Origin of the sequence: Nocardia sp. CA-129566 (genome assembly GCF_050956075.1) — a bacterium.
Lineage (GTDB): Bacteria > Actinomycetota > Actinomycetes > Mycobacteriales > Mycobacteriaceae > Nocardia.
This window is the reverse complement of sequence record NZ_CP192085.1, coordinates 6,600,893-6,716,235: the sequence shown is the minus strand read 5'-3', so window position 1 is coordinate 6,716,235 and position 115,343 is coordinate 6,600,893. Positions and strand designations below refer to the sequence as shown.

Below are 115,343 nucleotides of genomic sequence, written 5' to 3'. Positions count from 1 at the left end.
GGTGCGCCGTCGGCAGCAGAAGCCGTTCACCACCAGTGCCGAGCTCGTCGAATTGCTTTACGCGACAATTCCGGCCGCGACCCGGCGGACCGGCGGTCATCCGGCCAAGCGGACCTTCCAGGCGCTGCGGGTGGAGGTCAACGGCGAATTGGATTCGCTGCGGGCGGCATTGCCCGCCGCGCTCGACTCGCTGCGGGTCGGCGGCCGGATCGTGATCATGTCGTATCAGTCGCTCGAGGATCGGGTGGTCAAACAGGAGTTGTCGGCGCGCACCACGTCACGGACGCCGGTCGATCTGCCGGTCGAATTGCCCGGTATGGGACCGGAATTCAGGTTGCTGACCCGTGGGGCCGAGAAGGCGACGGAACAAGAGATCGAAGAGAACCCGAGGGCGGCTCCCGTGCGGATGCGCGCGGCGGAGCGAATCGAGGAGGGGACAGCATGAGCGTGCGCACGCGTACCGCCGAGGCGCCGGGCCGGATCGCCCGCCGGGTTCAGGCCGCGGAGCGGGTGAAATCGGGTGCCGCACAACGCGCCTACGCCAAGCGCCGGATGCGTGCGGAACACTCGGAGGATCACCAGGACCTGCCGAAGCAGCGCGCCTCGGCGATGGCTGCGCGAATTCCGTTCGTGGCGGCCATCATTGCGATGCTCGGCTGCGGCCTCGCGCTCACCCTGCTGCTCACCACCCGCTCGGCGGAGGACAGCTATCAGCTCGGCGACGCCAGGGCGACCAACCGCAAGCTGGCCGACGAACGGGCGGCACTGCAGCGGGAGGTGGAGGCCGCCGATTCCGCGCCCGAACTCGCCGCGCGGGCCCGCGAACTCGGCATGATCCCGGCCAAGGATCCGGCCCGCCTCGTGGTCGGACCGGACGGCGGCGTGACGGTGATCGGCAAGCCGACGCCCGCCCAGGGCGCACCGGTGCCGCCGCTGAACCCCTCGCCGAGCGCGCCGACCACCACGCCGGTAAATAACGCGCAGGCGCGCGGCGAGCGAGTTATTCCGGTGACGATCACGCCGCCGCCGACCGCTCAGCCGACCGCCGGTCAGCCCGCGACTACCGGTCAGCCCGCGACTACCGGTCAGCCCGCGACTACCGGTCAGCCCGCGACCGCCGGTCAAGCGAATACCGTTGTCGTACAGGGGAGTCCGCAGCCGAGTCCGACACCGGCCAGTGCACTGCCGACGCCGAGTCCGCTCGCGCAGGCCCCGGTGGAAACGCCGCAGCCGGTGGCACCTCAGGCGCAAGCGGTGCAACCCGAACCACTCGCCCCGGACGGGGGCGCTAGGTGAGCATGCGCCAGACCCGGCCCGCGTCGCGCCAGCGCCGCGGGCCCGCGGCGTCCAAGGCGGAATCATCGCGGGCGACCGGTGCGGCCAGACCACGGACGGCCGCGGTCGACCGGCCGCTGCGCCTGCGCCTCGGTGTCGGCCGGGTGATCATGCTGGTCGCGCTGGCGGTCGTGGCACTCCAATTGCTCTGGGTGCAGAGTATCTCCGCGCCGAGCCTGTCCGCGCAGGCGGCCGACCAGCGCACCACCCGCAAGATCGATACGGCGACTCGCGGCCCGATCACCGACCGCAATGGCAAGACCCTCGCCTTCACACTGAGCGCGCAGGCCCTGAACTTCCAGCCGGTGGTGGTGCGCAAGCAACTCGCCGACGCGAAGGCCAAATCCGCCAAGGCACCGGATCCGGAGGAACGACTGAAGGCCATCGCGAAGACCATCCACGACAGGCTCGGCAAGGACGCGCCCGCCGAATCCGCGCTGCTCGAGAAGATGAACAGCGATACCCCGTTCGTCTATCTCGCCCGCAATGTCGATCCGCGCATCGCCTCCGATATCACCGTGCTCTATCCCGAAGTGGGCGCCGAACGCCAGGATGTGCGCGAGTATCCGGGCGGATCACTGGCCGCCAATGTGCTCGGCACCACCGGCTGGGACGGACACGGGCAGATGGGGTTGGAATCGTCGCTGGACTCGCTGCTGGCGGGCACCGACGGCTCGCACACCTACGACCGCGGATCCGATGGCGCGATCATTCCCGGCAGCTGGCGCGATAAGCAGCCCGCGGTGAACGGCTACCGCGTCGAGTTGACCCTGGATTCGGATCTGCAGTACTACGTCCAGCAGCAGGTCCAGCAGGCCAAGGAGATGTCCGGTGCGAACGCCGCCTCGGCCGTCGTACTCGACGCGAAGACCGGCCAGGTGCTGGCGATGTCGAACGACAACACCTTCAACCCCGCACTGGGACCCCAGCATTGGGGCAATGCCGAGATGCAGAACCCCTCGGTGCAGGATCCGTTCGAACCCGGCTCGGTCAACAAGATCGTGACCGCGGCCGCGGCCATCGAATACGGATTGACCAACCCGGATGAGGTGCTGCATGTGCCCGGTGAGATCCAGATGGCGGGGGCCACCGTGCACGATGCCTGGGAGCACAGCACCGCGGCGTATACCACCACCGGCATATTCGGTAAGTCCTCCAATGTCGGCACGCTGATGCTGGCGCAGCGGGTCGGTGAGGACCGGTTCGCGGATATGGTCAACCGGTTCGGTCTCGGTCAGCGCACCGGTGTCGGACTGCCGGGCGAGAGCCCGGGGCAGGTGCCGGCGCGCGACCAGTGGTCCGGTGGCACCTTCGCGAATCTGCCCATCGGACAGGGCCTTTCGATGACCACCCTGCAGATGACCGGGATGTACCAGGCCATCGCCAATGGCGGCCTGCGGATTCCGCCGCGCATCGTCAAGGCCAAGATCGCGCCGGACGACACCCGCACCGAGGAGCCGCAGCCCGAGGGGGTGCGGGTGGTCAGCGAGCACACCGCGGCAACGCTGCGCACCATGTTCCAGGCGGTCGTGCAGCGCGATCCGATGGGTGTGCAGATGGGTACCGGTTCGCCGGCGGCGATCGATGGCTATCAGGTGGCGGGTAAGACCGGCACCGCGCAGAAGGTGGACCCGAGCTGCCGCTGCTACTCGACGTCGTCGTTCTACATCACCTTCGCCGGTATGGCGCCTGCGGACAATCCGCGCTACGTCATCGGCCTGATGCTCGACGCGCCGATTCGCAGCTCCGACGGCAGTGGCGGCGGGTCGGTGGCACCCCTGTTCCACAACATCGCCTCCTGGGCGTTGCAGCGTGACCGGATCCCGCCCTCGCCCGAGCCTTCCCGGCGGTTCGTTCTGCAGGCTTCATAAGATTGGAGCCACGTTGTCCGGCCGTGAGCCGACGTCGGTAACCTGACTCGACGTTCCCTGTCTCCCATAGATCAACTCAGTCCCCATCCGTGCCGATTCCCGAGAGGAGCCTTGTGCCCGCGCAGCCCAGCCAGCACGCGCTCCGGCCGACCCACCCGAGGTCGACGTCGTTGTCCACCGTGCTGGCACTGACCGGTGCCAGCTCATCGCGCGCGGATCTCACGCAGATCCAGGTCACCGGCATCGAGCAGCGCTCGAACGCGGTGCTGCCGGGTGATCTGTTCGCCGCGCTGCCCGGCGCGCAGTCGCACGGGGCCCGGTTCGCGCGCGACGCCGTCGAGCAGGGCGCGGTCGCGGTGTTCACCGATCCGGCGGGTGCCGAACTGATCGGTGACATCGATGTACCGGTGCTGGTCCGTGAGCAGCCGAGGTCGGTGCTCGGCGAGCTGTCGGGCGCGCTCTACGGCAATCCGTCGCAGCGGCTGCGCATCGTCGGCATTACCGGCACCTCCGGCAAGACCACTACCGCATATCTGGTGGAGGCCGGATTGGCGGCCGCTGGCCTGTCCACGGCGCTGATCGGCACCATCGAGACCAGAATCGGCGGTCGCCGGGTGCCGAGCGCGTTGACCACGCCCGAGGCACCGCAGCTGCACGCGATCTTCGCGCTGATGGTCGAGCAGGGTGTGGACGCGGTGGTGATGGAGGTCTCCAGCCACGCGCTCGCGCTGGGCCGGGTGGACGGTGTGCGCTTCACGGTGGGCGCGTTCACCAATCTCTCGCAGGACCACCTGGACTTCCACGCCGACTTCGAGGACTACTTCGCCGCCAAGCGCAGGCTTTTCGAACCGGCGTCGCCGGTCGCCGCGCGCACCACTGTCATCTGCGTCGACGATGAGTGGGGACAGCGCCTGGCCGCCGACCTCGCGGACCCGATCACCGTATCCACCATCGGATCCGGCACCTGGCAGCTCACCGGCGAGGTATCCGCGCACGGCGGCGAGCAGGAGTTCAGCGCCGCCGGACCGGAGACGAATGTCGATGTGCGCCTACGACTTCCGGGCCGCTACAACATCGCCAACGGACTGCTTGCGGTCGCGGTGTGCGCGGCCGCGGGAGCCGATCCCGCCGTCGCGGCGCCGGCCCTGGCCACCGTCGACGTGCCGGGCCGGATGCAGCGGGTCGAGCGGGGGCAGGATTTCCTGGCGATCGTCGACTACGCACACAAACCCGCCGCGGTGGAGTCGGTGATCGCCACGCTGCGCGAACATCTCGCGGCGGATACTGCCGGTCGGTTGGCCGTAGTCGTCGGCGCGGGAGGTGACCGGGATGCGGGCAAGCGCGCGCTGATGGGTGCCGCCGGTGCGCGTGGCGCCGATCTGCTGATCATCACCGATGACAATCCGCGCAGCGAGGATCCGGCGGCGATCCGTGCCGCCTTGCGTGCGGGCGCGCTCGCGGTTGCGCAGGCCGAACGCGGCGAGGTGCGCGAAATCGGGGACCGGGCCGCGGCCATCGCCGCCGCCGTCGATTGGGCGCGTCCCGGTGATGTGGTGCTGGTGGCGGGTAAGGGCCATGAGGCAGGGCAGGAGATCCAGGGTGTGAAGCATCCGTTCGACGACCGCGAAGTGCTCGCGGCGGCGTTGGAAAGACGGGAGCGGGGCCTGCGTGGCGACCAGACGACGCAGGACGGCAACACTGAGCAGAGTCCGCAGGGGTCGGACGCGGAGGACTTGACGGTTTCATGATCGAGATGACACTGCGGGAGATCGCGGCGGTCGTCGGCGGCACGCTGCACGATGCCCCCGACCCGGAGGTGACGGTAACGGGTTCGGTCGAATTCGATTCGCGCCGAATCAGTTCCGGTGATCTGTTCCTGGCCCTGCCCGGCGAGCACGCCGACGGCCACGACTACGCGAAGACGGCGATCGACGCCGGTGCGGTCGCGGTGCTCGCGGCCCGTCCGGTGGGCGTGCCCGCCATCGTGGTGACCCCGAGCCCGGGCACCGTGCCCGCGAAATCCGTTGCGCTGGCCGGTGATTCGGATGGGTCGGGGGCCGCGGTGCTGGCCGCGCTCGCTACGCTCGCCCGGGTGAGTGTCGAACGTCTTTCCGCCGCCGAGGGCGGCCGATCGGCCACAGCAGCCGGCGGACTCACCGTTGTCGGGGTCACCGGCTCCTCGGGCAAGACCTCGACCAAGGATCTGCTCGCGGCCGTGCTCGCGCCGCTGGGGCCGGTCGTCGCCCCACCTGGATCGTTCAACAACGAACTCGGCCACCCGTGGACCGCGCTGCGCGCCGATGCCGACACCCGCTTCCTGGTGCTGGAACTGTCCGCACGCGGCCCGGGCCATATCGCCGCGCTCGCGCGGGTCGCACCGCCGAAGATCGGCGTTGTGCTCAATGTCGGCACCGCCCATCTCGGCGAATTCGGCAGCCGCGAGGCCATTGCGCAGACCAAGGGCGAACTCGTCGAGGCGCTGCCGCCGAACGGACTCGCCGTGCTCAATGCCGACGATCCGCAGGTGGCCGCGATGGCCGCGCGCACGAATGCCCGCGTGGTGACGGTCGGCCAGGCGGCGAACGCCGAGATCCGGGCCACCGACGTCCAACTGGACGCCGAGGCCCGCGCGGGCTTCACGCTGCACACCGACAAGGGCAGCATTGCGGTGCAATTGGCCGTACACGGCGAACACCAGGTCGGCAACGCACTGGCCGCGGCCGCGGTCGCGCTCGAATGCGGCGCCGACCTCGAGACCGTCGCGCGGGCACTGTCCGGTGCGCACGCCGCATCGGCGCGCCGCATGGATGTGCGGACCACCGCCGACGGCATCACCGTGGTCAACGACTCCTATAACGCCAATCCGGATTCGGTGCGCGCCGCACTCAAGGCCCTGGTGACCATGTCCCGCACGGGTGATACCCCGCGCCGCAGCTGGGCCGTGCTCGGCGAAATGGGTGAACTGGGCGAGGAATCCGTTATCGAACACGACCGGATCGGCCGTCTCGCGGTGCGTCTGGATGTCTCCCGGCTGATCGTGGTCGGCACCGGAAGGCCATCCCACGCGATGCATCAGGGTGCGGTAATGGAAGGCTCGTGGGGCGAGGAGTCGATCCTCGTACCCGATATCGGCGCGGCCATCGCGCTGCTCGACAGTGAGGTCGAGTCGGGTGATGTGGTGCTGGTCAAAGCATCCAAGGCGGTCGGCCTCTGGGCGGTCGCCGAACATTTGACCGGCGCGGAGCGTGCGGGAACTAGGGGTAGCACGGAGGCTCTCGGATGAGGCAGATTCTGTTCGCGGCGGGGATCGCGCTGGCGGTCTCCATCCTGCTGACGCCGCTATTGATACGGATCTTCGCCAGGCAGGGCTTCGGCCAGGAGATCCGCGTCGACGGTCCGGCCAGTCATCAGGCCAAGCGCGGCACCCCGACCATGGGTGGTGTGGCCATCCTGGTCGGCATGTGGGCCGGCTACCTCGGCTCACATCTGATCGGCATCGGCTACGACGCCGACGGGCCGTCCGCATCGGGCATTCTGGTGCTCGGGCTGACCACCGCACTCGGTGTGGTCGGCTTCCTCGACGACTTCATCAAACTGCGCAAGCAGCGCAATCTGGGGCTGTCGGCCGCCGGCAAGTACGTCGGTCAGATCAGCGCCGCGGTTCTTTTCGGGATCCTCGCATTGCAGTTCCGCGGCGGCAACGGGTTGACTCCGGCGAGTAAGCACCTGTCCTATGTCCGCGATATCACCACGGTGTCGATGGGCGTGATCATCTTCCTGTGCTGGGTCTGTCTGCTGGTCGTGGCCTGGTCGAATGCGGTGAACCTGACCGACGGCCTGGACGGTCTGGCCGCGGGTTCGATGAGCCTGGTGCTCGGCGCCTACGTGATCATCACGTTCTGGCAGTACCGCAATGCCTGCGCGACGATTCCGGAGGCGGGCTGCTACAACGTGCGCGATCCGCTGGATCTAGCGCTGGTATGCGCCTCGGCCGCCGCCGCGTGTGTCGGCTTCCTGTGGTGGAATGCCGCACCGGCCAAGATCTTCATGGGCGACACCGGTTCGCTGGCCCTTGGTGGCATGCTCGCGGGACTCTCGATCACCACGCGAACGGAATTGCTGATGGTTGTGATCGGCGCGCTGTTCGTCGCCGAGACCGCCTCGGTGGTGCTGCAGGTCGCGGTGTACCGCACAACCCGCAACCGGTTATTCAAGATGGCGCCGTTCCATCATCACTTCGAACTCAGCAAATGGGCCGAGACTACGGTGATCATCCGGTTCTGGCTACTGGCGGCCATGGCGTCGGCGGTCGGACTCGGCCTGTTCTATAGCGAATATCTCTCAGCGGTCGGGTGAAGTAGCGATGGTCGAACATTCTCCGAGGGCCCTGCGGACACCGGGGCCCATGCTCGAATTCCTGCGCGGCCGTGACGTTCTGGTGGCCGGATGGGGCGTCTCGGGTCGCTCGCTGATCGAACCGCTGCGTGATATCGGCGCGCACCCGGTGGTCACCGACGGCGGCGCGGCCGCGTTGGCCGAGGCAGCCGGGCTCGGCCTCGACATCGCGACCTGCACCGAACTGGAATCCGCGGACTGGAACCGGTTCGCGCTGGTCATCACCAGTCCGGGCTGGCGCCCGGACTCACCGGTGCTCGCCGCGGCGGTGACCGAGGGCACCCCGGTCTGGGGCGATGTCGAATTCGCCTGGTGGGTCGATCAGGCCAGAATCTACGGTCCGGTCCGCAAGTGGCTTGTGGTGACCGGCACCAACGGCAAGACCACCACCACATCGATGGTGCATTCGATCCTGCGCGCCGCGGGTATCGCCAGTGTCGCCTGCGGCAATATCGGGCTGCCGATCCTGGATGCGTTGCGGCGCAATCCCGGTCCGCAGGTGCTCGCGGTCGAACTGTCCTCGTTCCAATTGCATTGGGCGCCTTCGGTGCGGCCCGAGGCCGGCGTGGTGCTGAATGTGGCCGAGGACCATCTGGATTGGCACGGCGGCCTCGATGCCTATGCCGCCGCCAAGTCCAGGGCACTGTACGGCCGCGTCGGCGTCGTCGGACTCGACGATCCGGTGGCCGCCTCGCTGGCTCGGCGCAGTAAGGCGCGCCGGACGGTCGGCTTCCGGATCGGCGTGCCCGCCGATGGTGAACTCGGTGTCGTGGACGGCAAACTGCTCGACCGCGCCTTCACCAAGGCCGCGATCCTCGCCGAAGTCGGCGATATCAGCCCCAAGGGCCCCGCCGGTGTTGCCAACGCGCTCGCGGCCGCGGCGCTGACCAGGGCCATCGATATCGCACCGCAGTTCGTGCGCGAAGGCCTCATCGAGCACAAGGTCGGTCCGCATCGGGCCGCATTCGTGCGTGAGCTGGCCGGGGTCGAATTCATCGACGACTCCAAGGCCACCAACCCGCATGCCGCACGCGCATCAATTCTGGGCCACCCGCAGGTGATCTGGATCGCCGGTGGGCAATTGAAGGGCGCTTCGGTCGAGGATCTGGTCGAGGAGGTCGCCGACCGGCTCGGCGCCGCCGTGCTGCTCGGCGCCGACGCGCCGGTAATCGCGGCCGCATTGGCGCGACACGCGCCCGAGGTCCCGGTCATCGAGGTCCGCGCGGGAGACCATGCAGGCATGGGTGACGCTGGGATCGATGAGGCGAGCGCCGACGCCGTCATGGCGCGTGCCGTTCGCGCTGCGGCCGGGCTCGCCCGTCGCGGCGACACCGTGCTGCTGGCCCCCGCCGCGGCCTCCTTGGATATGTTCGCCGACTACACCCACCGGGGGCGCAGCTTCGCCGCCGCGGTGGCCGCCCTGGAAGACGGTGACATCGGGCGGCAACTATGACCGAGACCCCGCGGCGCAGACGGCAGCCGAGCGTGACCACGGAGGGATCCGGGAGCGCCGCCGATCGGACACCGCGGCGGAATCGGCTGGCGGCCACCAAATTCGGCGCCTGGCTGGCGCGCCCGCTCGCGTCCTTCCATCTGGTCGTCACGATCGCGACGCTGCTCACCGTGCTCGGCTTGGTCATGGTGCTCTCGGCGTCGAGCGTCGAGGCGTATGTCGATGGTGGCTCGGCGTATTCGCTGTTCATCCAGCAGGCCATGTTCGCCGCGATCGGTGCGGTGCTGTTCTATCTCGCGCTGCGGATTTCGCTGCGTCGGCTGCGGCAGTGGTCTTTTCCGCTGTTCGCGATCTCGGTGCTGGCGCTGGTGCTGGTCCTGATCCCGGGCATCGGCTCCCAGGTGCAGGGCGCGCGGCGCTGGTTCTTCCTCGGCCCGATCTCGGTGCAGCCCTCGGAGATCGTGAAGGTGACGCTGGTGGTGTGGGGAGCGCATCTGCTCGCCTCGCGCCGCTCCGAACAGGCGAGCCTCAAGGAGATCCTGGTGCCGCTGGTACCAGCCGGGCTGCTGGTGTGCCTGCTCGTCGTGCTGGAGCCGAATCTGTCGACCACGATCGCGCTCGGCATCGTGCTCGCCGCGCTGCTGTGGTTCGGCGGGCTGCCGGTGCGACTGTTCGTCACCATCGCGATCTCGGGTGTCATCGCCGCGGGCGTACTCGCGCTGTCCGCGGGCTATCGCTCGGACCGCATGCGCGCGTTCTTCAATCCGGGTGACGATCCGCAGGGCATCAATTACCAAGCGCGCCAGGCGTTGTACTCACTGGCCGATGGCGGCATCTGGGGCCGTGGTCTCGGGCAGAGCCGGGCCAAATGGCAATACCTGCCGAACGCGCACAACGACTTCATCTTCGCCATCATCGGCGAGGAACTCGGCTTCCTCGGCTGCGCACTGGTTTTGGGGCTGTTCGCGCTGTTCGTCTACACCGGCCTGCGCATCGCGAGCCGCTCGGCCGATCCGTTCCTGCGGCTGCTCACCGCGACCGCGACGACCTGGATAACCGGTCAGGCGCTGATCAATATCGGCTATGTGGTCAACTTGCTCCCGGTGACCGGCCTGCAGCTGCCGCTGGTCTCGGCGGGTGGCTCGTCGCTGGCGATCACGCTGTTCATGTTCGGCATCATCGCCAATGCGGCCAGACATGAACCCGAGGCGATCGCGGCGCTGCAGGCCGGACAGGACGGCCGATTCAGCCGGCTGCTGCGGCTGCCCAAGCCGGAGGTGTACTCACCGGCCAAGGCGGATGCGGCGCGGGCGCGCACGGCCGCGGCCAAGGCCAAGGCCGCCGAACAGCGAGCGCGGGCCGAGCGGGCCAAGGCCGAGCGGGCGCGGGCGGCACTGCCGCCGAGCCGACGGCCGCAAGCCGACCCGGGCCGACGCCGCGCGCCGGAGAGCCGGGGGACGAGTTCCCTGCGGGCGACCAGGGCGTGGGAGCCGAGCTATCCGATAAACCATGCGAGAGATCGGGGAAGATCCAGGTGAGTGACCCACTGTCGGTGATCGTCGCTGGCGGTGGCACCGCGGGCCATATCGAGCCCGCGCTGGCCGTCGCCGACGCGCTGAAGCGACTCGACGATTCGATCCGGGTCACCGCACTCGGCACCGAACGCGGACTCGAGACCAAACTGGTGCCCGAGCGCGGCTATCCGCTCGAGTTGATCCCGCCGGTTCCGTTGCCGCGCAAGCCGACCGCGGATCTGCTGCGCCTGCCCGGCCGGGTGCGCGCCTCGGTGGCCAGGACCAGAGCTGTCATCGATGCGGTCGGGGCCGATGTGATCGTCGGCTTCGGCGGCTATGTCGCACTGCCCGCCTACCTCGCGGCGGGTCGCGGCTTATCGGGGCGTAGGCGCGCGGTGCCGGTGGTGGTGCACGAGGCGAATGCCAAGGCGGGCATCGCCAATAAGGTCGGCGCCAGGCGCGCCGCCAGAGTGCTTGCCGCCGTACCCGATTCCGGACTCGCCAACGCCGAGGTCATCGGCATTCCGGTGCGCGGCTCCATCACCGCACTGGATCGGGCCGCACTGCGGGGCGAGGCCCGCGCGCACTTCGGCCTGCCCGCCGAGGGGCCGGTGCTGCTGGTCTTCGGCGGATCCCAGGGCGCGGTGTCATTGAACAACGCGGTCTCCGGCGCGGCGCCGCAGCTGGCGGCGGCGGGTGTTTCGGTGCTGCACGCGCACGGCCCCAAGAACACCCTCGAAGTGCGAGAATCGGGTGAGGGTGGGGCGCGCTATCTCGCCGTGCCGTATGTTTCCCGGATGGACTTGGCCTATGCCGCCGCGGACGCGGTCGTCTGCCGTTCCGGCGCGATGACCGTCGCCGAGGTGTCGGCGGTCGGCCTGCCCGCGTTCTATGTGCCGCTGCCACACGGCAACGGTGAGCAGGAACTCAATGCCAGGCCGATCGTCCGCCAGGGGGGTGGCAGAATCGTCCCCGACGCCGAGCTGACCCCGAAATACGTGATCGACGAGGTGATACCGCTGCTGACCGACCGCGCACGGCTGATCCAGATGGGCCTGTCCGCCGCAGGCGCCGGGCATCGCGATGCCGCCGACGAGCTGGCGCGCATTGTCGTGGAGGTGAGCGGCCGGTGACCACGGGTGCCGATGCCACCGAATCCGGGGCGATCGAGTCCGGGACCGCCGACGAGGCGCGCTCGGCCTTGCCGCCCGAATTGGCGCGTGTGCACATGGTCGGGATCGGCGGGGCCGGAATGTCCGGAATCGCCCGCATCCTGCTCTCGCGCGGCGGCTCGGTCTCCGGTTCGGACGCCAAGGAGAGCCGTGGCGTGCTCGCGTTGCGGGCCCGCGGCGCCCAGGTGCGCATCGGTCACGACGCCAGCGCCCTCGATCTGCTGCCCGGCGGCCCGACCGCGGTGGTCACCACCTACGCCGCCATCCCGAAGACCAATCCCGAACTGGTCGAGGCGAATAGGCGCGATATCCCGGTGCTGCTGCGCCCCGCGGTGCTCGCATCCCTGATGCAGGGGCACCGAACCCTGCTGGTCTCCGGTACGCACGGCAAGACCTCCACCACCTCGATGCTGATCGTGTCGTTGCAGCACTGCGGATTCGATCCGTCCTTCGCCGTCGGCGGTGAACTCAACGAGGCGGGCACCAATGCCCACCACGGCACCGGTGAGATCTTCGTCGCCGAGGCCGATGAGAGCGATGGCTCGCTGCTGCAATACGACCCGGATGTCGCCGTGGTCACCAATATCGAATCCGATCACCTGGACTTCTTCGGTACCGATGAGGCCTACGTCCAGGTCTTCGACGATTTCGCCGATCGCCTCACCGCGGGCGGCCTGCTGGTGGTGTGTCTGGACGATCCCGGTTCCCGTGCGCTGGCCGAGCGGATCGGTCCGCGCTTGGCGCAGAAGAATGTCCGGGTGCTCGGCTACGGCTCGGGGGAACTGCCCGACGCGCCGGTGCCGGTCGGGGTGCGACTGCACAGCTGGGAGCCGCGCGATGTCGGCGGACTCGCTCAGTTCCAACTCACCGACGAGGCCGCGCCGCGCACGCTGCGACTGTCGGTACCCGGTCGGCATATGGCACTGAACGCGCTGGCCGCGCTGCTGGCCGCGCGTGCCGCTGGAGCCGATGTGGACGAAATCGTCCAGGGGCTGGAGGGTTTCGGCGGTGTGCACCGCCGGTTCCAGTTCGCGGGCCGGGAAAACGGCGTGCGGGTCTTCGACGATTACGCCCACCACCCGACCGAGGTGCGGGCCGTACTCGGCGCCGCGGCCGAGTTGGTGCAGCAGGAGGCCCGCGACGGCGCCCGCTCTCGGCAGGGCCGGGTCATCGTGGTGTTCCAGCCGCACCTCTACAGCCGCACCGCCACCTTCGCCCAGGATTTCGGCGCGGCGCTGAGCCTGGCCGACGAGGTCGTCGTGCTCGATGTCTATGGCGCGCGGGAGAAGCCGCTGCCGGGTGTCAACGGCGCACTGGTCGCCCAGGCCGTCACCAAACCCGTGCACTACCAGCCGGATATGTCGCGGGTCGGCCGCCAGGTCGCCGGACTCGCACTGCCCGGTGATGTCGTGATCACCATGGGCGCCGGCGATGTGACGATGCTGGGCAGCCAGATCCTCGACGGCCTGCGAGCGCGTCCGCAATACGGCCGGTGACCCTCGATGCGAACCGCGGGTGACTGGTTCGAACAGTGGGCCCGGCTGAGTCGTTCCGGCCGCGTCCGACTGTGGAGTTTGCTCGCCGTGTGCGTCGTTACAGTTCTCGCGGTGCTGGCTTGGTTCACCCCGATGCTGTCGGTGAGCACCGTCGAGGTCGACGGATTGGTCACGGTGCCCGAACAACAGGTGCGCGACAAACTCGAGATCCCCTCTGGGCGCTCGATGTTGCGCATCGATACCGATGCGATGGCCCAGCGGGTGGTGAGCATTCCGAAGGTGCGCAGCGCGCGGGTGCAACGGGTATTTCCGTCCAAGGTCAAGGTGACGGTCGTGGAGCGCACGCCCGTATTGTTCTGGGACAGCCCGCAGGGCGCGCATCTGATGGATGCGGACAGTGTCGAGTTCGCAATCGACGAACCGCCCATCGGTGTGCCGAAGCTCGATACCGCCGATCCCGGCGCCGCCGATCCGGTCACCCGCGCGGCGGTCTCGGTATTGTCGGTGCTGCCCGCGGCGCTGGTCATTCAGGTGGACGAGGTTGTCGCGCGGTCGATTTCGAATATTTCACTGAACCTGCGCGATGGTCGCACGGTACTGTGGGGTGGAACCAATGACGCGGAACGCAAGGCGGCAGTGGTAATGCCGTTGTTGACCCGCGATGGAACGGTGTTCGATGTTTCGAGTCCGAATCTGGTCACGGTAAAGTGATCGATACCCATTGTGCCCAGGGGATTTTCGATGGAACTGTGACCGCAGTGGGAACAGGCCAGCGAGACCGGGGGTTCGGGGGCAACCGTCCACGATACGGCGTGTTGTGCGGCGAGACGAGAGGGATCACACAAGATTCTGTCAGTCGTTTCGGCGCGCCTGCGCGCCTATCGCGGCGGCTGCGAATAGCGTTCCGCAGCAGTCGGATACTTGACATAACGCTAACCCTATGGTTGAGGTTTAGGGTTTGCTCGGGCAGTGGCGCACCTCGCGAAACTGCCGGAGCAAAACAACCGGGGTTTCCCACGGGCTGAATGTCGAGGATCCGAAAACGACAGACTTTAGATCGAAGGAAGGCGAGAGCCCATGACGCCCCCGCACAACTACCTTGCTGTGATCAAGGTCGTCGGTATCGGCGGCGGCGGCGTGAATGCCGTCAACCGGATGATCGAACAGGGACTCAAGGGAGTCGAGTTCATCGCGGTCAACACCGACGCGCAGGCGCTGCTGATGAGCGATGCCGACGTCAAGCTCGACGTCGGCCGTGAGCTCACGCGCGGTCTCGGCGCCGGTGCCGACCCGGAGGTCGGCCGCAAGGCCGCCGAGGATCACAAGGATGAGATCGAAGAGGTGCTCAAGGGCGCCGACATGGTCTTCGTCACCGCGGGCGAGGGCGGTGGCACCGGTACCGGTGGCGCGCCCGTCGTCGCCAGTATCGCGCGCAAGCTCGGCGCCCTCACCATCGGCGTGGTCACGAGGCCGTTCTCCTTCGAGGGCAAGCGGCGTGGCAACCAGGCCGAAGTGGGCATCAACCTGCTGCGTGAATCCTGCGACACGCTCATCGTCATTCCGAACGATCGGCTGCTGCAGCTCGGCGACGCCGCGGTCAGCCTGATGGACGCCTTCCGTTCCGCGGACGAGGTGCTGCTCAACGGTGTTCAGGGCATTACCGATCTGATCACCACCCCGGGTCTGATCAATGTCGACTTCGCCGATGTGAAGAGCGTGATGTCCGGTGCGGGTAGCGCGTTGATGGGTATCGGCTCGGCGCGCGGTGAGGGCCGATCGGTCAAGGCCGCCGAGTCGGCGATCAATTCGCCACTGCTCGAGGCGTCGATGGACGGTGCGCACGGTGTGCTGCTCTCGATCGCGGGCGGTTCGGATCTGGGTCTGTTCGAAATCAATGAGGCGGCCTCGCTGGTGCAGGAGGCCGCGCATATCGAGGCCAATATCATCTTCGGTACCGTCATCGACGATTCGCTCGGCGATGAGGTTCGCGTCACGGTGATCGCCGCCGGTTTCGACGGCGGCGGCCCGGCCCGGCGCACCTTCGATGCGGGCCGCAGCGCGATCGGTTCGGGTCGGGCCGGTGAGATCGGTCAAACCAGCCGGACCAGCGAGATCGCCGCGTCCGCGCGCACCGAAACCGCTTCCGCCGCAGGTCAACCCAGCGCCACCCGGGGCGCGGCGCCCAGCTACCGCGATACCGAGCGGCCCCGTGCACTGGCCGAGCCGACGGTGGCGCACAACTCGCGCTCGCATATCGAGCCGCCCGATTCCGATGACGATGACGACGTCGATGTGCCCTCGTTCATGCGTCGGTAGAAAAGCCCGACACTGCGAGCCCTATTAGGCTCGCAGGTATGACAGCGCCGACATTGACCGTTCGACGGGTGACCACTACAAGGGCGGGCGGTTTCTCGGCGCCGCCGTACGATTCGTTCAATCTCGGGGATCATGTGGGGGACGACCCGGCGACCGTGCAACGGAACCGGGACCGGCTGGCCGAGGGGATCGGCCTCACGCCGGATCGGCTCGTGTGGATGGAACAGATCCACGGGCGCAATGTCGAAATCATCGATGGGCCACGGGATGCGCCGGTGCCGGCCACCGACGCACTGGTGACCACGGCGCCGGGCCTGGCGCTGGTGGTGCTCACCGCGGACTGTGTGCCGGTTCTGCTATCCGATGACGAGGCGGGCGTGATCGCGGCCGTACACGCCGGTCGGATCGGGGCACGCATCGGCATCGTGCCGCGGGTACTGGACGCGATGGTCTCGGTCGGCGCTCGCCTCGAGCGCATCGGCGCCTTCCTCGGCCCCGCCGCATCGGGCCGGCAGTACGAGGTGCCCGCCGCGATGCGCGCCGATGTCGAGGCCCATTTGCCCGGCAGCGCCACCACAACCGTGCGCGGCACTCCCGGCCTCGACCTGCGCGCCGGGATTCGGCGCCAACTCACCGAGGCCGGGATCGGCGGGGTTGCCGTCGATCCGCGCTGCACGATCGAGGACAAGACCTTGTTCAGTCATCGCCGCGGCGCGCCGACCGGCCGCATGGCCGGGGTGATCTGGATGCAGGCGGACGTATGAGCGAGCACAGCGAGCCAAGGATCGACACCGCCGCGGCACCGGAATCCGTTGCGGCCGAGGCGATGGACGGTCGGACCGCCGAATTGGCGGCGAATCTCGCCGAACTGAACAAGCGGATCGGAGCGGCTTGTCATGCTGCCGGGCGTGATCCGGGTTCGGTGCGGCTGCTGCCCGTGACGAAGTTCTTTCCCGCCAGTGATGTCGCGATCCTGTACCGCTTGGGCTGCAGGGAATTCGGCGAATCCAGGGAGCAGGAGGCCAGCGCCAAGGTCGCGGAGCTGGCCGCGCTGGCAGATGCACACTGGCACATGATCGGTCGGCTGCAGCGCAACAAGGCGCGTACCGTCGCGCGCTGGGCGCACACCGTGCACTCGGTGGACAGCGAACGTCTGGCAACGGCCCTTGACACCGCGGCGCGGGCCGCATTGGATGCCGGAGAGCGCGGTGAACCTGTTCGAGTTCTGGTCCAGGTGAGCCTGGACGAGGATCCGGGCCGCGGTGGCGTCGCCCCCGAAGATCTTGTGGCACTGACGGATCGGGTGGCCGCCGCGACGGGGCTGCAGCTCGCGGGCCTGATGGCGATCCCCCCGCTCGACGCCACGCCGGACGACGCTTTTGCACGCCTGGCAATTTTGCACGAGGTGATACGCGCGAATCATCCTGACGCTGTCGAACTGTCCGCCGGAATGTCGAGCGATCTGGAATCGGCGATCGAACACGGTTCGACCTGTGTGCGTGTCGGTACCGCCTTGATGGGCGCTCGACCGATAACCTCGGCGTAGCAAAGAAACCTCATCAGTCACATTTGACACATATGCTGGGACTGGAGAGGGCTGAGCAAGACTTCAACACCCGGCCGCCACCGGGGCCGAAGGAAGGTCGACCGAAATGAGCGAACGCGACAGCGAGGTGCAGTCATGAGCACGCTGCACAAGTTCAAGGCGTACTTCGGCATGGTTCCGCTCGAGGATTACGAAGACGATTACGTCGCCGAACCCGCCCCTCGCGGTGTGGACGAGCGTGGCTCCCGTCGGCCCCGGCCCCGTGACTATCCCGAGCGCGCCGGATACGGCGCGGACCGCTATGCCGACGACCGCTACGACGATGAACCGGATTACCCTGAGCCCGCGTACAAGTCGCCGTACAAGGCGGGTTATCCGATGTCTCGGCGCGATGATTACGTCGACGAGCCCTATGCGGACGACCGCTATGACGCGCGGCCGCGTCCCACCAGGATCGATTCCGCACCGGCCGCCAGCCGATTCCGTGCGGGCGGGAATGCGCCGATGCTGCGGGGAGCCACCAGAGGTGCGCTCGCCGTCGATCCCGAGGCCGAGGAGCGGCGCATGGAGGAGCGCGTGCGCCCCGAGCCCGCCCCCGCACGCCGGCCGGGGATCTTCGAGGACGGAGGTCCCTTGTCCAAGATCACGACGCTGCGCCCGCGCGACTACAGCGAGGCCCGCATCATCGGTGAGCGTTTCCGCGAGGGCAACCCGGTGATCATGGACCTGGTCGATCTGAGCAACGCCGATGCGAAGCGCCTGGTCGACTTCGCCGCTGGTCTGGCCTTCGCGCTGCGTGGATCATTCGACAAGGTCGCGACCAAAGTGTTCCTGCTCTCACCGGCCGATGTCGATGTCTCCGCCGAAGAACGTCGCAGGATCGCCGAAACCGGCTTCTACAACCAGAAATAGCGTTGTGCTTCGGGGGTTCTGTTAGACCCGTTGCGTATGGGGCGGACCTGATCGAGCGGCTGACAAGCAGTCGCCAGCGGTGTGGTCATTTTGCGCGACGCGGATTTTGGGGCAGAGTGAGGCGGTGGCCTTGTTCGCGGTGCTGTACTTCGTACTGTTCATCTTCTGGCTGTTGTTGATCAGCCGTGTGATCGTCGAGTTCATCCGTAGCTTTGCCCGGGACTGGCGCCCTAGCGGCTTCGTTGTCGTGATCCTCGAGGTGATCTTCACCATCACCGACCCGCCGGTGAAACTCCTGAGGCGGTTGATACCACCGGTGTCATTGGGAGGAATTCGACTCGATCTGTCGATTATGGTCCTGCTTTTCGTCGTCTTCATCTCGATGACGTTTGTGGGCGGCCACGCCGACGGGTAGCCCCAGTGTGACAGAATGAACCGAGAAGATAGCTTGCTAGATCTGCTAGATCTCCAAAAGACGCGCGAAGGGATCCTTCCATGCCGCTGACCCCAGCCGATGTGCACAACGTCGCGTTCAGCAAACCACCCATCGGGAAACGCGGCTACAACGAGGATGAAGTAGACGCCTTCCTGGATCTCGTGGAGCAGGAGCTCTCGCGCCTTATCGAGGAGAACGCTGACCTGCGGCAGCGGGTCGCCGAGCTGGATGCGGAACTGGCCGACGCCAAGAAGAATCGCCCTCCGGTGCAACCGAACCCGGTGAAATCGCCGGTGCAGCAGGCCCCGCCGCCGCAGCCCGAGCCCATCAAACCCCCGGTGCAGCAGGCTCCACCGCCGCCCCCGATGCCCGTCGCCGCGCCGGTAGCCAAGGATGCGCCGAGCGCCGATGCGAACCTGCAGGCAGCCAAGGTGCTCAGCCTCGCCCAGGAGATGGCGGACCGGCTGACCACCGATGCGAAGACCGAAGCGGAGAATCTGCTCTCCAATGCGCGTGCCAATTCCGAACGCCTGGTAGGCGATGCCAGGACACGTTCGGAAGCGATGATCGCCGATGCCCGGCAGAAGTCGGACGCGATGCTCTCCGATGCGCAGACCCGCTCGGACAACCAGCTACGGCAGGCCAAGGAGAAGGCCGACGCGCTGCAGGCCGACGCCGAGCGCAAGCACGCCGAGATCATGGCCACCATCACCCAGCAGCGCAGCGTGCTGGAGAGCCGGATCGAGCAGCTCAAGACCTTCGAGCGCGAGTACCGCGTGCGGCTGAAGTCGTACCTGGAGTCGCAGCTCGAGGAGTTGGAGAACCGTGGCTCGGCCGTTCCGGTCGACGGCGGCGAGGCCTTCGTCGACGCCAATACCGCGAACAATCTCGCTCCCGCGTCGTTCGCCAAGGGCGGCAAGTAATCTCGTATTGGAGAGACATCTCCGCTGTAGTTGCTGTTCGAGTAGCTAGAGCTACCTGCCGAACCGCCTGGCATGCCTAGGGGGTCATCATGCTCGTCTTGACGCTCGTCCTTGCCGCGATCGGATTTGCCCTGCTAGTGGCCGCACTGACCACCGGGTCGGTGCTGTGGGCCTGGGGTTGCATCCTCGTCTGTGTCATTGGCGCTGTGCTGTTGCTGGTGAGTGCGCTCTCCATGCGGAGTTCCGACAGCGACGCCGCGCCGCCACCCGGTCGGCATGCGAAACGGTGAAGTGGCCACAACCAAGTGGTTTGACCGCATTGGTTAGAATCAAACATGTATACGGCGTCGATCCGGCCATCACCGGGGAGCCTTCGGAAGAACGGTGCGCCTCGCGCGCCCAGTAGAACCGAACGGGTGAGCCCGTTACAGCTCATAACGAGAGGTCCTGGTGGTTGCGCGGATCGTGCGCGGCTCCCGGGCAAGCGGGGTGGTACCGCGGTTTCGACGCAACGGGCGTCGTCATCGTCCCCGTGCTGACTAGATACGCGCTACGGCGCGGCGGCACGAGGAGACGCATCCGCGATGGCGGACGAACCTTCCAGCAGCGCATACCCGCGCGTCGATCTGGCAGGCCCTTTCGAGCGACCTGCAAGCAGTCGCTCCGGAACCGGCAGCGGGACATCCTTCCCCGACCTGGAGCGTCGCGTGCTCGATGGCTGGGCCACCGACGACACCTTCCGTGCCAGTATCGAGAACCGCTCCGGTGCCGGAGAGTTCGTCTTCTACGACGGGCCGCCGTTTGCCAACGGATTGCCACATTACGGACATCTGCTCACCGGGTATGTCAAGGATCTCGTCCCACGTTTCCAGACGATGCGCGGGAAGCGGGTCGATCGGCGTTTCGGCTGGGACTGTCACGGACTGCCCGCGGAAATCGAAGCGGAAAAGCAGCTCGGTATCACGGACAAATCACAGATCGATGCTATGGGGCTTGCGGAATTCAATGCGGCCTGTAAATCCTCGGTGCTGCGTTACACGGGTGAATGGCGTGATTATGTGACGCGTCAGGCTCGCTGGGTCGACTTCGACAACGACTACAAGACGCTTGATCTCGACTTCATGGAGTCGGTGATGTGGGCGTTCAAGTCGCTACACGAGAAGGGCCTGATCTACCAGGGCTTCCGGGTGCTGCCCTACAGCTGGTACGAGCAGACGCCGCTGTCGAATCAGGAAACCCGGCTCGACGACGCGTACAAGATGCGTCAGGACCCGGCCGTCACCGTGGATATGGTGCTGCGCGTCCCCGCCGACCATCCGCTGCACGCCCTCAACGGCGCCAACGCGCTGATCTGGACCACCACCCCGTGGACGCTGCCGTCGAACCTGGCGATCGCGGTGCATCCGGATGTGCGCTACACGCAGGTGCGCGCCGCCGACGGTAAGCGCTATCTGCTGGCCGCCGAACGGGTCACGCACTACGCCCGCGAAATCGGCGACGAGCCCGAAGTGCTCGGCGAGTACGACGGTGCCGCCCTCGCGGATCTGTCGTATGCCCCGCCGTTCGACTTCTTCGTCGGCCATCCGAACGCGCACCGCGTGCTGACCGCCGATTATGTGACCACCGACTCCGGCACCGGCATCGTGCACCTCGCACCGGCCTTCGGTGAGGAGGATATGGACGTCGCGACGGCCAACGGCATCGAGCTGGTGCAGCCGTTGGATCCGGGCGGCAAATTCACCTCGATGGTGCCGCCGTACGAGGGCATGATGGTCTTCGATGCGAACCCGGCGATCATCAAGGACCTCAAGGCCGCGGGAAAGCTGCTGCGGCACGAGACTATCGAGCACTCCTACCCGCACAGCTGGCGTTCCGGCCAGCCGCTGATCTATATGGCGGTGCCGTCCTGGTTCGTCGCGGTGACCAAATTCCGTGACCGGATGGTCGAGCTGAACAAGCAGATCACCTGGGTGCCCGAGCACATCCGCGACGGCCAGTTCGGCAAGTGGCTCGAGGGCGCGCGGGACTGGAATATCAGCCGCAACCGCTACTGGGGCAGCCCGATCCCGGTGTGGGTGTCCGATGATCCGGCCTATCCGCGCACCGATGTATACGGCTCACTCGACGAGCTGGAGCGCGACTTCGGCGTGCGCCCGACCGATCTGCACCGGCCGATGATCGACGAGCTGACCAGGCCCAATCCGGACGATCCGACAGGTCGGTCGACCATGCGCCGGGTGCCGGAGGTCTTGGACTGCTGGTTCGAGTCCGGCTCGATGCCCTATGCCCAGGTGCACTACCCGTTCGAGAACAAGGAGTGGTTCGACAACCACTTCCCCGGCGATTTCATCGTCGAATACAACGGGCAGACCCGTGGCTGGTTCTACACCCTGCACGTGCTCTCGACCGCGCTGTTCGACAGCCCGGCCTTCAAAACCGTTGCCGCGCACGGCATCGTGCTCGGTGACGACGGGCTGAAGATGAGCAAGTCCAAGGGCAACTACCCGGATGTGAACGAGGTGTTCAACCGGGACGGCTCCGATGCGATGCGCTGGTTCCTGATGAGTTCGCCGATCCTGCGCGGCGGCAATCTCATCGTCACCGAGCGCGGTATCCGCGAGGGGGTCGGCCACGCGCTGCGCCCGCTGTGGAACGCATGGACCTTCCTGCAGCTCTATGCCTCGAAACCCGGTGTGTGGCGCACGGATTCGCCGAATGTGCTGGACCGCTACATCCTGGCCAAACTCGCCGCGACCCGGGATGCGATGACCGAGGCGCTCGAGGTCTACGACATCGCGGGCGCCTGTGAGGAGTTGCGCTCGTTCGCCGACGCGCTGACCAATTGGTATGTGCGCCGGTCGCGTTCGCGCTTCTGGGAGGAGGACCGGGATGCGGTCGACACGCTGCATACGGTGCTCGAGGTCGTCACCCGGCTGGCCGCGCCGCTGCTGCCGCTGATCTCCGAGGTGATCTGGCGTGGGCTCACCGGCGAGCAGTCGGTGCACCTGGCCGATTGGCCCAAGGAGGGCGAGCTGCCGGAGGATCCGGATCTGGTGGCTGCCATGGACGAGGTCCGGGTGGTCTGCTCGACGGTGCTGAGTCTGCGCAAGGCCCAGAACCTGCGGGTGCGCCTGCCGCTGGCCGAGGTCACCATTGCCGCGCCCGACGCCGAGCGGATGCGGCCCTTCGCCGACATCATCGCCGACGAGGTGAACGTCAAGAAGGTCGATCTGACCACCGATGTCGCCGTGCACGGCCGTTTCGAACTGGTCGTGAACGCCCGTGCCGCCGGCCCGCGCCTTGGCAAGGATGTGCAGACGGTGATCAGGGCGGTGAAGGCGGGCGAATGGTCCGAGAACGCCGACGGTGTGGTCACCGCGGCGGGCATCGAACTGCTGCCGGAGGAGTACACCCAGCGCCTGGTCGCGGCCGAACCCGAATCCACGGCGGCGCTGCCCGGCAATGCGGGCCTGGTGGTACTCGATTCGCAGGTGACCGAGGAACTCGAGGCCGAGGGCTGGGCCCGCGATGTGATCCGCGATCTGCAGGAGACGCGAAAGTCGCTGGGGCTCGACGTCTCCGATCGCATCACCGTGGTGCTCGCGGTACCCGAGGACAAGCAGGCGTGGGCACAGGCGCACCGGGATCTCATCGCGGGTGAAATCCTCGCCACCGAGCTGAGTTTCGGTGATCCGGGCGCGGATGCCGCCGATATCGTCGGTGGCGTGCGGGTGTCGATCGCCAAGATCTGACGCGGCGGAGTTCGGGGCGAGGCCATCGCGGCCTCGCCCCGAATTATGTGACATAGATCACACGCTGAGAAATAGCTGATTCGCTGTTGTGGTTGCACAATGCCCGGCACAATCGGCCATGTTGCTGCTGATGCACAGATTTACTCCTGTGACGGCAGTAAACGTTCGTGCTTGAACTGCTCTACCTGAAATACCTTGCACCGCACGTGCATACGTGCTGAGCGCAGGTGCTGTGATGTGCGGTTCCATCCCCGATTTCGAGGTGGGTACCGCGCGGTGGCCGGGTCGACGGAAGGGGAGAGCACACATGATCAGCGAGTTCGGGAAGGTATTGCGCCGGATAGCCATTGGTTTTCTGGTATCGACCGTCGTCGCGCTGGCGCTGGCCGGGCCGGCGTACGGCGATACCGGCAGCGCCTCCGGTTCGGGCGGCTCCGGTTCGAGTGGCGCGGGTTCGAGTGGCACGGGCTCGGGTGGCACGGGTTCGGGTGGCTCCGGTTCGCCGTCCGGCAGTTCCAGTGGCTCCGCGGGACTACCGTTCCCGAGCGTTGCCGGACTCGGCGCCTTGGCCGCGGCATACACCCAGATCGGCAAGCCCTACCAATGGGGCGGCACCGGTCCGCTCGCGTGGGACTGCTCGGGTCTGGTGCAGTGGTCGTTCGCGCAGGTGGGAGTGCGGCTGCCGCGCACCACCTGGCAGCAGGCCAGGGTCGGCGCCGCGGTCCCGTTGTCGGCGCTGTCGATGGGCGATGTCGTCATTCTGAACGAGGACGCGTCGCACGTCGGCATCTACGCGGGCTCCGGCCAGATCCTCGACGCCCACGACTGGGGGATCCCCGTCGGCCTGCATCCGCTCAGCCAGTTCCACATCTACACGATCCGTCGTTTCTGAGCCGGATCGGCTACGTTTCCACCGAACAGCGCGGCTGCGCGGAGACGGAAACGATGGGAACGAGATGGCGATCGGTGTGCGTAGAGGATCGGCACTGCGGGCGGCGGGTGCCGTCGCCGGGGCACTACTGCTCGTCGCGGCGGCAACCGGCTGCGGCGACGATAAGAAGGACGCGGCGTCCTCGGCACCCGGCGTGCTGGATGGTTTTTCGAAGCCGGAGAGTGTGCTCATCGCCGGGGACAAGTGGTTCGTATCGAATATCGGTGCGGCGCAGGAGCCGATGACCAAGGACGGCGACGGCTTCCTCTCGCGGCTGGACTCGACCGGAAAGGTGATCGAACGCAAGGCGATTCCGCGTGCGGGGGATCCGCCGCTGAACGCGCCCAAGGGAATGGCCTACGCGGACAACAAGGTGTTCGTCGCCGATATCGATCGCGTCGTCGGCTATGACGTCGACACGTTGGGACAGGTCTTCGAGGCCCCGCTCGGCGGCGATGCCGCGGCGCTGCTCAATGACATCGCGGTGCTCGACGATAAGACCCTGCTGGTCACCGATACGGTGCGCGGTGCGGTGTACAAGCTCGATCTCGAGAGCAAGAAGTTCGGCACGCTGACCACGTCGATTCCGGGCGCCAACGGCATCGTGCTCGACAAGTCGACCAAGACCGCCTATGTCGCGGGACTCGGCGCGCACTTCGAGGGCGGCGATCTGTACAAGTTCGGTATCGAGCACGCTCCGGCTGCCGTGGGCAAGGTCGGCACGGTGCACGGCGTATTCGACGGCATCGCACTGCTGCCCAACGGCGATCTCGCGGTATCGGACTGGGTATCCGCCGATAAGCCGGTGCCCGGCACGATCAAGATCTATCGCACCGACGGCACCGAGGTCTCGACCGTCAAGTTGCCCCAGGATCTGCACGGACCGGCCGATTTCACGCTGGACGGGACCGGGAAGAACCTTGTAGTGCCCGCGGTGGCCGACGATAAGGTCGCCATCGTCGCGCTGCCCTGAGTCCAATCGAACCGGGGCCGATCGAACCGATGCATTCGAACCAGAGCCCGATCGAACCCGGGCCGGTCGAATCGGGGCCCGATCGAACCGGGCCGATCGAACCGGAGCCCGATCGAACCGGAGCCCGATCGAACCGGAGCCGATTGAACCGGGGCCGATTGAACCGGAGCCGATCGAACTGGGCCCGGTCGAACCGGAGCCGATTGGAACCGATGCATTCGAACCGGGGCCCGATCGAACCCGGGCCGGTCGAACCGGGGCCCGATCGAACCGGGGCCGGTCGAACCGGAGCCGATCGAACTGGGCCCGGTCGAACCGGAGCCGATTGGAACCGATGCATTCGAACCGGGGCCCGATCGAACCCGGGCCGGTCGAACCGGGGCCCGATCGAACCCGGGCCGGTCGAACCGGGGCCCGATCGAACCGGGGCCGGTCGAACCGGGGCCCGATCGAACCGGAGCCGATCGAACCGTGCCGATCGAACCGGAGCCGATCGAACCGTGCCGATCGAACCGGAGCCGATCGAACCGGAGCCGGATCGAATCGGGGCCGATTGAATCGGGGCCCAATTCAGTCGACGAGTTGGCGCAGTAGCGGCCCGTACTGCGGATGGGCCAGGGCCGAGGCGAATTGCGCGACCAGGTAGTCGGCCGGGTTACCGGTGTCGTACCAGCGGCCCTGGATGACCTGGCCGAAGACCGGACTGTCGGCGGCGTGCACATTGATCGCATCGGTGAGATAGACCTCGCCGGTGCGGTGCTCGTACCACTGCTCGGTCTGTCTGCGGAGCTCGCAGATGATGCCGGGGGTGACGACATAGCCGCCGATCGCGGCGAAGTTCGAGGGGGCGTCCTCGGGCTTCGGCTTCTCCCGCAGACCGGTGATGCGCAGCAGGCCGTTGCCGTGGTCGTCGGCGACGACCGGGACGCCGTAGCGCTGGGATTCGGACGGATCCATCGGCATCAGTGCGAGCACCGGGGCGCCGGTCGCTTCGTAAGCATCGATCAGCTGCTGTGCCCGCGGCACCCGGGCGACGAAGACGTCGTCGGGCCACAGCACCAGCATCGGCTCGTCGCCGAGATTGCGGGCGGCATTGAGCACCGGGGTGCCGTTGCCGTAGGGGCCGTGCTGGTCGAGGTAGGTGATGTGTCCGAGCCTGGACAGTTCGCCGACCTCTTCCACCGCGTCGGCGTATGCGTCCTTGCCGTCCGCGCGCAGTTGGGCGACCAGCGCGGGATTCGGGCGGAAGTGGTCCTGGATCAAGGACTTTCCGCCACTGACCACGATCGTGATATCGGTGATTCCGGATGCGACCAGCTCGCGGACGGTGTGCTCGATGACCGGCTTATCGCCGACCGGCAGCATCTCCTTGGGGATGGCCTTGGTCAGCGGCAGCAGGCGCGAGCCGATTCCGGCGGCCGGGATCACGGCCTTGCGGATCTTCATGATCCGATCATCACATATCCGGCCGGGTACGAACGGCCGATCCCCAGGCTTCGGCAGTGCCGGCCCAGGTGGCAACACATTGGAATCGTGCCAGGTCACGGCGGGTCGGGCAGCGCTGAGCGTCGCGCGCGCCCGGCCGCCCGGCCCCCGAGGTCAGTAGCAATTTCGCAGTAATTACGCGGCTGAGGCACATCTGGCGCCCAGGTCGGCCGCCGGTGCGCACAGGTTGGGTGCGCCGCGCACGAGTTCACCCGGCGGATCCGTGCGAGGTTGGCGTGCCGGGGCGCGGCACGGTCGACCAATCGGCCACGGCTCGTGTGGGTGCCGACCTGTCGGTGGGGCGGCGTAGATTTCCGTGCGTGAGCACTGATAACACCGAGGGGGTCGCGGCCTCGCGCACGGCCCGGCGGTGGGTGCTGCACATCGATATGGATGCCTTCTTCGCCTCGGTCGAGCAGCTTACCCGGCCGACGCTGCGTGGCCGCCCGGTGCTGGTCGGTGGTACCGGTGGGCGCGGTGTGGTCGCGGGGGCCAGCTACGAGGCGCGGGTATTCGGTGCGCGCTCGGCGATGCCGATGCATCAGGCGCGGCGGCTGGTCGGGGTGACGGCGGTGGTGGTGCCGCCGCGTGGCGCGGTGTACAGCGTGGTGAGCGCGCAGGTTTTCGACGCGCTGCGCACCCGCATTCCGGTGCTCGAGACGCTGTCGTTCGACGAGGCGTTCGGCGAACCCGCCGGATTGGTGGGGGCGAGCGTCGAGCGGGTGCGCGAATTCTGTGAGGAGCTGCGTGCGCTGGTGCGGGAGCGGACCGGGCTGGTCGCCTCGGTGGGCGCCGGAACCGGCAAGCAGCTCGCCAAGATCGCTTCCGGAATGGCCAAACCCGATGGGGTGCGGGTGGTTTCGCCGGATGAGCAGCAGCAGCTGCTCGCTCGCCTGCCGGTACGCAAACTATGGGGGATCGGGCCGGTGGCCGATAGCCGTTTGCGCTCCCTCGGCATCGAGACGGTGGGCGCCTTCGCCGCTCTGCCGGAATCGGAGGCGGCCTCGATCCTCGGCGGCAGCGTCGGCGCGGCGCTGCACCGGCTGGCCCGCGGCATCGATGACCGCCCGGTCGCCGAGCGCGCCGAGGCCAAGCAGATCAGCGCCGAGAACACCTACGAGACCGATATCGTCACGATGGCCCAGTTGCGCCCGGCCATCGAGGCGATGGCGGCGGCCGCGCACCGTCGCCTGGAAAAGGACGGACGGGCCGCGCGCACCGTGGTGCTGAAGCTGAAGAAATCCGATATGAGCATCGTGACCAGGTCTTTCACCCTGGCGTACGCGACGACCGAGCTGGCAACGCTGACCACGGCGGCGCAGCGTTCGGCCATCGACCCGGCCGAGCTCGGGCCGATTCGGCTAGTCGGTGTGGGCTATGGCGGGCTGTCGACCGTGCGGCAGGAGTCGCTGTTCCCGGAGCTGGATCAGGCGCCGGTGGAGGATGCTGACGTCTGGGCAGGCGATGCGGCGCACTCCGATCGTTGGGGCGGATCAGCCGAGGCCGAAAGCGGCCCATCTGGCGTCGTGGCGGTGCTCGATACGGGCTCGTCGGTTGAGCAGGCGGGCGTCGGGACCGAGCACGCCGAGACCGCATCCGGGGTGACATCGGCGCAGCGGGTTTCTGTGGCCACGCAGTCGAGCGTCGGTGCAGCTCAGGGTGATTCGCCACCGCCAAAGGCGACGCTGTGGTATCCAGGACTCGATGTCGCCCATCCCGAATTCGGGCATGGGTGGGTGCAAGGTGCCGGACTCGGTGTGGTTACCGTTCGGTTCGAGACCAGCTCGACAGGGCCCGGTCCGGCGCGTACCTTTGCCGCCGACGACATCAGTCTGTCCCGGGCGGATCCGCTCGGCAGTCTCCGCTGACAGGTAGCCTGGGTCAGTCGTGCAACGTCGCCGGTCCGGGTGACGGCTGCCGTTGGTGGAACGACATGTACCTACTCGAACGCAAAGGACGAGCAGTTGAAGCTTCGTAAGACTGGACGCATCGCCATCGCCGCTCTAGCCGTTGTCGCCGCACTCGGCATGACCGCCTGCAGCGATGACAAGGACAGCAAGCCGGCCGCGAAGACGAGCACCAGCGCCAAGGCCTCGGCCAGTGCGAGCGCGAACACCAACCTGCCGCCGGTCCCCACCGCCGCGGAGCTGAACACCCAGCTGCAGCGCGCGCTCGATCCGTCGGTGCCGAATTCGGAGAAGCTGGACGGCGTGCAGGGCGCGCAGGCCGACCCGGAACTGCCGAATCGCCTGGCCGAGGCCGCCAAGACCGCCAACATCACGGTGACGGTCACCGATGTGGCCAGCTTCGGCGACAGTGTCAACGCCAAGGCCAAGGTCGTGCTCAACGGCCAGGAGAACGTTGTCGACGTGCCGTTCGTCGCCGAGGACGGCAAGTGGAAGATCCAGAAGGCTTGGGCCTGCACCATGCTGACCAACCTGGGCCAGCAGTCGACGGCCTGCAGCTAGCCGTAGCGACTGCTTGCAGGTCGCTCGAAATGACCAGCCATGGTCGCGGCCGAGCCGGGCAGTGCCCCGGCGTCGGCCGTGGCTGTGCGTTGGATGAGAATCAATGCTGTACACCAGCAAGAACTTTCGTTTGGAATAGTTACCGTTAGGATCAGGCCCCGTGGCTGACACGATGGTGTGGGCGGGGCAGCCGTCCGTCGAGGAATCCGAACCCGGGACGGCACAATCGAACAGACGTGGCGGGTGGGCCGGGCCGATCGCGCTGATCGCGGGCCTATTGGGCGCCTTGTTCGCGGTGGCGGTGCCGCTGCTGCCGGTGCGTGTGGACGCGGCGACGCTGAATTGGCCGCAGGCCGGTTCCGCGCGCAGTATCGAGGCGCCGCTGATCTCCTATGCGCCACTGACTTTCGACGCCACCCTGCCCTGTGCGGCGATCAACCAACTCAGCGCCAAGGGCGGCACGCTCGTGGCGACCGGACCCAATGGCGCGCCGGATCTCGAGCGATACGGATTCGTCGCGCGCGTACAGGCCGCGGCCGACACCCCGGCGCGGTTGGATGTGGTGCTGCGCAACCAGGCATTGCTCAGTCTGCCGGTGGCCGAGTTGGTTCCGGGCTGTGAACTCACCGTGCACGCCGACAACACCACTGCCACCGCCACTTTGGTCGGATTCGAGGCGCCCGGGTTCCCGGTGGTGCTCAATGGCGACTACCGGCCGCAGATGGTCGGCATCTTCAGTGATCTGGCCGCGGCCGACGGTGCGCGCGTCAGCGCCGAACTCGACACCCGATTCTCGTCCACGCCCACGCCGCTCAAGCGCGCGGCGATCTGGCTGGCGGTGCTGTGCACGATTGTTTCGCTGGTCGCGCTGTACCGGCTCGATCGGCGCGACGGTCGGCGGGTGCGGCGCTTCCTGCCGCAGCGCTGGTGGACGTTCTCACTGCTCGACGTCGTGGTGCTCGCCACCATGCTGGTCTGGTACTTCATCGGGTCGACGACCTCCGATGACGGCTACCAGTTCGGCATGGCGCGCGCCTCGGGTGCCGCGGGCTATATGGCCAACTACTTCGCCTACTTCGGAGTGCCCGAAAATCCGGTCGGCACACCGTATTACGACCTGATCCGGATCATGACGCAGATCAGCACCGCCAGCCCGTGGGTGCGGCTGCCCGCGCTGTGCTGCGGTGTGCTGATGTGGCTGCTGCTCAGCCGCGAGGTGGCGCCGCGGCTCGGTGTCGCGGTGCGGCACAACCGCGTCGCGATGTGGACCGGTGCGCTGGGCTTCCTCACCATCTGGCTGGCCTATGACAACGGACTGCGTCCGGAACCGCCGGTGGCGCTGGGACTTCTGCTGACCTGGTGTCTGGTCGAGCGTGCGATCGCGACCCGGCGGTTGTTGCCGGCCGGATTCGCGATCCTGGTCGCGGCCTTCGCCTGTACGGCGGGGCCCTCCGGTGTCATCTGTATCGCGGCGCTGCTGGCCGGATTGCGGCCGGTCGCGCGAATCATCATGGCCCGCATCGACACTCGGGGTTCGGCGCGCGTACTCGGTCACGCGATGCTGCTCGCGCCGCTGCTCGCCGCCGGTGGGGTCGCGCTGGCGATCATGTTCGCCGATCAGCCGCTGGCGGCGACGTTCGAGATGAAGCGCATCCATCACATCGTCGGCCCGGATGTGGAGTGGTTCAACGACTATCTGCGCTACCAGTACCTGTTCCAAGGTGAGACCGACGGCTCGGTCGGCCGCCGGATCGGCGTGCTCGCGATGTTCGCCGGGCTCGTCGCCTGTGTACTCGTGTTGCTGCGCAAGGGCGGTCGCATCCCGCTGACCGCCGCTGGCCCGACCCGGCGCATTCTCGGTGTCACCGTCGGCGCGCTGCTGCTGATCATGGTCACGCCCACCAAGTGGACCCATCACTTCGGTGTCTACGCGGGTGTGGCCGGAGCCGTCGCGATGGTGACCGCCATGGCCGTCGCACCGCGGGTGCTGCGCGCGCCGCGCTACCGCGCCCTGTTCGCCGCGGTGGTCGCGTTCCTGCTCGCGCTGGTGTTCTCCGGTCCCAATAAGTGGTGGTATGTCTCGTCCTACGGCATTCCGTGGTGGGATAAGCCGCCGGTGATCGCCGGGCTCGAGCTCAACAAGCTGTTCCTGCTCGCCACCGCCGCATTGCTCGCGGTGGCCGCATGGTGGCATGTGCACGCACCGGAACCCGGTACGCCGCACAAGGTTTCGCGGTTCGCGTGGCGGGTGTCGGTGCTGCCGCCGCTGACCATCGCGCTGGCGCTGCTCGTGGTCTGGGATGTCGGTTCCTTCGCCAAGGCGGCCGTGGCCCAGGGGCCGGCGTTCTCGCTGGCGCGCTCGAATATCGAGGCGTTGGCCGGGAAGACGGCCGGTTTGGCCGGACACGTACTGGTCGAATCCGATCCCAATGCGGGCATGCTGCAGCCGCTGACCGGCGACGCGGTGAGCACACTGTCGGGCACCGGGACCGGATTCACCGGTGCGGGCGTGGCGGCCGATCTGCGCCCCGATGACGATTCGAGTCCGACCGGCAGTATCGCCGACGCGTTGAGCAGCAAGTCGGCCTCGGACAACACGGCTGGGACCGCCTCTCCCGCACTGCCTTTCGGACTGAATCCGGCAACCACACCGGTGCTCGGCAGCTACGGCTCCGGTGACGCGGGGCCCGCCGACCTGACCACCGGCTGGTACCGGCTTCCCGAACCCGGCGACCGGACCGGCATCATCGCGCTGACCGCGGCGGGCCGGATCAGATCGGTCGATGCCGACGGTATCGTCACGCCGGGGCAGAACCTCGAAATCGAATACGGTGCAACCGATTCCGCGACCACCGCACAGCCGATGGGCAAGGTCATCCCCATCGATATCGGACCGGCGCCGTCCTGGCGCAATCTGCGCGTCCCGTTCACCGAAATCCCGACTGGCGCGGACGTTATCCGCATCGTCGCCATCGACCGCGACCGCAACCCCAAGCAGTGGCTGGCCGTCACCCCGCCCCGCGTTCCGCAGACCAGAACGCTGAATGAGGTTGTCGGCTCACAGGTTCCGGTCCTCACCGACTGGATGGTCGGCCTGCAATTCCCCGATCAGCGCCCCTACGACCACCGCGACAATATCGCCGAAGTCCCCGCCTACCGCATCCTCCCGGACCGTCCCGGCGCCGAGATCACCACTCTGTGGCAGAGCCATGACGGCGGCGGCCCGCTCGGCTGGTCCAATATGCTGCTGCGCCCCCGCACCCTGGCCACCTATCTCGACCAGGACTGGCGGCGAGATTGGGGCGAACTGCAACAACTGACTCGCATCGACCCGAAAGCCGATCCCGCCAGACCCGAGATCACCCAGCAAGACCACTCCGGTCTGTGGACTCCGGGACATATCAACACCGCCTACTGACCGGCGTCGCCGAACCTGTCGGTACCCACGCTCAGTGCCGACATCCCGATCGGTACCGAGCGCAGTATCCGCAGGCAGGCGGGATCTGATGGAGATGACAGTGAGTACTTACGCGATCATCATCGAGCGTGGCGAGACCGGTGGCTATGGTGCCTATAGCCCGGATCTGCCCGGCTGTGTCGCGATGGCGGACGACCAGGACGAATGTCTGCGACTCATGATCGAGGCGATCGAGTTCCATCTCGCGGGGTTGCGCGAGGATGGCAAGCCGATCCCGCATCCGAATACCGTAGCTGCGACGACGTTCACAACGGCCGCATGAGGCCGATGCGCGGCTAGCGGTTGACGCTGTTGGTGGCGATGCGGGTGGCGAGGGTGGCCAGGTCGTCGGCGGTGAAACCCGGGTAGCCGTGGAGGATCTCGCGCCAAGGGGCGGGGATGGCGCTGGCGCCCCAGCGGGCGCCGAGGAGACCGCCCGCGATGGCGGCGGTGGTGTCGGTGTCCCCGCCCGCGCGGACGCAGAGTTCGAGGGCGCGGGGGAGGTGTTCGGGGCCGGAGGCGTCGGCGGTGGTGATGGCCCACCAAGCGGTCTGGAGGGCGTGCACCACCCAGCCGTTGTTCGAAAAGTCTTGTGGGGTACCGGATTCGGCTTGGTCGAGCAGATAGGTCCAGTAGGCGGCGCTGGGCGAGTCGTCGACGAAGGCGCGGACGCCGTCGAAGGTTCCGCCGAGCACCGCGTGTCGAATGGCGGCGGTCCAGATTTTACAGGCCTCGATCGCCTGCTGGTCGTGATGGGTGAGCGCGCCGATCGCACCGGCCATCCGGACGCATTCCGCGGCGTCGCCGAGATAGGCGAGGGCGACCGGCGCGGTGCGCATGAGCGAACCGTTGCCGCCGGTCTTGCCGTGCAATGACATGGCCTGCATCTGCATTTCCCTGGCCGAGCGCGGGCGCACCGCGAGCACGGCGCGGGTCTGGATGCCGATATCGGGCGGATCGGAATCGAACCATCGGACGAATCCGGCGGCCACCTCGTCGAGATCGATACCGGACCCCTTATCGGCCGCCAGCGCGATGACGATCGCCATGGAGGTGTCGTCGGTCCACTGTCCAGGGGCCCACCGGCACGGCCCGCCGCCGATCATATCGATCGCGACATGTGTTCCCGGCCACGTGAATTCGTAACCCGCGCCGAGCGCATCGCCCGTCGCGGTGCCGAGCAGCACGCCCGCCGCCCGATCGAGTTGCGCATCGTCCAGCATCGAAGAAAACCTTCCGGTCCGGCTGTGATCGCGGCCAATGTACCCGATGACCAGGGCAATTCCGTCCTGTCGGTATCGACAAGTGACGCTGTACAAATCTGTGCCCTCACTACGAAACCAGGGCTGGGAATAGCAGGTCAGTCGCGGTCTACGAGAGTCGACGGTTCGGGTTCGACGGCCTTGGCGCCCGGCCGCCCACGCCGCCGCCCACGCATGAGCGCATCGGCGGTGAAGATCGCCAGTGCCGCCCAGATGAGCGCGAATCCGGCCCACCGCGACGCGGGCATGGGCTCATGCGCGACGGCCACGCCCCAGGCCATCTGGAGCGCCGGAGTGAGGTACTGGAGCAGTCCCATGGTCGAGAGCGGAACCCGTTGCGCGGCAACGGCGAACAGCAGCAATGGCAATAGGGTGACCGGACCGGTCGAGATCATCAATCCGGAATGCCCTATGCCGCTGGCGAATTCACTGCGACCCGTCACCGCGAACACGATCACGAAGGCCAGTGCGAACGGCGCGGCAACCAACCCCTCGGCCGCGATCCCGTGCAGCGCGTCCAGCGGAATCACCTTTTTCACCAGCCCATAGGTGGCGAATGAGCAGGCCAGTGCCAGCGCGATCAGCGGCGGCCTGCCGTAGTCGACGGTGAGCACCGCGACGGCCAGCGCGCCGAGTCCGAGTGCCGCCCACTGCGCCCTGGCCAGCCGCTCGCGGAAGATCAGTACGCCGAATGCCACCGTCACCAATGGGTTGATGAAGTAGCCGAGCGCGCACTCCACCACATGTCCGGAGGTGACGCCGTAGACGTACACGCCCCAGTTGATCGACAGCGCCGCGATGGCCACCGCCGCCATCCGCCAGGTCCGCGCGCCGATCCCACGCAGCCCATCCAGCTGGCCGGTCATCGCGAGCAGGACCAGCACCAGCGCCAGGGTCCACAGGATGCGCTGCGCCACCACCTCGGCCGGGTTGGCGAAGGCCAGTAGCCCGAAGTATGCGGGGAACATGCCCCAGATCAGAAATGCGCCGGTACCGAACGCTACGCCGGGGACTGTCCTGCTTCGCTGCACCCTGCCGACCGTAGTTCTCGGTAGCCTTGCGGTCATGTCGATAACCGTGTCAAAGACGGCCGTCACCGGGCTGACCGCGGCGGAGGTCGAGCAGCGCCGCCGTGACGGGCGCACCAACGATGTGCCGGACCGGGCGAGCCGATCCGTGCGCGATATCGTCCGTGCCAACGTCTTCACCAGGATCAACGCCATCCTGGGCGTGCTGTTCATCCTGGTGCTCGCGACCGGTTCGATCATCGACGGCATGTTCGGTCTGCTGATCATCGCCAATAGCGCGGTCGGCATCATCCAGGAGATCCGCGCCAAGCGCACCCTGGACCAGCTGGCCATTGTCGGCCAGGCCAAGCCGACCGTGCGCCGCGACGGTAAGGCGCAGGAGATCATGCCGAAGGAGGTCGTACTCGACGATCTGATCGAGCTCGGTCCCGGCGACCAGATCGTCGTCGATGGCAGCGTCGAGGAATCCGCACTGCTCGAGGTCGACGAATCGCTGCTCACCGGTGAGGCCGATCCGGTGGACAAGCCGGTCGGCGCGGCGGTGATGTCGGGCAGCTACGTCGTCTCCGGTTCCGGCGCCTACCGCGCGACCAAGGTCGGCAAGGACGCCTATGCGGCCAAACTCGCCGAGGAGGCCAGCAAGTTCACGCTGGTGAAGTCCGAGCTGCGCAGCGGCATCGACACCATCCTCAAGGTCATCACCTACCTGTTGATCCCGGCCGGTCTGCTGAGCATCTACAACCAGCTATTTTCCAGTAAGGAGTCCTGGCAGCCCGCGCTCACCGGCATGGTCGCGGCACTGGTGCCGATGGTGCCCGAGGGACTGGTGTTGATGACCTCGGTCGCCTTCGCGGTCGGTGTCGTGCGACTCGGCAGGCGCCAATGTCTGGTACAGGAATTGCCCGCCATCGAGGGCTTGGCCCGGGTGGACGTGGTCTGCGCGGATAAGACCGGCACGCTCACCGAGAACGGGATGCGCCTGTCGGATATCAAGACGCTCGGCTCATTCGACGATGCCGAGGTGCGCCGGGCTCTGGCGGCCATGGCCGCCGACGATCCGCGCCCGAATGCGAGCGTGCAGGCGATCGGCGAGGAGCTGACCGATAGACCGCAGTGGCAGCAGACCGCGGTCGCGCCGTTCTCCTCGGCGAAGAAGTGGAGCGGCTGCTCCTATGGCGAGCACGGCGACTGGCTGCTCGGTGCGCCCGATGTGCTGCTCGATCCGAGCTCCGAAGACGCCCGCGTCGCAGAGGAACTCGGCTCCTCGGGTCTGCGTATTCTGCTGCTGGCACGCAGCGACCGTCCGGTCGATGCCGCCGACGCCCCTGGCACTGTCGATCCCGCCGCACTCGTCGTACTCGAGCAGAAGGTGCGTCCCGATGCCCGCGAAACCCTGGATTACTTTGCCAGCCAGCAGGTTTCGATCAAGGTGATCTCCGGTGACAATGCCGTGTCGGTCGGCGCGGTGGCGTCCTCGCTGGACCTGCCCGGCGGCGATCATCCGGTCGACGCCCGCGAATTGCCCCAAGACCGCGACGCGCTCGCCGATGTGCTGGAGACCGAGACCACCTTCGGCCGGGTGCGCCCGGATCAGAAGCGGGCCATGGTGGCCGCCCTGCAATCTCGCGACCACACCGTCGCCATGACCGGTGACGGTGTGAACGACGTACTGGCGCTGAAGGATTCCGATATCGGCGTGGCCATGGGCTCGGGCAGTCCGGCCACGCGGGCGGTCGCGCAGATCGTGTTGCTGGACAATAAATTCGCCACGCTGCCGTATGTGGTCGGCGAGGGCCGCCGGGTGATCGGCAATATCGAGCGGGTCTCGAATCTGTTCCTCACCAAGACCGTGTACTCGGTACTGCTCGCCTTCCTCATCGGTATCGCCGGTATCGGCTCGCAGATCTTCGACTACGACCCGATCGGATATCCGTTCCTGCCGAGGCATGTCACGATCGCGGCCTGGTTCACCATCGGCATCCCGGCCTTCATCCTGTCGCTGGCGCCGAACAATGAACGCGCCCGCTCCGGATTCGTTTCGCGCGTCATGCGTTTGGCGATTCCGTCCGGTGTGGTGATCGGCGTCGCCACCTTCGTCGCCTACCTGATCGCCTACGCGGGGCCGCATGCCACCCCTGAGCAGAAGGAGCAGGCGGGCACCACGGCGCTCATTACGCTGATCATGATCGCGGTGTGGGTGCTCGCCATCGTCGCCCGGCCGTATGTGTGGTGGAAGGTGGTGCTCATCGGCGCCTCGATCCTCGCCTATGTGCTGTTGTTCACGATCCCGTTCACCAGGCATTTCTTCAAACTCGATCCCTCGAATGTCGGGCTCACCACCGCGGCGTTCGTCTGCGGGGCGGTTGGCATCGTGCTCGTCGAGGCCGCCTGGTGGATCGCCGCCGCCGGTCGCGGCGAGAAGCACTCGCTACTTCCGAGCTCACCGGGCGGGGGCGCCTGAACAATTGGACAGGTGACTCGCCGCGCCACGAGATACCTTGTGCGAAGCGATCATTCGGGGTTGGAGTACCTTCTCGACTATGGAGGTATTGCTGCACCAGATCGACGCGTTCGCCGACGCACCGTTCTCGGGCAACCCAGCCGCGGTCATGCCGCTGCCCACCTGGCTGCCCGACGAGCTGTTGCAACAGCTGGCCGAGGAGAACAACCTCGCCGAGACCGCCTTCTATACGTCCCAATTACCCGTCGAGGCGGGTGGGCCACCCGGGGAATGGCCCGCCTGTCACCTGCGCTGGTTCACCCCGACGATGGAGGTGGACATGTGCGGCCACGCCACCATGGCCGCGGCCGCGCAGATCCTCGAGGACATCCACCCGGGCGAGGACCGGGTGAGCTTCTTCACGCGCAGCGGCTGGCTGCACGTCGACCGCACCGATGACGACGAATACGTACTCGACCTACCGGCCCTGGAATCCAAGGAGGTCACGCCCGATCCCGCACTGGTGGACGCGCTCGGTGTGCGCCCGGTGCGCGCGTACACCGGATTCGACGAGGTGATCGTGCTCGGCTCCGAACGGGAGGTGCGCGAGGCGCGGCCGAATTTCGCGGCCTTCCCGCCGCTCGCGTTCGACGCCGTGATCACCGCGCCCGGCGATACCGTCGACTTCGTCTCCCGGGTCTTCGGTCCGGACCTCGGTGTGGTCGAGGATCCGGTCACGGGATCGGCCCATGCCCAACTGGTTCCGCTGTGGAGCCGCGAATTCGGCCGCGCCCAACTCAGTGCCCGTCAGCTATCCGCGCGGGGCGGCAGCCTGCGCTGTGAACTCGCTGGCGACCGGGTGCTGCTCATCGGACGGTGCCGTCGGTACCTGGATGGTGTTGTGACACTGCCGGATTGAAGTGACGGAGTCGAGCGCATCGCCTACTGCACCGATAAGTGGTGCCGCGCGCTACTGATCCGGGATCGCGCCATCGTCTGGGCCGGGCAGGGCGATGTCCTCGTACTCCGGCAGTAGCGGGACGATGGCGAAGCTGGTGGCGACCGCGTCGGCGGGTAGCGCCTGTACGGCGCGGATCCCGTTCTGGGCGGCCAGATTTCGGAGTTCGGAGAGTCGGCCGCGAACCACGAGACCGACGGTGCACGCGCATCCGGCGCGCAGGCGGGCCACCGATACCGCGGTGATGCGACTGGTGCGCTCATCGGCGGGGTGTTCGGCCAGCAGTTGCCAGGCGGCGTTATCAGCGGAGGCGACCGCGACGGAATTGCCCGCGGGCAGTTGGACCGTGACGATCGGGGTGTGCACGCGGGGGATCGACACGTGGTGGCTGGCCGCGGCGATGCGCAGGCCGCCGCTGTGCGCCGGAATCTGGTTGGGGGTGAGCGGTGCGGTGAACGAGACCAGTGCCCAGTGATCACTGGTATCCGGGCCGGATAGCGAATCCCGGGCCCGCACAAGATAATCCGCGACCGGCTCGCCCCGTTCGGGGCCGAGCCGGTCGGTGGAGATGCCGGATGGACGTGGCGGATTCAGCGCGCCGAGCAGCACGATGAGCACCGCGAACCCGACCGCCGCCACGGCGATCGCGATGCGGCGCAAGAGCATCGAGTCAGGCATTGCGCAGCACGTCGAGCGCGTTCCTCAGATCGTCCGGATACTCGCTGGTGATCTCGAGGTACCGGCCGTCGACCGGATGGTTGAACCCGAGCGAACGCGCGTGCAGCCATTGCCGTTCCAGCCCGAGCCGCTCCGCCAGCCGCGGATCCGCACCATAGGTGAGATCGCCACAGCATGGATGTCGGATCGCGGAGAAGTGCACCCGGATCTGATGGGTGCGCCCGGTTTCCAGATGGATATCGAGCAGACTCGCCGCCTGGAACGCCTCGACGGTGTCGTAGTGCGTAATGCTCGGTCGCCCGTCGGCGGTCACAGCGAACTTCCAGGCGTCACCGCGGGCCCGGCCGATCGGCGCATCGATGGTGCCGCTGCTCGGATCCGGATGTCCCTGCACCAGTGCGTGATACCGCTTATCGACGGTGCGCTGCTTGAACGCCCGCTTGAGCACCGTATAGGCGTGTTCGGACTGCGCGACCACCATCACACCGGAGGTGCCGACATCGAGCCGGTGCACGATGCCCTGCCGTTCGTGCGCACCCGAGGTCGAGATGCGGTAGCCCGCCGCGGCGAGTCCGCCGACCACCGTCGGACCGGTCCAGCCGACGCCGGTATGCGCCGCGACGCCGACGGGTTTGTCCACCGCAACGATGTCGTCGTCGGCATAGAGGATCTTCATCCCCTCCACAGGGACGGCCTCGATGGTGAGTTCGCGCTTGGGTTCCGGAAACTCGACCTCGAGCCAGGCGCCCGCGACCAGGCGATCCGATTTGCCCGCGGCGACGCCGTCGAGCTGCACCGAACCCTCCTCGGCCAAGGTGGCCACGGCGGTGCGGGACAGACCGAGCAGTCGGGACAGTCCGGCGTCCACGCGCATGCCGTCGAGCCCGTCGGGTACGGGCATGGTCCGCGTTTCCCTCATGCCTGCACCTCGCCAGCGCTCGGTTCCGGCATGCGCGAAGCCCGCTGTGACATGATTCGCTCGCTCATGCCGCCGTCCCCTTGCTGCTTGCCGCACCGTCGGCGCCATTGTCCGACGGTTCGTCCTTCGGCGCCGCGGCAGAATCGGTCGCGGTCTCCTCGTGGCGGCCGTGTCCGGTGCGCGAGCCGTCGGGTTCGAAACCGAAGACCGTCAGCACCACCAACAAGATCGCGCCGCAGACGATCGAGGAGTCGGCCAGGTTGAACACCGGCCACCAGCCGACCGCGATGAAGTCCACCACATGGCCCTGCAGCGGTCCCGGCGCACGGAACAACCGGTCGACCAGATTGCCGAGCGCGCCACCGAGCACCATACCGAGCCCGATCGCCCACCACAGCGAACGCAGCGTGCGGCCGATGCGGATCACACCGATCACCACCGCCGCGGCGACCAGCGTCAGCAGCCAGGTCATGCCGGTCGCCATGGAGAACGCCGCGCCCGGGTTGCGTACCAGCGACAGCCGCGCGAAGTCACCGATGATCGGCACCGGATCGCCCGGGGTCAGCTTCGCGACGACGATGGTCTTGGTGAGCAGGTCCAGACCCAGCAATACCGCGGCGATGATCAGTAGCGTGCGTAGCCGCAGCGGTGCGGCGGCCTTCCCGGAATCGGCGGTTGGCGTCGGCGTTTCTGTCTCGTCGCTGGGCGGCACCGCCCCATTGTCGGTGTTGTCCTCGGGCGGCCGGTCATCACTCACGTCGACCATCATCTCTCGAGTGACGACATGCCCTGCGCACGCGGTCACCTGCATGTCCCAGCTGACACTCAGGAAGCGGTCGTACTCTGATGCTCGTGACGGTGTTGTCTTCCCCCCACATACCCCGAATAGCGCGCTCGGGTGTGTTGTTGATGGTGCTCGCGGTCGGACTGTCCGCGTTCGGCGTCGGCTGTAGTGACGGCTCCGACGCGCGCGTGGAAACCGACAGCACCGAGCCGCTCGGCATCGGTAAGGAAGTGACCGTGCCGATCTCGGCCGCTGTCGCCACCGTCATCTCGACGGGCGAGGAGCCGCGGTCGCTGCTGCGTCCCGGCTATCCGGCGGGCACAGTGCAGCAGGTGACGCTGCGCACCGATCATCACATCGAGCAGCAGATCAATGATCAACCGCCGAGCGACTTCTCCTCGCCCGCGCTGACGATTCCGATGACGGCCCAGACCGATGCCGATGGTGTCGAGCTGACCCTCGGCACCATCTCCACCCCGGACCCGTCGCTGGCCAAGGCGCTCACCGCAGCCGGCGGTTCGCACGCCGGATTCGATATGAGCGACCTCGGTGCGATCACCGCGCTGCGCCTCGCACCGTCACCGGACACCTCCAATGCCGCTCGCGCGGCCTTGGAACAGGCCTTCTATCAGGCGGTCTACCGTTCGATCACCTTCCCGGACCAACCCGTCGGCGAGGGCGCGGTGTGGACGGTGCGCCAAGAGGTCGACGGCGGTGTCGCGCTCGACCAGGTGACCACCGCGACGCTGACCAAGCGCGACGGCGACCGGCTGACCATCGAACTCGAGGTGACGCAGACGCCGAAGTCGCCGGTGTGGTCGCTGCCCAATAACGCGGGCACGCTCGACATCAAGGATTACGTCATGCGGGGCGCGGGCACGATCACCGTCGACCTCGGCCTGCCGCTGCCGGTGGCCGGAACCATAACCGTCGGCGGGCATCAGGCCTACCGCGATCCGCGCAGCGCGAGCATGCTGCAGCAGACGATCAATACGCAGGTCACCTGGAACGAATAAGGGCGACCTGCGGCCTGCGGGGCAGCCGCAGGTCGTGAGATCAAAGCGCCGATCCAGGCCTTTTTGTCGGATCCGGGGAATAGGCTCGCACCTGTCCGACAAACGCCTCGATCGGAGGTATTCCATGTCCGATGTCAAACCGATCCCTGACGGATATCCGGTGGTCTCGCCCGGGCTGGCGATTGATGGCGCGGCCGCCGCCATAGATTTCTACAAGCGCATCTTCGGCGCATCGGAGCGGATGCGCATGCCGGGACCGGAGGGCAAGGTGGCGCACTGCGAACTCATGTTCGGCAATTCGCTCGTCATGGTCGGCGATCCGGCTCCCGATATGGACTTCCTCGACCCGAAGACGGTCGGCGGCACACCGGTCAACCTGTACGTCTACGTCGTGGACGCCGATGCCGCCTTCGCCGCAGCCCTTGCCGCGGGCGCGAAGGAACTCACCCCCATGACCACCCAGTTCTACGGTGATCGCAGTGGTGCGTTCGAGGATCCGTGGGGGCACCGGTGGACCGTGGCCACCCATGTCGAGGATGTTCCGCCGGACGAGATGGACCGCCGGATGGCCGAACTGTTCGGCGGCGCCTGACTTGTGCTCGGGGTGGTAGGCCGCGCGGACCATCTGCCACGCGGCCGGAATCGATGTGCGCGGGACCTACCCGAGCACGATCGAGTCGCCCTCGACATGGACCGATTTCGAGGCGAGTGGCCGGGTGGCCGGGCCGTTGACCACCGAGCCGTCGAGGCCGAATTTGCTGCCGTGGCAGGCGCAGTTGATGGTGCCGCCGGATACATTGGCGACCTTGCAGCCCGCATGCGTACAGGTCGAGTCCAAGGCGACGAATGAACCGGCACTAGGCTGGGTCACCACCACATCGCCCTTGATCACACCGCCGCCGACCGGCACCTCGGAGGTGGTCGCGATCGCATTCGGTTGCCCGGCGGGCACGTTCGGTCCGGACGGTCCTGCGGCGGGTGTGGGGGCCTGAGCCTGGGGAGTGCTTTCTTTGCCGTAGGTGGTGCACGCGGTGAGCGCGGCCGCGGCGGCCGCGGCGCTCGCACCCGCGATCACGATGCTGCGGCGGTTGAGAAAGAGATCATCGTTGGACATAGCGGACTCCGATCAGAGGGTTCAGAAGGTGATGCCGTTGTGCTGGAAGAACCACAGGCCCGAGGTGAGCCACAGGCCGGTCAGTCCGGTCAGCACCAGACCGCCCGCAACCGGAATGGCCCAGCCGGGCAGGCCTTTTCGGGTCAGCAGCAGCATCTTGGCGACGAACGCGCCATAGAAGAAGCAGCCGAGCAGGGAATGGATGAGCACGCGCTTCTCGTAGTCTTGAAAACCCAATGCGTACAGGCAGTGCACGGCGACCGGAACGGTGACGAGTACGGCCAGGCGGCCGGACCACACATGGACGGTGCCGATCCACGGCGGGGTCTTGGTGAACAGCGCGTCGAGTTTGCCGTACATGGCCAGTGCCGAGAGGAATTGGAACAGCGCGAGCGCGGTGGCGAGGGTGGCCAGCCAGGTCTTCACCGCAAGCGGGCTGGAGAATCCGGCCACATTGATCGAAAAGAACCGTGGCTCATGCTGTTTCGCGTAGACGCCGAGCAGTACCGAGACCGCCGCGCCGATGAGCAGCGGTATGACGATGGCCGCAGCCGATGCCCGACTCGGATTCGCCCGGATCGTTGGCGCTTCTCGATCAGCCGACACTGTCACCACCACTTATCTTGTTCGCCGTGATCTTCTTGCCATTGACGACGGCCGTCGCATCGGGCGCGAGAGTGACCGCCGGTCCGGTGGAGCCGTCCGGATTGCGCTGGACGCCGGTGACCCCACCGTTCGCGTCGACGATCCAGCTCTGGCGAGTCCCGGCCTCGTTGTAGATATAGAGCCCGGCGGGTGGTTGTACCGGGGCGGCGGTGTAGTTCCACTGCTTGCCGCCGATCCAGAGGGTGCCCTGCACCGATTCACCGTCGAAGGCACCGGTCAATTTGGCGTCGTCCTTGCCGGTGAGCTGCACGGATCCGTTCGTCGCACTGCCGCGCAGCCAGGATTCGATCGTCTTGCCGTCACAGGCGTAGGCGATGGCCTTATCGCCCGCGACGGTGATCTCCAGGGTGATGGTGCCGCCGGAGGCCAGCGGGATCTTGCCCACGTAGTCGGCCTTGGCAGGGAAGGGCGCGGCCGCGGGCGTCGTGGGGATCGGCGGTGCCTGCGTCGTGGATGCGGCGGTGGTTGTCACCGTGTTCGGCTTCGCCGTCGATGGTTCGGTGTCCTTGGACATATTGATGCCCACAAGGACGAGGCCGAGTATGGCCGCTGCCGCCAGGGTGAGCCACGGTCCCAGTCGTTTCATAGGGTCTCCTCGATGGGCGGCCGCAGGTGCCGCTGTTCGAATTGTCTACGTGGCAGACCCACCCAGCGGTTCAAACCGATATTCGCGGCAACCGTCGAGCGGCGTGTCACCGAACGTGTCGGTTCTTACCGATCGGTCAGTCAGGCGAGCCTTTTACCAGGGCGAATCCGTTGCGGTCAGATGTTGTTGGATTCAGCTCACTGCGACTGCCGGGCGGTGCCAGCATCGCGGTCGGACGTGGAAACCCGGCAGCGGCGTGGACAGGCCCGTGAGTGCGCTGAGGATGCTACCGACCGGGCTGAGGTGTCGCTGTCGTGCAGACCTGCCCCCACAGCTCCAGCTCCTGCGCCAAACCCAATGCTTCGGTGTGGATTTCCATCGCGCCGGTCAGATCGCCGCCGCCCGCGCCCGCCCCACCGGATTGTCGACACCGTCGAAGGCGGCGAACACCGCCGCCCGCCGCGCCGCCCCATCGGCGAATTCACCCTGCTGGAACGCGAACCCGAGGTCCCACGCCAGCGCGCGGGCGCGCAATTCCGCCGAACTGCTCTGGGGCGGCTCGCCCTTGCGCGAATCGTTCTGGCGCGAATCGAGCTGCGCTGAATCGTGCGGGGTGAGTCTCCTCCAGCCGAGTCGTCTCCGGGTGAACTGCTGCCTTGGGGTGCATCGCTGCCTTGGGGTGCATCGCCGCGCGCCGAATCGCTTTGCCCCGAATCGCCTTGGGTCGAACCGCTCTGGGGCGCATCGTTTTGCGCCGTAATGTCCTGCGCCGAAGCGCTTTGCGTCGCCTGCGGCGAACTGGGCTTGGCCGTATTGTTCTGGGGCGAACTGGGCTTGGCCGTATTGTTCTGGGGCGAACTGGGCTTGGCCGTATTGTTCTGGGGCGAACTGGGCTTGGCCGTATTGTTCTGGGGCGAACTGGGCTTGGCCGTATTGTTCTGGGGCGAACTGGGCTTGGCCGTATTGTTCTGCGGCGAACTGGGCTTGACCGGATCGCTCTGGCCCGAACTGCGCTGGCCGGAGTCGGTCAATGCTAGGGCGGCGGCGAGCCAGCGTCGTGCTTCACCGAATCGGCCGCGTAGGAGCCAGTACCACGCGAGGGCGTTGACCGCAGCGCTTCGCCGCCGACGGCAGTTGTCCCCGCCGCGACCCCGAACTCGAAGCGGCAGTGTGCGCCGCGGTGGACCAACTCACCTGGTGGGCAACGGCTTTGCGAGCGGCCCGCGCGCGAGACGCCTTCGTCGTCTAACAGGCCTCGTGCGGTGCGGGCATGCGGTGGGCGAGCAGAAAACGCATCAGGTTGCGCTGAACCTCGATGCCCCCGTCGTCTTGAACGATGCGTGCCCCGATCATGTGCTCGGAGAGCAGCGGTGTGGTGAACTGCGCCAGTTCACATCCGCGCGGGCTGTCGTAGTGCTCGGCGGTGAGTGGGATCGGGAGACCCGGTCCGGCGACGAGAACCTCCTGACGCGTCGGCACGGTCGGCACCGAACCCGGATCCGCGAGGTTATCGGCCTCGCGCCACTGCGCGAGGTTGCTGCGGCCGATCACGTAGTTGCTGATCTCGTCGAAGAGGGACTGCAGAAAATACGTCGGCATCGTGCGGGCGCGAGTACTCATCGCATCGATGATCAGCTGGCCGCTGAGCTCGGATCGGTAGGGCGCACCGGCCATCGGCGCGATCGCCGCGTAGAGGTCCGGGTAGGTGGCACCCAGATCGGTGGTCATCGCACCACCCGCGGAGTACCCGCCGAGATAGATGCGCGAGCGATCGAGTTGGAATTCATCGATGAGCGTGGTGGTGATGCCTGCGATGATGGACGGCTCGCCCTGGCCGCGTTCGCGGTTCTCGGCTTTGTCCCAGTTCCAGCAGAATTCCTTATTGGCCGCCCGATCCTGGATCGGATAGGCGAGCACGAAGCCCATCTCGTCGGCGACCTGGGTGAGCGAGAATCCGGTCGGCCGGTCGTCGGCGAGCGGGTCGGCGCAGCCGTGCAGGTACACCATCAGCGGCCGACCCGCACTGCTGCCCGGCGGTATGTGCAGGTAGTAGCAGCGGGTGCCCGCGGCGTTGGTATAGCAGCGTTTATCGATCTGGGCTTGTGCGCGCGGTGCACCGAGCAGCAGGGAAGTGGTGGCGATCAGGAAGGCGCCGACGACAGCGCAGCGACGGAGCGCGGCAATTCGCACGCCGGGAATACTAGCCGGGCACTGAACTTCCGCGGCGATCGTGTGTCCGTCGACGCGGCGGGGCGGACCCGGTCCCCCTCATCATTGCGGTGGCCGGGTCCGCCCGGGAGCGTCGCCTAACTGCGCGCGATGGCCTCGAAGACCTTCGGATCGACGAGGGTCGACGTATCGCCGAGTTCGCGACCCTCTGCGATATCGCGGAGTAGGCGGCGCATGATCTTGCCGCTGCGGGTTTTCGGGAGTTCCGGGACGATATGGATTTCCCTGGGGCGGGCAATGGGGCTGATCTCCTGGGAGACAGCGGCTTTCAGCTCACCGATCAGCGCAGCACCGGAATTGTGCGCACCCGCAGTGAGGATGACGAAGGCGACGATGGCCTGGCCGGTGGTGGCGTCGTTCGCGCCGACCACCGCGGCCTCCGCGACCGACGCCTGCCCGACGAGCGCGGATTCCACCTCGGCGGTGGAGATCCGGTGCCCGGAGACATTCATGACATCGTCGACCCGGCCCAGCACCCAGAGATCGCCGTCGGCGTCGAGCTTTGCGCCGTCGCCGGCGAAATACCAACCGTGCTCCGCGAATCGGTCCCAGTAGGTCGCGCGGAACCGATCCATATCGCCCCAGATGCCGCGCAGCATCGAGGGCCACGGCTGGTCGAGGACCAGCAGTCCGGAACGGTCATTGTCGAGTTCGACGCCATCGTCATCGACGATCTTCGCGGAGATGCCGGGCAGCGGGGTCATGGCCGCACCCGGTTTGGCGGCGGTGACACCGGGCAGCGGGGAGATCATGATGGCGCCGGTCTCGGTCTGCCACCAGGTGTCCACAATGGGAGTCCGGTTGCCGCCCAGCACCTCTCGGTACCAGCGCCAGGCCTCCGGATTGATCGGTTCGCCCACGCTGCCGAGCAGCCGGATGCTCGACAGATCGTGCGCGTCCGGTATCTGGCGGCCCCACTTCATGAAGGTCCGCACGAGTGTGGGTGCGGTGTAATAGATGGTGACGCCGTACTTTTCGATGATGTCGAAATGCCGGTGCTCATCGGGAGAGTTGGGTGTGCCCTCGTAGATGACCTGGGTGGTGCGGTTCGACAGTGGTCCGTAGACGATGTAGGTGTGTCCGGTGACCCAGCCGATATCGGCGGTGCACCAGTAGATGTCCTGTCCCGCTTTGTGATCGAAGACGTTGTGGTGGGTGTAGGACGCCTGGGTCAGGTAGCCGCCGGTGGTGTGCAGAATGCCCTTGGGCTTTCCGGTGGTGCCGGAGGTGTAGAGGATGAACAGCGGATGCTCGGCATCGAAGGCCTGCGCCTCGTGATCGGGGGCGGCGTCGGTGACGGTGTCGTGCCACCACAGGTCGCGTCCCTCGGTCCACGGGACCTCGATATTGGTGCGGCGCACCACAAGGACGTGTTCGACGGTGTGCGCACCGTCGGCCAGCGCCTCGTCGACGGCGGCCTTGAGCGGCGCGGCCGTACCGCGCCGCCACTGACCGTCGGTGGTGATCACCAGCCGCGCACCGGCGTCATCGACGCGCTGGCGCAGGGCGGTGGGGGAGAAACCGGCGAACACCACCGAATGTGTGAGCCCGAGCCGAGCGCAGGCCAGCATCGCGACGACGGCCTCCGGAACCATCGGCATGTAGATGGCGACGCGATCGCCGGTCCGCAGCCCGAGTTCGGTGAGATAGTTTGCCGCCCTTGAGACTTCGGCGAGCAACTCGCCGTAGGTGATATCGCGCGAGTCGCCCGGTTCGCCCTCCCAGTGGATGGCCACCTGCTCGCCGTGTCCGTCGAGCACATGCCGGTCCACGCAGTTGTAGGCGACATTGAGCTTGCCGTCGACGAACCACTGCGCGACCGGTGCGTCGCTCCAGTCGAGGATCTGGGTCCACGGCTGCTGCCAGTGCAACCGCCGAGCCTGTTCGGCCCAGAACTCCAGCCGATCGGCGGCGCCTTCGTACAGCGCATGCGAAGCGTTCGCGTCCGCGGCGAACGCCGGATCCGGCGGGTAGGCAGTGTCGGTGGTCGAGTCACGGTCGGTGGTTGCACTGGTCAACGTCGATCTCTCCTATCGAAACAACAAGGGCGGCAGGCTCGGTCGCAGGTTCAGTGCACGACCGCCTTTTCCGCGCCGACACCGGTGAGCGAGCGCACCTCCATCTCGGCCCGCTTCGCCGGATCCTCCGGCCTCCCTCCGCCGAGGAAGGTGCCGACCACACCGAGCACGAAGGCCAGTGGGATGGAGACGATTCCGGGGTTCGACAGCGGGAACCAGTCGAAGTCCGAACCCGGGATCATCGAGGTCTTCGTCCCGGATACCGCCGGGGAGAACACGATCAGCACAATGGTCGAGATCAGGCCGCCGTACATGCTGAACAGCGCTCCGGTGGTGTTGAACCGCTTCCAGAACAGCGAGTACACAATGGTCGGCAGATTCGCCGCCGCCGCGACCGCAAAGGCCAGCGCCACCAGGAATGCGATGTTCTGGCCGTTGGCCAGGATGCCGAGACCGATGGCCAGCGCACCGATGACGACCGCGGTGATCCGGGAAACCCTGACCTGCTTGTTCTCCTCGACCTTGCCCTTCTTGAGCACGCTGGCGTAGATATCGTGCGCGAACGACGCCGACGCGGTAATGGTCAGACCCGCGACGACCGCCAGAATGGTGGCGAAGGCAACCGCCGAGATGATGCCGAGCAGGACCACGCCGCCGAGTTCGAAGGCCAGCAGCGGCGCCGCCGAATTCTGCCCGCCCGCCGAGGCGAGAATGCGGTCCGGTCCGACAATGGCAGCCGCGCCGTAGCCGAGCACCAGGGTGAACAGGTAGAACGCGCCGATCAGGCCGATCGCCCAAACCACCGAGCGGCGTGCCTCTTTCGCGGTCGGCACGGTGTAGAAGCGCATCAGCACATGCGGCAGACCCGCGGTGCCGAGCACCAGGGCCAGGCCGAGGGATACGAAGTTCAGCTTCGAAGTCGCGCTGCCGCCGTACTGGGCGCCGGGGGCGAGCACGTCGCGGGCGGCCACGCCCTTGGACTTGGATCCGTGCACCGCATCCTGGGCCGAGCCGAGGATATCGGAGAAGTTGAAGCCGAATTTGGCGAACACCATCACGGTCATCAGCGCCGCGCCGGTGATCAGCAGCACCGCCTTGATGATCTGCACCCACGTGGTGCCCTTCATGCCGCCGACCAGCACGTAGACGATCATGAGCACGCCGACCACGGCGATCACGATGCTCTGTCCGGTCTTGTCGGAGATATCGAGCAGCAGCGCGACCAGACCGCCTGCGCCCGCCATCTGCGCCAGCAGATAGAACAGCGAGACCGCGAGGGTGGTCAGCGCGGCGGCGGTACGGACCGGACCTTCCTTCAACCGGAAGCTCAGTACATCGGCCATCGTGAATTTGCCGGTGTTCCTGAGCATTTCGGCGACCAGCAACAGCGCGACCAACCAGGCGACCAGGAATCCGATGGAGTACAGGAATCCGTCGTAGCCGTACACCGCGATGGCGCCCGCAATGCCGAGAAAGCTTGCGGCGGAAAGGTAGTCGCCCGCGATGGCGATGCCGTTCTGCGGTCCGGAGAAGCCGCGCCCGCCGGTGAAGTAGTCGGCGGCGGTGCGGTTATTGCGGCTGGCGCGGATCACCACGACCATCGTGATGGCCACGAAGAGGCCGAAAATGGCGATATTCGCGGCGGGATTGCCGACCGTCGCGGCGGCGGCAAGATACTGCTGGCTCACGCCTGGCCTCCCTCGAGGTAGTTGCGGATCGACGCGGCGCGCGGATCCAGTTCCTTATTGGCGAACCGGACGTAGAGCCAGGTGATGACGAACGTCGACACGAACTGACCGAGGCCGAGCAGCAGGCCGAGATTGATGTCGCCGATGACCTTGGTGGCCATGAAATCGTGGGCGTAGGCGCCGAGTAGCACGTAGCTCAGGTACCAGACCAGGAACAGCGCTGTCATGGGAAAGACGAAGCGGCGCAACCGACTTCGCAATTCCTGGAATTGGGGACTCGATTGCACGGCGGCGAAATCCTCGGCGCTCGGCGTGCGTCGCGGGGCGACGTCATCGATGTCGGTACTGGTCATCTCGGGTCCTAGCTTGTGACGTGGCTTACTACCCGCCGACCATAAGGGGACCTTCGTGAACGAATCATGATGTGGCGTGGGTCACTCCGCGAAGGCGCCCGATTGTGCGGTGAACGGTCGGCTGGCCGCGACGAACGGTCGGTGGTCAGCTCGACCGCAGCACCCGCTCCCGGTCGGCGCCCATGCCGAGCCGCTCGGGTGCGTGCATGCGGACGAAGATGCGCCCGATCCGGCGCGCGCTCTGCCCCTTCGTCAGCTTGCTGACCAGCACCATCGCCGCGAATGCCAGTGGCACGCTGATCGCCGCGGGATAGCCGAGTATCGCGGCGAGCCAGCCGTTCGCGAGTCCATCGGAGATACCGCCGGTCACCGATACCGCCGTCGCCGCGCCCGCCGCCGATCCGCCGACGATCAGTCCGGTCGCCGCGCCCTTCGCTGTCAGGCCGCGCCACCAGATGCCGAGCACCAGCAGCGGACACAGCGTCGAGGCGGCCACCGAGAAGGCAAGGGCGACAGTGCGGGACAGATCCAGCGATACCACGGTGAGCGAAAGGCCCAGTGGCACAGCACCGGCGAACAGCGCGGCGGCCCGGAAATCGCGAATCCGCCCGCGCAGCATATCGGTGCTGAGCACGCCCGCGATGCTCACCAGCAGACCGGAGGAGGTGGACAGGAATGCCGCGATGGCACCCGCGGCCACCAGGGCGGCCAACAGTTGGCCTGGCAGGCCCGCGAGCACGGAACCGGGCAGCAGCACCACCGCGGCATCGGAGGTGCCGGTGATCAGCAGTTGCGGCACATACAGCCGCGCGAATACCCCGAGCAGAATGGGGAACAGGTAGAACAATCCGACCAGGCCGATCACCGCGAGCGCGGTGGTGCGTGCCGCCCGGCCATCCGGATTCGTATAGAAGCGCACCAGCACATGCGGAAGTCCCATGGTGCCGAGAAATGTGGCGATGATCAACGAATAGACCTGATAGGTGGGATGCGCGCCGCCGAATCCGCCGCCGGGTGCCAGCCAGGCCGCGCCGTCGGTCGGCGCTCCGGCCACCACCGGTACGGCGGAGCCCGGCTCCAAGGTCAATTCGGTGCCCGCTGCCAGTTCGTGCCCACCCGGGGTCAGCAGGACCGGACCGTCCACCGCGCGTCCGTCGAGTGTGCCGGTGATCGAAACCTGTTGTGGCGCATCGACGCGAACCACCACGCCGGTGCTGACATCCACGGTGGTGCGCTCGGTGACCACCGGGGGAGCCGGGGTGCCGAGTTCGCGATCCTCGGCCAGGAAATGCCCGAGCAGCACCAGCGCCGGAATCGCCACCGCGGTCAGCTTCAACCAGTACTGGAATGCCTGCACCAGCGTGATCGACCGCATGCCGCCGCCGGCCACATTGGCGATGATGATCGCGCCGACCGCCACCGCGCCGACCCATTTCGGCACATTCAACAGAATGTGCAAGGTCAACCCCGCGCCCTGGAACTGTGGGATGAGGTACACCCCGCAGACCAGCACCACCACGACCGCCGCCAGTCTGCGCAGCCGCAGCGACCCGAGCCGGAACTCCGCGAAGTCCGGCACGGTATACGCCCCGGACCGCCGCAGCGGAGCCGCGACGAACAACAGCAGACCGAGATATCCCGCCGTGAATCCGACCGGATACCACAGTGCGTCCGCGCCGTACTTCGCGATCAGCCCGGCAACGCCGAGAAATGAAGCGGCCGAAAGGTATTCACCGGAGATCGCCGCGGCATTCCAGCGCGGCCCGACGCTGCGCGAGGCGACCAGGAAATCAGAGGTGGTGCGCGCCAGCCGGACACCGTAGACGCCGATCGCGACCGTAGCGAATGCGGCGAACAGCAGCGCGAGCACCGTGAGCGCCGGGGCCGTGGGGGTGTTCACGGCATGCCCCGGCCGGTGCCGTGCGGTCCGGCAGCCTCCCGGCTGGGCCGGTGTCCAGGGGCCAGCGGTGCTGCGGCCCGGCCCCTCTCGTTCCTGCCGACCGAGCGTCTGTCCATCCGACTCGTCGCGTGTGGATGCTCGGCGGAGCGGAGGTGGTCGGGCGGTGCTGCGGCGCGGCCTCGTTCGTTGCTGTCGATCGGGGGTCGGTCTATCTGACTAGTCGCGTGTGGGTGTTCGGCGGAGCGCAGGTGGTCGAGTGGTGCTGTGGTGCGGCCTCGTTCGTTGCTGTCGATCGGGGGTCGGTCTATCTGACTAGTCGCGTGTGGGTATTCGACGGGGCGGAGGTGGTCGAGTGGTGCTGTGGCGCGAGGCATTGGTTCAGTCCTCGGCCAATTCCAGAAAGTCCTGCTCATTGCGTTCGGCGAGCCGAACATAGAGCCGCCCGACCCCGTACAGCACCGGATAAACCGCGACGCCGAGTAGCAACCACGGCAGCCGCACCCCGAGCAGGACCAACGATCCGGTCGAGCCGAGTCGGAAAAGCACCGGGAGCGAACACAAGACGAGGACCATGACCAACCCCACCCGCAGCGCCAGCCCCAGCTGGGCCCGGATCAGCCCACCGATCAGCGCCGCACCGATCTCGGTCTGCTCGACCACCTCGGTGCGGGTCCGCGCGCGGCGCGCGCCGCGGCGTTCAGCGAGCACAACGCGCTGGCGGGTCGGACGCTGCTGCGGTGTGGTCACGGATTCGTCCACTGCTGGCGTGGCCCGTGCACCAGGCGCTGCTTGAGTTCGCGCACCTGCCGGCGGCTGACCGGCAGTTCCACCGCCCCGGCCCGGCCGTCGGCCCGCAGCCGGACCACCGTCGCATTGCCGACCGTGCGCAGCCCGGTCACCAGCCGCAGCGCCACCAGATAGGACCGGTGCACCCGCAGGAACCCGGCGTTCTCCCAGCGGGATTCCAAGGCCGACAAGGGAATCCGCACCAGATGGGAGCCCGCGCTGGTATGCAGCCTTGCGTAGTCGCCGTCCGCCTCCACCCAGCTCACGCTGGACCGGTGCACCAATGTGGTGACCCCGCCCAACTCCACCGGGATGACCTCGCTGGGATCGGCCTGCGGTTGTGCGGCGGCCGGTGCGGCACCGCGCGCCCCCGCGATCCGGCGCACCGCCTCGGCCAGCCGCGCCTCGCGCAGCGGTTTGAGCAGATAGTCCACCGCACCGAGATCGAATGCCGCGATCGCCCGGTCATCGTGCGCGGTCACGAAGACCACGGCGGGCGGATTGGCGAACTCGGACAGAATCCCCGCCAATTCCATCCCGTCCAGCCCGGGCATATTGACATCGAGGAACACCGCATCGATCGGATGGGCCCGCATCAGCCGCAGCGCGCTGGTCGCGTCATGCGCATTGTGGATATCCCCGACGCCCGGTTGCGCGCGCAGCAAATAGACCAGCTCGTCCAGAGCTGGCTTCTCATCGTCCACGGCGAGCACTCGCAATGCGGCGGCGGACTGGTCGGTGGTCCGGGTCACAGTCGTTCCATGGTAAATGCCGCGTTCGCGCCGTCGGTTCGGATATCCGCACCAGGTGAAAACGGCCAGGATGAAATCGGCGGCACATCCACGGCCGGGCGCTCAGGCCTGGATGCCCGCGCGGAATTTCGGGACCCGGAGGCTGACCTTGGTGCCCGCGCCGGGGGCGGTCTCCACGATCAGTCCGTAGTCATTGCCGAAGGCGGCGCGCAGGCGGTCGTCGACATTGGCCAGACCCACATGTGCGGATTCGCCGGAACCCGCTGGGCCGGTACCGGTTTCGATGGCATCGAGCGCGCCGGAGCGCAGCACATCCGGATCCATCCCGATCCCGTCGTCCTCGACGCTGATCACACAGTCGGTGCCCGCATCGGCCGCGACAATGGTCACGGTGCCGCCGCGCGCCGCTCCGGCCAAACCGTGTCGAACGGCGTTCTCCACCAACGGTTGCAGCGCGAGGAACGGCAGCACGACGCCGAGCACCTCGGGTGCGATCTGCAACCGCACCTCCAGCGCGTCACCGAACCGGGCGCGTTCCAGCGCTAGATAGCGCTCGATATTGCGCAGTTCGTCGGACAGCACCGTGAACTCCCCGGCGGCGCGGAAGGAATACCGGGTGAAGTCCGCGAACTCGAGGATCAGTTCGCGCGCCCGGTCCGGATCGGTACGCACGAACGATGCCACGGTATTGAGCGCGTTGTAGATGAAATGCGGGCTGATCTGCGCCCGCAGCGCCCGCACCTCGGCCCGATCGAGCCGGGCCCGCGACGCGTCCAACTCCGCCAATTCCAGCTGCCCGCAGGCGTATCGTGCCACCTCCGCGACCGCGCCCAGCCGTCCCGGCTCCGGCTTCCCGGTGGTCACCACTCCCAAAGCCCCTGCCACCCCGGCATTTTCCATGAGCAGCGGTTGCGCGATCAGCGTGCGCCCGGCATGTTCACCCCGACCGGGCCCCGACACCAGCACCGGTCGTTCGGTCGCGACCGCCCGCCGGGCCGCGTCGGCGAAGGGCTCGGCCAGATCCGAATGCGGCCCGTCCCAGGCCAGCAGGATGCCGTCGGCATCGGCGACCCCCAGCGCATCGGCCCCGGTGAGCGCCCGCAGATGCGGTGCGGCTTCCTGGGCGGACCGATCGGTCAGCCCCTGCCGCAATGGACGCGCGGCCAGCGACGCCGTATGCAGCGCGGTATACACCGCCCGCTCGGCCGGAGTGGTCACCATCCGCCGGGTTCGCGACCAGACCAGCAGCGCGCCGACGACCAATACCGCACCGGCGACGACCGCGATGACGGCGGTCGTCATCGCGGACCCATCGCGCGCATCTGCCGCTGCCAACTCATCGCCCGATTATCGTCATGACCTCACCGACCGGGGGGTCAACAGCGCAGATCGTAGATTCGCCGGGCGGCACGTCGAGTGCCCGCCCGATACAGTCTTCCCGTGACGGCGGGCTACTCCGGGACTCCTCTGGTCAAGAAGATCGGCATCAAACCAGGTCACCGGGTGGCGCTGTGTCATGCGCCAGCGCGCTGGCGGATTCCCGATCTGCCGCCGGATGTCGCGATCGCCGCCGACGATTCGGAGGGCGCGGATGTTGTCCTGGCGTTCTATCGCGAACATGCCGACCTGGCGGACGAGGCACCGCAACTCGCCGCCCGGCTGAGGCCGGGCGCGATGCTGTGGATCGCTTGGCCGCGCAAGGCAGGCGGGCACGTCAGCGATATCGCCGAGAACGATCTGCGCGAGCTGCTGCTCCCCGTCGGCGTCGTCGATGTGAAGGTGGCCGCACTCGACAACGATTGGTCCGGTTTGAAATTCGTCTGGCGCAAGCGCACGTGATCGCGGGCTCGCGTACTGTCGAGCGATCCGCGGACCACCCCACTGTCGCGGAAATCGGACAGCCGCAATAGTGGGTCCCGAGACGCGCCGGTGATCTTCACCACCGACACGCCGGGCACCTGCGTGAGCCCGGCGCGGCAGGGCCGAACTCGTCGGTGGGGACCCCTAGAATCGCTACACCAACCCCCGTCGAGACCTTGGGAGGAAGGACCGTCTTGGCCGCCTCGTCCGGATCGTTCGTTCATCTGCACAATCACACCGAGTACTCCATGCTCGATGGTGCGGCCAAAATCTCTCCGCTCTTCGCCGAGGCAAACCGGCTGGGAATGAACGCGGTCGGCATGACCGACCACGGCAATATGTACGGCGCCTCGGAGTTCTACAACTCCGCCAAGAAGGCCGATATCAAGCCGATCATCGGGATCGAGGCCTACATCGCGCCGGGTTCCCGGTTCGACACCAAGCGCGTGCAGTGGGGTGATCCGAGCCAGAAGGGCGACGACGTCTCCGGTTCCGGTGCGTATACGCACATGACGATGGTCGCGGAGAACGCGACCGGCCTGCACAACCTGTTCAAGCTGTCCTCGCTCGCCTCGCTGGAGGGCCAGCTCGGCAAGTGGGCGCGCATGGACGAGGAGATCATCGCCGAGCACGCCGCGGGCATCATCGCCACCACCGGGTGCCCGTCGGGTGAGGTGCAGACCCGCCTGCGCCTCGGCCACGACCGCGAGGCCCTGGAGGCCGCGGCCAAATGGCAGGAGATCTTCGGGCCGGACAATTTCTTCCTCGAGATCATGGACCACGGCCTGTCCATCGAGCGCCGGGTCCGCGAGGGGCTGCTCGAGATCGGCAAAAAGCTCGGGATCCGGCCGCTGGCCACCAACGACTGCCACTACGTCACCAAGGACGCCTCGACCAATCACGAGGCGCTGCTGTGCATCCAGACCGGTAAAACCCTCAGCGACCCAACGCGTTTCAAGTTCGACGGCGATGGCTACTACCTGAAGTCCGCGCAGGAGATGCGGGCGATCTGGGATATGGAGGTGCCCGGCGCCTGCGATTCGACCCTCCTGATCGCCGAGCGGGTGCAGTCCTACGACGAGGTGTGGCAGCACCGCGACCGGATGCCGATCTTCCCGGTGCCGCAGGGGCACGACCAGGCCAGTTGGCTGCGCCGCGAGGTCGACCTCGGGTTGCAGCGCCGTTTCCCGGACGGCGCGCCCCAGGAATACCTGGACCGGGCCCAGTACGAGATCGGCGTCATCCTGGAGATGGGCTTCCCGGCCTACTTCCTCGTCGTCGGCGACCTGATCAACCACGCCCGCGACGTCGGCATCCGCGTCGGTCCCGGTCGTGGTTCGGCGGCCGGTTCGCTGGTCGCCTACGCGCTGGGCATCACCAATATCGACCCGATTCCGCACGGTCTGCTCTTCGAGCGCTTCCTCAATCCCGAGCGCGTCTCGATGCCCGATATCGATATCGACTTCGACGATCGCCGCCGCGGTGAGATGGTCCGCTACGCGAGTGAGAAGTGGGGCACCGACCGGGTCGCCCAGGTCATCACCTTCGGCACCATCAAGACCAAGGCCGCCATCAAGGACTCGGCGCGAGTGCTGTTCGGCCAGCCCGGTTTCGCCATCGCCGACCAGATCACCAAGGCGCTGCCGCCGCCGATCATGGCCAAGGACATCTCGGTGTCCGGTATCACCGATCCCGAGCACGAGCGGTACAAGGAGGCCGCCGAGGTCCGCGAACTCATCGCGAGCAATCCGGACGTCGCGAAGATCTACGAGACCGCGCGCGGCCTCGAGGGTCTGATCCGCAACGCGGGTGTGCACGCCTGCGCGGTCATCATGTCCTGCGATCCGCTCACCGACGCCATTCCGGTGTGGAAGCGGCCCCAGGACGGTGCGCTCATCACCGGCTGGGACTATCCGTCCTGTGAGGCCATCGGCCTGCTCAAGATGGACTTCCTCGGTCTGCGCAATCTCACGGTGATCGGTGACGCGCTGGAGAATATCCAGGCCAACCGCGGCATCGATCTGGATATGGACCGGTTGCCGCTCGACGATCCGCGCACCTACGAATTGCTTTCGCGCGGTGACACTCTCGGCGTATTCCAGCTCGATGGTGGGCCCATGCGCGATCTGCTGCGCCGCATGCAGCCGACCGCGTTCGAGGACATCGTCGCCGTCGGCGCGCTGTACCGCCCCGGCCCGATGGGCATGAACGCGCACAACGACTACGCCGACCGCAAGAACGACCGGCAGGAAGTCAAGCCGATCCATCCGGAGCTGGAGGTGCCGCTCGAGGACATTCTCGGCGAGACCTACGGTCTGATCGTCTACCAAGAGCAGATCATGCACGTCGCGCAAAAGGTCGCCGGCTACTCGCTCGGTCGAGCCGATATTCTGCGCCGCGCGATGGGTAAGAAGAAGGCCGAGGTGCTGGCCGCGGAGTTCGAGGGCTTCGAGGCGGGTATGCAGGCGAGCGGCTTCTCCAAGCCCGCGATCAAGGCGCTGTGGGACACCATCCTGCCGTTCGCCGGTTACGCGTTCAACAAATCGCACGCCGCCGCCTACGGCCTGATCTCCTACTGGACCGCGTATCTCAAGGCGAACTATCCCGCCGAATACATGGCGGCCCTGCTCACCTCCGTCGGAGACGATAAGGACAAGGCCGCGGTCTACCTGTCGGATTGCCGCCGCCTCGGCATCACCGTGCTGCCGCCGGACGTCAATGAATCCGAGCTGAACTTCGCCTCGGTGGGCAAGGACATCCGGTTCGGCCTCGGCGCGGTGCGCAATGTCGGCGCGAACGTCGTCACCTCGATCATCCAGGCGCGCAAGGACAAGTCGAAGTTCACCGACTTCTCCGACTATCTGAACAAGATCGACGCCATCGCCTGCACCAAGAAGGTCACCGAATCCCTCATCAAGGCAGGCGGATTCGATTCGCTCGGACATCCGCGCAAGGGTCTGCTGCTGATCCACTCCGATGCCATCGATGCGGTGATGTCCACCAAGAAGGCCGAGGCGATCGGCCAGTTCGACCTGTTCGGCGGGTTGGACGACGGCGACGAATCGGTGGCCTCGGTCTTCAATGTCAGGGTGCCCGAGGACGAGTGGGAGACCAAGCACAAGCTGGCGCTGGAGCGCGAAATGCTCGGCTTGTACGTGTCCGGGCATCCGCTCAACGGCGTCGAACATGTGCTCGCGGCACAGGCGGATACGCCGATTCCGGCCATTCTCGAGGGCGATATCAAGGACGGCGCCCAGGTGACCATCGGCGGCATCCTCGCCTCGGTCAACCGCCGCATCAACAAGAACGGCCTGGCCTGGGCCTCGGCGCAGATCGAGGACCTGACCGGTGGTATCGAGGTGCTGTTCTTCCCGCAGGCCTATTCGGTCTACGGCGCGGATGTGGTGGAGGACGCGGTCGTCCTGGTGAAGGCCAGGGTGTCGGTGCGCGATGATCGAATCTCATTGATCGCCAACGATCTCGCCGTCCCCGACCTGTCCTCGATCGGTGTGGCCAAGCCGCTGGCGGTGGTCATGCCGACGCGCCTTTGCACCCCCGACAAGATCGGCGAACTCAAGCGCATCCTGTCCAGACATCCGGGTACCGCTGACGTCCACATCCGCCATGTGGGCGCGCGTGACAACACGTCACTGTGGAAATTGGCCGATAGCCTACGCGTTTCGCCGTCCTCGGCGCTGATGGGCGACCTCAAGGCCCTGCTCGGCCCCGGCTGCCTCGCGGGTTAGCCCCAATGCCGCTCACATAGGCCGGTGACCTGGCTGTCAAGTCGTGGTGGTGAGTGAGCAGGGGTTGCGAATTCGGTTGCGGTGCTGGGTGTCGTGAGATGAAAACAGCGGAACTCTAGTAGAGAAGGTTCGTCGGCCAAGACAATCCTTCAAGCTGGAGTTCCGCTGTCTGCTCAGTGTGTCATCAAACGTGAATCAGTGGTAGCCACAGGGGCTTTCGCACCCGGTCACCTGGGAGAACTGACCCGGATCATCCCGTTCGAGATGGTCGACGCGGTGCTGGAGTCGACCCGGGCGGTGCAGGCCAGGGTCCGGGCACTGCCGTCGCGGGTGGTGGTGTATCTGCTGCTGGCCGCAGTGTTGTTCGCCGAGCTCGGCTACGAGCAGGTGTGGGCGCGGATGACCGCGGGCCTGGCCGGTGTGCCGGTCGCCGATCCAGTGTCCTCGGCGTTGTCCCAAGCCCGCCGCCGGATCGGCATCGCACCGCTGCGTGCGTTGTTCGACCTGATCAAGGGCCCCGCAGCGGGTGCGGCCCGGTGGCGGGGCCTGCTGGTGTGCGCGATCGACGGCACCTCGATGTTCACCCCCGACAGCCCCGCCAACGTGGCCGCCTACGGTCACGCCGGCGGCGGCAACGGCCCGTCCGGGTATCCGATGCTGCGGCTGCTGGCCGTGGTCGCCTGCGGCACCCGCACCGTGATCGACGCCGTGTTCGGGACGCCCAGCGTCGGCGAGATCACCTACGCACCACCCCTGCTGGGCTGCCTGGGCAACGACATGCTGCTACTGGCCGACCGCAACTTCGCCGCCGCGGACCTCATCGGCGCCGTCGCGGGCACCGGAGCCGATCTGCTGTTCCGCTGCCGCAACAACCGGAAACTCCCCATGACCGGCCGCTGCGGCGACAACTCGTGGCTCACGCGGATCGGCACCACCACCGTCCGCGTGATCGCGGCGACCATCCTCGTCCACCAATCCGGCGGCCCTGCCCGCACAGAACGCTACCTGCTGATCACCACGTTGACCGACCACAAGCGTTACCCCGCACCCGAATTGGTGTCTTTGTATCACCAGCGATGGGAGATCGAAACCTCCTACCTGGAACTGAAATCCACCATCCTCGGTGGACGAGTACTGCGAGCCCGCACTCCCGACGGCATCGCCCAAGAGATCTACGCCCTGCTCATCACCTACCAAGCCCTGCGCATCGCCATCACCGATGCCACCGTCACCACCGGCACCACACCCGACCGAGCCAGCTTCAGCATCGCTCTCAACACCGCCCGCGACCAGCTCATACTCGCAGCCGGAATCATCGCAGGCACCACCATCGACCTCATCGGCACGATCGGCCACGCTGTGCTCGACCACCTCCTGCCCGCCCGCCGCCAGCGAACATGCCCCCGCATCGTCAAACGCGCAATCTCCAAACACCGCGCCAAAGGCAACATCGACCGAAACAGCTACAAGATCACGATCAACATCACGATCAACAGCGGTTGACGACAGCCCAACCGGCCTATGTGAGCGGCATTGGGGTTAGCCCACACCTGTACTAGCCGAACAGCCGAATGCCCGGACCCGCGTACAGGTCCGGGCATTCGGCATGTGCATTGCCCGCCAGGGCGAATACCCGGTTGTACAGTGCCGGATTCATCGCGAAATCCGAAGGCACCCAAGAGGAATACGAGGATCACGACCAGCATGGGCAGGGTCGCGGTGAGCGCCAGTATCACCGAGATGAGGATCAGTCCGGTCGCTCCGATGGTCAGCACTCGGAAGGGATCTCGACCGCTGCTTCGAGGGAAAGCCGGTTGGGCTATGGCGAGACCGCGACACCCAACGAGAGTGCGGCGATGAACTTGGGTCCGTCGGCGTAGAACTCGTCGAGGTCGCGGATCTCGAATCCGGCGTCCTCGACGATGCCGCGGATATTTCGGTCGAGATTGCAGCCGCCCGCGATGGCCTTCTCGATCGGATTCAGTCGGTGCTGCCACACCTGGACGCCCGGATCCGGGGCCAGCCCGTGTTCGACGAAGTGCAGGGTTCCGCCGGGGACGAGCACCCGGCGCACCTCGGCCAGCGCGGCCGCGATATCCGGAATCGTGCACATCGTCCAGGTGGAGAGGGCGGAGTCGAAGCTGTTATCGGCGAAGGGCAGCGACTGGCCGTCGAGTCCGGCGCGTTCGATCGGCACGGTGGCCTTCGCCAGCCGTTTGTCCGCCAGCCGCCACCCGAGGTCGGCGGGTTCGACCGCGCTGACCGACTCGATGCTTGCCGGATAGAACGGGATATTCAGCCCGGAACCGAAACCTATCTCCATCACGCGCCCGTGCAGTCCGGCGCAGGCGCGCTTGCGCTGCGGATTGTTGAGCCTGGCTCCGCAGGCCAGATTCACCAGGCGCGGTACGACCCGATCGCTGTAGATTCCCACTGCTTCACTGTGTCAGGGGGCCGCGGCGCGGGCAATGGTGCGCTGACCGAAGGGCGCGGCCGATGTCAGCGGGCCGCACGACGGACGGCATGCGATGCTGGCTCGGTGACCTTGTTCGAGGTGTGGGCCCCGCGACCGGAACGGGCGCGGGTCGAGGTCGACGGCAGCGTGCATCCGATGACGAGGTCCGCCGACGGCTGGTGGCGGGCCGAGGTCCCCGCCGGGGCCGGTGCGCGCTACGGCTACCTGCTCGACGACGATCCGACCGTCCTGCCCGATCCGCGCTCGGCCAGGCAGCCCGACGGCGTGCACGGCCGCTCGGCGGTGCACACCCTGGATCCGGCCGGGTGGACCGATGCGGACTGGACCGGCCGCCCGCTGGCGGGTGCGATCGTCTACGAACTGCATCTGGGCACCTTCACCCCCGATGGCACCTTCGACGCCGCCATCGAACGCCTCGACCACCTTGTCGAACTCGGCGTCACCATGGTCGAGCTGATGCCGGTCAATGCCTTCGACGGCATCCACAACTGGGGCTACGACGGCGTGCTCTGGTATGCGGTGCACGAGCCCTACGGCGGCCCGGACGGGCTGCAGCGCTTTGTGAACGCCTGCCACGCACGGGGTTTGGCGGTTGCACTCGATGTCGTCTACAACCACCTCGGCCCGTCCGGTAACTACCTGCCCCGCTTCGCGCCCTATCTGACCGAGGGCCGCAATACCTGGGGGCAGAGCCTCAATCTGGATGGACCGGCCTCGGATCCGGTGCGCCGCTTCATTATCGATAACGCGCTGCGCTGGCTGCGCGAGTTCCACATCGACGCGCTGCGGCTGGATGCGGTGCACGCGCTGGTCGACCGCACCGCGACCCACGTACTGGCCGAACTGGCCGCCGAGACCGAATGCCTTGCCGCACATGTGCGCAGGCCGCTGTCGCTGATCGCGGAGAGCGATCTGAACGATCCGCGACTCATCACCCCGCCTGCGGCGGGCGGCTACGGACTGACCGGCCAGTGGAACGACGACCTGCACCATGCCGTGCACACAGCGGTCTCGGGTGAACGTCAGGGCTATTATGCCGATTTCGGCACGCTGCGCTGTCTGGCACACACGTTGACGCACGGCTTCTTCCATGCCGGAACGTATTCCAGCTTTCGCGGCCGAATCCATGGCCGCCCCATCGATACCCGGTTGGTCCCGGCGAGTGCGTTACTGGCCTACACCTGCACTCACGATCAGATCGGCAACCGGGCGCTCGGGGACCGCCCGAGCGCCTATCTCACCGACGGACAGCTGGCGATCAAGGCCGCCCTGGTGCTGTTCTCGGCGTATACACCCATGCTGTTCATGGGGGAGGAGTGGGGCGCGCGTACTCCGTTCCAGTTCTTCACCTCGCACACCGATCCGGTGCTCGCAGCGGCCACCGCGACCGGGCGCAAGGCCGAATTCGCCGAACATGGCTGGGACACCGACGATGTACCGGACCCGCAGGACCCGGAAACCTACCTGCGTTCGAAGCTCGATTGGTCCGAGCTGGCACAGAATCGGCATACTCGGCTACTTGCGTGCTATCGAAGACTGATCGGTTTGCGGCGCGAACGAGCCGAGATCACCGACCCGTGGCTGACCCGCGTATCCGTCGATTATGACGAGAGCGCCCGCTGGATCGCGGTGCGCCGAGGTCCGTTGACATTGCTGTGCAATCTCGACGAAGAGCAGGTCACCGTGCCCATCGCCGGTTATTCCCTGGTGTCGTGGGAGTCCGCGACCGAAGGCATTGCCGCGACCGGGATTCCGGGCCACTCGTTCGTGATACTCGAGACTGGATAGCGAAACCCTTCGCCCGCAGTGGGATTACCGGAAAATCGCTGAATGTGACTGTCCGAGACAGGATCATTGCCGAGCGCGTTCGGCGCCATTACCGTTGGTATATGAGCAACGTGGCTTCGCCCGGGGACCTAGCGGATCTCCCCGATGGCGTGGGTGGCAGCGCCACCGCCGAATTCGCACCATTGGCACGCGCATTCGCGAAGGTCTTCGGGCGCCGTCGGGGGGCGGGTGGCGCCCTGGCCGTGCGGCTGCACGGCGAGCCGCTGGTCGACATCTGGACCGGCAGTGCGGGGGATCGGCCCTGGACCCAGGACACCGGGTCGATCGTCTTCTCCGCGACCAAGGGTGTCACCGCCACGGTCATCCACCGATTGGCCGATCGCGGTCTGCTCGACTACGAGGCCCCGATGGCCGCGTACTGGCCGGAGTTCGGCCAGAACGGCAAGGGCGACATCACCATTCGTCAGGTGATGACCCACAGCGCCGGACTCGGTGGTCTCAACCCGATCGCCGCCGGACTCGAGGACGTGCTCGACCATCAGCTGATGGAGGAACGCCTCGCCGCCGCGAAACCCGATCACCTGCTCGGTACTCCGGCCTATCACGCGCTCACCTTCGGCTGGCTGCTCGCCGGACTGGCCCGCGCCGTCACCGGCCACGGGATGGGTGAGTTGTTCCGCACCGAGGTCGCCGATCCGCTCGGCATCGATGGCATCCACCTCGGCAAACCGCCTGCCCACGCGTCGACGACCTATGCGCCGCTGGCGGGCACCCAGCTGAGTCTGATCGGAAAGCCGATCAGCGCAAAGGTTTTGGGCCACAGCTATGGTCTGCCCGGTGCGCTCGGCGCGGCCGCACGGTGTCTGTTCCTGCCCGGGCTGGAGACCATTCTGGAGGGTGAGCTGCCGCCCATCCTCGATACCGAACTCGGAGCGGGCAACGGTGTGTGCACCGCGCCGGCGCTGGCCACCATGTACGGCGCGCTGGCCAATGGCGGCGTTGCCGACGGTGTGCAGTACCTGTCACCGCGAACCATCGAGGCGCTGAGCCGGATTCGGACCTTCCGTCTCGACCGCGCATTGTTCTACGCGCCGATGCTCTGGCATCTGGGATACCACTCGCTGCCGATGCCCGGCGCGCGCGGCGGCTTCGGCCATATCGGCCTGGGTGGCTCCTTCGGCTGGGCCGAGCCGCGTCTCGGGCTGTCGGTCGGATTCGTGCACAACCGCCTCTCGGCGGGGCAGCTGAGTTTCGATCAGGCCTCGGCCGCATGGCTTTTGCCGATGGTCATGGCGGGCCTGCGCACGACCCGGCGGGCCGCCGCCGTGGTGGAGACGCCCGAGGCCGCGTAATCGAGGACTAAAAAGAACCGGCCGCGCGGACCATGTCCACGCGGCCGGTTCGTATTCGTGCTGCTGGTTGGTTGCTCAGGTGAGGTAGCGGTAGGCCGGGGAATCCGGTTCGAGACGTTCGCACTGGATCGGCGAATCGTGCATCCGCTCCAATAGCGGGCCGAGTCCGTCCGGTGCGCCGAGTTCGATGCCGACCAGCGCGGCACCGGTTTCCCGGTTGTTGCGCTTGACGTACTCGAACAGGGTGATGTCGTCATCGGGACCGAGCACCTCATTGAGGAACCGCCGCAATGCGCCGGGCTCCTGCGGAAAGTCCACCAGGAAATAGTGTTTCAGGCCGCGGTGGACCAGCGAGCGCTCGATGATCTCGCCATAGCGCGAGACATCGTTGTTGCCGCCGGAGACCAGGCACACCACCGTGGAACCCGGCTCGACCGCGATATCTGCCAGCGCCGCCACCGACAGCGCGCCCGCGGGTTCGGCGATGATGCCCTCGTTCTGGTACAGCTCGAGCATGGTCGTGCAGATCGCGCCCTCGTCGATATGCATCATCTGGAAAGCGCCGGCGCTCCTTGGTGATTCGGTCGCGGTCAGCAGGGGCAGCGACCCGTGCGAGACCACCCGGCCGCCGAATGCGGAAATCGCGGTATAGGGCAGCTGGCCGACCCGGCGCACCGCCGCGCCGTCGACGAACGGGTCGATCTCCGGCAGCGTCACCGGGCCGCCCGCGACCAGTGCGGCGGTCATCGAGGCCGCGCCCGCCGGTTCGACGCCGAGGATGCCGGTGCTGGGCGAGCGGTTGCGCAGATAGGTGCCGACGCCCGCCAGGCAGCCGCCGCCGCCGACCGGGACCACCACCAGATCGGGGGTCCGGCCGCCGAGTTGCTCCAGGATCTCCGGGGCGATGGTGCCCTGTCCGGCCGCGGTGCGCGGATCGTCGAACGGCGGCACCATGGTGGCGCCGGTGCGCTCGACATCGTCGGCCGCGGCCGCCGCGGCGGCGTCATAGGTCTCCCCGACCGCGATCAGTTCGACGTATTCGCCGCCGTGCACCCGGATGCGGTCGCGCTTCTGCTTCGGTGTGGTGGTCGGCACGTAGATGCGGCCCTTGATGCCCATCGCATTGCAGGCGAAGGCCACACCCTGGGCGTGATTGCCCGCACTGGCCGCGACCACGCCCGCGGCTCGTTCGGATTCGGTGAGCTGGACGATCAGGTTGTAGGCGCCGCGCAGCTTGTAGGAACGCACGGCCGTCAGGTCCTCGCGCTTGAGGTAGACCTGCGCGCCGGTCAGTTGGGAAAGCCGGGGGCTGTGCTGCAGCGGGGTCGGCTCGATAATTTCGGCAATTCGCTTGGCGGCGGCGTCGATCTCGTCCGCGCTCAGCGTCGGACGAGTAGTGGACTGGTCGTCGAGTAGTTCAAGCGGATTGGACACCCGAAACATGCTGCCACCCGCCGCGTCGACCGGATGCGGCGGGTGGGCGTCTGAGGAGCGCAAACGGTCGGTTTCCCGGCCGATATCGGGTCGGATCTACCGGGGTGTCAGGACGAAAACCGGGATCGCGCGGGTCGTCTTGGTCTGATAGTTCGCGTAATCGGGCCAGACCTCGATCGCCCGCTCCCACCACAGCGCCTTCTCCTCGCCGAAGACCTCGCGTGCGGTGTAGTCCTTGTTCTCGGCGCCGTCACGCAGTTCGACATGCGGCTCGGCCTTGATATTCCAGTACCAGACGGGATGCTTCGGCGCGCCGCCCAGCGAGGCCACGATCGCGTACTCGCCGTTGTGCTCGACCCGCATCAGCGCGGTCTTGCGCAAGAGGCCGGTCTTCGCACCCTTGCTGGTCAATACGATGACGGGTTTGCCCTGCAGCGTCGTGCCCTCGGCGCCGCCGGACTTCTCGATCTGTTCGGCCTGCTCACGGGCCCAGTCGGATGTGCTCGGTGCGTACTCACCTGTCAATGGCATGACATCGGCAACACCGCCGGACGCACCAGTGTTCCCAGCACAATGTTAGGTGGCCCGAACTTCTGCATCCGTGTAGCCTGACGCCATGGCAGTGGTTCACCCCCCGACCCGCCCCGCGGCGGTGGAAATCGCGGGCAGCGCGTGGCCGATGTACAAGCTCGAGGCGCTCGCCCTCGGACTGGTCATCTGCCTCGTACTAGCGCTGATCACGGGATCGCTGCAGATTGCCGTGCTGGTCGCGGCCGCGATCGGTGCTGGGCGGTGGGTTGTCGGGCAGGTTGGTGCGCGAAACCGGGGTGCGCGCGGGCGCTGAGCATTCGGGGTGTCCGGGGGCGCGGGGAGAAATCTCGGGTGAGCATCAGACGTCCCAGACCGAGCATGGTCGGCCGCGCGCTGGGCGTTCGGGTGCGGGGGAGTTCGGGGGTGGTGCTCGGGGAGAAATCTCAGGTGAGCATCGGACGTCCCGAACCAAACATGGTCGGCCGCGCACTGATCCGCTCCCAGCTTCAGATCAGGCGCAACACCGACATCTCCCCGGCGAACGCCGCCAGGTCTACCCAACCAGCGAGAATGCGCTGGTGCAGGGGTGCTCTCGGGGTTTACCTGCGTGAGTGCATGGTGATCGCTTGTCCAGGGGGCTGGTGTCCGGGGTGTGGGTCAGGCGGTGTCCAGGGGGAGGGTGGTGAGTTCGGTGCGGGAGAGGACGCCCAGTTTGGGGTAGGCCTTGTAGAGGTGGTGGCCTACGGTGCGGGGGCTGAGGAAGAGTTGGGCCGCGATATCTCGGTTGGACATGCCCTGGGCGGCGAGGCGGACGATCTGGAGTTCCTGCGGGGTCAGGCGGGCCAGGACGCCGGTGGTCGGGCGGGTGGCGGTGCCGACGCCGAGGGCGGCGAGTTCGGTGCGGGTGCGCTCGGCCCAGGGGGTGGCGTCGAGGCGGTCGAAGGTTTCCAGGGCGGGCTGAAGTTGGTTGCGCGCCTCGGTCTTTCGGCGGTTGCGGCGTAGCCATTCGCCGAAGAGCAGTTGGGTTCTGGCCTGTTCGAAGGGGCGAGCGCCACGCTCGATCGCGGCTTGAAAGTGCTTCTCCGCCTTGGCTTCCGGCGCTACCAATGCCATACACCGCTGGACCAGAGCGACTACCCATTCTTGTCGGGACACCTCGGCCCAGGTCCGTAGTCGCTGCAGTGCGTCACCGGCCCGTTCGGGGCTGCCGAGGCGCACCGCTGCCTCGATCAGGTCGGGTAGGGCGCGCAGACCGATCACGTGGTGGCGCGACGGTTCCACGGTGAGCAGTTCCATGCGTGTGAGGGCGCTGTCGACCTTGCCCTGGCCGAGATCGAGTATGCCGAGCGCCGCGAGCGTCCATGGCGCACCGGGTGCGGTGGCGCCGCCGAGTTCTTCGGCGAGTGCCCGATCGACCAATTCTCGACAGTCCTGTTCGCGACCTTCGATGGCGGCCAGATAGGCGAGGTAGCTCGACATCTGGCTGATCCAGTGCCGCTGTCCGATGTCCTGGGCGATCCGCAGGCCCTCGGTCGCGGCGATGCGGCCCTCGCGGGGACGGCCGAGGAACAGTTCGGTCTCGGCGCGGAAGAACAGCAGCGTCGGCAGCAGGGCGATGCGACCCTGGTCGCGGCATTCGGCGATGAGGGTCTTGGCCAGTTCCGCGGCCTGTTCGTCCTGGCCGACGACCATCCCGATACCGCACATCTGCACCAGATCGCGCGGGCTGTCCGCACCGTTGCGCCGGGCCGCGGCGGCCGCTTCGCGCAGGTCGCTGGTGAATCGGCCATCGATGCCGGCGACCGTGTAGCGGGCGATGGGCGTCATCGGCTCGGACCCGGGCAGGGGCAGCGCATTGATGTGCTCGGCCACCTCGGCCAGTTCCGGTGCGCCGAGGTACCAGGCCGTGTGCACCGCCTGCATGAGGATGCGGGCGGCGCGTGCCGGATCGTCGGTGCGCACCAGATCGGCGCCGGCCAGTAGCAGCCGATGTGCCGAAAGTGGTTTGCCCGCACCGAATTCCGCGGTGGCCCGGACCAGGTCCAGCCGGGCGCAGAGCAGTGGGTCGGTGGTCTGGGTGGCCGCGCGTTCGGCGAGGCGGCTGGCGCGGTCCAATTGTCCGGCCTCACCGGCGGTTTCGGCGGCCGAGACGAGTCGGCGGACCCGGGCCGCGGCATCGGTGCTCAAACCCGCCGCGCGCTCGTAGGCGGCGACGGCGCCGGAGTAGCCGCTGCGGCGGCGGGCGCGATCGGCGGTGTCCTCGAGGGCGGCGGCGGTGGTTTCGTCGGGTCCGGTCGCCGCCGAGGCCAGATGCCAGGCGCGCATGTCGGCGTTGTCGGGGTCGGTCAGCGCGGCGGCCAGGGCGGCGTGGACGGTGAGGCGTTGGGTCAGTGCCGCACCCTGGTAGACGGCCGAGCGCAGCAGCGGATGGCGGAACCGCATGGTCTGTCCGTCGCTGTGGACGAGTCCGGCGTCGGCGGCGGGTTGCAGGTCCGGCAACCGTGCGCCGAGTCCGTCGGCGGCACGCAGCACCGTGGTGAGATCGTCGGTGCCCGCGGCGGCGGCCACCAACAGCAATGTCCGGGTGGCGGCGGGGAGTCTGGTCACTTGGCCGTGGAAGGCGACCTGGAGTCGCTGCGTCAACGGCAGCGGATTCGGCCCGCTCGTATGGCCCGATCCCGTTGCCTCGGCGGCCAATACGGCTGGCAGCTCTTGCAGCGCGAGCGGGTTACCGCCCGCCTCGGCCAGCAGCCGGTAGCGCAGGGCGGGTGAGAGCTCCGGAGCGCGGCTGTCCACCAGTGCGGCCGCCGACTCCTGCGGCAAGCCGGTCAGCACGAGTTCGGGCAGTCCGGGTGCGGGAAAATCCTGGTCGCCGGTCCGCGTCGCGAAGATGATCACCACCCCTTCGGCATCGAGGCGCCGCGCCACGAACAGCAGTGTCTCCGCCGTCGCCCGATCCAGCCAGTGCGCGTCATCGATCAGACACAGCAGCGGCCCCTCCTCCTCGGCCAGCAGGGATAACACCGCCAACCCGATCAGCATCCGATCCGCCGGATCATGGTGCGCCAGCCCGAAGGCCCCGCGCAGCGCATCGCGCTGCGGTGCGGGCAGCCCGTCGACCAGCGCTATCCCCGGCTTGATCAGCAGATGCAGCCCCGCGAACGGCAACTCCGCCTCGGACTCGATCCCGGCACTGCGCACCGAGGTGATCCCCTGCGCTGCCGCATAATCCAGGAGCGCGGTCTTCCCGATCCCCGGCTCCCCACGCAGCACCAGCGCCCCACTGCGGCCCGCCCGCGCCTGGTCGAGAAGCCGATCGAGCTGTGCTTGTTCGGCTTGTCTTCCATGGAGCATCTGCCAACCGTAGCCGTTGGCCGCGGCGATGTTCGATCCGATGCGGGGCCGTGTCACAGCCCGTTTCCATAGCCATGTGCTACTACAGTGCGGTTATGCCCTCGAAGTTGACGGAGATAGCGCTGGTGGGCGGCAGCGTCTTGATCGCCGCAATGTCGCCGATGGCACCCGCACCGGCCGAGGTCGTCTCCATGGCGCCGCATGAGAAGACCGTCGCATCGCCGATCGGCGGCAACATCATGGTGGGCAGTAGGGACGAGACCATCAACCGCATCGCGCCGCTCAACCAGGTGGGAACTACCCGGGAGGCGCTGGTCACCACCACTGCCTACGGTCAGATCGATGCGGCGGTAACGGGCAGGCTGAAGGTTGGCTACCACGTCGGCTGTGCGGTGTCGATCGGTACGGGCACCCTCGGCGCGACACCCGACCTCATCATCCCTATACCCCTGCCCTGGAACAACCTGTCGACCACCACGCCAGAACTGCCGACAACCTTGCCGATCACGCCGACTCTGCCGACTCTGCCGATCACGCCGACCCTGCCTATCCCGCTGCCGACTCTGCCGATCACGCCGACCCTGCCTATCCCGCCGGTTGTGCCGAGTGTGCCGGTCGCACCGGGTGTTCCGGTCGCGCCGAGCGTTCCGGTCGCGCCGAGTGTGCCGGTCGCGCCGAGTGTGCCGGTCGCGCCGAGTGTTCCGGTCGCACCGAGTGTTCCGGTCGCACCGAATGTGCCGGTCGCACCGAGTGTTCCGGTCGCACCGAGTGTTCCGGTCGCACCGAATGTGCCGGTCGCACCGAACGTGTCGACTACGCCGAACGTGCCGATCACGCCGATCAAGCAGAATGTGCCGAACGCGCCGCCCACGCCGAACGCGCAGAACGTGCCGATCACGCCGGTCGCGCCGATCGCGCCGAGCGTTCCGGTCGCGCCGAACGGGCCGATCGCGCCGAGCGTTCCGGTCGCGCCGAACGGGCCGATCGCGCCGAACGGGCCGATCGCGCCGAACGGGCCGATCGCGCCGAACGGGCCGATCACGCAGAACGTGCCGATCGCGCCGAACGGGCCGATCGCGCCCAACAGGCCGATCGCGCCCAACAGGCCGAACGTGCCCAGTTGGGCCGACTGGGATGGGCACGGGATCAGCGGGAACGAGATCAGTGGGAACGAGATCAGTGGGAACGGGCCCAGCGGGAGCGAGATCGCCGACGGCGGGCTCGACGTCCCCATCTTGGTCAATCCCAACCCGGTGGTCACGTTGAACCTTCAGCCGGGTGAGATCGCGGAGGTTCCGCTGGCGGAGAAGGAGATGATCCCCGGCAAGCTCATCCAGACGGTGGTCCGGGACTTCCACATCAAGGTCGATGCCTGCACCGGTCCGGTTACCCTGCGGCAATTCGCCTATGTCTATGCCATCTCCCCCGAGGTCGACGATTCGAGTGCGGTCTTCGGCGACCCCACCTGGTTGTAGCTGCACCGGGTACTCGCGCAAATCCCGTCCGGCGCCCGTCGTCCCATTGAAAGGCAACGTTTTCATTAACGTCCACGCCTGGGCCGCCGATGATTCGGGTAGTCGAGTACGCAGGTTTCGACGGTAATCGGGGCGGAGGATCTTTACCTATGAAACGACTGGTGGTCTGCTGCGACGGTACTTGGAAGGCCGAATCGAGCAGCACGGTATCGAATATCATCAAGATCGCGCAGACGATCCGGTACGAGGCGCCGGGACCGTCGGGGGAGCCGATCCAGCAGTGGGTCAGCTATGTTTCCGGGCCGGGCGCCCGCGGCTTCCTGGCCGACCGCCTGATGGGCGGCGCGTTCGGACTCGGACTCGAGGCGAATCTGTCCTCGGCGTACTGGCATCTGGCATTGAACTGGCAGCCGGGCGATGAGATCTACATCTTCGGTTTCAGCCGCGGCGCGTTCACCGCACGCAGCCTGGCCGGTCTGATCGGCCGCATCGGGATCATGACACCGGATGCCATGATCGAGGGAAAGTACCCGGAGGCCTTGCGGATTCACCATCAACCCGCGCCGCAGCGGACACCGGAGAATCCGGATCCCAAGGAGCCGCAGGAGTGGATCGACTTCCGCAAGGCGAACTGCTGGGACGGTCCCGCCAAGATCGACTTCATCGGGGTCTTCGATACCGTCGGCGCGCTCGGCGTGCCCGGACTGACCTCGCTGCGGCACCGATTCCACGATGTGAAGCTCGGGCGCAATGTCTACTGCGCGCGTCAGGCCCTCGCCCTCGACGAGCGGCGCCGCAACTTCGAACCGTGCCTCTGGGAGGTGCCGGTCGAACCGGATGTGAAGTACTCCCACGACTACGACCGCGTCAAGCAGGTGTGGTTCGAGGGCGTGCACAGCGATATCGGCGGCGGTTACAAGCAATGCGGGCTGTCCGACATCACGCTGCGCTGGATGGTGAGTGAGGCGGAGGCCGTCGGGCTGGTCTTCGACCGGGAGCGGCTGGAGGGCTTGGCCGAGCGCTGCCGAGCCGAGGACAACCATATGGAGCTGCACGGTTCGCTGAGCATCGGATACCGAATCCTCAATGTGCTGCGCACCATTCGCCAGCCGAGGAACCCGCGGTTCTACTGGGATTCCTGGCGGCGGATCTACACTAACGGGGACCGGAGCGTGCGCCTGGCCTCCACCGTGCACGACGCCACCGACTATCGGCCCGTGAATCTGCGGCGCTGGCTGCGCGAGCACGACGGGATGGTGCCCGAGACGCTGATCGAGAAGACCGGCACGGTCACCACGATCGCGCCGGAGGAGCCCTGAGCTCACCCACCCCGCCGACTACGCAAGCTCCGTCGGCTGCCATCCCCGTAGCTCACCCACCCCGCCGACTACGCAAGCTCCGTCGGCTGCCATCCCCCTAGCGCACCAGTAGGGCGACGGGCAGTCGGGCGAACAGCTTCTCCAATCGGGCCCGGCCCTGGAAGGTGTGGCCGGTCAGCCGGTCGGTCCAGCTGCCCTGCGGCAGCTCCAATGTGGTATCGCCCCAGCCGGTTTCGGCCAGCGCGAGGCTGTGCCGGGTGGCGGCGACGACCACCTCGGGTGTCTCACCGACCCGACCGCGCGCGTAGGCGACCAGTCTGCTCTCCTGCTCGCCGGTGGCGAACAGCGGCAGATAGGTGCCGCCGACAAAGCAGTCCGGACGTTCGCGGCGCAGCCACAGCGCATAGGCGACGATCCACATTTTCGCCGCGCCCGTGGTGTCCAATGCCGGTGTGCCGGTGAGCGATTGCAGCAGGCCGGCGCGCGCCGCGAAGTCGACCGGACGTCGGTTGTCCGGATCGACGAGGGAGTCCTCCCACAGCTCGCAGCCCTGGTAGATATCGGGAATCCCGGGCCCGCACAGTTGCAGCAGCTTCTGCGACAGCGAATCCGACCAGGCGTGCGGCGCGAGTTCGTGCACCAGATCTCCGATTTCGGAGCCGACGGGTCCGTCGATCACCGCGTCCAGCCAGGTGTGGGTCTTGGTCTCGAATTCGGCATCCGGTTCCTCCCAGGAGGTATGGACGTCGGCCTCGCGAATGGCCTTCTCCGCGAACAGATGCAGTCGCTCGCGCAGCCCGGCCACCGAGGAGGCGGGCCGGCCGTCGGCGGGCCAGACCCCGAACATGTTCTGCAATAAGAACAGCGTCGTCGCGCCGTCGGGGCCCGGGGTGATGTCCTGCCAGGATTCGACGGCGCGCGCCCAGGTCTCCGCGGCCTGGGACAGTACCCCGATCCGGGCCCGCACATCCTCGCCGCGCTTGGTGTCGTGGGTGGACAGGGTGGTCATGGTGGCGGGCCAGCGCTGTGCGCGTTCGCTATTGGAGAGGTGGAATTCGTTGAGCGAGTGGCCGAATCGTGCCGGGTTGCCGCCCACCTCCTGTAGTGAGACCAGTCGCGCCGCCTGATAGAACATGGTGTCCTCGACGGCCTTGGCCGTGATCGCGCCGCAGACCTGGCTGAACCGCACGGCCGCCTCGCCATCGGTGGCCAGCGCGGCCACCAGCACGCTCAGCGGCACCGTCAGTTCGCTATTGCGCTTTTCCACCTCGGCGACCACCGCGCCGGTCATCCCCGCGAGCGGTGCGTAATCCACCCGATAGACCGGCATGAAGGCCAGCACCTCGATGGTGGCGTTGGTCAAAGCCATGGTGTCGAAGCTCTCGGCTCTGGCATCGCGCTTGATCGCCGCGACCAGCCGCCGGATCTCCGGTGCCAGAATGTTTTCCGCCACCGCGCGTTTGATCCGATGTTCGGTTTCGCCGATCCAGGCGCGATCGCTGCCGTGTCCGGCGAGTTTGCGCGACAGTTCGGTCAGCGCCTGTTCGCCGTCGGGGTGGATCAGCACCCCGCTGTAGTCGGACAGGGCGTCGTAACCGGTGGTGCCGTCGACCGGCAGGGTGGCGTCCAGCGGTTCGCGATTGGCGAGGATCTTTTCGACGAGTAGTAGCCGGTGCGGGCCGATGAGCCGACGCAGCTTCGCCAGATACGCGGCGGGATAGGACAATCCGTCCGGATGGTCGATCCGGACGCCGTCGATCAGATCGTGCTCGCACCAGGCGGCCAGTTCCCGATGGGTGATCTCGAAGACCTCGGGGTCCTCCTGCCGGACCGCGGCCAAACTGCTGACCGCGAAGAACCGTCGGTAGGTGCACAGTCCGGCCTTCCAGCTGACCAGCCGGTAGTGCTGTTTGTCGTGGATGCGCAGCGCGTTGTCGCCGTCGGTGCCCGCCGCGATGGGGAAGCGCAAATCGTGCAGTGCCAGCATCGGTTCCGAACCGGATCGGTCGACGGTCAGCGCGGCCGGATCGTTCTCGCTCTGCAGTACGGGCAGCGCTAGGCGCCCGCCCGCGCCGTTGCCGGCGCTCCAGTCGATATCGAAGAAGTGCGCGAACTTCGATTCGCGGCCGTTGCGCAGCACATCCCACCACCACGGGTTCTGCCGGGGGTCGGCAACGCCGACGTGGTTGGGCACCAGGTCGACGATCAGACCCATACCGCGGCTGCGCACTTCGTCCGCGAGCGCCTTGAGTCCGCCCGGGCCGCCGAGGGCCGCCGAGACCGTCGTCGGGTCGGTGACGTCGTAGCCGTGCGTCGATCCGACCGCCGCGGTGAGGATCGGTGACAGGTACAGATGCGAAATCCCCAACTGCTGTAGGTATTCCGCGATCGCGCGGGCATCGGTGAAGGTCAACACGTCCGGGCGCAGCTGGAGTCGGTAGGTGCTGCGGACCGGGGTATGCCGGGCCGTGGCGCGGCCGCGGGAGATGGGATCGGTGTGATGGGTGTGCGTCTCGATCTTGGGGGTCTCGGTCATCGGCGTTTCGGTTATGCGGGGCAGTGGAGGACGAGCAGACAACGAGCGGGGACGGCGATGACGCTCGCCGCCGGATAGGTGGCGTCGGCGCGGCCGTCGGGCACCGAACAATCCAGTGCGACAGACCACTCGGCGCCGTAATCGGGGCCGGGAAGTGCGAAGTCGAGGCCGGTGTGGTGCGCGTTGAAGCACAGCAGGAACGAATCGTCGGTGATGCGTTCGCCGCGCGGACCCGGCTCATTGATGCCGAGGCCGTTGAGATACACCGTCAGTGATCTGCCGAATCCGCTGTCCCAGTCCGCGGGCGTCATCTCCTCACCCGCCGGGGTGAGCCAGGCGATATCGCGGGCATGGTCTTTGGCGCGAATCGGCCTGCCGGCCAGGAAGCGGCGGCGCCGGAAGATCGGGTGCCGGGTGCGCAGCGCGATCACCCGTTTGGTGAACTCGAGCAGATCCGAATTCGTCTGCATCAGTGACCAATCCATCCAGGCCAGCGACGAGTCCTGGCAGTAGACATTGTTATTGCCCTGCTGTGTGCGGCCCATCTCGTCCCCGTGCGCGAGCATCGGGGTGCCCTGGCTGAGCACCAGCGTGGCGAGCAGATTACGACTCTGCCCCGCGCGCAATGCCAGAATCTCCGGATCGTCGGTCGGTCCTTCCACCCCACAGTTCCACGAGCGGTTATAGCTCTCGCCGTCGCGATTGCCCTCGCCATTGGCTTCATTGTGTTTCTCGTTGTAGGACACCAGGTCCCGCAGCGTGAAGCCGTCGTGGGCGGTAATGAAGTTGATGCTGGCGCTCGGGCGACGGCCGGTGGCCTCGTACAGATCCGAGGATCCGGTGAGCCGGGAGGCGAATTCGCCGAGCGTGGCCGGTTCGCCGCGCCAGTAGTCGCGAACGGTGTCGCGGTACTTGCCGTTCCACTCGGTCCACTGGCCGGGAAAATTGCCGACCTGGTAGCCACCCTCGCCGACATCCCACGGCTCCGCGATCAGCTTCACCTGGCTGACCACCGGATCCTGCTGCACCAGATCGAAGAACGTCGACAGGCGGTCCACATCGTGCAGTTCCCTGGCCAAGGTGGCGGCCAGATCGAAGCGGAAGCCGTCGACGTGCATATCCAGGATCCAGTAGCGCAGCGAGTCCATGATCAGCTGCAGCGTATGTGGGTGGCGCACGTTGAGGCTGTTACCGGTGCCGGTGTAATCCATGTAGTGCGATGGGTCGTCGTCGACCAGGCGATAGTAGGCGGCGTTGTCGATGCCGCGGAAGGCCAGGGTCGGCCCGAGGTGATTGCCCTCGCCGGTGTGGTTGTAGACGACGTCGAGGATCACCTCGATGTCCTCCGCGTGCAGGGCGCGCACCATGGCCTTGAATTCGGTGACCGCGGCACCGCCGCGCGGACTGGCGGCGTATTCGTTGTGCGGGGCCAGGTAGCCGAAGCTGTTGTAGCCCCAGTAGTTTCGCAGCCCCTGATCCAAAAGGACACGGTCGTGCAGGAATTGGTGCACCGGCATCAGCTCGATCGCGGTGATGCCGAGGCCCTTCAGATGCGCCACGATCGCCGGGTGCGCGATACCGGCGTAGGTGCCGCGTAGTTCCTCCGGAATATCCGGATGCGTCATCGTCATGCCCTTGACGTGCGCCTCGTAGATGACCGTCTCGTGGTAGGGGCGATTGGGTGGGCGATCGGCGCCCCAGTCGAAGAACGGGTTGATCACCACGCCGGTCATGGTGTGCCCCAGCGAATCCTGGCCGTAGGTGTAGAGCGAGGAGTCGTTGTCGAATTCGCCGTCGAAGGCCTTGCCGTACGGATCGAGCAGCAATTTGCTTGGATCGCAGCGCAATCCGTGCTCGGGATCGTAGGGTCCGTGCACCCGGAAGCCGTAGCGCTGCCCCGGTCCGATGGTCGGGAGATAGGCGTGCCAGACGTAGGTGTCGACTTCTTCCAGCGGCACCCGGGTTTCGGTGCCGTCCCTGGCGATCAGGCACAATTCGACGGCGTCGGCAACCTCGGAGAACACCGAGAAATTGGTTCCGGCGCCGTCGTAGGTCGCGCCGAGAGGGTAGGCCGTGCCGGGCCAGACACCGAGGGGTGTCACCTCACCGGTCGCTGCGTCGGGCTGAGCCATGTCAACGACACTAGCGTCAGCCGCAGCGCACTCCGTGTGGGTGGTTGAGGCCGGGCGAGTCAGTCCTGGTCGCGGCCGGTTACCGCGTAGCGCCGCCGGTAGCCGATTCGGATGGCGAGCCGGGCGAGTCCGCCGAGTATCGCGCGCTGCGGCCGGATCGGGATGCCCGCGAGATAGCCGTCCTGGTAATCCCACAGCAATGCCAGGGCCAACGGGTTGCGCGGCATCCTGGAACGGACGGTGGTCTTGCCCGCGGCATCCAGTGCGTGCCACAGCTGGAACATTTCCCAGTGCCGTAGCGGCGGGCGGATCTCGTGATCGAAGACCGTATCGGGCGCCTCGCTCCAGAACTCGTGTACGGCGCGCGGGGGCGCGGTGAGCGAGTCACCCGGGCCGACAACGGTTTCCGCGCCGTCGATCTTGAAGTGCAGTCGACCGCGGCGCACGGTCCACGATTCGCTGAGCTCGGGATGCCAGTGCGGGCCCGCCTGCCGGTCCGCCTCGGGCAGTTGATGTTCCAGCGCAGGTAAGGGCCGAGTTCGTCGTCACCTTGTGCGATGAAGGTGATGCGGTGCCCGTTGCGGAAGGTGAGTGTGTCTCGCATATCTCCAGATATAAAGGTAACCTTCATAATGTGTCAACGGTTGATCCGCACGCCACAGTGCTGAAGCTGCTCGGTCAGGCAACGCACGCCTTCGAACACGAGCTGAATCGAGAATTGCGGGCCGCGCTGCGCGACGATCTACGCCCCGCGCACTACGCGGTATTCCGCTATCTGGCCCCGGAAGGCTCGCGGATCAGCGAATTGGCGCAGGAGGCCGGTATGACTCAGCAGTCGATGGGGGAGCTGGTCGCGCATATGGAGCGGTGCGGATATGTGGAGCGGAAGGTCGATCCGAGCGATCGGCGGGCGCGGCTGGTGGTGCTGACCAGCGAGGGGCGGGCGGCGCTCGGTATTGCGGCCGAGCAGATCCGACGGATCGAGCGCAGACTCGTGACGCGTCTGGGGGAGCGCGGGTTGGCTGAGCTGCGGCAGTGGTTGGGGCGGGTGCCCGAGGCGCTGGCCGACTAGCGGTCAGTCGCGCTTCGGCAAGGTCAGCCGCCAGGTCTGGCCGACCAGATCGTGGCCGAAGCTGTGGTGCGGATTCGATTCCACCAGTTCGAAACCCGCGCGCTGATAGATGTGGCGCGCCGAGGTGAGGACATCATTGGTCCACAGCACCATCTCGCGGTAGCCCGCGTCGGCGGCGAATCGCAGACACTGGTCGACCAGTGTCGAGCCGACACCGAGCCCGCGGGCGCTCGGCTCCACCAGCAGCAGCCGCAGTCGGGCGGTGGTCTCGTTCTCCGCAACGCAGAACACGCAGCCCACCGGTTCACCGTCGTATTCGGCGATCCAGGCGCGCTCGCGGCGGGCGTCGTGCGCGTCCAGATAATCGGCGACGATGCGGGCCACGAGCGCTTCGTAGCTGGTATCCCATCCGTATTCGGCCGCGTAGAGCGCGGCATTGCGCTCGATCACCCAGCCGTAGTCGCCCGGTCGCGGGGCGCGGATCGCCAATTCCGCCGGTCCTCGACCGTCGAGAATGCGCTGGATCGTGCGCATGGAGGTGACCAGCCGGGCGCGTTCGGCCGGTGAGTGCGCGTTGAGTAGATAGCCCACCTCGCTGTTCGATCGCTGGTCGAGCACCGCGAAAGTCTCTTGGCCGCGCGCGGTCAGCCGGACCTCCTGGCGTCGCCCATCGCTCTCGCTGCGGTTGCGCTGGACCAGTCCGTCCTTCTCGAAACGGGCCAGAATGCGGCTCAGATATCCGGGGTCGAGATCGAGCGTGCGGCGCAGTGTGACGACCTCGGTGGAGCCGGAGTTGGCCAGTTCGAACATGATTCGCGCTTCGGTCAGTGAGTATTCGCTGTCGAGCAGGCCCTCGCGGAGCACGCCGATGACCCGGGTATAGCGGCGATTGAATTCACGGACGGTGTCGATATCGGTGGCGGCAACGGTGGTCACGGCGGCTCCCAATCTTTGACTGAGTCAAAGGATACGTCACACCGCCCTGATCGGTACCGTTTCGCTGATGCGGGATCGTGCGCGCGCAGCTCGGGTGGTAACTTGAACGCCGTTCAAGCGCGCCTCGGGAAGGCCGGGGCCGTCGCGCGACCGCGAGGATTGCTGTGGCACTGAGTTCACCCACCCCGCCGGCTCCGCCGGCTGCCGTCCCCCTGAGTTCACCCACCCCGCCGGCTCCGCCGGCTGCCGTCCCCCTGAGTTCACCCACCCCGCCGGCTGCCGTCCCCTGGAGTTCAGCCGAGATCACCGCCATCGATGTCGAGCATGTCTGGCATCCCTACGGCGGCTTCCCCGCGACGACCGAGCCGCTGGTGGTTTCCGGTGCTCGGGGCACCCGGCTCACACTGGCCGATGGCCGGGAATTGGTCGACGGGATGAGCTCCTGGTGGGCTGCCATCCACGGCTATCGGCACCCGGTGCTGGACGCCGCGCTGGTGGCGCAGTCGCAGCGGATGAGTCATGTGATGTTCGGCGGGCTGACCCATGAACCGGCGGCCCGGCTGTCCCAACTGCTCGTCGAGCTGACGCCCGCGGGTCTGGACAAGGTGTTCCTGTGCGACTCCGGATCGGTATCGGTCGAGGTCGCGGTGAAGATGTGCCTGCAGTACTGGCGCGCGGCGGGACGGCCGGACAAGCGTCGGCTGCTCACCTGGCGCGGCGGGTACCACGGTGACACCTTCACACCGATGAGCGTGTGCGATCCGCAGGGCGGTATGCATTCGCTGTGGACCGATGTGCTCGCCGAGCAGATCTTCGCCCCGGCGCCGCCGCTCGAGTACTCAGCGGAATATGTGGCCGAATTCGAGCGATTGCTCGCCGCGCATGCCGATGAAACCGCCGCGGTGATAGTGGAACCGGTCGTACAGGGGGCGGGCGGCATGCGCTGGCACGATCCCCGGTATCTGACCGATCTGCGCCGCCTGTGCGATGAATACGGGGTGCTGCTGGCCTTCGATGAGATAGCGACCGGATTCGGCCGCACCGGAGCGCTTTTCGCGGCCGACCACGTCGGGGTGAGCCCGGATGTGATGTGCGTCGGCAAGGCGCTCACCGGCGGCTATCTGACCTTGGCCGCCGCACTGTGCACCACGCGGATCGCCGAAACCATCAGCGCCGGACACGGCGGGCTGATGCACGGGCCGACCTTCATGGGCAACCCGCTGGCCTGCGCCGTCGCGGTGGCTTCGATCGAACTGCTGCTGCAACGGGATTGGCGCGGTGAGGTCACCCGGATCGAATCGGAGTTGAAAACCGGTCTGGCTCCGGCTCTTTCGCTGCCCGGTGTGCTGGATGTGCGGGTGCTCGGTGCGATCGGCGTCGTCCAGCTCGACCATCCGGTGGATATGCGCAAGGCCACCCATGCTGCCGTCGAGGCCGGAGTCTGGTTGCGCCCCTTCCGCGATCTGATCTACACCATGCCTCCGTTCATCAGCACGACCGACGATGTCGAACGGATCGCCGCCGCGATGGTCGCCGCCGCCCAGGCCTGATCGCGGCTAGCCGGTGCCGCTTTGGGTTTCGGCGATCTCGGGGTAGTCGGAATCGGAAACGACCTGCCAGACCCGGAAGACGCAGTGGTAGTCCTCGGCCCAGCCGCTGGCGATCAGCAGGTAGGTATCGCCGTCGCGGAGCAGGACGCGGCGGCCGGGGAGCCTCGGATACTGTGGGACGAAGCTCGGGATGAGTGCGCTCAGTTTGGCCGTGGCCTGTTCGCGGGTGCCGACCACCTGCGCGAGAACGCGCGGCGACCAGCGCGTGTGATCCCCGGAACCCGTTGTCTCTTCGACGACTATCGCCCACCGTGGCATTCGGCCCTGCTCCCTCTGGCGGAAATGCCGCGCCACCGTTGGACGGTGACGGCCTTCAACGATGGGTCCCACGGTACCAGCAGCGGCCCCTGGGTAGGCGGCCTGAACGGTGTTCAAGTATGCTTCGGAGCTGTGACTACCGATCCATTGGGCTGGTTGGATGAACGCGCCGCCGAGCGCGTGAGCGCTGGGTTGCGCCGTGAGCTGCGAGCCCGCGCGCCGCAGTCGCCGTCGATCGACTTGGCCTCCAACGATTACCTCGGGCTGGTGCGTCACCCCGAGGTGATCGAGGGCGCGGTCGAGGCCGTGCGCCGCTGGGGTGCCGGCTCGACCGGATCCCGGCTCGTCACCGGGACCACCGCCGAACACCAACAGTTGGAGACCGAACTCGCCGAATTCGTCGGCGCCGAAGCCGGTTTGGTCTTCGCCTCCGGCTATGCGGCCAATCTCGGTGTGGTGACCGCGCTGGCCGGACGGGGTGCGCTGGTCGTCTCCGATGCGGGCAGCCATGCCTCGCTGGTGGATGCCTGCCGACTGTCGCGGTCGCGGGTGGCGATTGCCCCGCACCGCGATGTCGCTGCGGTCGAGCGGCTGCTCGGTGAGCGCACCGAGGAGCGGGCGCTGGTACTCACCGATTCGGTGTTCAGCGCCGACGGTGATCTGGCTCCGCTTGCCGAATTGCACCGGGTCACCCGGGCCGGCGGTGCGGTGTTGATCGTGGATGAGGCGCACGGGCTCGGTGTGCGTGGTACGGGCGGACGCGGGCTGGTGCACGAGGTCGGTCTGGCCGGGGAGCCGGATCTGGTGATCACCGCGACACTGTCGAAAGCCCTTGCCGCGCAAGGTGGTGTGGTACTGGCCAGCGCGCGTGTGCGTGCGCATTTGATCGATGCCGCGCGCACGTTCATCTTCGATACCGGGCTCGCGCCCGCCGCGGTCGGCGCCGCTCGGGCCGCCCTGCGATTGTTGCGTCGCGAACCCGAAATGGCGCGGCGGGTGCTGGAGCGGGCCGCCGTGATCGCGTGCATTGCCGGTGTGGCGGAACCGGATTCGGCGGTAGTCTCGGTCGTGCTGGGGGAGGCGCAGGTCGCATTCGATGCCGCACAAGCCTGTCGCGAGCGTGGGCTGGATGTCGGGTGCTTCCGTCCGCCTTCGGTGCCCGAGGGCACGTCGCGATTGCGGCTGACCGCGCGGGCGAACCTGACTTCCGCTGAAATCGACACCATCGCAACGGTTCTCACCGAGGTACTGGCGCGGGCGCGTGGACTGGAGGTAGTGGGCGCATGAGCGAGCCAATCGTGTCACAGTGCGCGACGCGTAGGCCGGAGCCGAGCGACAGCGAGGCGCAGGCATGAGCGTGCTCTTTGTTACCGGGACGTCGACGGAGGTCGGCAAGACCGTGGTGACGGCCGCCCTCGCCGCGGCCGCTCTGGCCGACGGTCGGACCGTGGCCGTGTGCAAACCGGCCCAAACCGGTGTCGGTCCGGGGGAACCCGGCGACCTCGCCGAAATCGAACGTCTGACCGGGGTGACGCGAACGGTGGAGCTGGCTCGCTATCCCGAGCCGCTGGCGCCGGATACCGCCGCGCGCCGCTGTGGACAGCGGCAGCTGACATTGAGTGAAACCGCCGCCGCCATCGACTCGCTGGCCGATGCCGACCTGACATTGGTGGAAGGCGCTGGCGGATTGCTGGTCCGTTTGGGCGAGTTCACGCTGCTCGACCTGGCGCAGAAGCTCGATGCGCCCGTGCTGCTCGTTGCCGCCGCCGGGCTCGGCACCCTCAACCACAGCGAATTGACCACGCGCACACTGTCTTCCGCGGGAGTCCGCTGTGCGGGTCTGGTGATCGGCTCTTGGCCCGCCGAACCGGATCTGGCCGCCGAATGCAACCGCATCGATCTGCCCCGGCTCACCGGCGTCGACCTGGTCGGTTCGGTGCCCGCGGGTGCGGGCCGCTGGGAGCGCGATCGCTTCGCCGCGGCGGCTCCCGGTTGGTTCACTCCGGGTTGGTCCCCGCTCGGCTGAGCGTTGAGACCGTTCGGATCCGGTGGCTCGAGTGTCGTTGCTCCGTGGCTTCCACTCGGATCGGACGACATGTGCAAGCGCCGCGGGCGACCGTGTATCGGCTGCTGCTCGATGCCGATGCGTGGCGCGTTGGCAGGTGCCGACCGGGATGACCAGCCAGGTGCACGAATTCGATCCGCGCGAGGGCGGCTCGGCAAGCTCGCCGCACTCGCGGAGACCGGCGAATTGCCCTGAGGCGCGCATCGAGCTATCGCACCGCATCGTCGGCGCGGCTCAATAGTGAAGCACGGCTCAATGGTGAAGGTGGGCATCGGATTCCACCCGCTCGAGCTGTTCGGGTTCCGCTCGACGCGCTCGGCCGCTCGTCGGGATCCGCTGGTTTGTCTGGCAGTACTGGCGAACCGTACCTACCCTGGGGAAGATGTCGCCGTTGGACGATCGGCACCCGTCCACCGTCTCGGACTGGGACGGCGCGCGACGGACGGCCCGGCTCCGGGAGACACGTCTCGGGCACCGATGGCAGACGTTGCGCCGAACCAGACAGGCGCTGCTGCGGGTCGCTGTGGTGTTGCTCGCTGGGCTGACCGTATTCGCCCAGTACTGGGAGTACGACGTGACCCCGGAACGGGATCGGCTCGCGCGCACCGAACCCGCGGTGCTGCCGATCGCCACGCCCGCGCACGAGCGCGATTGGGACACCGTCGTCGTCGATATGGTCGGTCTCGGCGGTCTGAATGCCAGCAATACCGCGGCCGCGCTGCCCGCGCTCAGCGAGATGGGTGTGGTCTGGGCGATCAAATACGACAATCAAGGCATTGATACCAAGGTGATCGCCGACCTGATCATCCGCGCAGCGCAGATGTCGGGTCTGAAGAACATCGTGCTGGTGGGGCACAGCATGGGCGGGGTCATCGCACTCGAGGTCGCCCGGCATATCCATACCGGCAGCGACCGGCGGCTGGTGGGGGTGCTACTGGATTGCACGCCGGTGGATCTGAACGCGGTGCGCCCGGAGAGCCGCGGCGCTGGTGAGGATATGGTGCGCTGGATGGGTTGGCTCCCCGGTGCACGCGAGAGCCGCACCCTGCGGCTGGCCGTCGAAACCTATGCGCGGCGAGACCGATTCATCGATCGCGGGCGCAACGGATTGCCCGGCGTCCGGCTGGAGCCATTGCGCGATGTCGTCGAGGAAGTGTTGCGCGAGAAGGTCTTTTCCCGCGATGCGGCCAGCAACGGTCTGATCGAGACACAGTTCCTGGCGATAGTCGCGGGCGGTGCGATCAACGACCTGCGCGCGCTGTCGCGTCCCGCCAATGGCAAACCGCGTCCGGCCATCGTGTTCATCCGTCCCCGGGATCCGGATAACGACCGGGTGGTCGATGTCGAGTATTCCCATCAGGTGCTCATCGAGCGGGTCGGCGGCGTGGACGGCACGCTGTTGGTCGTCATGCCGCGAAATACCGGGCATGCCAATCCGATGCAGCGGCCCGAGGCCTACAACCAGATCATCGACCAGCAGATCCTGCCGTTCATCGAGCGATATCAGCAGCGGGTGCGGGAGTCGGTCTCCTCGGCCGCGCCGCCCTGACACCCCGGCTCCGGAGTTGGAATCAGGCTAAGACAAACCGTATTCGCGCCGGTTTTGTCTTGCTTCAATGCCAGCATGCTTCGACCACGTACGCTCCTGACCGGCCTGCTCGGCCGCACAACCGCCAGTTTGCTCGCCGTGGCGGCCGTTGCGAGTCTGGGACTCACCGGCTGCGCGAGCGACGACAAGCCGGTCGGCAATGCCAACGCACCGTTGCCCACCGAAATCCCCGCGGGCACCAAACTCGTACTCGCCGATCAACAAGAGCGGTTCAAGTCGGTACTCCAGTTCTCCGGCGAACTCGACAAGTTGCCGTTCAAGGTGGAGTTCGCCAACTTCATTGGTGGACCTGCCATCCTGGAAGCCTTCCGTGCCGGTGCCGCCGATGTCGCGACGGTGGGCGATGTCCCGCCGATCCACGCGCAGGTGGCCGGGCAGGATGTGCCGATCATCGCGGCCTACCAGTCCAGCCCCAGCGCACTGAAACTCGCGGTGGCGCCGGGTAAGACGGCCACCACGCTGGCCGATCTGAAGGGTAAGAAGATCGCCTACGCGGAGGGCACCGCCCAACAGGCCGCAGTGCTGCGTGCGCTCGCCAAAGCCGGGCTGAAACCCGGTGATGTGCAACTGGTTCGGCTGCAGCTCGCGGAGTTCCTCGACGCGGTGCGTACCGGCCAGGTCGATATCGCGCCGCTGGTCGAACCGAATGTCACCCGGCTGTTGCGCACCCCGGGTACATCGCTGATTCCGGATTCGGAGACCACCGGCATCCACGGCGGCGTCGGCTACCTGTACGCGCGGCGCTCCGTGGTGACGGATCCGGCGAAGTCGGCGGCGACCCGGGCGCTGGTCGCCGCCTACATTCGCGCCTACCAGTGGGTCAATACGCACCAGGAAGAGTGGGCGCGTAGGTATTACGTCGAGAACCAGAAGGTCAGCGCCGATGACGCCAAGCGCATCGTCGACTCGCTCGGTACCTACACCTTCCCGCATCTGGATCAGCAGCTCGTCGATCGTCAGCAGGGCACCATCGATGCGATCGACAAGGCAGGTGAGCTGCCCAAGAAGGTGCGTGCCGCGGACGGTTTCGATCTGCGCTTCGACGCCGTCGTCACCCAGGCCGTCACCGAGAGCGGCGCGGCATTCGAACAGAAGGCGAAATAGCAATGGCCACCGTGGATGTCGGCGTACTCGGCCGGATCGGACGAACTTCGCGCACCGCGTCGGAGCCGGTGCTGGCCCGGCGCAAGCCGACTCGACCGCGCCTCGGTCCCGGCCGCGCGATCCCGTTCGGGATCGCTATCGGACCGGTACTGCTGATCGCGGCGTGGGTGCTCGGATCCGCCACGGGCGCACTGGATGAGCAGACGTTGCCCGCACCGTGGACGGTCGCCGAAACCGCACGGGATCTGCTCGCCGACGGCAGGCTGCAGTCGAATCTGGTCACCTCGCTGAAGCGCGCGGGCTGGGGTCTCGGGCTCGGTGTGGTTATCGGTGTGGTGCTCGCCTTGATCGCCGGGCTGAGCCGGATCGGGGAAGCCCTGCTGGACGGCCCGATCCAGATCAAACGCTCGATTCCGACGCTGGCGCTGATTCCGCTGTTCATCGTGTGGTTCGGCATCGGCGAGGAGATGAAGCTCATCGTCATCACGACCAGTGTCGCGATTCCGATCTACATCAATACCCACGCGCAACTGCGCGGCGTCGACAGCAGATATGTGGAATTGGCCGCGACGGTGGGGCTTTCGCGCTGGGGCTTCATCCGCCGGATAGCGCTGCCCGGTTCACTGCCCGGATTCTTCACCGGTCTGCGGCTGGCGGTCACTATTTCGTGGCTGGCGCTGGTCGTGGTCGAACAGGTCAATGCCACCAGCGGCATCGGCTATCTCATGACGCAGGCGCGCACCTACGGCCAGATCGACGTCATCGTCGTCGGCCTGGTGATCTACGGCCTGCTCGGACTGTTCGGCGATATCGCCGTGCGGGCGACGGAACGGAGGGCGCTGTCATGGCGGCAGACGATCGCGGACTGAGCGTGGTCCGGACCCGCGCGCTGCGCAGGGGTTTCGGCGATCGGGTGGTGCTGCACGGTGTCGACCTCGATATCGCGCGCGGTGAATTCGTCGCTCTGCTCGGGCGCAGCGGTTCGGGCAAGAGCACCCTGTTGCGCGCGCTGGCCGAGCTGGATCGCGATGTGCCGGGCTCCGGTGAGTTGCGGGTGCCCGCCGAACGCGCGGTCGTGTTCCAGGATTCGCGGCTGCTGCCGTGGCACCGGGTGCTGGACAATGTGACTCTCGGGTTGAAGGGGGCCGACGCCGCCGAGCGCGGCCGCACCGCCCTGGCCGAGGTCGGCCTGGCCGGACGGGAAAAGGCCTGGCCCAAGGAGCTTTCCGGCGGTGAGCAGCAGCGCGTCGCATTGGCGCGCTCGCTGGTTCGGGAGCCGGAGCTGCTACTGGCCGACGAACCCTTCGGCGCGCTGGACGCACTGACCCGCATCAGAATGCATGTGTTGCTGCAGGATCTGTGCGCCCGACACAAGCCCGCCGTCCTGCTGGTGACCCATGATGTCGACGAGGCGGTGCTGCTCGCCGACCGCGTGCTCGTCCTCGACGAGGGGCGCATCGCCGTCGACCAGCGCATCGACCTGGAACGTCCGCGCCGCCATGTCGATCCGGATTTCCACCGCCTGCGCGAACTGCTGCTGGCCAGCCTCGGCGTCGATGTCGCGGCCCTGCACGATGAGAAGAAAGCCTCATGACCCGCCAACTCAGCCTCAATGCGTTCATCTACCCCTCCGGACACCATGAGGCGGCCTGGCGGCATCCGCGGAGCCGACCCGACCGGATCTACGATGTCACCTACTACCAGGAGATCGGGCGCACCGCCGAGGCCGCCAAATTCGACGCGGTGTTCTTCGCCGACGGGCCCGCGCTGCGCACCAACGTCGAACACAACGCGGCATCCGGCCTGGAACCGATCACGCTGCTCACCGCGATCGCCACGGCCACAACGCATCTCGGACTCATCGCCACCGCGTCCACCACCTACTACGAGCCCTACAACCTGGCCAGACTGTTCTCCACACTGGATCACATCTCCGGTGGCCGGGCGGGCTGGAATATCGTCACCACCGGAACCGACCTCGCCGCGGCCAATTTCGGGCTCGACAAACATCCCGATCACCCGACGCGGTACGCGCGGGCCAGGGAGTTCGTCGACGCGGTCGTCGCGCTGTGGGACAGCTGGGAAGACGATGCGATCCTGCTGGACCAGCAGGCGGGCATCTACGCCGATCCGAACAAGATCCACCCGATCGACTTCGTCGGCGAATACCTCAGTGTGCGTGGGCCGTTCAATGCACCGCGCACACCGCAGGGGCATCCGGTGCTCGTGCAGGCGGGGGCGTCCAATGACGGCCGGGCATTCGCGGGCAAGTACGCCGAGGCCATCTTCACCGCGCATCAGCGGCTCGAGGACGCCCAGGCGTTCTACGCCGATATCAAGGCCAAGGCGGCCGAATTCGGCCGCGACGCCGATCAGGTCAAGATCCTGCCCGGTATCAGCCCGTTCATCGGCGATACCGAGGCGGCGGCCAAGCGACTCGAGCGGGAGTTCAATGAGCTCACCGTGCCCGAATACGGCCTGAAGCAGTTGGAGGGCATCGCGGGTCAGCGTCTGGGGCACCTGCCGCTGGATGAACCCGTACCGCTCGAATTGTTCAGTGACGCGGGCGATGTCACCGATAACGACCGCAGCCGTCGGCAGGTGGTGGCCGGGATCGTGCAGCGGGAACGGCCCACCGTGCGCGGGCTGCTGCACCGTCTTGCCGGTGCCCGTGGGCATCGGGTCTTCGCCGGTACTCCGGAACAGGTCGCCGACACGCTCGAGGAGTGGTTCCGCAATGGCGCCGCCGACGGTTTCAATGTGATGCCGCCGTACTACCCGGGCGGGCTGGAGGTCTTCGCCGAAACCGTGGTGCCGATTCTGCAGGAGCGCGGATTGTTCCGCACCGAATACACCGGGACCACCCTGCGCGACCACTTCGGCCTCACGCGCCCCGAGAGTCGGTTCGCCCGCCGACCGGCCTTCACCCGGTGAGCGCGGCGGTTACCGAGCCGGACTGTCATCGCGCTGTGAGCGCGGCGGTCGCCGAGCCGGATCGCCCATCGCGGCGGTCGGCGTTCGCGCTGTGAGTGAACAGATAGTCGACATCGACCGCGCCGCAACACCATCGGTTCGCCTGCGGGCGCTGGTGTGGACGGTGTTCCTGCCGGTGGTGCTGTACGGCATCGGGTCCGGCGCTGCGGCACCGATGTATGCGCTGCGGGCGCTGGATCTGGGGGCGTCGGCGGGGGTGGCGGGGATCATTGTCGCGCTGAGCGGGTTGGGGATGGTGCTGGCGGATCTGCCAGCCGGGCGGATCGTCGCGCGCATAGGGGAGCGTTCGGCGATCGCCCTCGGCTCGGGCCTCGGTCTGGTCGGGGTGCTGTGCGCGATCTTCGCGCCGCATGCCGGGGTGCTCGCGGTGGGTCTGCTGCTGAATGGAACCGCCAGCGCGGTATGGGGTTTGGCGCGTCAGTCCTACATTGTGGCCGTGGTGCCGCAGGCCGAGCGGGGCCGCGCGTTCTCGGCCCTGGCCGGAGCCTCGCGGTTCGGGTTGTTCTGCGGACCGTTCGCCGGGGCGGGACTGGTCTACCTGCTGGGGCCGACCGGTGCGCTGTGGCTGCAATTCGGTACAACCGTCATATCGGGTGCGGCGATGCTCGCCATTCGCTCGGCCGACGGCGATGCCGTCGATTCCGCAGACCACACACTCGGTTCGGTAGTCGTCGAGAACCGAAAGGTGCTCGGCACACTCGGCTTGGCGGCCCTGCTGATGGGGGGTGCGCGGGCGACCCGCGTCGCGCTACTCCCGCTGTGGGCCGCGCATATCGGCGTGAGCGCCGCCATCACGAGCCTGGTATTCGGCATCGCCGGGGCGATGGATGTGCTGCTGTCCTACCCGGGCGGCATCTGGCTCGATCGGTATGGCAGTCGCGCCACGGGAGTTCCATCGATGCTGTTGTTCGCGGCGGGGTTCGCGACTGTCCCGCTCACCTCGACAGCATTCGAACTCGCCGGTGTCGCAGTACTACTCGGCCTCGCCAACGGTGTGAGCAATGGCATCATCATGACCGTCGGCGCCGATGTCGCACCGCCGGGTCAGCGCGCCGAATTCCTCGGCGCTTGGCGGCTGACGCACGATACTGGCATGTTCGCTGGTCCGATCGCGGTGGGTCTGATCAGCGCCGCAACAGTTCTCGGTGCCTCTGCTCTCGTTCTCGCGGCGGCGGCATCCGCGGGCGCGATAGCCATGCACCGCTGGTTCCCCGGCGCTTACCCCATTGCGCTTCGGGCCGACCGCGCTGGCCGGGCACGTCCCGGGTAGGCGAGTAGCCGGTCACCCGCGTCGGCCGCCGGCCCCGATATCGCCCCCCTGGCCAAGGCGCCGAATTCCCGGGGTTTGTGGCGGGGCCAACCAACCTCGGCGCGGGAACGAACACACTCACGCAGTGGCCTGAGCGCCCGCACTCAGTCGCCCAATGTCAGCTGGCGCCGGATCATGATTTGCGTCTGCTGCATACCTGATGAGCGCGTCGTGCTCCTTGTGTGAGGCGCTCACTGGGTGTGCGGGATTCCGCATTGCTGGGCTTGGGGCGATGGGTGGTCGGGAATGTCAGTGCGGTGGTCGGGTGCGGCCGAGGTAGGCGAGTAGGCGGTCTGTTGGCGCGGCGGTCGGTGGTTCGATCGGGGGAGCGAAGAGGGGCCAGCGGTCCGCGACCGGGACCAGTTTTGGTGCCACATTGAGTAATTGGCGGGCGAGGCGATCCGGGATCGGCGGGGCGGCCGGGGCGGCGGCGGTGAGATCCCATGCGTGGATGGTGAGTTCGAGCGCGCCGACCGTGCCGAGGACTCGGGCCGATACCGGTTTGTCGAAGACCACGACCGATTCCGGACGCTCGTTCGCCCAGTCGCCGAGCAGGGCTTCGGCGCGACTGCGAATGTGCAGGGTACCGGCACAATTCGGCATCGGCGCGCCAGGTGTCAGTCGAACCTGCCCGCCCGCGAGGCCTTCGCGCAATGCGGCTATCGACTCGTCCACGTGCGCGAGCAGCGTGCGGGTATTCCAGCCCCGGCACGGTGTCGGTGCCGACAGGTCCGGGCCGATATCGGGCAGTACCGCGAGCAGATAGGCGACCGCCCGCTCGAGCAGGTCATCGGTCATGGCAGAACCGGCTCGCGCCGCGCGGTTTCGACCAGGGACGTGGGCAGGCCGAATGCCTCGAACAGCGCGGCGTCGTGGTAGGAGACGACATGCGAGATCCCGTCCGGGGTGGCGGTGAGCACATGCAGCGATTGCGCGTGTCCACGCAGATAGAACGCGAATCCGGGCTGGCCGTTCGCCGCGATCGCCACCATGCGGGCCTCGCCCGGCGCATACGGGCACTTGGCTGCGATCAGTTCGACGATCGTGCTGTCGCCGCGGAACCATTCGGCCATCGGCGGCATCTCCCAGACCGCATCCGACCGCAACAGTGTGATGAGCGTATCCATGTCGGCGGCCTCGAACGCCGCGGCGTATCGGTCCAACAGCGCACGGATTTCGGGATCGTCGGGCTCGGCCACCGGCTTGTCCGGACCCAGTTCATCGAGGGCGGCGTGTGCGCGTTGCAGCATGCTGTTGACCGCCGCCACACTGGTCCCGATCAGGTCCGCGACCTCGGCGGCCTTCCAGTGCAGCACATCTCGCAGAATCAGTACCGCGCGCTGGCGCGGCGGCAGATACTGCCATGCGGCGATGAGCGCCAGCCGCATATCGTCACGGGCCGCGACAATGGCGGCCGGATCCGACACCTCGGGTGCGATGAGCACGTCCGGCATCGGTTGCAGCCAGGGGATTTCGGGTGCGAAGCGCACGTGCTGCCTCGGATCGGCCGTCGGCCCGGACAATCCGGCGGGTAGCACCCGTCGACTGCTGTGCTCTAGTGCGTTGAGGCAGGCGTTCGTGGCGATCCGGTAGAGCCAGGTCCGCATCGAAGCACGGCCTTCGAAGTCACCGTAGGCGCGCCAGGCCCGCAACATCGTCTCCTGCACCAGATCCTCGGCGTCGTCGACCGAACCGAGCATCCGGTAGCAGTGGGCGAGCAGTTCGCGCCGATACGGCATCGTGCGGGCGGCGAATTCGTCGCTATCGGTCATCTGCTGTCCTTCCGGGTGCCCCGAAACATGTCCTTGTGAATACCGACCGCCGAACCGCCCGGAACTCATCGGCCTGCGGCGAAATCAATGCCGACGATGAGTTTCGGTCCTGTGCCGGTCGGTATCTGTGCGGGTTCGAAACCACCGGACCTGCCGAAACCCATAGGAAGGACCATCGTGAGCACACCGATTGTTTCGGCGGTGACCCAGCGCTGGGTGCTCGCACTCGGCGCGGTCGCCTCGCTGATGGCGGCACTGGACACCCTGGTCGTCAGCACGGCGCTCAGCACCATTCGCCACGACCTGGGAGCGTCGCTCGAGACGCTCGAATGGACCGTCAACGGATACAACCTCAGCTTCGCCGTCCTCTTGATGACCGCGGCCGTGCTCGGCGACCGCTTCGGACGCAAGCGGATGTTCACGGTCGGGCTCGGCATTTTCGTCGCCGCCTCGGCCGCGTGCGCGGTATCGACCTCGGTCACGACGCTGATCGCCGCGCGGGTGGCTCAGGGCGTCGGCGCGGCATTGATCATGAGTCTGGCGCTGGCCCTGGTCAGCGCGGCATTTCCACCGGAGCGGCGGGGTATGGCGATGGGTCTGCTGCAGGGCATAACCGGCCTCGCGGTCGCATGCGGTCCGCTGGTCGGCGGCGCCGTCGCGGAGGGGTTGTCCTGGCAGTGGATCTTCTGGCTGAACGTGCCGATCGGACTGGTCGCGATTCCACTGGTGGCGACCCGGGTTCCGGAGGGCTTCGGCCCCGACCACGCGGTGGACGGCATCGGATTGGCGCTGGTCACCGGTGGTGCGTTCGGTGTGGTGTGGGGCCTGGTGCGCGGCAATATCGCGAGCTGGTCCAGTTCGGAGGTGTTGGTCGCGCTGGTCGGCGGGATCGCCCTGCTGATCGCCTTCGCGGTCTGGGAGGCACGCGCGCGCGAGCCGATGTTCCCGATGCGGCTATTCGTGAATCGTGGCTTCGCGGCGGGCAATACCGCGATCTTCCTGACCTTCGCCGCCCTGTTCGGCGAGGTGTTCTTCTACGCGCAGTTCCTGCAGGCGGTGCTGCACTACGGTCCGCTCGGCGCCGGATTGCGGCTGCTGCCGTGGACTCTCACGCTGTTCTTCTGCGCCCCGCTCGCCGGTGCGCTGGCCGACCGGATCGGGGAGCGGCCGCTCATGGTGACCGGACTGGGATTGATGGCAGGCGGCATGTTCTGGATCGCGACGGTCGCCGATCCGGCAATGGCCTACGGCTCCTTGGTGATTCCGTTCATCGTCTCCGGCGTCGGCACCTCGATGGTGCTGCCGTCGGCGCAGAGTTCGGTTGTCGGCGCGGTGGAACACGCGATGCTCGGCAAGGCGGCCGGTGCCAACAGCATGATGCGCGAGCTGGGCGGAGTCTTCGGAATCGCCATCGCGGTAGCGGTTTTCGCCGGATCCGGTGGCTACGGCTCGGTGGACGAATTCACCGCCGGATTCGGCCCGGCGATCGAAGTCGGTGCGGCACTTGCGCTCCTGGGCGCGGTGGTGGCACTCGCGCTGCCCGGCCGTCGGGCGAGTGTTGCGGCCGCTGATCTGGAGGCGACGGCGGTGTCCGTCTGAATCCGGACCGGTCGTCCTCCGAATGTGGCCTCAGTGGTGATCTGCACACCCTTGTATCAGCTGCACTTGATACAAGGGTGTGCAATCGGTACTGACGTGGGTTCAACCCTGGGGAAGGCCGCGGTGCTCAACGCTGGGCCGAACACGCAGGAGTACGCCTGGCACCAAGGTCTGCGTCGACGCCGGACGTGCCCGGACTCAGCGCACGCGCGAGCCGAGCAGATGACGCACACCGCCGACGAACAACTGCAACCCGAAGTCGAAGCGTGCGGTCGCGTCCGTGGTGTCGTTGAGCGGTGAGGCGTCCTCGGTCAGCGCCCCGGCCGAATCCATTTGCATCCTGGACTGTTCGTCCACCGTCTGCCCGAGCACGTAGTACAGCAGCGTGTACGCCGCGAGTTCGGCCTCCGACCGCGGCATTCCGGCGCGGATCGCGGCCACCACGAGTCGTTCCCGGCCCTTGCTCGTGGTGAGCCGGGAGGCATAGGTCGCCGAGACCAATTCGGCCCCGTCGCGATATGCGAGCAGGCAGCTGCGCAGCCGATGCGCCAATTCGGTGATCTGGCCGGACCAATCCTCGGCCTCGATGGGATCCTCCATCGGCGCGAGTATCCGGTCGGCAACCGCGCCGAGCAGCGCCTGTTTATTGGGAAAGTGCCAGTACAGTGCGCCCGGCTGGACCTGGAGCGACCCGGCGAGCCTGCGCATGGTCAGGTCGGCGAGACCGTACTGGTCGAGAATGGCGATGGCGCCGTCGACCACGTCCGCCCGGTGCAGTTGCACGAGGTTCTCCTCCGCTGTATTCGATCGCGGCGTTCCCGCTGTCGCCTCCGGGCCCGTCGCTCATGCCGCGCGTGTTTTGACTCACTGTTACCGCTACCCTAGCCTGAACACCGTTCAAGTTGCACGGCCACCTCGGCCGGACGAAGGGATTCGTGCAGTGACCCAGGCACCCGTCCACACCGATATTCTGACGACCGCCCGCGAGCAGGTGCTCGAGCGCGGCGAAGGCCTGACCCAGGAGCAGACCCTCGAGGTGCTGCGGCTCGGCGACGACCGGCTAGAGGAGCTGCTGGCCCTGGCGCACGAGGTGCGCATGAAGTGGTGCGGTCCCGAGGTCGAGGTCGAGGGCATCATCAGCCTCAAGACCGGCGGCTGCCCCGAGGACTGCCACTTCTGCTCACAGTCGGGCCTGTTCCAGTCGCCCGTGCGTGCCGCCTGGCTCGATATCCCCAGCCTGGTCGAGGCCGCCAAGCAGACCGCCAAGACCGGTGCCACCGAATTCTGCATCGTCGCCGCCGTGCGCGGTCCGGACGAGCGGCTGATGGCGCAGGTCGCCGCCGGTGTCGAGGCCATTCGCAATGAGGTCGACATCCAGGTCGCGTGTTCACTCGGCATGCTCACCCAGGAACAGGTCGACCAGCTCGCCGCGATGGGCGTGCACCGCTACAACCACAACCTGGAGACCTCCCGCTCGCACTTCCCGAATGTCGTCACCACGCACACCTGGGAAGAGCGCTGGGACACCCTGCGCATGGTCCGCGAAGCGGGCATGGAGGTCTGCTGCGGCGGCATCCTCGGCATGGGCGAAACCCTGGAGCAGCGCGCGGAATTCGCGGCGAATCTGGCCGAGCTCGAACCGGACGAGGTGCCGTTGAACTTCCTCAACCCGCGTCCCGGTACCCCCTTCGGTGACCTAGAGGTGCTGCCCGCCGCCGACGCGCTGCGCGCCGTCGCCGCGTTCCGGCTCGCACTGCCGCGCACCATCCTGCGCTTCGCGGGCGGTCGCGAGATCACCCTCGGCGACCTCGGGGCCAAGCAGGGCATTCTCGGCGGCATCAATGCCGTCATCGTCGGCAACTACCTGACCACCCTGGGTCGGCCCGCCGAAGCTGATCTGGATCTGCTCGGCGAGCTCAAGATGCCGATCAAGGCCCTCAACGAAACGCTCTGATCCGCTGCCGAAACACTGAGTAGGCAAGCATCACGAAAGAGGCTGGCGCCGTGAGTACTGTCATGGATATGGACGAGCGCTACAACCCGTTCACCGGCAAACGCATTGTGCTGGGGCTCGACGATCCGGTCCCCGCCGCGGCGGCGCTCGGACTGGAACCGCCGCGCTTCTGCGAGCAGTGCGGCCGCCGGATGATCGTGCAGGTCAGCCCCGATGGTTGGTGGGCGAAGTGCTCGCGGCACGGAGTGCTGGACTCGAAGAATCTGGAACACCGCTAGTGGTGGCCGAATACGGCGATATCCAGATCGCGCCGCCCAGATCGGCCCGGCGGCTCGGTGTGCGCCGCGAATTGCGGGCCGCGGCCCTGATCGCGGTCGGTGCGTTGCTGCTCAGCGCGCTCGGCGGTGTGGTGTGGGCCTTTGTGGCGCCCACCCAGCAGTATCTGGTGGTCAAGGCGCGCGCCGGTGCGGTACCGGCCAAGGGCGCGACCCTGACCGGGGAGAGCGTGCACCAATTCGACGCACTGGCGATCTTCATCTGCATCGGCGCGGTGCTCGGGGTGCTCACCGCGGTCGGCTCGTGGCGCTGGCGTCGCGCGCGCGGGCCGCTGCTGCAGATCGGTCTGCTGATCGGCGCGGTGGCTGGCGCCTATGTCATGTCGAAGGTCGGCGAGCAGATCATGCGGTGGCAGCATCCGATGCCGTACGACCCGCCGGTCGGACAGATCGTGCGGTTGCCGGTGGAGGTCGGCAGCTGGCTGGCGTTGATCGTGCAGCCGCTGCTCGCCTCGCTGATCGTGCTGTTCCTTGCGGCCCTCAGTCCGTCGGAGGATCTGGGCACCGGCTCCAGCGGGCCGTTCGGCAATCGACGGCGATCCTCCTTCGCGACAAGCACATTCGAGTCGGTCAACAGTGCCGATCCTTATCGCGGCGCCGCGAACGGCGGGCCGATGCCCTACGGTGTGCCCTACAACGGCTTCGGACCGCCCGGCGAGGCCGGTTCGGGTCGCGCTCGCTGAACTAGTGTCCGAACCGTTGCCCGCGCGACGGCACAGTCGTATCGGAAAACCCTAGAATTATGGGATACGCTGTGCGTTCAGAGAGGAACGGATCGTGGCGTTCGTCGGTAGCGGGCCGGTCGTCGAGGAGCTCGACGCACAGTTCTGGCGAGTGGTCGAACCGCTCGTCTATCACGGTGCGACAGAGGAATTCGTAATCCCCGCGGGCTTCCGCACCGACTTCGCATCGGTGCCGAGGGCTCTGGTCTGGCTGGTGCCCCGCTACGGCATCTACACCCGGGCCGCCATCCTGCACGACTATCTGCGCAGTTCGAATGCGGTGAGTACGGCCGACGCCGACGGCATCTTCCGGCGCTGTCTGCGCGAGTTCCGCGTCTCGATACCGCGCCGCTACATGATGTGGGCCGCAGTGCGTTTGGGCAGTCGGCTGCGTGGCGCGAACCTCGGCGATATCGCACTGGTCGTGCTCATCGCCATTCCATCGTTCGGGTTTCTCGCGATCCCGGTGACCGTGGTGACGGTATTCCTACTGCTGTTCTGGTTCGTCGAGTTGGTGTTCTGGGGTTTCGGGCGGCTGTCCCGCCGAACGGCCGCACCGCCGCCCAAGCCGCAGATGAAGACGGCCTGAGCACGGCGGCCCCTTCGAAAGTTCCGGTCCGGACGCTCTTTTCAGCCTGCTAACTGCATGTTCGCATGCGGCCGGTGCACGTGTGCCGCTGGCCCGTCCTAATCTCGTTGCACGCCGGGGGGGTGTCGCTCCCGCCATCGGAAAGCGCAGGAGGACAGATGGATTCGGGTCATCGAGGTTCGCGGCTGCGACCGTCGCCGCGAACCGTTTTCTCGCAACAGTTCGCCGCGCTCTTCGAGGCCGCGGGCAATCCCACCTTGCGTCGGGTGGCTGCCGCCGCGCAGGCGCGGATGCGGGCCACGCGGGCACCTGGGCAGCAGGGCGGCGCATCGGTTCAGCGCATCAGCGATTGGAAGGCCGGGCGCAATGTGCCAGCACGCTTCGAATCCTTGCTGCCCGTACTGCTGACGCTGGTCGAGGAGGCGCGCAAGTCGAATGCGCCCGTGCCGGCCGCGCTGCTGGATGTGCAAGAGTGGCAACGGTTGTGGGCCGCGTCGAATGCGTGGGATCCGGCCGCCGATCCGGCCGAGTGCCCGTATCTCGGGCTCACCTCCTACGGCCGTGACGACGCCGAGTTGTTCTTCGGCCGCAGCAGGCCGACCGCGGAGCTGGCCGAATTGGTCCACACCACAGTGGGTCCCGAGGGACACGGCGGCATTGTGATGCTGGTCGGCGCCTCCGGTGCGGGCAAATCCTCGCTGCTCGCCGCGGGGTTGCTTCCGGCGCTGTCGAATCCGGTCGAGGAATGGGCGGTCGCGTCGATGACTCCGGGCAGCGCGCCCGTCGAGAAATGAACGAGGGCGCGACGTTGTACGACATCTCCGATCCGTCGACGCCCGAGCGTCTCGCCGAATTGCCGAGGACTCCATACGGGCCCGATTCACGCCTGATTCGAGATCGCAGCACGCAGTCGCCCGCATCTGCGATGTCGCTCGGGGCGTACTGAATCCGATGGTGTGGCGGGAACACCTGCCGCAGCTCGCGTATGCGCCGCCGTGCGGATGAAAATCGGTGGCCGCAGGTGCGGTGGCATGGCTACCGTTGACGGGCACGGCGAGCTGCGAATGGGAAGGAGGTGGCGATGAGCGAGGATATGTTGACCAGGCATGGGCAGGCAGTGCTGGTTCCGGAAGCATCCGGGGAGCGGCCGGATCTGGTGGCGTGGCGGCGGCGGAATGCGCTGCGGCGGTCCAGTGCCGCGCAGCCGATTCCCAGTAAGCGGCGGTACCGGCGGAATGTGAAGCATAAAGGTCGGGTGGGGGATTGAGGCCGATCCGGTAGTGCTGTCGGTTGACCCCGTTTTCGTATGTGGAGCATGCGGAGGCGGGGTTTTTCTATTGGTCCGGTCGGACAGGCACGTTGGCGCAGAGCCCAGAATCGGTCGACGAATTATCGGCACTGTCCCGGGACAGCGCAGCCGAGCCGACGCACGCTCGCATCATCGGCGCTCGGCCGCTCTTTCGGCCCGGATCATACGGTCGGGCGGATCGTTTGCCGGTCTGTGAACTCCAACTTCCGATGCCGCCATCGCAGCGCCCGCCCTCCCGACTTGGTTGGTCGGAACGGCACACACTCATGGTGATCGCCCCTGCCTCCGCAGCCGTTGGGCAAACGACATCTTGCGGTCTCAACGATGCCGGATAGCGTTCTGCCACACAGTGATCGATAGCCCGCATATCTCTCCGGTCCGGAAAGACGGGGCGGCCAGCCGCTTCCGGTCCGGACAACTCGTATCCGGCTGTGACCAGCCATATTCGGCGACTGTAAACGCTCGGCCGTTTCCTCGCGGCGCACCGATCCCTAGTGTCGAAGTCGTTCGAGCGATCGAACAGCGGGGGCGGACAGCCGATTTCGCCACCGCACAGCACGAAAGAACTTCAGCCGATCAGGGAGGGACGGCAAATGTTCTGGAAATCGCTAGTAATTGGGACCGGCCTGGTGGAGACGCGCTTCCCATCCAACTGGGTCGTCTGGATCCTGTGCTCCGGGCATCTGGGTGTGCCCGGCGGGCTGTCCGGGTAAAAGGGGAGTGCCCCGGTCACCGGCGATCGGGGCGCGCTCGGATGCCGTGGCCCCTATGGCAGTGGCCGCGGCACAGTCCGTTTCGTGCTCGGCGACCGGTTCGGGGGTTCCGGTCGCCGAATGGGGGCCGATCGCGGGGAGGCGATCGAGTGGGTCAGGCGGGTGGGCGGAATGCGGCGAATTCGTCGGTGACTCGGAGTTCGGAGTCGGTGAACCGATAGACCGCCGCGGGCCGTCCACCCGCCCGGCCGGGGGATGCGGTCGCGCCGGTCGGCGTGATCACCTTGCGGCGCGTGAGGACGCGCTGCAGATTCGTCGTATCGACCTCATAACCCAGTGCGGCGCAGTAGATTTCGCGCAGTGTCGACATGGTGAACCGCTCCGGTGCCAGGGCGAAGGCGATATTCGTGTAGGACAGTTTCGCCGCGAGTCGGGTGCGCGCGTGCTCGACAACGGTGCCGTGATCGAATGACATCAACGGCAGCATCGATACCGGATGCCATGCGGTATCGGACGGTAGCCTCGGGTCGGCGGTCAGCGGCACCAGGCCGAGATAGGCCGAGGCGATTCGGCGCGGCGCGGGGACCCGGTCCGGATTGCTGAATACCGACAGCTGCTCCAGATGTGCCAGCTCGCGCACATCGACTTTCTCGGCGAGCTGACGGCGGGCCGAGACATTGAGATCCTCGTCGTCGCGCAGGCGGCCGCCGGGCAGCGACCAGGTGCCCTTCTGCGGGTCGAGGGCGCGCTCCCATAGCAGCACCGCGAGTTCGGTCCGCTGACCGGGCGGACAGGGGCGAATCAGCTCATCGGTCACCCGCGCAGGGCTGCTACCTGCGCTGATGTCGTCGGGGAAGCGCCGAACCTGGAACACCGCGGTAAGCGTTTCGTGGATGGTGTTACTATGGGGCACGTTTTCGATTATAAGTCGAAAACCTGGTTTGGGTGTGAATCGGCTGCCATGTGAACAGGCACAAGCTCCGATCGCACGAGGAGAGGAGCCATCATGGCGACGATGGGTGCGAAGCTGGCGCCCCCGCTGATGGGGCAGGTATTCGACGGTCCGACCGGATTCGCCGGTGTCGAGGCCACGCCGGAGTGGGCGGCCGAGATCAAGCGACTCGCCAGGGAGCGCAACGCGACGATTCTCGCGCACAACTATCAGTTGCCCGAGATCCAGGATGTCGCCGACCACGTCGGTGATTCGCTGGCGCTGTCCCGCATCGCGGCCGAGGCCCCCGAGGACACCATCGTGTTCTGTGGCGTGCACTTCATGGCCGAGACGGCCAAGATCCTCAGCCCCGAGAAGACGGTGCTCATCCCGGATCAGCGCGCCGGTTGTTCGCTGGCCGATTCCATCACCGCCGACGAACTGCGCGCCTGGAAGGCCGAGTTCCCGAATGCGGTCGTCGTCTCCTACGTGAACACCACGGCCGCGGTGAAGGCGCTCACCGATATCTGCTGCACCTCGTCGAACGCCGTCGATGTCGTCGCCTCCATCGACCCCGACCGTGAGGTGCTGTTCCTGCCGGACCAGTTCCTCGGCGCGCACGTCAAGCGCGTCACCGGCCGCGAGAATATGCACATCTGGGCGGGCGAATGCCACGTGCACGCCGGAATCAACGGTGATGAGCTGACCGAGCAGGCCCGCACCCATCCGGATGCCGAACTGTTCGTGCACCCCGAATGCGGTTGCGCCACTTCGGCGTTGTACCTCGCGGGCGAGGGCTCGTTCCCGGCCGACCGGGTGCACATTCTGTCCACCGGCGGCATGATCGATGCCGCGCGGGCCGCGAAATCGAACCAGGTTCTCGTGGCCACCGAGGTCGGTATGCTGCACCAGCTGCGAAAGGCCGCGCCCGGCATCGACTTCCAGGCCGTCAACGACCGCGCGTCCTGCAAGTACATGAAGATGATCACCCCGGCGGCGCTGCTCCGCTCGCTCGTCGAGAACACCGATGAGGTGCACGTCGACCTGGAAACGGCTGCGCTGGCCCGCAATTCGGTGCAGCGGATGATCGAAATCGGCAACCCGGACGGTGGCGAATGAGCGCGCCCGGGTGTGAACGGAGTGCGGTATGCGCACTCGTCCGGAGTGGCGGTGCGCAATGACCGCCGAGGCGGCCGGTAGCGCCGCCTTCGGTGTCGACCGGACGCCGTTGCTCGTTGAGAAGGGCAGGGGCGCATGAGCACCGCGCCGCGGATCGACTGGGAAGCCGAGGCCGATCTGGTGGTGGTCGGCGGCGGCGTCGCCGGGTTGACCGCGGCACGCACGGCGTCGCTGCGCGGGTTGCGAGTGCTGATCCTCAGCAAGGGCGGGCCGATGGATACCGCGACCCAGTACGCCCAGGGCGGTATCGCCGTCGTCGCGCCACATGAGGATTCGGTGGAATCGCATGTGCGCGACACCGTCGAGGCCGGTGCGGGGCTGTGCGATGAGTCGGCGGTGCGATCGATCGTGGCCGGCGGTCAAGCCGCCGTGGCCGCGCTGACCGATCTCGGCGCCGTCTTCGATCTCGGTCGGGACGGCCAGATTTCGCGTACCCGTGAGGGCGGGCACAGCACGCGGCGGATCATCCATGCCGGAGGCGATGCCACCGGCGCCGAGGTGCAGCGCGCGCTGAACGCGGCCGGACTGCCGGTCCTGTTCGGTGCCGCCGCATTGGAGATCGTCACCGGCCGGGCCGGAGTGCAGGGCGTGATCGCGGTGTCGGAGAACGGATTCGGGGTCGTGCACGCACCGGCAGTGCTGCTGGCCACCGGCGGGCTCGGCCAGCTGTACGCGCTGAGCACGAATCCGCCGGGTGCGACCGCCGACGGCATCGCGCTGGCGCTGTGGGCCGGTGCGACGGTGGCCGATCTGGAATTCGTGCAATTCCATCCCACGGTCCTCTACACCCCGGGTGGGCGCGGCCGCAGGCCGTTGATCAGCGAGGCAGTGCGCGGCGAGGGCGCGACGCTGGTGGATTCCGAAGGGAATGCGGTGACGGCGGGTGTGCACCCCCGTGGCGATCTGGCACCCCGCGATGTGGTGTCGCGTGCCATCGCCGCACGGATGCGTGCGCTCGGCACCGATCACGTCTACCTCGATGCCCGTGCGATCGACGGCTTCCCGCAACGTTTTCCGACGATCACCGCGTCCTGCCTGGCCGCGGGGCTCGACCCGCGCACCGATCTCATCCCGGTCGCGCCGGCGGCGCACTATCAGTGCGGCGGAATCGTCACCGATACCCACGGCCGGACCGCGGTTCCCGGTCTGTACGCCGCGGGTGAGGTGGCGCGCACCGGCCTGCACGGGGCCAACCGACTGGCCTCGAACAGTCTGCTCGAGGGTCTGGTGGTCGGCGAACGGGCCGGGGTGGCCGCGGCCGAACGGCTCGGCGAGGACGCGCATGTGACGGAGGTGTCCTTCCACACCGTGCCGCGTGCCGCGCGCGCCCTGGTGCAGCAGTCGATGACATCGCACGCCTCGGTGGTTCGCGATGCCGCCGGGCTCGCGGAGGCGGCGGTGCGATTGCGAGATGCGGTATCGCACAGTGCCGCGACCCGACTGCGTGCCGAGTTGACCGGTGCCGCTCATCGCATCGCCGGAACGACGGGCACGGCGCCAAGCGATATCGCCGCGCTACACGGCGCTGAAGCACCGAATGGGACCGGAGCCGAGTACAGCGCCGGGGATGTGAACAGTACGGCTGCGGCACAGCGCATCACCGCATTCGAGGACGCCGCCCTCACCCTCACCGCGCAGGTGCTCCTACTGTCCGCGGCGGCCCGCACCGAAAGCCGCGGCTGCCATACCCGCTCCGATCATCCGAGTTCCGACGAACACCAACGCCACAGCCGCGCAGTGCGTCTGGGCCCCGAAGGTCATCCCGTCCCGGCGCCCGATGGCCTCGATCTCGGCGACTGGACCCAAGATGCCATCCCGAGCGCCTCATGACGCTCGAATTAGCGGGTGGGACATGGTTGCGGCAACGCAGGAGACGAGCTTTCGGCGGGCGGCGAGGCCCGGCCGACACGAAGGCCCGGCGATGTGAGATCTGCTCGCCAACCGAGCGAGCAGCAGGACGAGGAGTGCACTGATGGGTCTGGATACCGGCCTGGATCGTGACGAGGTGCTGACGCTGATCCGCACCGCGCTGGACGAAGATCTGCGCTATGGCCCCGATATCACCACGGCCGCAACGGTTCCCGCCGACGCGGCGGTCAAGGCATCGGTGGTCTCGCGCCAGCCGGGCACCGTCGCCGGACTCGACGTCGGACTGCTCGTCCTCGATGAGGTGATCGGCGCGGGCAACTACGAAATCACCGATCGAGTCGCCGACGGCACCCGGGTCGAGCCGGGGCAGAGCGTGCTCGGGCTGGTCGCGCCGACCCGTGGCCTGCTCACCGCCGAACGCACCATGCTCAACCTGGTCTGCCACCTCTCCGGCATCGCCAGCGCCACCGCGTCCTGGGTCGATGCGGTGGCGGGCACCAACTGCCGCATCCGCGACAGCCGCAAAACCCTGCCCGGCCTGCGCGCCCTGCAGAAGTACGCGGTCCGCGTCGGCGGTGGCGTCAACCACCGCATGGGCCTCGGCGACGCCGCCTTGATCAAGGACAACCACGTCGTCGCCGCCGGTTCGGTCGTCGCCGCACTGCGCGCCGTCCGCGACCTGGCTCCCGATATCGCGTGCGAGGTCGAGGTCGACAGTCTCGAACAACTCGACGCCGTCCTGGCCGAGAACGTGGAACTCGTCCTGCTGGACAACTTCCCCCTCTGGCAGACCCAGGCCGCCGTCCAACGCCGCGACGCCAAGGCGCCCGACACCAAACTGGAATCCTCTGGCGGCCTGACCCTCGACGCCGCCGCCGACTATGCCCGAACCGGCGTCGACTACCTGGCCGTCGGCGCCCTGACCCACTCCGTGCGCGTCCTCGACCTCGGCCTCGACATGTAGGACACAACCATCAGCGCCCCTCGGCGATCGCCAGCATGGACCGCCACCCCGCCGGTCGACATCGGCAGCGGATCTTCATCTCGATAGCTGTCCTGCGCCGATCAGACGGTGAGTTCGCGTTCCAGGGGCGTGCGGAAGCGCGGGATGGCGCGGACATTTCCGAACCATTCGCCGGTGCGGGCGGCTTCGGCGGCGATCATGGTTTCGGCATCCGAGCCGACGTCTTCTAATAGCCGATAGGCGATTTCGCCGTCTTTGCGCTGGGCCCAGCCGCCGACGACGCGGCCGTTCCACCAGATCGTGGGGCCGACATTCCCGTTGCGGTCGAACAGGTTCGGGGCGTGCGGGCCCAGGTACCAGTCGCGGGATTGCCAGCCCATGGGGGTGGGGTCGAGCGCGGGGAGTAGGGCGGCCCAGGGTTCGGGTTCAGGCGTCGGGTCCTGATCCTCGGCGAGCAGCAGGCCGGTGCCGCCGTCGAGATCGACCTCGACCACATCGAGTTGGGCGAGAGCCTTGCGGACCTCGCCGAGAGTCCAACCCGTCCACCACTTGATATCGGTGATGGGGGCCGGGCCGAAGGCGTAGAGCCACTGCCGGACGAGTTCGGCGCGGGCTTCGTCGGCGGGGATGGTCGCAACACCCTGCGGCAGCCACGATTCCATGGGCGCCCAGGTGTATTGGCTACTGGTCCAGCTGCCATTGGGACGGCCGCGCACGATGCGACCCTCGACGCCGAGGATCACCAGCACCCAGGTGGTGATGGAGGTCGGACGCGAATAGGCCTTATCCGGAGCGGGATTCACCTGGGTGCGCAGCAGCGGCACATCCTTGCTCAGCTGTGCGCCGGTGGCCGCACCCCTGGCCAGCAGCGCCTTATGTGTCGCGTCCTCGACCTCGGCGAGCCAGGCGCGCACATCGCCGTCCACCACACCCGCCTGCTCGATGAATCGGCCGTAGGTGCGACGTTGTTTGTGCGCCAACGCATCCGCGCAGGATGCCTGCAGTACCGGGACCAAGTCGACCGGTGCGACGAACATGGTGCGCCGCATCGCCAGCATGCGCAGCAGCGTCCGATCGTCATACAGCGCCTTCTCGACATGCGCGGGCTCGGCGGCAAGACTGCGCGCCCCCACCGACAGGTACACCGTCGCCGGATCGGTCGCGTGCAGCACGACGAGGGATCGGACGATCTCGGCCACATCGTCGGTGCGGCGCGTCGATGCGAGCCGATGCCGCCGCGCAAGCCGGGCGCGCCGCTCGCCCGTATCAATCGAACGCATAGGCGAATACTAGCGGCCAGCCGATCCGTTCGGCGGCGACCCGCGACCCATCCGGGATCATGTCGCTCGGAATGCCGGTTGCCAGGCGCGCACCAGATCGAGCAGGCCGGGGAAGCGCGCTTCCAGGTCCTCGATCCGGACCCGGCTGCGGCGCTCGAGTCCGTACTGTCGCTGGCGGGTGACACCGGCCTCGCGCAGCACCCGGAAGTGGTGCGTCAGTGTCGATTTCGGCCGATCGATCTCGAACCAGCCGCAGGAGCGATCGGTATCGGGGGATTCGAGCAGCAGCTTCTGCACCATGCTCAGCCGCAGCGGATCACTGAGCACGCCGAGCACCTCTTCCAGCCGCAACTCCGCGCGCGCGGGCTCGGGCAGCGTGGTCGCGACGGTGTCGGTGGCGGGCATCGGGGTCTCCTGTGGATCTCGAATTCGTTAGTTCGACTTCTATCGTACTAGATGTTAAGTTCGACTCCCGTCGTACCAGTACGAGAAATATCGAACTGATGGAGGTTGGGAATGTCGACACTCGTGGCGTCCGAGGTCGAGATCGCCGAGCGCAACGGCACGGTATGGCTGGCGGCCTGGCCCGTGCTCGCGGTCTTCGTGCTCTCGAACGCACCGACACCGCTGTATGTGGTGTGGCAGCATCAACTCGGCTTCTCCTCCGGCGTACTGACCGCCGTATTCGCCTGTTACATAGCCGGTTTGCTCGGTGCGCTGCTGGTCGCGGGCGTGGTCTCGGATCGCATCGGACGCAAACCGGTGCTGCTGCCCGCGGTGATCCTCGCGATGCTCGCCTGTGTACTGTTCGCCACCGCGAATTCGGTTGCGGTGCTGGCAATCGCGCGCCTGCTCACCGGGATCGCGGTCGGTGCCGCCGTATCGGCGGGGATGGCGGCGGTGACCGATATCGGCGGCCCGCATCGCAAACGCCTTGCCGCACTGGCGGCGTCATCGGCCATGGTGCTCGGCGCGGGCTTCGGTCCGCTGCTGGCGGGTGTGCTGTCGCAGACCGTTCCCGGCCCGACCGTAACCATCTTCGTTGTCGAGATCGTCCTGCTCGCTTCGGCTTTCGTGGTGGTTGCCCGCCTCGACCTGCCCAAGGGTGCGGGCGGGCGCGGCCCATGGATCCGCATCCCCGCGGTCGCATCGGGTGGCCGCACCGCGGTCCTGCTCGGCATTGCGGTCTTCGCGCCGGGCATCACCGCCACATCGTTCGTGCTCTCGCTCGGACCCTCGCTGTTGTCGAACCTGTTGGGCGCCACCAACCGAGTGCTCGCGGGCGGCTTGGCCTTCGCGATGTTCCTCGGCGCCACCGGAATTCAATTCGCCGTGCGGCGGCTGCGGCTGCGCGCGATCCTGCTCGGTAGCGCCGCGGCCACCCTGCTCAGCATGATCACCATGGCTTCGGCGCTGCGACTGTCATCGATCGCGCTGTTCGCCGCGGCCGCGATACTCGCCGGAATCGGCCAGGGCATGGGCCAGTTCGGCGGTCTCACCGCCATCAGCGCGAATGTGTCCGCCGATCGGCTCGCCGAGGCCAATGCCGCCCAGAATGTCGGCGGCTATCTGCCCGCCGCCGTGCTCCCGCTGTCGGCCGGATTCCTCAGTGACGCAGTTGGTTTACCTGCTGGCGCGACGACCTTCGCCGGTGTGGTCGGCGCCGCCGCGGTGGCCGGTGCGATATTCGTCGCGACGCGCGCCGCCGCTGCCACCGGACCACGATAGCCGCATGCCATCATTCCAGCATGAGGCGCGGATACCTACTGCTGATGGCCTGCTGTGCGCTGCTCACCGTGGCGTCGACGACAGGCCTCGTCGCACCGGCCGTTTCGGCCGAGCCGGAGTGCGCGGTCCAGGTGGATATCAGGCCGGTGACCCTGACGGTGGACGGCGAGGAGGCCACCGGCCGGGTATACGAGCCGTACCGCTGTGCGGCGGGCGACCTGACGCCGCACGATCTGGTCGTCGCGGTGCACGGCCACGGCGGCAGCTCCGCCGACTTCGCCGGATATATGACCTCGATCGCCAGCCGCACCGCGACCCCGATCCTGTTGATGGACGCACGCAGCGCGACCAGCGTGTGGCGGACCGGCGAGTGGAATCTGTGGGCGGGCTGGCGCGATATCGTCACCGCCACGCAGTGGTACAAGAACGAACACCCCGCGATCGGCCGCACCGTGCTGTGGGGCTGGAGTCAGGGCGGCACCATGAGCGGCCTCGCGGCGGCATACGGCCCACCGGGACTATTCGACTACTGGGTCGACAACTACGGTCCCGCGGACGATTTCACGATGTGGTACACCTCGGCAGGTATCGATCCCGCGCTACCGGCTCAGGTCGAACGCGACGCGGGCGGCTGTGCCCCGACGGTATGCCCACAGGCCTACGCCGACCGCTCACCCGCCCTGCTGGCCGCCCGGATGGGCACGAAACGCGCCTTCCTCATCCACGGCACCAGCGACGATGTGGTGCCGTATTCGTCGACCCTGGAAGTGCGCGCCGGACTGCTCGCCGCGGGCAAACCCACCTCGATGTACACCATCGTCAGCGGCCGCGACCTGTATGGCGCGGTGGTCCCCGGTGATCACAGCATCGGGCCCGCGTACTTCGAGGGCGGCTGCGTCGTCGAGCGGCTGCTCATCGGCACCGAACCCGTCGACGGACCCGATCGCGACTATCTCGTCGATATCGCTCGCGGCATAAACACGGCCCCCGCCGCCCCGCCGAACGCCAAATGCGCCGCCTGAATCAGGCCATGGGAACACTCGCCGAGCCGGTGTGGTTCATTCGAGCAGACCGAGACGAGGAGAGGTGCGATGGATACGGGATCGCGAAGCGATTCGATGGGGGACAGTGGCCTAGCGAAGGGTCCGCACAAGCCGGACGACCCCGCCTACCACTGGAACGGGGCGGAATTGGACCTCGACGCCTACCTCGCGCGCATCGGCTATGACGGCGACCGCACCCCGACGCTGGCCACGCTGCGCGCCCTGGTCTACGCGCACACCACGACGATCCCGTTCGAGAACCTGGAGACCATCCTCGGCCGCCCGGTGCTGCTCGACGTGGAAGCTTTGCAGAACAAGATGATCCGGCAGCGTCGCGGCGGCTACTGCTATGAGAACGTCGGCCTGTTCGCCGCCGCACTGGAACGGCTCGGTTTCGGCGTCACCGGTCTGAGCGGCCGGGTCACCCTGGGCGCGCCCGGCGGCCTGCGTCCCGCGACGCACGCCCTGCTGCGCGTCACCACCAGCGACGACGACCGGGTCTGGCTCTGCGACGTAGGTTTCGGCTCCGGCCCGCTCGCCCCCTACGAACTGGTCGAGGGCGGTGAATTCGCGCTCGGCGAGTGGCGATTCCGGCTCGAACACACCACCGGCGAACTCGACAGCGACCTGTGGGTGCTGCACGAATTCGGTCGCCAGGGCTGGATCGACCGCTACACCTTCACGCTGAACCCGCAGTACCGCATGGATTTCGCGGTCGGCAACCACTTCGTGTCGACATCGCCGCGCTCGCCGTTCACCACGCGTCCGTTCGTCCAGCGTTTCCTCCCGGACGTCCACTACGTCCTGGACGGTCTCACCCTCATTGCCGAACGCCCCGACGGGTCCAGCGAGACCCGCGAACTCGAACCTGCCGAACTGCCCAAGCTCCTCACTGAAGTGTTCGATATCGACCTCGCCGAATCCGACGCCGCCGTGCTCGCCAAGGCCCCCTGGCTCGCCTGATCGCACCTTTGTCGGCCTTCGCCCCGGTCCCGGCGCGAAGGCCGACAAGGTGTGCGAGATGCCGGGCAAGCACTCCGTGTGGGTTACCCAGGCTGGTCGCCATGGGCGGTTAGAGTCGGCCAGGTGCGCGCATACCGGAATCTCCTCGTCCTGTTCGCGGCCCCCGCCCTGGCCTTGACCTGCTGCAGTTCCGCACCGGACCAGCCCGACACCGTCGCGGGGCAGTTCGCCGATGCGCTCAACCGGGACGATGTCGCCGCTGCCGCGGCACTCACCGACGATCCGGCCAGGGCCTCCGATGCACTGGGCAAGCTCTACGACGGGCTGGGCAAGGAGGTGAAATTCGAGGTCCGCACCGCCGATAAGAACTCCTTCACCCTCGCCGCCACCTGGAAACTCGGCAAGGACGGCAAGAACGAGTGGAGCTACACCACCAATGGCACCGCCAGCGATTCCGGCGACGGCTGGAAGGTCAAATGGGATCCCGACGCCATCGCGCCCGGCCTCGCCAAGGGATCGCTGACCTACAGCACCACCTACCCGAAGCCCGCCCGCATCCTCGAGTCATCGGGCGGTGAGTTGATGACCGAGCAGGTGGTAACCCTGGTCAACGTCGCCCCCGGCGCGGACACCGCCGCGCTGGCTGGCGTGCTCGGCCCCGTCGCGGCGGGCATCACCGCGCCGTCGCTGCAATCGGATCTGGCTGCCGCGCAGGGCAAGTCGATCACCGCGGTCACCTTGCGCGACGCCGATATCGCGCCGATCCAGACCGCGCTGGCCGCGATTCCCGGCGTCACCCTCGCACCGCAGACCCGCCTGCTCGCCACCGACAAATCCCTCGCCTCACCGGTCCTGTCCGGCTTGGCCGACCTGTGGCAGAGCGCGGACGATACGGCCGCTGGCTGGGCGATCCGGGCGCAGACCGCCGACGGCACCGAACGCGTCGCCGGCCAAGATCCCAAACCCACCGCGGACATCGTGACCACCCTCGACACCGATCTGCTGCGCGCCGCGGAGAGCGCACTGACGCCGATCACCCAGCCCGCCGCGATCGTCGCATTGCAGCCCTCCACTGGAAAGGTGCTCGCCATCGCACAGAGCGCGGCCGCCGACGCCCAAGGCCCGATCGCGCTCACCGGCCTGTATCCGCCCGGTTCGACCTTCAAGACGGTCACCGTCTCCGCCGCACTGCAATCCGGCGCGGTGACCCCGGACACCGTATTGCCATGTCCGGCCACCGCGAATATCGAGGACCGCCGCATCCCCAACGACAACAACTTCGATCTGGGCAATGTGGCGCTGCACACCGCCTTCGCCCAGTCCTGCAACACCACTATGGGCCAACTCGCGGCGAATCTCCCACCCAACGGCCTGAGCGATGCCGCGGCACAACTCGGCCTCGGCATCGACTTCGTCACACCCGGTCTGACCACCGTCACCGGCAAGGTGCCGACCGCCGACACCCCGGCGCTGCGGGTGGAGTCCGGCATCGGCCAGGGCAAGGTGACCGCATCGCCGTTCGGCATGGCACTGCTCGCCGCGTCCATCGCGCGCGGATCGATGCCGCTGCCGATGGTGGTCAACGGACAGCCCGGCGTCGCCGACCGCACCCCGGCGCCCTTGCCGCCGACGATCGATGAGCAGCTGAAAACGATGATGCGCGAGACCATCACCGGGGGCACCGCGACCGCGCTGCGGGATATCCCCGGCCTGATCGGCAAGACCGGCACCGCCGAGTACATCGATGACCAACATGCGCACGGTTGGTTCGTCGGAATCGACGGTGACCTGGCCTTCGCCGTGTTCGTCAGCGATGCGAACAGTTCGGCTCCGGCCGTGCAGGCGGCCGGTCGTATGCTGCGGGCGCGGCCTTGAACTAGCATGGCAGCCGCGCACGGTGCGATGTGGGCGGCGAATATACCCCCGCAGCCGCGTGCCGAGGATTGCGCACCGCTACACTCGTCGACGGAACGCGTTGATGGTCAATACGCGTGATGTCACGATTTCGAGAAGGTTCGGAGTAGGCGCCATCGATACCGGTCAATTGATCGCGGAGCACTACCGCCTGGTCGAGCGGATTGGTAGCGGCGGCACAGGCGTGGTTTGGCGTGCCATCGACGAACGCCTGCAGCGCTCGGTCGCGGTGAAGCAGATCCACATCAAGCCCAGCCTGCCGGAAGCCGAGCGCGATGTGGTGCGTCAACGCGCGTTCCGCGAGGCCCGCAATGCGGCCCGCTTCCAGCATCCGAATGCGATCGTGGTCTTCGATATCACCGAGCACAACGGTGACCCGTGCCTGGTGATGGAGTATCTGAAGTCGAAGAGTCTGGCCGGGGTGATCTCGGCGCAGGGCATGCTGCCGCTGACCCAGGTCGCGCGGATCGGCGAGCAGGTCGCCTCGGCATTGATCGCCGCGCACCACGCCGGGATCGTGCACCGCGACGTCAAGCCGGGCAATATCCTGCTCGACGACACCGGCACCGTGAAGATCACCGACTTCGGCATCTCCCGCGCCACCGGTGACGTCACCCTCACCGAAACCGGTCTGATCTGCGGTACCGCCGCCTACCTCGCGCCCGAGGTCGCGCGCGGCGCCGACCCGACGCCCGCCGCCGACGTATTCGCCTTGGGAGCAACGCTTTTCCACGCGCTGGAGGGCGAACCGCCGTACGGTTCCAGCGCCAATCCGCTGGCCGTGCTCTACGCCGCGGCGAACGGTCAGGTGAGCGAACCGCGTCATGCGGGCCCGGCCACCGACTTCCTGCTGGATCTGCTCAGCCCCGACCCCGGCGACCGGCCGACCATGCGTGCGGCCCGCGAACACCTGTCCGCACTCGCCGACTCGGGTTCGGCGTCGGTGCACGCCGGATTCATCCCCGCCAGTGAGGCCTTCGCCCGCCACGGCGAATCCGCCACCCGCACCCTGCGGCCGCCCGCGAACCCGACGCCGGAGTATCAGCCCACAGCACGGCAGCCGCGTCCGGCGCCGCCGCCGCGAAATACCGTTCGCCCCAACAACTCCGACAATGGCTCGACACACCCGCGCACCGCGGCACATCCGCGCACGACCGCGCAGCCGCGGCCGGTGCCGCGCCAGTCCGGCGGTAAGCGCAAGGCGGTCCTGATCGGCGCGAGCATCGGTGCGGTGGTGGCCGTCGTGGCCATTCTCATCGGCGCGCTGAACCAGTCGGGCAGCAACACACCGTCGGTGCAGGCGAGTCCGCCGTCGTCGTCGGCCTCGAAGGGCACCACTTCCACGGCTGCGGCCGGCGCGCCGGGGCAGACGAAGAGCGTCGGCCCGGCAGATTCGCGGCAATCCATCGATCAAGTGGTGGACTTCTACAACAACCTCATCTATCTGAGGTTCGCGGATGCCTGGAGACAGTTGACTCCCGCTGCTCAGCGGGTCTACGGCAGTCAGTCAGCCTTCCAGGATTACTGGACGCAGAATCGGGTCACGGGCTTCAACACTGTTGATGCGGCCGGTGGTGGTACCGGCACCAACCCGGACGGTTCAGTGGAAATCAATGTGGCCAGCGTGACCTATGCGGGCCAGAGCAGATCGGTGACGCTGCGGTTGATCAACCCCGGCAACGGCGCCCCACTCATCGATAGCGATACGCGCAGCGGCGACGCCCGCTAGTCATTGCCCAGCGGAACCGGACCGCACCGTAGAGTGCGCCCAATTCGCCAGCAGCGCAAGGGCGGTCGCGCTCGGCGAATCCGGTTCGGTGGTGTGCATGATCAGCGCCTGATCCGGATCGTCGGGCAAGCGCAGGGTTTCGTAACCCAGGTCGAGCCTGCCGACCACCGGATGCAGGTACACGTACTGCCCATGCGTCTTGTCCTTGAGCTCGTGCCGCTCCCAGGTATCGCGAAAGGCGGCGGAGGTCGCGCTCAATTCCTCGATGAGCGAAGCGATTGCGGCATCACCTGGATTGCGGGCCATGTCCAGACGCAGGTATGCCACGACATCGGCGGCCTTGGCCGGCCAATCCTCGTAGAGCTCGCGCATGCCCTCGTCGAGAAAGACCAGCCTGGCCAGATTGCGTTCGCGGGGCGGTAGCGCGCCGAAGTCGGTGATGAGCGCGGCGGCCAGCGGATTCCACGCGAGCACATCGGTGCCTCGGCCCACAATGTAGGCGGGCACATCGGCGGCGGCGTCCAGTAGTCGGCGCAGTCCGGGGCGGACCTGCTGTTCCGATTGCGGCTCATCACCGGACCAGGGCCGGGCCAGTCGATACAGGTGTTCGCGCTCCACCTGATTCAGCCGCAGCGCCTGCGCGACAGCATCCAGCACCGATTCCGAAAAGTGCAGCGTGCGGCCCTGTTCCAGGCGGACATAGTGGTCCACGCTGACTCCGGCCAGCATGGCCAGTTCTTCGCGGCGCAGGCCGGGAACCCGGCGGCGGCTGCCGTAATCGGGCAGGCCGACCTGCTCGGGGCTCAGCCGAGCCCGTCGGGAACGCAGGAATTCGCCGAGTTCAGCGCGTCGATCCAGACTCACACGATCAAGTATCCCGGTGGTTGCCGCCGCGCAGCCTGGTCATCTCGTGCCCAGGCTCGCGCGGCGCTGTTTACCGCGCTCGCACACGTCGAAAGTGGTGATCACGCCGGAACGGATCCGGCACAGATACGGAGAACGCAATGAGCAACACCCGCCCCTTCGGCGACACCGGAATGAACATCACCCCGCTCGGCTTGGGCACCTGGGTGATCGCCGGATCCGGTTGGCAGTACTCCTGGGGCGCCACCGACGACGCCGATTCGATCGCCGCCATCCGGCACGCCATCGATTCCGGACTCAACTGGCTCGACACCGCGCCCGCCTACGGTCTGGGCCATGCCGAGGAGCTGGTCGGCCGGGCACTGGCCGATATGCCCGAATCCGAGCGGCCGTACCTGTTCACCAAGACCGGCCTGGTCTGGAACGAGGGCGACGACCGCACCGGACCGCCGCGCCGGATCGTACGTGCCGATGTCGTGCGCCGTGAGCTCGAGCAATCGCTGCGCCGGCTGCGCGTCGACCACATCGACCTCTACCAGGTGCATTGGCCCGACACCGGCGAGATCTTCGTCTACGGCGCCGACGGCGTCGCCTCCGGCGCGGCCACTCCGCTGGAGGAGTACTGGCAGGTGATGGCGGATCTGAAGAAGGAGGGCAAGGTGCGCGCCATCGGCCTGTCCAACCACGATGTCGCCCAGCTCACCGCCGCCGAGCAGGTCGCGCACGTCGATGCCATCCAGCCGCCGTTCTCGGCGATCAATCGCGCCGCGGCACCGGAGATCGCCTGGGCCAAGGACAACGGCACCGGCGTCATCGCCTACTCGCCACTGCAGTCCGGACTGCTGACCGGCGCGTTCACCGCCGACCGCGCGCTCGGCGCCGACGACTGGCGCTCCGGCCACCCGGACTTCACCACCAATCTGTCCGCCAACCTGGCCCTGGTCGACGCACTGCGTCCGATCGCGGCCCGCCACGGCGTAACCGTCGCCGAGGTCGCCCTGGCCTGGGCAACCGCATGGCCCGGCGTAACCGGCGCGATCGTCGGCGCCCGCAACGTCGCGCAGATCGACGGTTGGATCGGCGCCGACGCCCTGCGGCTGACCGCCGCCGACCTCGCCGATATCACCACCGCCATCACCGAAACCGGCGCGGGCACCGGCCCGGCCCACGCCTGATCCCCATCACCCCCGGCCCTGCGCCGAAACTCTTGACAGGACACCGAAATGACACTGCACGTGGTCGCCGAATTCCGAGCCTCCAGCGGACAGGAGGACCGCCTCCGCACCGCCCTCGAAGCGATGATCGAACCCTCCC

Annotated in this window: 99 protein-coding genes (2 of these 99 running past the window's edge); 64 read left to right on the top strand and 35 right to left on the bottom strand. The window is 67.2% G+C overall.

Annotated features, from left to right (window positions below):
* The 21 genes from rsmH to ACQP0C_RS29395 form a co-directional block, all read left to right on the top strand.
* Window positions 1–445 carry the 3' end of a 16S rRNA (cytosine(1402)-N(4))-methyltransferase RsmH gene (gene rsmH, locus ACQP0C_RS29495; RefSeq protein ID WP_433725156.1) on the top strand. The gene continues 533 nt to the left of window position 1, outside the view, so 445 of the gene's 978 nt are visible here — the last part of the coding sequence; its start codon lies off the left edge, out of view; the stop codon is at window positions 443–445.
* The gene (locus ACQP0C_RS29490; protein WP_433725154.1) at window positions 442–1,296 is read left to right on the top strand and encodes a hypothetical protein; all 855 of its coding nucleotides are present in this window, start codon (window positions 442–444) and stop codon (window positions 1,294–1,296) included. Before rsmH ends, ACQP0C_RS29490 begins: the two co-directional genes overlap by 4 nt.
* A 2-nt stretch (window positions 1,297–1,298) precedes the next feature.
* Window positions 1,299–3,206 carry a peptidoglycan D,D-transpeptidase FtsI family protein gene (locus ACQP0C_RS29485; protein WP_433734695.1) on the top strand — a complete coding sequence of 636 codons (1,908 nt, stop codon included), beginning with the start codon at window positions 1,299–1,301 and terminating at the stop codon, window positions 3,204–3,206.
* 89 nt (window positions 3,207–3,295) lie between these two features.
* Window positions 3,296–4,954 carry a UDP-N-acetylmuramoyl-L-alanyl-D-glutamate--2,6-diaminopimelate ligase gene (locus tag ACQP0C_RS29480; RefSeq protein WP_433725152.1) on the top strand — a complete coding sequence of 553 codons (1,659 nt, stop codon included), beginning with the start codon at window positions 3,296–3,298 and terminating at the stop codon, window positions 4,952–4,954.
* The gene (locus tag ACQP0C_RS29475) at window positions 4,951–6,489 is read left to right on the top strand and encodes a UDP-N-acetylmuramoyl-tripeptide--D-alanyl-D-alanine ligase (RefSeq protein WP_433725150.1); all 1,539 of its coding nucleotides are present in this window, start codon (window positions 4,951–4,953) and stop codon (window positions 6,487–6,489) included. The genes ACQP0C_RS29480 and ACQP0C_RS29475 overlap by 4 nt, the downstream gene beginning before the upstream one ends.
* Window positions 6,486–7,562: a phospho-N-acetylmuramoyl-pentapeptide-transferase gene (gene mraY / locus ACQP0C_RS29470; RefSeq protein ID WP_364485278.1), complete on the top strand. Its 1,077-nt coding sequence runs from the start codon at window positions 6,486–6,488 to the stop codon at window positions 7,560–7,562. Before ACQP0C_RS29475 ends, mraY begins: the two co-directional genes overlap by 4 nt.
* A 49-nt stretch (window positions 7,563–7,611) precedes the next feature.
* Window positions 7,612–9,054: a UDP-N-acetylmuramoyl-L-alanine--D-glutamate ligase gene (gene murD / locus ACQP0C_RS29465; RefSeq protein ID WP_433734694.1), complete on the top strand. Its 1,443-nt coding sequence runs from the start codon at window positions 7,612–7,614 to the stop codon at window positions 9,052–9,054.
* Window positions 9,051–10,592, top strand: a complete 1,542-nt coding sequence (gene ftsW, locus ACQP0C_RS29460) for a putative lipid II flippase FtsW (RefSeq protein WP_433725148.1) — start codon at window positions 9,051–9,053, stop codon at window positions 10,590–10,592. Before murD ends, ftsW begins: the two co-directional genes overlap by 4 nt.
* Window positions 10,583–11,701, top strand: coding sequence for an undecaprenyldiphospho-muramoylpentapeptide beta-N-acetylglucosaminyltransferase (gene murG / locus ACQP0C_RS29455; protein ID WP_433734693.1), 1,119 nt, complete (start codon window positions 10,583–10,585; stop codon window positions 11,699–11,701). Before ftsW ends, murG begins: the two co-directional genes overlap by 10 nt.
* A 95-nt stretch (window positions 11,702–11,796) precedes the next feature.
* On the top strand, window positions 11,797–13,236 hold the full coding sequence (gene murC, locus ACQP0C_RS29450) for a UDP-N-acetylmuramate--L-alanine ligase (protein WP_433734692.1): 1,440 nt from the start codon (window positions 11,797–11,799) through the stop codon (window positions 13,234–13,236).
* A gap of 111 nt (window positions 13,237–13,347) precedes the next feature.
* Complete coding sequence (locus tag ACQP0C_RS29445; protein WP_433725146.1) at window positions 13,348–13,947, top strand: cell division protein FtsQ/DivIB; 600 nt, start codon at window positions 13,348–13,350, stop codon at window positions 13,945–13,947.
* A gap of 366 nt (window positions 13,948–14,313) precedes the next feature.
* Window positions 14,314–15,552 (top strand): cell division protein FtsZ, encoded by a 1,239-nt coding sequence (gene ftsZ, locus ACQP0C_RS29440; protein WP_433725144.1) that lies wholly within the window; start codon window positions 14,314–14,316, stop codon window positions 15,550–15,552.
* Between the two features lie 38 nt (window positions 15,553–15,590).
* Complete coding sequence (pgeF, locus tag ACQP0C_RS29435; protein WP_433725142.1) at window positions 15,591–16,316, top strand: peptidoglycan editing factor PgeF; 726 nt, start codon at window positions 15,591–15,593, stop codon at window positions 16,314–16,316.
* 62 nt (window positions 16,317–16,378) lie between these two features.
* Entirely contained in the window at window positions 16,379–17,098 is a 720-nt protein-coding gene (locus ACQP0C_RS29430; RefSeq protein WP_433734691.1) for a YggS family pyridoxal phosphate-dependent enzyme, read from the top strand.
* Between the two features lie 135 nt (window positions 17,099–17,233).
* A complete protein-coding gene (locus ACQP0C_RS29425) occupies window positions 17,234–18,010 on the top strand; it encodes a cell division protein SepF (RefSeq protein ID WP_433725140.1) in 777 nt (258 codons plus the stop codon).
* Window positions 18,011–18,134: 124 nt separating this feature from the next.
* Window positions 18,135–18,425 (top strand): YggT family protein, encoded by a 291-nt coding sequence (locus tag ACQP0C_RS29420; RefSeq protein WP_040688811.1) that lies wholly within the window; start codon window positions 18,135–18,137, stop codon window positions 18,423–18,425.
* Window positions 18,426–18,505: 80 nt separating this feature from the next.
* The gene (wag31, locus tag ACQP0C_RS29415) at window positions 18,506–19,369 is read left to right on the top strand and encodes a DivIVA-like cell division protein Wag31 (RefSeq protein WP_433725137.1); all 864 of its coding nucleotides are present in this window, start codon (window positions 18,506–18,508) and stop codon (window positions 19,367–19,369) included.
* An 89-nt stretch (window positions 19,370–19,458) separates the two neighbouring features.
* Complete coding sequence (locus ACQP0C_RS29410) at window positions 19,459–19,659, top strand: hypothetical protein (RefSeq protein WP_354958019.1); 201 nt, start codon at window positions 19,459–19,461, stop codon at window positions 19,657–19,659.
* Between the two features lie 294 nt (window positions 19,660–19,953).
* Window positions 19,954–23,121: an isoleucine--tRNA ligase gene (gene ileS, locus ACQP0C_RS29405; RefSeq protein WP_433725135.1), complete on the top strand. Its 3,168-nt coding sequence runs from the start codon at window positions 19,954–19,956 to the stop codon at window positions 23,119–23,121.
* A gap of 307 nt (window positions 23,122–23,428) precedes the next feature.
* Entirely contained in the window at window positions 23,429–24,013 is a 585-nt protein-coding gene (locus ACQP0C_RS29400; protein WP_433725133.1) for an NlpC/P60 family protein, read from the top strand.
* Between the two features lie 76 nt (window positions 24,014–24,089).
* Window positions 24,090–25,025 carry a hypothetical protein gene (locus tag ACQP0C_RS29395; protein WP_433725131.1) on the top strand — a complete coding sequence of 312 codons (936 nt, stop codon included), beginning with the start codon at window positions 24,090–24,092 and terminating at the stop codon, window positions 25,023–25,025.
* Between the two features lie 570 nt (window positions 25,026–25,595).
* Here the strand turns inward: ACQP0C_RS29395 and ACQP0C_RS29390 are convergent.
* Window positions 25,596–26,471 carry a UTP--glucose-1-phosphate uridylyltransferase gene (locus ACQP0C_RS29390; protein ID WP_433679512.1) on the bottom strand — a complete coding sequence of 292 codons (876 nt, stop codon included), beginning with the start codon at window positions 26,469–26,471 and terminating at the stop codon, window positions 25,596–25,598.
* 428 nt (window positions 26,472–26,899) lie between these two features.
* Here ACQP0C_RS29390 and ACQP0C_RS29385 point away from each other — a divergent pair, with 428 nt between their 5' ends.
* From ACQP0C_RS29385 to ACQP0C_RS29370, 4 genes are all read left to right on the top strand, one after another.
* The gene (locus ACQP0C_RS29385) at window positions 26,900–28,378 is read left to right on the top strand and encodes a DNA polymerase IV (protein ID WP_433734690.1); all 1,479 of its coding nucleotides are present in this window, start codon (window positions 26,900–26,902) and stop codon (window positions 28,376–28,378) included.
* Window positions 28,379–28,474: 96 nt separating this feature from the next.
* Window positions 28,475–28,978: a hypothetical protein gene (locus tag ACQP0C_RS29380; protein ID WP_433725129.1), complete on the top strand. Its 504-nt coding sequence runs from the start codon at window positions 28,475–28,477 to the stop codon at window positions 28,976–28,978.
* A gap of 160 nt (window positions 28,979–29,138) precedes the next feature.
* Complete coding sequence (locus tag ACQP0C_RS29375; RefSeq protein WP_433725127.1) at window positions 29,139–32,396, top strand: arabinosyltransferase domain-containing protein; 3,258 nt, start codon at window positions 29,139–29,141, stop codon at window positions 32,394–32,396.
* A 100-nt stretch (window positions 32,397–32,496) separates the two neighbouring features.
* The gene (locus tag ACQP0C_RS29370) at window positions 32,497–32,718 is read left to right on the top strand and encodes a type II toxin-antitoxin system HicB family antitoxin (protein ID WP_433725125.1); all 222 of its coding nucleotides are present in this window, start codon (window positions 32,497–32,499) and stop codon (window positions 32,716–32,718) included.
* A gap of 13 nt (window positions 32,719–32,731) precedes the next feature.
* On the opposite strand, the gene ACQP0C_RS29365 is transcribed toward ACQP0C_RS29370, so the two are convergent.
* Window positions 32,732–33,658: an ADP-ribosylglycohydrolase family protein gene (locus ACQP0C_RS29365; RefSeq protein WP_433725123.1), complete on the bottom strand. Its 927-nt coding sequence runs from the start codon at window positions 33,656–33,658 to the stop codon at window positions 32,732–32,734.
* 137 nt (window positions 33,659–33,795) lie between these two features.
* On the bottom strand, window positions 33,796–34,764 hold the full coding sequence (gene rarD, locus ACQP0C_RS29360; protein WP_433725121.1) for an EamA family transporter RarD: 969 nt from the start codon (window positions 34,762–34,764) through the stop codon (window positions 33,796–33,798).
* Here rarD and ACQP0C_RS29355 point away from each other — a divergent pair.
* Entirely contained in the window at window positions 34,763–37,186 is a 2,424-nt protein-coding gene (locus tag ACQP0C_RS29355; RefSeq protein WP_433725119.1) for an HAD-IC family P-type ATPase, read from the top strand. The genes rarD and ACQP0C_RS29355 overlap by 2 nt on opposite strands.
* A gap of 79 nt (window positions 37,187–37,265) precedes the next feature.
* On the top strand, window positions 37,266–38,084 hold the full coding sequence (locus tag ACQP0C_RS29350) for a PhzF family phenazine biosynthesis protein (protein ID WP_433725118.1): 819 nt from the start codon (window positions 37,266–37,268) through the stop codon (window positions 38,082–38,084).
* 51 nt (window positions 38,085–38,135) lie between these two features.
* Here the strand turns inward: ACQP0C_RS29350 and ACQP0C_RS29345 are convergent, their stop codons facing one another.
* The 3 genes from ACQP0C_RS29345 to lspA all read right to left on the bottom strand — a co-directional run bounded on the left by ACQP0C_RS29345 (window position 38,136) and on the right by lspA (window position 40,477).
* A complete protein-coding gene (locus ACQP0C_RS29345) occupies window positions 38,136–38,801 on the bottom strand; it encodes a hypothetical protein (protein WP_433725116.1) in 666 nt (221 codons plus the stop codon).
* Window positions 38,794–39,720 carry an RluA family pseudouridine synthase gene (locus tag ACQP0C_RS29340; RefSeq protein WP_433679503.1) on the bottom strand — a complete coding sequence of 309 codons (927 nt, stop codon included), beginning with the start codon at window positions 39,718–39,720 and terminating at the stop codon, window positions 38,794–38,796. The genes ACQP0C_RS29345 and ACQP0C_RS29340 overlap by 8 nt, the downstream gene beginning before the upstream one ends.
* Window positions 39,721–39,784: 64 nt before the next feature.
* On the bottom strand, window positions 39,785–40,477 hold the full coding sequence (lspA, locus tag ACQP0C_RS29335; RefSeq protein ID WP_433725114.1) for a signal peptidase II: 693 nt from the start codon (window positions 40,475–40,477) through the stop codon (window positions 39,785–39,787).
* 89 nt (window positions 40,478–40,566) lie between these two features.
* Here lspA and ACQP0C_RS29330 point away from each other — a divergent pair, with 89 nt between their 5' ends.
* Both ACQP0C_RS29330 and ACQP0C_RS29325 read left to right on the top strand, forming a co-directional pair.
* Window positions 40,567–41,520, top strand: a complete 954-nt coding sequence (locus ACQP0C_RS29330) for a hypothetical protein (RefSeq protein WP_433725112.1) — start codon at window positions 40,567–40,569, stop codon at window positions 41,518–41,520.
* Between the two features lie 124 nt (window positions 41,521–41,644).
* The gene (locus ACQP0C_RS29325) at window positions 41,645–42,112 is read left to right on the top strand and encodes a VOC family protein (RefSeq protein ID WP_433725110.1); all 468 of its coding nucleotides are present in this window, start codon (window positions 41,645–41,647) and stop codon (window positions 42,110–42,112) included.
* 66 nt (window positions 42,113–42,178) lie between these two features.
* On the opposite strand, the gene ACQP0C_RS29320 is transcribed toward ACQP0C_RS29325, so the two are convergent.
* The 12 genes from ACQP0C_RS29320 to ACQP0C_RS29265 form a co-directional block, all read right to left on the bottom strand.
* Window positions 42,179–42,634 (bottom strand): Rieske (2Fe-2S) protein, encoded by a 456-nt coding sequence (locus ACQP0C_RS29320; RefSeq protein ID WP_433725108.1) that lies wholly within the window; start codon window positions 42,632–42,634, stop codon window positions 42,179–42,181.
* Window positions 42,635–42,655: 21 nt separating this feature from the next.
* Window positions 42,656–43,213, bottom strand: a complete 558-nt coding sequence (locus ACQP0C_RS29315; RefSeq protein ID WP_433734689.1) for a DUF6529 family protein — start codon at window positions 43,211–43,213, stop codon at window positions 42,656–42,658.
* A 16-nt stretch (window positions 43,214–43,229) separates the two neighbouring features.
* Window positions 43,230–43,886, bottom strand: a complete 657-nt coding sequence (locus ACQP0C_RS29310) for a hypothetical protein (protein ID WP_433725106.1) — start codon at window positions 43,884–43,886, stop codon at window positions 43,230–43,232.
* 387 nt (window positions 43,887–44,273) lie between these two features.
* Window positions 44,274–44,420, bottom strand: a complete 147-nt coding sequence (locus ACQP0C_RS29305) for a hypothetical protein (RefSeq protein ID WP_433725104.1) — start codon at window positions 44,418–44,420, stop codon at window positions 44,274–44,276.
* Between the two features lie 711 nt (window positions 44,421–45,131).
* Complete coding sequence (locus ACQP0C_RS29300) at window positions 45,132–46,076, bottom strand: extracellular catalytic domain type 1 short-chain-length polyhydroxyalkanoate depolymerase (RefSeq protein WP_433725102.1); 945 nt, start codon at window positions 46,074–46,076, stop codon at window positions 45,132–45,134.
* Window positions 46,077–46,192: 116 nt separating this feature from the next.
* Window positions 46,193–48,133 (bottom strand): acetate--CoA ligase, encoded by a 1,941-nt coding sequence (gene acs, locus ACQP0C_RS29295; RefSeq protein ID WP_433725100.1) that lies wholly within the window; start codon window positions 48,131–48,133, stop codon window positions 46,193–46,195.
* Window positions 48,134–48,183: 50 nt separating this feature from the next.
* Window positions 48,184–49,821 carry a solute symporter family protein gene (locus ACQP0C_RS29290; RefSeq protein ID WP_433725098.1) on the bottom strand — a complete coding sequence of 546 codons (1,638 nt, stop codon included), beginning with the start codon at window positions 49,819–49,821 and terminating at the stop codon, window positions 48,184–48,186.
* Window positions 49,818–50,174 carry a DUF485 domain-containing protein gene (locus ACQP0C_RS29285; protein ID WP_433725096.1) on the bottom strand — a complete coding sequence of 119 codons (357 nt, stop codon included), beginning with the start codon at window positions 50,172–50,174 and terminating at the stop codon, window positions 49,818–49,820. The genes ACQP0C_RS29290 and ACQP0C_RS29285 overlap by 4 nt, the downstream gene beginning before the upstream one ends.
* A gap of 145 nt (window positions 50,175–50,319) precedes the next feature.
* Window positions 50,320–52,074, bottom strand: coding sequence for a cation acetate symporter (locus ACQP0C_RS29280; protein WP_433725094.1), 1,755 nt, complete (start codon window positions 52,072–52,074; stop codon window positions 50,320–50,322).
* 378 nt (window positions 52,075–52,452) lie between these two features.
* On the bottom strand, window positions 52,453–52,821 hold the full coding sequence (locus ACQP0C_RS29275; RefSeq protein WP_433725092.1) for a hypothetical protein: 369 nt from the start codon (window positions 52,819–52,821) through the stop codon (window positions 52,453–52,455).
* A complete protein-coding gene (locus tag ACQP0C_RS29270) occupies window positions 52,818–53,612 on the bottom strand; it encodes a LytR/AlgR family response regulator transcription factor (RefSeq protein ID WP_433725090.1) in 795 nt (264 codons plus the stop codon). Before ACQP0C_RS29270 ends, ACQP0C_RS29275 begins: the two co-directional genes overlap by 4 nt.
* 102 nt (window positions 53,613–53,714) lie before the next feature.
* The gene (locus ACQP0C_RS29265; protein ID WP_433725088.1) at window positions 53,715–54,914 is read right to left on the bottom strand and encodes a histidine kinase; all 1,200 of its coding nucleotides are present in this window, start codon (window positions 54,912–54,914) and stop codon (window positions 53,715–53,717) included.
* Between the two features lie 138 nt (window positions 54,915–55,052).
* Between ACQP0C_RS29265 and ACQP0C_RS29260 the strand changes: the two genes are divergently transcribed.
* From ACQP0C_RS29260 to ACQP0C_RS29250, 3 genes are all read left to right on the top strand, one after another.
* Window positions 55,053–55,451 carry a DUF3052 family protein gene (locus ACQP0C_RS29260; protein ID WP_433725086.1) on the top strand — a complete coding sequence of 133 codons (399 nt, stop codon included), beginning with the start codon at window positions 55,053–55,055 and terminating at the stop codon, window positions 55,449–55,451.
* Window positions 55,452–55,666: 215 nt separating this feature from the next.
* Window positions 55,667–59,218 carry a DNA polymerase III subunit alpha gene (gene dnaE, locus ACQP0C_RS29255; protein WP_433725084.1) on the top strand — a complete coding sequence of 1,184 codons (3,552 nt, stop codon included), beginning with the start codon at window positions 55,667–55,669 and terminating at the stop codon, window positions 59,216–59,218.
* Window positions 59,219–59,416: 198 nt separating this feature from the next.
* The gene (locus tag ACQP0C_RS29250; RefSeq protein WP_433725082.1) at window positions 59,417–60,721 is read left to right on the top strand and encodes an IS4 family transposase; all 1,305 of its coding nucleotides are present in this window, start codon (window positions 59,417–59,419) and stop codon (window positions 60,719–60,721) included.
* A gap of 316 nt (window positions 60,722–61,037) precedes the next feature.
* On the opposite strand, the gene ACQP0C_RS29245 is transcribed toward ACQP0C_RS29250, so the two are convergent.
* Window positions 61,038–61,652, bottom strand: coding sequence for a class I SAM-dependent methyltransferase (locus tag ACQP0C_RS29245; protein WP_433725080.1), 615 nt, complete (start codon window positions 61,650–61,652; stop codon window positions 61,038–61,040).
* 105 nt (window positions 61,653–61,757) lie between these two features.
* Between ACQP0C_RS29245 and treZ the strand changes: the two genes are divergently transcribed.
* Both treZ and ACQP0C_RS29235 read left to right on the top strand, forming a co-directional pair.
* Window positions 61,758–63,482 carry a malto-oligosyltrehalose trehalohydrolase gene (treZ, locus tag ACQP0C_RS29240; protein ID WP_433725078.1) on the top strand — a complete coding sequence of 575 codons (1,725 nt, stop codon included), beginning with the start codon at window positions 61,758–61,760 and terminating at the stop codon, window positions 63,480–63,482.
* 101 nt (window positions 63,483–63,583) lie between these two features.
* Entirely contained in the window at window positions 63,584–64,834 is a 1,251-nt protein-coding gene (locus tag ACQP0C_RS29235) for a serine hydrolase domain-containing protein (protein WP_433725076.1), read from the top strand.
* 75 nt (window positions 64,835–64,909) lie between these two features.
* Here the strand turns inward: ACQP0C_RS29235 and ilvA are convergent, their stop codons facing one another.
* Together ilvA and ACQP0C_RS29225 are read right to left on the bottom strand one after the other, a co-directional pair.
* Complete coding sequence (gene ilvA, locus ACQP0C_RS29230; protein ID WP_433725074.1) at window positions 64,910–66,268, bottom strand: threonine ammonia-lyase IlvA; 1,359 nt, start codon at window positions 66,266–66,268, stop codon at window positions 64,910–64,912.
* Window positions 66,269–66,364: 96 nt separating this feature from the next.
* Window positions 66,365–66,799, bottom strand: coding sequence for a nitroreductase family deazaflavin-dependent oxidoreductase (locus tag ACQP0C_RS29225; RefSeq protein WP_433725072.1), 435 nt, complete (start codon window positions 66,797–66,799; stop codon window positions 66,365–66,367).
* Window positions 66,800–66,884: 85 nt separating this feature from the next.
* Here ACQP0C_RS29225 and ACQP0C_RS29220 point away from each other — a divergent pair, with 85 nt between their 5' ends.
* On the top strand, window positions 66,885–67,112 hold the full coding sequence (locus ACQP0C_RS29220) for a hypothetical protein (RefSeq protein WP_433725070.1): 228 nt from the start codon (window positions 66,885–66,887) through the stop codon (window positions 67,110–67,112).
* A 344-nt stretch (window positions 67,113–67,456) separates the two neighbouring features.
* On the opposite strand, the gene ACQP0C_RS29215 is transcribed toward ACQP0C_RS29220, so the two are convergent.
* Together ACQP0C_RS29215 and ACQP0C_RS29210 are read right to left on the bottom strand one after the other, a co-directional pair.
* Window positions 67,457–70,210 carry a helix-turn-helix transcriptional regulator gene (locus ACQP0C_RS29215; protein WP_433725068.1) on the bottom strand — a complete coding sequence of 918 codons (2,754 nt, stop codon included), beginning with the start codon at window positions 70,208–70,210 and terminating at the stop codon, window positions 67,457–67,459.
* A gap of 25 nt (window positions 70,211–70,235) precedes the next feature.
* A complete protein-coding gene (locus tag ACQP0C_RS29210; RefSeq protein ID WP_433734835.1) occupies window positions 70,236–70,472 on the bottom strand; it encodes a hypothetical protein in 237 nt (78 codons plus the stop codon).
* Between ACQP0C_RS29210 and ACQP0C_RS29205 the strand changes: the two genes are divergently transcribed.
* A complete protein-coding gene (locus ACQP0C_RS29205) occupies window positions 70,393–71,628 on the top strand; it encodes an MspA family porin (protein WP_433734688.1) in 1,236 nt (411 codons plus the stop codon). The two genes, ACQP0C_RS29210 and ACQP0C_RS29205, sit on opposite strands and share 80 nt — an antisense overlap.
* Before the next feature lie 149 nt (window positions 71,629–71,777).
* Window positions 71,778–72,947 carry a DUF2235 domain-containing protein gene (locus tag ACQP0C_RS29200; protein ID WP_433725066.1) on the top strand — a complete coding sequence of 390 codons (1,170 nt, stop codon included), beginning with the start codon at window positions 71,778–71,780 and terminating at the stop codon, window positions 72,945–72,947.
* Between the two features lie 97 nt (window positions 72,948–73,044).
* Here ACQP0C_RS29200 and treY read toward each other — a convergent pair whose 3' ends face one another.
* Genes treY through ACQP0C_RS29185 form a run of 3 tightly spaced genes read right to left on the bottom strand, consistent with a single transcriptional unit; the run spans window position 73,045 to window position 78,061 of the window.
* A complete protein-coding gene (gene treY / locus ACQP0C_RS29195; RefSeq protein WP_433725064.1) occupies window positions 73,045–75,483 on the bottom strand; it encodes a malto-oligosyltrehalose synthase in 2,439 nt (812 codons plus the stop codon).
* Window positions 75,484–75,494: 11 nt separating this feature from the next.
* Window positions 75,495–77,615, bottom strand: coding sequence for a glycogen debranching protein GlgX (glgX, locus tag ACQP0C_RS29190; RefSeq protein ID WP_433725062.1), 2,121 nt, complete (start codon window positions 77,613–77,615; stop codon window positions 75,495–75,497).
* Window positions 77,616–77,674: 59 nt separating this feature from the next.
* Window positions 77,675–78,061 carry a hypothetical protein gene (locus tag ACQP0C_RS29185; protein ID WP_433725060.1) on the bottom strand — a complete coding sequence of 129 codons (387 nt, stop codon included), beginning with the start codon at window positions 78,059–78,061 and terminating at the stop codon, window positions 77,675–77,677.
* A 188-nt stretch (window positions 78,062–78,249) separates the two neighbouring features.
* Between ACQP0C_RS29185 and ACQP0C_RS29180 the strand changes: the two genes are divergently transcribed.
* On the top strand, window positions 78,250–78,687 hold the full coding sequence (locus ACQP0C_RS29180; protein ID WP_433725058.1) for a MarR family winged helix-turn-helix transcriptional regulator: 438 nt from the start codon (window positions 78,250–78,252) through the stop codon (window positions 78,685–78,687).
* Between the two features lie 3 nt (window positions 78,688–78,690).
* Here ACQP0C_RS29180 and ACQP0C_RS29175 read toward each other — a convergent pair whose 3' ends face one another.
* Window positions 78,691–79,623, bottom strand: a complete 933-nt coding sequence (locus tag ACQP0C_RS29175) for a bifunctional helix-turn-helix transcriptional regulator/GNAT family N-acetyltransferase (RefSeq protein WP_433725056.1) — start codon at window positions 79,621–79,623, stop codon at window positions 78,691–78,693.
* 254 nt (window positions 79,624–79,877) lie between these two features.
* Between ACQP0C_RS29175 and ACQP0C_RS29170 the strand changes: the two genes are divergently transcribed.
* Window positions 79,878–81,173, top strand: a complete 1,296-nt coding sequence (locus tag ACQP0C_RS29170; RefSeq protein ID WP_433734687.1) for an adenosylmethionine--8-amino-7-oxononanoate transaminase — start codon at window positions 79,878–79,880, stop codon at window positions 81,171–81,173.
* A 6-nt stretch (window positions 81,174–81,179) separates the two neighbouring features.
* Here ACQP0C_RS29170 and ACQP0C_RS29165 read toward each other — a convergent pair whose 3' ends face one another.
* Window positions 81,180–81,491 carry a hypothetical protein gene (locus tag ACQP0C_RS29165; RefSeq protein ID WP_433725054.1) on the bottom strand — a complete coding sequence of 104 codons (312 nt, stop codon included), beginning with the start codon at window positions 81,489–81,491 and terminating at the stop codon, window positions 81,180–81,182.
* Between the two features lie 132 nt (window positions 81,492–81,623).
* Between ACQP0C_RS29165 and ACQP0C_RS29160 the strand changes: the two genes are divergently transcribed.
* The 8 genes from ACQP0C_RS29160 to ACQP0C_RS29125 all read left to right on the top strand — a co-directional run bounded on the left by ACQP0C_RS29160 (window position 81,624) and on the right by ACQP0C_RS29125 (window position 90,533).
* Window positions 81,624–82,778, top strand: a complete 1,155-nt coding sequence (locus ACQP0C_RS29160) for an 8-amino-7-oxononanoate synthase (RefSeq protein ID WP_433725052.1) — start codon at window positions 81,624–81,626, stop codon at window positions 82,776–82,778.
* A 64-nt stretch (window positions 82,779–82,842) separates the two neighbouring features.
* On the top strand, window positions 82,843–83,517 hold the full coding sequence (gene bioD, locus ACQP0C_RS29155) for a dethiobiotin synthase (RefSeq protein WP_433725050.1): 675 nt from the start codon (window positions 82,843–82,845) through the stop codon (window positions 83,515–83,517).
* Window positions 83,518–83,938: 421 nt separating this feature from the next.
* Entirely contained in the window at window positions 83,939–85,105 is a 1,167-nt protein-coding gene (locus tag ACQP0C_RS29150) for an alpha/beta fold hydrolase (protein ID WP_433725048.1), read from the top strand.
* A 75-nt stretch (window positions 85,106–85,180) separates the two neighbouring features.
* The gene (locus ACQP0C_RS29145; RefSeq protein ID WP_433725046.1) at window positions 85,181–86,269 is read left to right on the top strand and encodes an ABC transporter substrate-binding protein; all 1,089 of its coding nucleotides are present in this window, start codon (window positions 85,181–85,183) and stop codon (window positions 86,267–86,269) included.
* A gap of 2 nt (window positions 86,270–86,271) precedes the next feature.
* The gene (locus ACQP0C_RS29140) at window positions 86,272–87,138 is read left to right on the top strand and encodes an ABC transporter permease (RefSeq protein ID WP_433725044.1); all 867 of its coding nucleotides are present in this window, start codon (window positions 86,272–86,274) and stop codon (window positions 87,136–87,138) included.
* Window positions 87,114–87,863: an ABC transporter ATP-binding protein gene (locus tag ACQP0C_RS29135; RefSeq protein WP_433725042.1), complete on the top strand. Its 750-nt coding sequence runs from the start codon at window positions 87,114–87,116 to the stop codon at window positions 87,861–87,863. The genes ACQP0C_RS29140 and ACQP0C_RS29135 overlap by 25 nt, the downstream gene beginning before the upstream one ends.
* Complete coding sequence (locus tag ACQP0C_RS29130; protein WP_433725040.1) at window positions 87,860–89,203, top strand: LLM class flavin-dependent oxidoreductase; 1,344 nt, start codon at window positions 87,860–87,862, stop codon at window positions 89,201–89,203. The genes ACQP0C_RS29135 and ACQP0C_RS29130 overlap by 4 nt, the downstream gene beginning before the upstream one ends.
* 91 nt (window positions 89,204–89,294) lie before the next feature.
* Complete coding sequence (locus ACQP0C_RS29125) at window positions 89,295–90,533, top strand: MFS transporter (protein WP_433725038.1); 1,239 nt, start codon at window positions 89,295–89,297, stop codon at window positions 90,531–90,533.
* A gap of 288 nt (window positions 90,534–90,821) precedes the next feature.
* Here the strand turns inward: ACQP0C_RS29125 and ACQP0C_RS29120 are convergent, their stop codons facing one another.
* Both ACQP0C_RS29120 and ACQP0C_RS29115 read right to left on the bottom strand, forming a co-directional pair.
* Window positions 90,822–91,370, bottom strand: a complete 549-nt coding sequence (locus tag ACQP0C_RS29120) for a maleylpyruvate isomerase family mycothiol-dependent enzyme (protein ID WP_433725036.1) — start codon at window positions 91,368–91,370, stop codon at window positions 90,822–90,824.
* Window positions 91,367–92,344, bottom strand: a complete 978-nt coding sequence (locus ACQP0C_RS29115) for a sigma-70 family RNA polymerase sigma factor (RefSeq protein WP_433725034.1) — start codon at window positions 92,342–92,344, stop codon at window positions 91,367–91,369. Before ACQP0C_RS29115 ends, ACQP0C_RS29120 begins: the two co-directional genes overlap by 4 nt.
* A gap of 177 nt (window positions 92,345–92,521) precedes the next feature.
* Here ACQP0C_RS29115 and ACQP0C_RS29110 point away from each other — a divergent pair, with 177 nt between their 5' ends.
* The gene (locus tag ACQP0C_RS29110; protein WP_433725032.1) at window positions 92,522–93,943 is read left to right on the top strand and encodes a DHA2 family efflux MFS transporter permease subunit; all 1,422 of its coding nucleotides are present in this window, start codon (window positions 92,522–92,524) and stop codon (window positions 93,941–93,943) included.
* A gap of 198 nt (window positions 93,944–94,141) precedes the next feature.
* Here ACQP0C_RS29110 and ACQP0C_RS29105 read toward each other — a convergent pair whose 3' ends face one another.
* A complete protein-coding gene (locus tag ACQP0C_RS29105; protein WP_354957061.1) occupies window positions 94,142–94,726 on the bottom strand; it encodes a TetR/AcrR family transcriptional regulator C-terminal domain-containing protein in 585 nt (194 codons plus the stop codon).
* Between the two features lie 157 nt (window positions 94,727–94,883).
* Between ACQP0C_RS29105 and bioB the strand changes: the two genes are divergently transcribed.
* The 6 genes from bioB (at window position 94,884) to ACQP0C_RS29075 (ending at window position 98,810) form a co-directional block, all read left to right on the top strand.
* A complete protein-coding gene (gene bioB / locus ACQP0C_RS29100; RefSeq protein ID WP_433725030.1) occupies window positions 94,884–95,897 on the top strand; it encodes a biotin synthase BioB in 1,014 nt (337 codons plus the stop codon).
* A 62-nt stretch (window positions 95,898–95,959) separates the two neighbouring features.
* Window positions 95,960–96,175, top strand: coding sequence for a hypothetical protein (locus tag ACQP0C_RS29095; protein WP_433734686.1), 216 nt, complete (start codon window positions 95,960–95,962; stop codon window positions 96,173–96,175).
* 2 nt (window positions 96,176–96,177) lie between these two features.
* Window positions 96,178–96,915 (top strand): DUF2567 domain-containing protein, encoded by a 738-nt coding sequence (locus ACQP0C_RS29090; protein ID WP_433725028.1) that lies wholly within the window; start codon window positions 96,178–96,180, stop codon window positions 96,913–96,915.
* A gap of 94 nt (window positions 96,916–97,009) precedes the next feature.
* A complete protein-coding gene (locus ACQP0C_RS29085) occupies window positions 97,010–97,543 on the top strand; it encodes a DUF1353 domain-containing protein (RefSeq protein ID WP_433725026.1) in 534 nt (177 codons plus the stop codon).
* Between the two features lie 158 nt (window positions 97,544–97,701).
* On the top strand, window positions 97,702–98,337 hold the full coding sequence (locus tag ACQP0C_RS29080; RefSeq protein WP_433725024.1) for a hypothetical protein: 636 nt from the start codon (window positions 97,702–97,704) through the stop codon (window positions 98,335–98,337).
* A gap of 287 nt (window positions 98,338–98,624) precedes the next feature.
* The gene (locus tag ACQP0C_RS29075) at window positions 98,625–98,810 is read left to right on the top strand and encodes a hypothetical protein (protein WP_433679451.1); all 186 of its coding nucleotides are present in this window, start codon (window positions 98,625–98,627) and stop codon (window positions 98,808–98,810) included.
* A 909-nt stretch (window positions 98,811–99,719) separates the two neighbouring features.
* Here the strand turns inward: ACQP0C_RS29075 and ACQP0C_RS29070 are convergent.
* Window positions 99,720–100,478: an NUDIX hydrolase gene (locus ACQP0C_RS29070; RefSeq protein WP_433725022.1), complete on the bottom strand. Its 759-nt coding sequence runs from the start codon at window positions 100,476–100,478 to the stop codon at window positions 99,720–99,722.
* A 93-nt stretch (window positions 100,479–100,571) separates the two neighbouring features.
* On the opposite strand from ACQP0C_RS29070, the gene nadA reads away from it, so the two are divergent.
* The 3 genes from nadA to nadC all read left to right on the top strand — a co-directional run bounded on the left by nadA (window position 100,572) and on the right by nadC (window position 104,508).
* Window positions 100,572–101,615 carry a quinolinate synthase NadA gene (gene nadA, locus ACQP0C_RS29065; RefSeq protein WP_433725020.1) on the top strand — a complete coding sequence of 348 codons (1,044 nt, stop codon included), beginning with the start codon at window positions 100,572–100,574 and terminating at the stop codon, window positions 101,613–101,615.
* A gap of 135 nt (window positions 101,616–101,750) precedes the next feature.
* Window positions 101,751–103,505, top strand: coding sequence for an L-aspartate oxidase (locus ACQP0C_RS29060; protein ID WP_433725018.1), 1,755 nt, complete (start codon window positions 101,751–101,753; stop codon window positions 103,503–103,505).
* 142 nt (window positions 103,506–103,647) lie between these two features.
* Complete coding sequence (gene nadC / locus ACQP0C_RS29055) at window positions 103,648–104,508, top strand: carboxylating nicotinate-nucleotide diphosphorylase (RefSeq protein WP_433725016.1); 861 nt, start codon at window positions 103,648–103,650, stop codon at window positions 104,506–104,508.
* A gap of 101 nt (window positions 104,509–104,609) precedes the next feature.
* Here nadC and ACQP0C_RS29050 read toward each other — a convergent pair whose 3' ends face one another.
* Window positions 104,610–105,788 carry a winged helix DNA-binding domain-containing protein gene (locus ACQP0C_RS29050; RefSeq protein WP_433725014.1) on the bottom strand — a complete coding sequence of 393 codons (1,179 nt, stop codon included), beginning with the start codon at window positions 105,786–105,788 and terminating at the stop codon, window positions 104,610–104,612.
* A gap of 57 nt (window positions 105,789–105,845) precedes the next feature.
* Window positions 105,846–106,193, bottom strand: a complete 348-nt coding sequence (locus tag ACQP0C_RS29045; RefSeq protein WP_433725012.1) for an ArsR/SmtB family transcription factor — start codon at window positions 106,191–106,193, stop codon at window positions 105,846–105,848.
* A 111-nt stretch (window positions 106,194–106,304) separates the two neighbouring features.
* On the opposite strand from ACQP0C_RS29045, the gene ACQP0C_RS29040 reads away from it, so the two are divergent.
* From ACQP0C_RS29040 to ACQP0C_RS29020, 5 genes are all read left to right on the top strand, one after another.
* Window positions 106,305–107,516 (top strand): MFS transporter, encoded by a 1,212-nt coding sequence (locus ACQP0C_RS29040; protein ID WP_433725010.1) that lies wholly within the window; start codon window positions 106,305–106,307, stop codon window positions 107,514–107,516.
* Window positions 107,517–107,536: 20 nt separating this feature from the next.
* Complete coding sequence (locus tag ACQP0C_RS29035; protein ID WP_433725008.1) at window positions 107,537–108,538, top strand: alpha/beta hydrolase family protein; 1,002 nt, start codon at window positions 107,537–107,539, stop codon at window positions 108,536–108,538.
* Between the two features lie 96 nt (window positions 108,539–108,634).
* Complete coding sequence (locus tag ACQP0C_RS29030; RefSeq protein ID WP_433734685.1) at window positions 108,635–109,522, top strand: arylamine N-acetyltransferase family protein; 888 nt, start codon at window positions 108,635–108,637, stop codon at window positions 109,520–109,522.
* Between the two features lie 123 nt (window positions 109,523–109,645).
* Window positions 109,646–111,397 carry a penicillin-binding transpeptidase domain-containing protein gene (locus tag ACQP0C_RS29025; protein WP_433725006.1) on the top strand — a complete coding sequence of 584 codons (1,752 nt, stop codon included), beginning with the start codon at window positions 109,646–109,648 and terminating at the stop codon, window positions 111,395–111,397.
* 103 nt (window positions 111,398–111,500) lie between these two features.
* A complete protein-coding gene (locus tag ACQP0C_RS29020) occupies window positions 111,501–113,165 on the top strand; it encodes a serine/threonine-protein kinase (RefSeq protein WP_433725004.1) in 1,665 nt (554 codons plus the stop codon).
* On the opposite strand, the gene ACQP0C_RS29015 is transcribed toward ACQP0C_RS29020, so the two are convergent.
* Window positions 113,166–114,029 (bottom strand): helix-turn-helix transcriptional regulator, encoded by an 864-nt coding sequence (locus tag ACQP0C_RS29015; RefSeq protein ID WP_433725002.1) that lies wholly within the window; start codon window positions 114,027–114,029, stop codon window positions 113,166–113,168.
* A 140-nt stretch (window positions 114,030–114,169) separates the two neighbouring features.
* Between ACQP0C_RS29015 and ACQP0C_RS29010 the strand changes: the two genes are divergently transcribed.
* On the top strand, window positions 114,170–115,204 hold the full coding sequence (locus ACQP0C_RS29010; protein WP_433725000.1) for an aldo/keto reductase: 1,035 nt from the start codon (window positions 114,170–114,172) through the stop codon (window positions 115,202–115,204).
* Between the two features lie 48 nt (window positions 115,205–115,252).
* Window positions 115,253–115,343, top strand: the beginning of a protein-coding gene (locus ACQP0C_RS29005) for a putative quinol monooxygenase (protein WP_433724998.1). Its footprint extends 197 nt past the window's final position; the window shows 91 of its 288 coding nt (coding positions 1–91); it begins with the start codon at window positions 115,253–115,255; its stop codon lies off the right edge, out of view.

Excerpts from the sequence above, each read along its gene's own strand:
- ACQP0C_RS29145 (WP_433725046.1), top strand. The coding sequence starts at position 85,181 with ATGCTTCGACCACGTACGCTCCTGACCGGCCTGCTCGGCCGCACAACC.
- ACQP0C_RS29045 (WP_433725012.1), bottom strand. The coding sequence starts at position 106,193 with ATGCCCGCCACCGACACCGTCGCGACCACGCTGCCCGAGCCCGCGCGC.
- ACQP0C_RS29035 (WP_433725008.1), top strand. The coding sequence starts at position 107,537 with ATGAGGCGCGGATACCTACTGCTGATGGCCTGCTGTGCGCTGCTCACC.
- ACQP0C_RS29205 (WP_433734688.1), top strand. The coding sequence starts at position 70,393 with ATGGTGGGCAGTAGGGACGAGACCATCAACCGCATCGCGCCGCTCAAC.
- ACQP0C_RS29140 (WP_433725044.1), top strand. The coding sequence starts at position 86,272 with ATGGCCACCGTGGATGTCGGCGTACTCGGCCGGATCGGACGAACTTCG.
- ACQP0C_RS29010 (WP_433725000.1), top strand. The coding sequence starts at position 114,170 with ATGAGCAACACCCGCCCCTTCGGCGACACCGGAATGAACATCACCCCG.
- ACQP0C_RS29075 (WP_433679451.1), top strand. The coding sequence starts at position 98,625 with ATGAGCGAGGATATGTTGACCAGGCATGGGCAGGCAGTGCTGGTTCCG.
- ACQP0C_RS29355 (WP_433725119.1), top strand. The coding sequence starts at position 34,763 with ATGTCGATAACCGTGTCAAAGACGGCCGTCACCGGGCTGACCGCGGCG.
- nadC (WP_433725016.1), top strand. The coding sequence starts at position 103,648 with ATGGGTCTGGATACCGGCCTGGATCGTGACGAGGTGCTGACGCTGATC.
- ACQP0C_RS29400 (WP_433725133.1), top strand. The coding sequence starts at position 23,429 with ATGATCAGCGAGTTCGGGAAGGTATTGCGCCGGATAGCCATTGGTTTT.
- murD (WP_433734694.1), top strand. The coding sequence starts at position 7,612 with ATGCTCGAATTCCTGCGCGGCCGTGACGTTCTGGTGGCCGGATGGGGC.
- ACQP0C_RS29365 (WP_433725123.1), bottom strand. The coding sequence starts at position 33,658 with ATGCTGGACGATGCGCAACTCGATCGGGCGGCGGGCGTGCTGCTCGGC.
- ACQP0C_RS29235 (WP_433725076.1), top strand. The coding sequence starts at position 63,584 with ATGAGCAACGTGGCTTCGCCCGGGGACCTAGCGGATCTCCCCGATGGC.
- ACQP0C_RS29390 (WP_433679512.1), bottom strand. The coding sequence starts at position 26,471 with ATGAAGATCCGCAAGGCCGTGATCCCGGCCGCCGGAATCGGCTCGCGC.
- rarD (WP_433725121.1), bottom strand. The coding sequence starts at position 34,764 with ATGACCGCAAGGCTACCGAGAACTACGGTCGGCAGGGTGCAGCGAAGC.
- mraY (WP_364485278.1), top strand. The coding sequence starts at position 6,486 with ATGAGGCAGATTCTGTTCGCGGCGGGGATCGCGCTGGCGGTCTCCATC.
- ACQP0C_RS29485 (WP_433734695.1), top strand. The coding sequence starts at position 1,299 with ATGCGCCAGACCCGGCCCGCGTCGCGCCAGCGCCGCGGGCCCGCGGCG.
- ACQP0C_RS29095 (WP_433734686.1), top strand. The coding sequence starts at position 95,960 with ATGGATATGGACGAGCGCTACAACCCGTTCACCGGCAAACGCATTGTG.
- ACQP0C_RS29020 (WP_433725004.1), top strand. The coding sequence starts at position 111,501 with ATGGTCAATACGCGTGATGTCACGATTTCGAGAAGGTTCGGAGTAGGC.
- ACQP0C_RS29030 (WP_433734685.1), top strand. The coding sequence starts at position 108,635 with ATGGGGGACAGTGGCCTAGCGAAGGGTCCGCACAAGCCGGACGACCCC.
- ACQP0C_RS29325 (WP_433725110.1), top strand. The coding sequence starts at position 41,645 with ATGTCCGATGTCAAACCGATCCCTGACGGATATCCGGTGGTCTCGCCC.
- murC (WP_433734692.1), top strand. The coding sequence starts at position 11,797 with ATGGTCGGGATCGGCGGGGCCGGAATGTCCGGAATCGCCCGCATCCTG.
- ACQP0C_RS29265 (WP_433725088.1), bottom strand. The coding sequence starts at position 54,914 with ATGACGACCGCCGTCATCGCGGTCGTCGCCGGTGCGGTATTGGTCGTC.
- wag31 (WP_433725137.1), top strand. The coding sequence starts at position 18,506 with ATGCCGCTGACCCCAGCCGATGTGCACAACGTCGCGTTCAGCAAACCA.
- ACQP0C_RS29130 (WP_433725040.1), top strand. The coding sequence starts at position 87,860 with ATGACCCGCCAACTCAGCCTCAATGCGTTCATCTACCCCTCCGGACAC.
- ACQP0C_RS29285 (WP_433725096.1), bottom strand. The coding sequence starts at position 50,174 with ATGACCAGTACCGACATCGATGACGTCGCCCCGCGACGCACGCCGAGC.
- ftsZ (WP_433725144.1), top strand. The coding sequence starts at position 14,314 with ATGACGCCCCCGCACAACTACCTTGCTGTGATCAAGGTCGTCGGTATC.
- ACQP0C_RS29340 (WP_433679503.1), bottom strand. The coding sequence starts at position 39,720 with ATGAGGGAAACGCGGACCATGCCCGTACCCGACGGGCTCGACGGCATG.
- pgeF (WP_433725142.1), top strand. The coding sequence starts at position 15,591 with ATGACAGCGCCGACATTGACCGTTCGACGGGTGACCACTACAAGGGCG.
- ACQP0C_RS29040 (WP_433725010.1), top strand. The coding sequence starts at position 106,305 with ATGTCGACACTCGTGGCGTCCGAGGTCGAGATCGCCGAGCGCAACGGC.
- ACQP0C_RS29115 (WP_433725034.1), bottom strand. The coding sequence starts at position 92,344 with ATGACCGATAGCGACGAATTCGCCGCCCGCACGATGCCGTATCGGCGC.
- ACQP0C_RS29350 (WP_433725118.1), top strand. The coding sequence starts at position 37,266 with ATGGAGGTATTGCTGCACCAGATCGACGCGTTCGCCGACGCACCGTTC.
- ACQP0C_RS29310 (WP_433725106.1), bottom strand. The coding sequence starts at position 43,886 with ATGAAACGACTGGGACCGTGGCTCACCCTGGCGGCAGCGGCCATACTC.
- ACQP0C_RS29475 (WP_433725150.1), top strand. The coding sequence starts at position 4,951 with ATGATCGAGATGACACTGCGGGAGATCGCGGCGGTCGTCGGCGGCACG.
- ACQP0C_RS29120 (WP_433725036.1), bottom strand. The coding sequence starts at position 91,370 with ATGACCGATGACCTGCTCGAGCGGGCGGTCGCCTATCTGCTCGCGGTA.
- bioD (WP_433725050.1), top strand. The coding sequence starts at position 82,843 with ATGAGCGTGCTCTTTGTTACCGGGACGTCGACGGAGGTCGGCAAGACC.
- glgX (WP_433725062.1), bottom strand. The coding sequence starts at position 77,615 with ATGGCTCAGCCCGACGCAGCGACCGGTGAGGTGACACCCCTCGGTGTC.
- nadA (WP_433725020.1), top strand. The coding sequence starts at position 100,572 with ATGGCGACGATGGGTGCGAAGCTGGCGCCCCCGCTGATGGGGCAGGTA.
- ACQP0C_RS29150 (WP_433725048.1), top strand. The coding sequence starts at position 83,939 with ATGTCGCCGTTGGACGATCGGCACCCGTCCACCGTCTCGGACTGGGAC.
- ileS (WP_433725135.1), top strand. The coding sequence starts at position 19,954 with ATGGCGGACGAACCTTCCAGCAGCGCATACCCGCGCGTCGATCTGGCA.
- ACQP0C_RS29345 (WP_433725116.1), bottom strand. The coding sequence starts at position 38,801 with ATGCCTGACTCGATGCTCTTGCGCCGCATCGCGATCGCCGTGGCGGCG.
- ACQP0C_RS29060 (WP_433725018.1), top strand. The coding sequence starts at position 101,751 with ATGAGCACCGCGCCGCGGATCGACTGGGAAGCCGAGGCCGATCTGGTG.
- ACQP0C_RS29225 (WP_433725072.1), bottom strand. The coding sequence starts at position 66,799 with ATGCCATTGACAGGTGAGTACGCACCGAGCACATCCGACTGGGCCCGT.
- ACQP0C_RS29430 (WP_433734691.1), top strand. The coding sequence starts at position 16,379 with ATGGACGGTCGGACCGCCGAATTGGCGGCGAATCTCGCCGAACTGAAC.
- ACQP0C_RS29135 (WP_433725042.1), top strand. The coding sequence starts at position 87,114 with ATGGCGGCAGACGATCGCGGACTGAGCGTGGTCCGGACCCGCGCGCTG.
- ACQP0C_RS29425 (WP_433725140.1), top strand. The coding sequence starts at position 17,234 with ATGAGCACGCTGCACAAGTTCAAGGCGTACTTCGGCATGGTTCCGCTC.
- ACQP0C_RS29490 (WP_433725154.1), top strand. The coding sequence starts at position 442 with ATGAGCGTGCGCACGCGTACCGCCGAGGCGCCGGGCCGGATCGCCCGC.
- treY (WP_433725064.1), bottom strand. The coding sequence starts at position 75,483 with ATGACCGAGACCCCCAAGATCGAGACGCACACCCATCACACCGATCCC.
- ACQP0C_RS29330 (WP_433725112.1), top strand. The coding sequence starts at position 40,567 with ATGCTCGTGACGGTGTTGTCTTCCCCCCACATACCCCGAATAGCGCGC.
- ACQP0C_RS29200 (WP_433725066.1), top strand. The coding sequence starts at position 71,778 with ATGAAACGACTGGTGGTCTGCTGCGACGGTACTTGGAAGGCCGAATCG.
- ftsW (WP_433725148.1), top strand. The coding sequence starts at position 9,051 with ATGACCGAGACCCCGCGGCGCAGACGGCAGCCGAGCGTGACCACGGAG.
- ACQP0C_RS29165 (WP_433725054.1), bottom strand. The coding sequence starts at position 81,491 with ATGCCACGGTGGGCGATAGTCGTCGAAGAGACAACGGGTTCCGGGGAT.
- ACQP0C_RS29050 (WP_433725014.1), bottom strand. The coding sequence starts at position 105,788 with ATGCGTTCGATTGATACGGGCGAGCGGCGCGCCCGGCTTGCGCGGCGG.
- ACQP0C_RS29410 (WP_354958019.1), top strand. The coding sequence starts at position 19,459 with ATGCTCGTCTTGACGCTCGTCCTTGCCGCGATCGGATTTGCCCTGCTA.
- ACQP0C_RS29320 (WP_433725108.1), bottom strand. The coding sequence starts at position 42,634 with ATGTCCAACGATGATCTCTTTCTCAACCGCCGCAGCATCGTGATCGCG.
- ACQP0C_RS29080 (WP_433725024.1), top strand. The coding sequence starts at position 97,702 with ATGGATTCGGGTCATCGAGGTTCGCGGCTGCGACCGTCGCCGCGAACC.
- ACQP0C_RS29220 (WP_433725070.1), top strand. The coding sequence starts at position 66,885 with ATGGCAGTGGTTCACCCCCCGACCCGCCCCGCGGCGGTGGAAATCGCG.
- ACQP0C_RS29385 (WP_433734690.1), top strand. The coding sequence starts at position 26,900 with ATGGATGCCTTCTTCGCCTCGGTCGAGCAGCTTACCCGGCCGACGCTG.